This is a genomic window from Vibrio sp. TRT 17S01 (assembly GCF_050113695.1).
Lineage (GTDB): Bacteria > Pseudomonadota > Gammaproteobacteria > Enterobacterales > Vibrionaceae > Vibrio.
Genome location: NZ_JBNJOG010000003.1, coordinates 57,672 through 173,014, shown reverse-complemented (window position 1 = coordinate 173,014; position 115,343 = coordinate 57,672). Strand labels below are relative to the sequence as shown.

Annotated in this window: 83 protein-coding genes and 1 pseudogene (1 of these 84 only partly in view); 38 read left to right on the top strand and 46 right to left on the bottom strand. The window is 43.1% G+C overall.

The genetic code is table 11. The features are described 5' to 3' along the window. Nucleotides 1–36 precede the first annotated feature (36 nt). Complete coding sequence (locus ACQEXS_RS06330; RefSeq protein ID WP_427013201.1) at nt 37–552, bottom strand: GNAT family N-acetyltransferase; 516 nt, start codon at nt 550–552, stop codon at nt 37–39. Between the two features lie 207 nt (nt 553–759). Between ACQEXS_RS06330 and ACQEXS_RS06325 the strand changes: the two genes are divergently transcribed. After that, on the top strand, nt 760–1,212 hold the full coding sequence (locus ACQEXS_RS06325; protein ID WP_427009708.1) for a hypothetical protein: 453 nt from the start codon (nt 760–762) through the stop codon (nt 1,210–1,212). Between the two features lie 64 nt (nt 1,213–1,276). Here the strand turns inward: ACQEXS_RS06325 and ACQEXS_RS06320 are convergent, their stop codons facing one another. Continuing rightward, nucleotides 1,277–4,024 (bottom strand): M16 family metallopeptidase, encoded by a 2,748-nt coding sequence (locus tag ACQEXS_RS06320; protein ID WP_427013200.1) that lies wholly within the window; start codon nt 4,022–4,024, stop codon nt 1,277–1,279. Nucleotides 4,025–4,196: 172 nt separating this feature from the next. Between ACQEXS_RS06320 and ACQEXS_RS06315 the strand changes: the two genes are divergently transcribed. Together ACQEXS_RS06315 and arsB are read left to right on the top strand one after the other, a co-directional pair. Further along, nucleotides 4,197–4,538, top strand: a complete 342-nt coding sequence (locus tag ACQEXS_RS06315) for an ArsR/SmtB family transcription factor (protein WP_374144855.1) — start codon at nt 4,197–4,199, stop codon at nt 4,536–4,538. A 105-nt stretch (nt 4,539–4,643) separates the two neighbouring features. Beyond that, entirely contained in the window at nt 4,644–5,711 is a 1,068-nt protein-coding gene (arsB, locus tag ACQEXS_RS06310; protein ID WP_427013199.1) for an ACR3 family arsenite efflux transporter, read from the top strand. 47 nt (nt 5,712–5,758) lie between these two features. Here the strand turns inward: arsB and ACQEXS_RS06305 are convergent, their stop codons facing one another. Next, nucleotides 5,759–7,828 (bottom strand): EAL domain-containing protein, encoded by a 2,070-nt coding sequence (locus tag ACQEXS_RS06305; RefSeq protein WP_427013198.1) that lies wholly within the window; start codon nt 7,826–7,828, stop codon nt 5,759–5,761. A 501-nt stretch (nt 7,829–8,329) separates the two neighbouring features. Here ACQEXS_RS06305 and ACQEXS_RS06300 point away from each other — a divergent pair. Next, nucleotides 8,330–8,602, top strand: a complete 273-nt coding sequence (locus ACQEXS_RS06300; protein WP_367989648.1) for a hypothetical protein — start codon at nt 8,330–8,332, stop codon at nt 8,600–8,602. A 70-nt stretch (nt 8,603–8,672) separates the two neighbouring features. Here the strand turns inward: ACQEXS_RS06300 and ACQEXS_RS06295 are convergent, their stop codons facing one another. From ACQEXS_RS06295 to ACQEXS_RS06265, 7 genes are all read right to left on the bottom strand, one after another. Further along, on the bottom strand, nt 8,673–9,530 hold the full coding sequence (locus ACQEXS_RS06295) for a mechanosensitive ion channel family protein (protein ID WP_427009712.1): 858 nt from the start codon (nt 9,528–9,530) through the stop codon (nt 8,673–8,675). Between the two features lie 46 nt (nt 9,531–9,576). After that, entirely contained in the window at nt 9,577–10,497 is a 921-nt protein-coding gene (locus ACQEXS_RS06290) for an OmpA family protein (protein ID WP_427013197.1), read from the bottom strand. A gap of 9 nt (nt 10,498–10,506) precedes the next feature. Continuing rightward, nucleotides 10,507–14,034, bottom strand: coding sequence for a hypothetical protein (locus ACQEXS_RS06285; RefSeq protein ID WP_427013196.1), 3,528 nt, complete (start codon nt 14,032–14,034; stop codon nt 10,507–10,509). A 53-nt stretch (nt 14,035–14,087) separates the two neighbouring features. Then, a complete protein-coding gene (locus ACQEXS_RS06280) occupies nt 14,088–25,139 on the bottom strand; it encodes a DUF11 domain-containing protein (protein ID WP_427013396.1) in 11,052 nt (3,683 codons plus the stop codon). A 232-nt stretch (nt 25,140–25,371) separates the two neighbouring features. Continuing rightward, a complete protein-coding gene (locus ACQEXS_RS06275; protein ID WP_367989644.1) occupies nt 25,372–25,839 on the bottom strand; it encodes a DM13 domain-containing protein in 468 nt (155 codons plus the stop codon). Between the two features lie 79 nt (nt 25,840–25,918). Continuing rightward, entirely contained in the window at nt 25,919–27,148 is a 1,230-nt protein-coding gene (pepT, locus tag ACQEXS_RS06270) for a peptidase T (protein ID WP_427013195.1), read from the bottom strand. A 245-nt stretch (nt 27,149–27,393) separates the two neighbouring features. Further along, nucleotides 27,394–28,602, bottom strand: a complete 1,209-nt coding sequence (locus ACQEXS_RS06265) for a NupC/NupG family nucleoside CNT transporter (RefSeq protein ID WP_427013194.1) — start codon at nt 28,600–28,602, stop codon at nt 27,394–27,396. Between the two features lie 651 nt (nt 28,603–29,253). Between ACQEXS_RS06265 and ACQEXS_RS06260 the strand changes: the two genes are divergently transcribed. Beyond that, complete coding sequence (locus ACQEXS_RS06260) at nt 29,254–29,718, top strand: exoribonuclease R (RefSeq protein WP_427013193.1); 465 nt, start codon at nt 29,254–29,256, stop codon at nt 29,716–29,718. Nucleotides 29,719–29,842: 124 nt separating this feature from the next. Then, a complete protein-coding gene (locus ACQEXS_RS06255) occupies nt 29,843–30,748 on the top strand; it encodes a hypothetical protein (RefSeq protein ID WP_427013395.1) in 906 nt (301 codons plus the stop codon). A gap of 34 nt (nt 30,749–30,782) precedes the next feature. Here ACQEXS_RS06255 and ACQEXS_RS06250 read toward each other — a convergent pair whose 3' ends face one another. The 3 genes from ACQEXS_RS06250 to ACQEXS_RS06240 all read right to left on the bottom strand — a co-directional run bounded on the left by ACQEXS_RS06250 (nt 30,783) and on the right by ACQEXS_RS06240 (nt 33,960). Continuing rightward, the gene (locus ACQEXS_RS06250; RefSeq protein ID WP_427013192.1) at nt 30,783–31,502 is read right to left on the bottom strand and encodes a carbonic anhydrase; all 720 of its coding nucleotides are present in this window, start codon (nt 31,500–31,502) and stop codon (nt 30,783–30,785) included. 230 nt (nt 31,503–31,732) lie between these two features. Continuing rightward, entirely contained in the window at nt 31,733–32,764 is a 1,032-nt protein-coding gene (gene tdh, locus ACQEXS_RS06245) for an L-threonine 3-dehydrogenase (RefSeq protein ID WP_367989638.1), read from the bottom strand. After that, nucleotides 32,764–33,960 carry a glycine C-acetyltransferase gene (locus ACQEXS_RS06240; protein ID WP_367989637.1) on the bottom strand — a complete coding sequence of 399 codons (1,197 nt, stop codon included), beginning with the start codon at nt 33,958–33,960 and terminating at the stop codon, nt 32,764–32,766. The genes tdh and ACQEXS_RS06240 overlap by 1 nt, the downstream gene beginning before the upstream one ends. A 290-nt stretch (nt 33,961–34,250) precedes the next feature. Between ACQEXS_RS06240 and ACQEXS_RS06235 the strand changes: the two genes are divergently transcribed. The 5 genes from ACQEXS_RS06235 to gloA2 all read left to right on the top strand — a co-directional run bounded on the left by ACQEXS_RS06235 (nt 34,251) and on the right by gloA2 (nt 41,083). Beyond that, a complete protein-coding gene (locus ACQEXS_RS06235) occupies nt 34,251–35,882 on the top strand; it encodes a methyl-accepting chemotaxis protein (protein ID WP_427013191.1) in 1,632 nt (543 codons plus the stop codon). A 98-nt stretch (nt 35,883–35,980) separates the two neighbouring features. Beyond that, nucleotides 35,981–36,892: a LysR family transcriptional regulator gene (locus ACQEXS_RS06230; protein WP_427013190.1), complete on the top strand. Its 912-nt coding sequence runs from the start codon at nt 35,981–35,983 to the stop codon at nt 36,890–36,892. A gap of 526 nt (nt 36,893–37,418) precedes the next feature. Continuing rightward, the gene (locus ACQEXS_RS06225; RefSeq protein WP_427013189.1) at nt 37,419–39,281 is read left to right on the top strand and encodes a DUF1800 domain-containing protein; all 1,863 of its coding nucleotides are present in this window, start codon (nt 37,419–37,421) and stop codon (nt 39,279–39,281) included. 5 nt (nt 39,282–39,286) lie between these two features. Beyond that, the gene (locus ACQEXS_RS06220) at nt 39,287–40,588 is read left to right on the top strand and encodes a DUF1501 domain-containing protein (protein WP_427013188.1); all 1,302 of its coding nucleotides are present in this window, start codon (nt 39,287–39,289) and stop codon (nt 40,586–40,588) included. 111 nt (nt 40,589–40,699) lie between these two features. Next, nucleotides 40,700–41,083, top strand: a complete 384-nt coding sequence (gene gloA2, locus ACQEXS_RS06215) for an SMU1112c/YaeR family gloxylase I-like metalloprotein (protein WP_367989632.1) — start codon at nt 40,700–40,702, stop codon at nt 41,081–41,083. Nucleotides 41,084–41,122: 39 nt separating this feature from the next. On the opposite strand, the gene ACQEXS_RS06210 is transcribed toward gloA2, so the two are convergent. From ACQEXS_RS06210 to ACQEXS_RS06190, 5 genes are all read right to left on the bottom strand, one after another. Beyond that, on the bottom strand, nt 41,123–42,547 hold the full coding sequence (locus ACQEXS_RS06210; RefSeq protein WP_427013187.1) for a PepSY-associated TM helix domain-containing protein: 1,425 nt from the start codon (nt 42,545–42,547) through the stop codon (nt 41,123–41,125). 166 nt (nt 42,548–42,713) lie between these two features. After that, a complete protein-coding gene (locus ACQEXS_RS06205) occupies nt 42,714–43,073 on the bottom strand; it encodes a hypothetical protein (protein WP_427013186.1) in 360 nt (119 codons plus the stop codon). Nucleotides 43,074–43,175: 102 nt separating this feature from the next. Beyond that, nucleotides 43,176–43,559, bottom strand: coding sequence for a cytochrome b562 (locus ACQEXS_RS06200; RefSeq protein WP_427013185.1), 384 nt, complete (start codon nt 43,557–43,559; stop codon nt 43,176–43,178). A gap of 176 nt (nt 43,560–43,735) precedes the next feature. After that, complete coding sequence (locus tag ACQEXS_RS06195) at nt 43,736–44,479, bottom strand: phosphatase (RefSeq protein ID WP_367989629.1); 744 nt, start codon at nt 44,477–44,479, stop codon at nt 43,736–43,738. Between the two features lie 48 nt (nt 44,480–44,527). Then, the gene (locus ACQEXS_RS06190) at nt 44,528–44,974 is read right to left on the bottom strand and encodes an SRPBCC family protein (RefSeq protein ID WP_427009810.1); all 447 of its coding nucleotides are present in this window, start codon (nt 44,972–44,974) and stop codon (nt 44,528–44,530) included. 233 nt (nt 44,975–45,207) lie between these two features. On the opposite strand from ACQEXS_RS06190, the gene ACQEXS_RS06185 reads away from it, so the two are divergent. Continuing rightward, nucleotides 45,208–48,087, top strand: coding sequence for an HD domain-containing phosphohydrolase (locus tag ACQEXS_RS06185; RefSeq protein WP_427013184.1), 2,880 nt, complete (start codon nt 45,208–45,210; stop codon nt 48,085–48,087). Nucleotides 48,088–48,169: 82 nt separating this feature from the next. Here ACQEXS_RS06185 and ACQEXS_RS06180 read toward each other — a convergent pair whose 3' ends face one another. Beyond that, the gene (locus ACQEXS_RS06180; protein ID WP_427013183.1) at nt 48,170–50,305 is read right to left on the bottom strand and encodes a TonB-dependent siderophore receptor; all 2,136 of its coding nucleotides are present in this window, start codon (nt 50,303–50,305) and stop codon (nt 48,170–48,172) included. A 97-nt stretch (nt 50,306–50,402) separates the two neighbouring features. Further along, nucleotides 50,403–51,280 (bottom strand): annotated as a pseudogene (locus ACQEXS_RS06175) (AraC family transcriptional regulator). A gap of 447 nt (nt 51,281–51,727) precedes the next feature. Here ACQEXS_RS06175 and zwf point away from each other — a divergent pair. The 4 genes from zwf (at nt 51,728) to ACQEXS_RS06155 (ending at nt 56,884) form a co-directional block, all read left to right on the top strand. Then, the gene (zwf, locus tag ACQEXS_RS06170) at nt 51,728–53,230 is read left to right on the top strand and encodes a glucose-6-phosphate dehydrogenase (RefSeq protein WP_427013394.1); all 1,503 of its coding nucleotides are present in this window, start codon (nt 51,728–51,730) and stop codon (nt 53,228–53,230) included. Continuing rightward, entirely contained in the window at nt 53,227–53,943 is a 717-nt protein-coding gene (gene pgl / locus ACQEXS_RS06165) for a 6-phosphogluconolactonase (RefSeq protein ID WP_427013182.1), read from the top strand. Before zwf ends, pgl begins: the two co-directional genes overlap by 4 nt. A gap of 35 nt (nt 53,944–53,978) precedes the next feature. Next, nucleotides 53,979–55,427, top strand: coding sequence for a decarboxylating NADP(+)-dependent phosphogluconate dehydrogenase (gene gnd / locus ACQEXS_RS06160; protein ID WP_427013181.1), 1,449 nt, complete (start codon nt 53,979–53,981; stop codon nt 55,425–55,427). A gap of 251 nt (nt 55,428–55,678) precedes the next feature. Then, nucleotides 55,679–56,884: an EAL domain-containing response regulator gene (locus ACQEXS_RS06155; RefSeq protein WP_427013180.1), complete on the top strand. Its 1,206-nt coding sequence runs from the start codon at nt 55,679–55,681 to the stop codon at nt 56,882–56,884. Here ACQEXS_RS06155 and ACQEXS_RS06150 read toward each other — a convergent pair. Then, nucleotides 56,881–57,639, bottom strand: coding sequence for a Crp/Fnr family transcriptional regulator (locus tag ACQEXS_RS06150; protein ID WP_427013179.1), 759 nt, complete (start codon nt 57,637–57,639; stop codon nt 56,881–56,883). The genes ACQEXS_RS06155 and ACQEXS_RS06150 overlap by 4 nt on opposite strands. 114 nt (nt 57,640–57,753) lie before the next feature. On the opposite strand from ACQEXS_RS06150, the gene ACQEXS_RS06145 reads away from it, so the two are divergent. The 5 genes from ACQEXS_RS06145 (at nt 57,754) to ACQEXS_RS06125 (ending at nt 63,659) form a co-directional block, all read left to right on the top strand. After that, the gene (locus ACQEXS_RS06145) at nt 57,754–58,194 is read left to right on the top strand and encodes a CopD family copper resistance protein (protein ID WP_427013178.1); all 441 of its coding nucleotides are present in this window, start codon (nt 57,754–57,756) and stop codon (nt 58,192–58,194) included. 91 nt (nt 58,195–58,285) lie between these two features. After that, on the top strand, nt 58,286–58,777 hold the full coding sequence (locus ACQEXS_RS06140) for a hypothetical protein (RefSeq protein ID WP_367989621.1): 492 nt from the start codon (nt 58,286–58,288) through the stop codon (nt 58,775–58,777). Between the two features lie 57 nt (nt 58,778–58,834). After that, nucleotides 58,835–60,286, top strand: coding sequence for a GlyGly-CTERM sorting domain-containing protein (locus ACQEXS_RS06135; RefSeq protein ID WP_427013177.1), 1,452 nt, complete (start codon nt 58,835–58,837; stop codon nt 60,284–60,286). 2 nt (nt 60,287–60,288) lie between these two features. After that, nucleotides 60,289–62,376, top strand: coding sequence for a TonB-dependent receptor family protein (locus ACQEXS_RS06130; protein ID WP_427013176.1), 2,088 nt, complete (start codon nt 60,289–60,291; stop codon nt 62,374–62,376). Beyond that, entirely contained in the window at nt 62,370–63,659 is a 1,290-nt protein-coding gene (locus ACQEXS_RS06125) for a hypothetical protein (RefSeq protein ID WP_427013175.1), read from the top strand. Before ACQEXS_RS06130 ends, ACQEXS_RS06125 begins: the two co-directional genes overlap by 7 nt. Before the next feature lie 64 nt (nt 63,660–63,723). Here ACQEXS_RS06125 and ACQEXS_RS06120 read toward each other — a convergent pair whose 3' ends face one another. Then, entirely contained in the window at nt 63,724–65,466 is a 1,743-nt protein-coding gene (locus ACQEXS_RS06120; protein WP_427013174.1) for a sigma-54-dependent Fis family transcriptional regulator, read from the bottom strand. 234 nt (nt 65,467–65,700) lie between these two features. Here ACQEXS_RS06120 and exaC point away from each other — a divergent pair, with 234 nt between their 5' ends. Further along, nucleotides 65,701–67,221 (top strand): acetaldehyde dehydrogenase ExaC, encoded by a 1,521-nt coding sequence (gene exaC / locus ACQEXS_RS06115; RefSeq protein ID WP_427013173.1) that lies wholly within the window; start codon nt 65,701–65,703, stop codon nt 67,219–67,221. Between the two features lie 18 nt (nt 67,222–67,239). Here exaC and ACQEXS_RS06110 read toward each other — a convergent pair whose 3' ends face one another. After that, entirely contained in the window at nt 67,240–67,431 is a 192-nt protein-coding gene (locus tag ACQEXS_RS06110) for a hypothetical protein (protein ID WP_427009739.1), read from the bottom strand. 209 nt (nt 67,432–67,640) lie between these two features. On the opposite strand from ACQEXS_RS06110, the gene ACQEXS_RS06105 reads away from it, so the two are divergent. From ACQEXS_RS06105 to ACQEXS_RS06090, 4 genes are read left to right on the top strand one after another with little or no spacing between them, the layout of a single operon-like run. Next, on the top strand, nt 67,641–69,179 hold the full coding sequence (locus tag ACQEXS_RS06105; RefSeq protein WP_427013172.1) for an ABC transporter substrate-binding protein: 1,539 nt from the start codon (nt 67,641–67,643) through the stop codon (nt 69,177–69,179). Next, nucleotides 69,172–70,116, top strand: a complete 945-nt coding sequence (locus ACQEXS_RS06100) for an ABC transporter permease (protein ID WP_427013171.1) — start codon at nt 69,172–69,174, stop codon at nt 70,114–70,116. Before ACQEXS_RS06105 ends, ACQEXS_RS06100 begins: the two co-directional genes overlap by 8 nt. An 11-nt stretch (nt 70,117–70,127) precedes the next feature. Then, on the top strand, nt 70,128–70,895 hold the full coding sequence (locus ACQEXS_RS06095) for an ABC transporter permease (protein WP_427013393.1): 768 nt from the start codon (nt 70,128–70,130) through the stop codon (nt 70,893–70,895). Further along, complete coding sequence (locus ACQEXS_RS06090) at nt 70,892–72,271, top strand: ABC transporter ATP-binding protein (RefSeq protein ID WP_427013170.1); 1,380 nt, start codon at nt 70,892–70,894, stop codon at nt 72,269–72,271. The genes ACQEXS_RS06095 and ACQEXS_RS06090 overlap by 4 nt, the downstream gene beginning before the upstream one ends. 100 nt (nt 72,272–72,371) lie before the next feature. Here the strand turns inward: ACQEXS_RS06090 and ACQEXS_RS06085 are convergent, their stop codons facing one another. From ACQEXS_RS06085 to ACQEXS_RS06075, 3 genes are all read right to left on the bottom strand, one after another. Further along, on the bottom strand, nt 72,372–73,130 hold the full coding sequence (locus ACQEXS_RS06085; RefSeq protein ID WP_427013169.1) for a sulfite exporter TauE/SafE family protein: 759 nt from the start codon (nt 73,128–73,130) through the stop codon (nt 72,372–72,374). A gap of 172 nt (nt 73,131–73,302) precedes the next feature. Then, a complete protein-coding gene (locus ACQEXS_RS06080; RefSeq protein WP_367990707.1) occupies nt 73,303–73,764 on the bottom strand; it encodes a YaiI/YqxD family protein in 462 nt (153 codons plus the stop codon). A gap of 115 nt (nt 73,765–73,879) precedes the next feature. Continuing rightward, nucleotides 73,880–74,086 (bottom strand): hypothetical protein, encoded by a 207-nt coding sequence (locus ACQEXS_RS06075; protein ID WP_427013168.1) that lies wholly within the window; start codon nt 74,084–74,086, stop codon nt 73,880–73,882. A 141-nt stretch (nt 74,087–74,227) separates the two neighbouring features. On the opposite strand from ACQEXS_RS06075, the gene ACQEXS_RS06070 reads away from it, so the two are divergent. After that, complete coding sequence (locus tag ACQEXS_RS06070; protein ID WP_427013167.1) at nt 74,228–74,590, top strand: rhodanese-like domain-containing protein; 363 nt, start codon at nt 74,228–74,230, stop codon at nt 74,588–74,590. Here ACQEXS_RS06070 and ACQEXS_RS06065 read toward each other — a convergent pair whose 3' ends face one another. Beyond that, nucleotides 74,591–74,863 carry a DUF1289 domain-containing protein gene (locus tag ACQEXS_RS06065; RefSeq protein ID WP_374144843.1) on the bottom strand — a complete coding sequence of 91 codons (273 nt, stop codon included), beginning with the start codon at nt 74,861–74,863 and terminating at the stop codon, nt 74,591–74,593. Nucleotides 74,864–75,147: 284 nt separating this feature from the next. Here ACQEXS_RS06065 and ACQEXS_RS06060 point away from each other — a divergent pair, with 284 nt between their 5' ends. From ACQEXS_RS06060 to ACQEXS_RS06040, 5 genes are all read left to right on the top strand, one after another. Beyond that, nucleotides 75,148–76,137, top strand: a complete 990-nt coding sequence (locus tag ACQEXS_RS06060; RefSeq protein ID WP_427013166.1) for an ABC transporter substrate-binding protein — start codon at nt 75,148–75,150, stop codon at nt 76,135–76,137. Between the two features lie 94 nt (nt 76,138–76,231). Then, nucleotides 76,232–77,131 carry an ABC transporter permease gene (locus ACQEXS_RS06055; RefSeq protein WP_367989607.1) on the top strand — a complete coding sequence of 300 codons (900 nt, stop codon included), beginning with the start codon at nt 76,232–76,234 and terminating at the stop codon, nt 77,129–77,131. Further along, complete coding sequence (locus ACQEXS_RS06050) at nt 77,124–78,344, top strand: quaternary amine ABC transporter ATP-binding protein (RefSeq protein ID WP_427013165.1); 1,221 nt, start codon at nt 77,124–77,126, stop codon at nt 78,342–78,344. The genes ACQEXS_RS06055 and ACQEXS_RS06050 overlap by 8 nt, the downstream gene beginning before the upstream one ends. 112 nt (nt 78,345–78,456) lie before the next feature. Continuing rightward, a complete protein-coding gene (locus ACQEXS_RS06045) occupies nt 78,457–78,651 on the top strand; it encodes a DUF2986 domain-containing protein (protein WP_427013164.1) in 195 nt (64 codons plus the stop codon). A 458-nt stretch (nt 78,652–79,109) separates the two neighbouring features. Then, the gene (locus ACQEXS_RS06040; protein WP_427013163.1) at nt 79,110–80,000 is read left to right on the top strand and encodes a hypothetical protein; all 891 of its coding nucleotides are present in this window, start codon (nt 79,110–79,112) and stop codon (nt 79,998–80,000) included. A 62-nt stretch (nt 80,001–80,062) separates the two neighbouring features. Here ACQEXS_RS06040 and ygjK read toward each other — a convergent pair whose 3' ends face one another. From ygjK to ACQEXS_RS06020, 4 genes are all read right to left on the bottom strand, one after another. Beyond that, nucleotides 80,063–82,750, bottom strand: coding sequence for an alpha-glucosidase (gene ygjK, locus ACQEXS_RS06035; protein WP_427013162.1), 2,688 nt, complete (start codon nt 82,748–82,750; stop codon nt 80,063–80,065). Between the two features lie 682 nt (nt 82,751–83,432). Further along, nucleotides 83,433–84,419 (bottom strand): cytochrome-c peroxidase, encoded by a 987-nt coding sequence (locus ACQEXS_RS06030; RefSeq protein WP_367989600.1) that lies wholly within the window; start codon nt 84,417–84,419, stop codon nt 83,433–83,435. Between the two features lie 406 nt (nt 84,420–84,825). Then, nucleotides 84,826–86,562: a methyl-accepting chemotaxis protein gene (locus tag ACQEXS_RS06025; protein ID WP_427013161.1), complete on the bottom strand. Its 1,737-nt coding sequence runs from the start codon at nt 86,560–86,562 to the stop codon at nt 84,826–84,828. A gap of 55 nt (nt 86,563–86,617) precedes the next feature. Continuing rightward, a complete protein-coding gene (locus ACQEXS_RS06020; RefSeq protein ID WP_427013160.1) occupies nt 86,618–90,589 on the bottom strand; it encodes a response regulator in 3,972 nt (1,323 codons plus the stop codon). A 124-nt stretch (nt 90,590–90,713) separates the two neighbouring features. Here ACQEXS_RS06020 and ACQEXS_RS06015 point away from each other — a divergent pair, with 124 nt between their 5' ends. The 4 genes from ACQEXS_RS06015 to ACQEXS_RS06000 all read left to right on the top strand — a co-directional run bounded on the left by ACQEXS_RS06015 (nt 90,714) and on the right by ACQEXS_RS06000 (nt 93,527). Further along, complete coding sequence (locus ACQEXS_RS06015; RefSeq protein WP_427013159.1) at nt 90,714–91,808, top strand: HD-GYP domain-containing protein; 1,095 nt, start codon at nt 90,714–90,716, stop codon at nt 91,806–91,808. Nucleotides 91,809–91,922: 114 nt separating this feature from the next. Continuing rightward, nucleotides 91,923–92,345 (top strand): Hsp20 family protein, encoded by a 423-nt coding sequence (locus tag ACQEXS_RS06010; protein WP_427013158.1) that lies wholly within the window; start codon nt 91,923–91,925, stop codon nt 92,343–92,345. Between the two features lie 267 nt (nt 92,346–92,612). Further along, entirely contained in the window at nt 92,613–92,954 is a 342-nt protein-coding gene (locus ACQEXS_RS06005; RefSeq protein ID WP_367989595.1) for a DUF3316 domain-containing protein, read from the top strand. Between the two features lie 192 nt (nt 92,955–93,146). Beyond that, nucleotides 93,147–93,527 carry a cystatin domain-containing protein gene (locus ACQEXS_RS06000; protein ID WP_427013392.1) on the top strand — a complete coding sequence of 127 codons (381 nt, stop codon included), beginning with the start codon at nt 93,147–93,149 and terminating at the stop codon, nt 93,525–93,527. Between the two features lie 68 nt (nt 93,528–93,595). On the opposite strand, the gene ACQEXS_RS05995 is transcribed toward ACQEXS_RS06000, so the two are convergent. The 6 genes from ACQEXS_RS05995 to ACQEXS_RS05970 are packed head-to-tail and all read right to left on the bottom strand — an operon-like array spanning nt 93,596 to nt 100,171. Then, nucleotides 93,596–94,723, bottom strand: coding sequence for a response regulator (locus ACQEXS_RS05995; RefSeq protein WP_427013157.1), 1,128 nt, complete (start codon nt 94,721–94,723; stop codon nt 93,596–93,598). Continuing rightward, a complete protein-coding gene (locus ACQEXS_RS05990; RefSeq protein ID WP_427013156.1) occupies nt 94,716–97,889 on the bottom strand; it encodes a response regulator in 3,174 nt (1,057 codons plus the stop codon). Before ACQEXS_RS05990 ends, ACQEXS_RS05995 begins: the two co-directional genes overlap by 8 nt. Beyond that, complete coding sequence (locus ACQEXS_RS05985) at nt 97,882–98,466, bottom strand: SpoIIE family protein phosphatase (RefSeq protein ID WP_427013155.1); 585 nt, start codon at nt 98,464–98,466, stop codon at nt 97,882–97,884. Before ACQEXS_RS05985 ends, ACQEXS_RS05990 begins: the two co-directional genes overlap by 8 nt. Beyond that, entirely contained in the window at nt 98,466–98,891 is a 426-nt protein-coding gene (locus ACQEXS_RS05980) for an anti-sigma regulatory factor (RefSeq protein ID WP_427013154.1), read from the bottom strand. The genes ACQEXS_RS05985 and ACQEXS_RS05980 overlap by 1 nt, the downstream gene beginning before the upstream one ends. Beyond that, complete coding sequence (locus ACQEXS_RS05975; RefSeq protein ID WP_367989590.1) at nt 98,885–99,247, bottom strand: STAS domain-containing protein; 363 nt, start codon at nt 99,245–99,247, stop codon at nt 98,885–98,887. The genes ACQEXS_RS05980 and ACQEXS_RS05975 overlap by 7 nt, the downstream gene beginning before the upstream one ends. 9 nt (nt 99,248–99,256) lie before the next feature. Next, nucleotides 99,257–100,171, bottom strand: a complete 915-nt coding sequence (locus tag ACQEXS_RS05970; protein WP_427013153.1) for a protoglobin domain-containing protein — start codon at nt 100,169–100,171, stop codon at nt 99,257–99,259. A gap of 238 nt (nt 100,172–100,409) precedes the next feature. On the opposite strand from ACQEXS_RS05970, the gene ACQEXS_RS05965 reads away from it, so the two are divergent. Continuing rightward, nucleotides 100,410–101,966, top strand: a complete 1,557-nt coding sequence (locus tag ACQEXS_RS05965) for a methyl-accepting chemotaxis protein (protein ID WP_427009760.1) — start codon at nt 100,410–100,412, stop codon at nt 101,964–101,966. A 61-nt stretch (nt 101,967–102,027) separates the two neighbouring features. On the opposite strand, the gene lhgO is transcribed toward ACQEXS_RS05965, so the two are convergent. The 4 genes from lhgO to ACQEXS_RS05945 form a co-directional block, all read right to left on the bottom strand. Next, nucleotides 102,028–103,251 carry an L-2-hydroxyglutarate oxidase gene (lhgO, locus tag ACQEXS_RS05960; protein WP_427013152.1) on the bottom strand — a complete coding sequence of 408 codons (1,224 nt, stop codon included), beginning with the start codon at nt 103,249–103,251 and terminating at the stop codon, nt 102,028–102,030. A gap of 3 nt (nt 103,252–103,254) precedes the next feature. Continuing rightward, a complete protein-coding gene (locus ACQEXS_RS05955) occupies nt 103,255–105,396 on the bottom strand; it encodes a TRAP transporter permease (RefSeq protein ID WP_427013151.1) in 2,142 nt (713 codons plus the stop codon). A gap of 70 nt (nt 105,397–105,466) precedes the next feature. Further along, on the bottom strand, nt 105,467–106,471 hold the full coding sequence (locus tag ACQEXS_RS05950; protein WP_427013150.1) for a TAXI family TRAP transporter solute-binding subunit: 1,005 nt from the start codon (nt 106,469–106,471) through the stop codon (nt 105,467–105,469). Nucleotides 106,472–106,762: 291 nt separating this feature from the next. Next, nucleotides 106,763–108,118 (bottom strand): sigma-54-dependent transcriptional regulator, encoded by a 1,356-nt coding sequence (locus ACQEXS_RS05945; protein ID WP_427013149.1) that lies wholly within the window; start codon nt 108,116–108,118, stop codon nt 106,763–106,765. Between the two features lie 145 nt (nt 108,119–108,263). Here ACQEXS_RS05945 and ACQEXS_RS05940 point away from each other — a divergent pair, with 145 nt between their 5' ends. After that, nucleotides 108,264–110,306, top strand: coding sequence for a sensor histidine kinase (locus ACQEXS_RS05940; RefSeq protein ID WP_427013148.1), 2,043 nt, complete (start codon nt 108,264–108,266; stop codon nt 110,304–110,306). 87 nt (nt 110,307–110,393) lie between these two features. Here the strand turns inward: ACQEXS_RS05940 and ACQEXS_RS05935 are convergent, their stop codons facing one another. The 5 genes from ACQEXS_RS05935 to ACQEXS_RS05915 form a co-directional block, all read right to left on the bottom strand. Further along, nucleotides 110,394–110,708, bottom strand: coding sequence for a c-type cytochrome (locus ACQEXS_RS05935; RefSeq protein WP_374144841.1), 315 nt, complete (start codon nt 110,706–110,708; stop codon nt 110,394–110,396). A 66-nt stretch (nt 110,709–110,774) separates the two neighbouring features. Next, complete coding sequence (locus ACQEXS_RS05930) at nt 110,775–113,471, bottom strand: arsenate reductase (azurin) large subunit (protein WP_427013147.1); 2,697 nt, start codon at nt 113,469–113,471, stop codon at nt 110,775–110,777. A 2-nt stretch (nt 113,472–113,473) separates the two neighbouring features. Then, nucleotides 113,474–114,073 (bottom strand): arsenate reductase (azurin) small subunit, encoded by a 600-nt coding sequence (locus tag ACQEXS_RS05925; protein WP_427009767.1) that lies wholly within the window; start codon nt 114,071–114,073, stop codon nt 113,474–113,476. Beyond that, nucleotides 114,070–115,302 carry a cytochrome-c peroxidase gene (locus ACQEXS_RS05920; RefSeq protein ID WP_427013146.1) on the bottom strand — a complete coding sequence of 411 codons (1,233 nt, stop codon included), beginning with the start codon at nt 115,300–115,302 and terminating at the stop codon, nt 114,070–114,072. Before ACQEXS_RS05920 ends, ACQEXS_RS05925 begins: the two co-directional genes overlap by 4 nt. Nucleotides 115,303–115,312: 10 nt before the next feature. Continuing rightward, nucleotides 115,313–115,343: the 3' portion of a cytochrome-c peroxidase gene (locus ACQEXS_RS05915; RefSeq protein ID WP_427013145.1), read on the bottom strand. 1,058 nt of this gene lie beyond the right edge of the window; 31 of the gene's 1,089 nt are visible here — the last part of the coding sequence; the start codon falls outside the window, past its right edge — the gene reads right to left on this strand; it ends in the stop codon at nt 115,313–115,315.

Genomic DNA, 115,343 nt, shown 5'->3' with positions numbered 1-115,343 from the left:
TACAGCCAACGTTAAACGCTGGCTGTATAGGTTTCCTCATAAGGAGATCCAGTAGCGAACGATGGGATCTCGAATAACTTCTCCCTGAATCACCTTATCAAACTTGCCTCCATTAGCCTCAATCACCCTTCGTGAACCAATATTAAACTCATTTGCGGTTAATAAAGCGGATTGGATCCCCAGCTTCTGAGCCTCTAACAAAGCCAGTTTTAACATCAAAGTTCCAAGCCCTTTACGACGAAAAGCAGGCGCAACACAATAACCAATGTGCCCTGCTTCCCGGGCAAGAAAATCGGTATCGATATTATGTCGAACACGGACAATACCTATGATTGTTTGTGACTCATCCACCAACCAGAAGTGACTACAAGGTACGTACCCTTCACGTAAATGCAGACCAAGCGATTCGTCTATTAAACGCTGGACATAATGGTCAAAATCCACGGCACTGTCTTGGTAATATTCTGCGTTTTCATTATCATTGAGCAACAAGTCATGATAAAACGCACTAAACTCTGCCTCTAATTCAAACGAAGGGGTTATCAGTTTCATCCATATACTCCCGTGACCACACACTACGGAAAGTCACTGCGACTAAATCCTTGATCCTTATATAATAAGCTACTGTTAGCATAAAACAGTGCGCTATCACTTAGTCTCACAATCTTTCATTGCGCCGTTAAACTCCGTTCTGACTATCACTTCCATTCATTAACACAAACATTTACCATCAGCCCTTTAGTTCTGATGAGCTTCCTTATGACTCAACGTATCTTCAGTGCCTATCAAGGCGAAGTCTATGGCATTGCTTTTTTCACGCACTTTGTTAATCACTACCAACACGCATCTCCTTCATTGTTTTGGCAGCACTTAGTTGATGTTGAGATACGAACAGCAGATCTACTAGAAATCGAGTTAGAAAAACATCACATCAGCTACAACCGTCATGATGCAGACATGATAAACAAAGGCATTGCTGATGCAGCTAAATGGATAGAGCTCCCGTATAACGCGTTAATTGACACATTAACCAGCTGGGTTGAACCTTACGAAAACAAATACCGTTTATGGTCACAAGAAGCATCAGATGATGAAGCACTTGTTCTCATCGCAGCTCATGAAACCGCGATATATCACTGCTTAAAAGCAGAACAAAATGGCATATCTGGCCTACCAATATTGAAGCAGTTTCTCAAAGATTATTCAGCTTAAAGCAATAAGAAAAAAGCCCTCCGTTCATAGGAGGGCTTTTGGGGTTTAGTGACTCTCGATAATGTTATTCAGGACTCAATACATATTTTACAAACATCGCATCCTGACCAAATGCCTCATTAAGCCGCTGCTTCACTTCGTCCAAAGTGATGCTGTATGAAGATGCCTCAACATTTTGAAGTATATCAATACCATAACCGTGGATCAGGTAACGGCTATAAAACCAACCTCGATCTGCGATTTCGTTTTCTAAACCTCTAAGAGCGATTGCCAATTGCTTAGCAACGATATTCAGTTCTTCCTGAGTTATGTTATCACCCAACGTATGCACTACTTTGTCGATGGCAGTTTCAATTTTCACGACATCGCTTGGAGCAACCTGAGCTTCAATAAACCAGTCAGTGCTTGGTTCGCTATCTTGACTAGCTGAAAAAGCAGTGGGAGCATAATCAAGTCCAAGCTCTTCTCTCACATAACTATCGAGTCTTTTTACCAATAAACGTTGGATCAAATCATCGACGAATGCCAGCCTTGCACTGCCCGGCGTGGCACTACGGTTGGTTACTCGCAATAAATAGTTAGTGCTTTTTTCGTTGTTTACTGCCATCTGAATACGTGATTGCGGTGACTCTATATAAGCAACATTAAAGCTCGGAATATCAGCAGGTTCAAAGCTGATTGCCGCAGCATAGGTGCGTAATACGTGAATCAGCTGAGAGGGCTCTAAATCCGCGATGATCACCAACTTATTGTTACGTAACTTTCCAAACAATTGAGTGTGTACGTCTTGGATTTGCTTATCAGTAACCAAGGCAAGATCAGGATTGGTCAATGCATGGTGCCGACTTTGTGGTTGATAAGTATTGGCGTTAATCTGTCTATTCCACTGCCCTACTGGCGAGTTGTAATAACGGTCAAGATCTTGATAGAACTCCTTTTTAACCGTTTCTATCTGTTTAGGTTCTACCTTAATATCCGTATGAATATTATAAAGTACCTTTAATGCCTCACCGATCTTGTCTTTTGGGGTGACAATTTCAATGCCATGACGAGTGAAACCAATAAACGGGTGCACGCTGATGTTGTTGGTTCTCAGGTAAGAATCAAACTGCGCACCTGAATAGTTTGCAATACCACTGCGTGTCACTACAGGGATCGCCAGCTCAGCAGCGGCAAATAAATCAGGCTCCAGAGCCGCCTTACCACCGATACTGGTCAAGAATACATTTGCAGTATCACCCGCTGTTTGGTCCTGTTGAAACCAAACTTCGATGCCATTCGACAGTTTCCAAATCACAAAATTGTCCGTTTCATCATTTCTTGAAACAATAACACCCATATTTTCTGGCTCTTTCAAACCAGATTCTTTGACCGCCATGGCAAGCGGCATGACACCTGCAAGAGCAAACTTTTCTTTCAAATCAGGCAGTGAGTTTTGTAGCTCAACCATGGATTCACTTTCATCCAGCCCTAACTCAAAGCTCTTTTCTGCACTCAATAAACTATGTATTTGCTGGTTTAGTCGCTTCAAACTTGCTTCATTAAGTAGCTGTTTTAGGCTTTGACGATAATCATCTTCAGACTGGTTCAGTTGGCTGACAGACAAGAAGATTGATCGCTCTTCTGCAAAATCCACTGCGGTGAGTTTGCTCCAGTCAAACGCAACATGCTTGAGTAACTCATGGTAGTACGACAAAATTGCATCCGCTTCACTTTGAAATACACCATGATCTCTTAGTGATGCCAATTCCCCGATAAATAACCCTTGAGCCGCTGCTCTATCGGCTGCTGGAAATGATGTACCAGTGACACTATAACGCTCGCCATGTGAATAGTAGGTTTCAGAATATATGCTTTGCGCTGGAATGGCTGCGTCTGTGAATGCATTATTTAAACGTTGAGCAATCAACTGTTGGGCGATGTCATCTAACCAATATTCGATCAAAGATGAACGGGTGTTAGTAACCCCATCACCACGGTGAATATTGATACTTAAGCTTGGCGATTCAAACTCACTAACAACATCGACAAAATCTTGTGTTTTTAACTTCAGCTTTGGCTTTTCCGGCAGTGGTTCATCGTGCGTTGCTTGCCAATCTTTGAATTTCTCCGCAATCATTGCCCTTGCTTGCTCAGCGGTAATGTCACCCGTTAGAACAATTTCTGCATACTGGGGTTGGTACCACTGTTGGTAAAACGCATTTAACGAGTCGGAGGTGGCCGTTTCAACAATCTCTTTGGTTCCTATCGGATCTCTATGCTCATAGCCACTACCTGCGATCATTTTTTCATAGACTTTTTCCGCAAGTGACTTGTTTTCCGGGCGATGGCGACGGAATTCGCCAAGAATAACGCCTTTCTCTTTCTCTACTTCATCAGCGGGAAACGTTAAACCGTCAGCGATATCTCTAAACCAAAGTAAAGCTGTATCTAGATCCGTTTTATCAGGAAGATCGAGCTTGTAAACGGTTTCGTGATAATCAGTATGAGCGTTGATGTCCGCACCAAATGTCGCACCAGATTTCTCAAACAAGGTGATGACGTCATTCGCGGTGAAGTGTTTGCTACCATTAAAGGCCATGTGCTCAACAAAGTGGGCGTAGCCTAGTTGCTGCTCTGTTTCTTCAAAAGAACCGATATGGAAAAAAAGTCTTAATGAAACAGGCGCATCATCAACAGAGCGAATGTGATATTTCAAACCGTTATCTAGCTCACCTTGAGCCCACAACGGGTCCGCCTCTATCGGCGTAGATGTGTTGGACTGCGAGCACCCCAACATAAATAAGGACATCAAAAGAAATAGTTTTTTCATAGCCATACTGCTTGTTATTGGTATCGCGACAATATAACCCACACTTATGTATCATTTATAAAACTAACCGTTGATATTATACAATTATTAAATGCATACTTTAGGCGATATTTTCCTTGTTATTCATGTGGAATCAGGTCAGAATAAATCGCCTTTCGACGATTAACTATCTATTATGACAAAATGTAACGCAACGAATAACTCTGCACTGAGCACAAGCGAATCAGATTTGTTTGATGAACAAACACTTGCTCTTCAGTCAAAAGCGCTATCGCACCCTGCCCGTATCCGAATCCTGAAGATTCTCTACACCCTAGACAAAGTCGATGGTTGCTTAAATAGCGACTTGGTCTCTGAGTTAGGTTTAGCACAATCTACCGTATCGGAGCACCTTCGCATTTTAAAATCGGCTGGCTTTATTACGACAGAACCAATGCCACCAAAGACCTGTTACCGAATCAACCAAGGTCAGTTATCACAATACCTAACGCTATTTAACGGCATTTTCTCTTAACAGTTGATGCCCTATCTAACCATAGGTGGTTAATTTCTTTTAAACAATCGCCAAACGACGATTAACGATTACTAGTTAGCAATTGAACATTTTTAAGGATTCCTTATGAATCACAACGCAAAGCCAAATATGAGCTTCCTTGATAAATACCTCACATTGTGGATTTTCCTCGCAATGGCAATCGGTGTTGCAATCGGAGCCCTATTCCCTGAAGTGAGTGAATGGAACGAAGCCATGAGTGCTGGCTCAACAAACATTCCTTTAGCCATTGGGTTAATTCTGATGATGTATCCACCTTTAGCTAAAGTGAATTATGGGTTGTTAGGTGAAGTATCTAAAGATCGCAAGGCCATCACGCTTTCTTTGATTATGAACTGGATCGTCGGCCCAATTCTGATGTTTGTCTTAGCCATTACTTTCCTTGCCGACAAACCGGGTTACATGGTCGGTATTATCTTGATAGGGCTTGCTCGATGCATTGCCATGGTATTGGTCTGGAACGATATTGGTGGTGGTAATAAAGAATACGGCGCTGCTCTCGTCGCATTAAATAGTGCTTTTCAAATTGTGACTTATAGCTTTATGGCTTGGTTATTTATTACGGTATTGCCACCGCTACTTGGCTATCAAGGATTTACCGTTGATATCTCTATGTTAGACATTGCTGAAAGCGTTGCGATTTATCTAGGTATTCCATTCCTGGCTGGTTATTTAAGCCGTAAATGGTTGGTCAAGTTAAAAGGCGAACACTGGTACAACACGGTTTTTATTCCTGCTATCTCACCAATCACTCTGATCGCCCTGCTTGCGACGATTGTATTGATGTTTAGCCTTAAGGGCGAGATGATCCTGCAATTGCCGATGGACGTTGTTCGAGTGGCTATCCCTCTCGCACTTTATTTTGTATTGATGTTCTTTACCAGCTTCTTTATTGGCAAGAAAATGGGCATTGCTTACGATAAAAATGCGTCTATCGCTTACACTGCTACTGGTAATAACTTTGAACTGGCAATAGCGGTTGCCATCGCCGTGTTCGGACTCAATTCAGACCAAGCATTTGCTGGCGTTATCGGACCATTGATTGAAGTACCCGTGTTAATCGCACTAGTTAACGTTGCACTTAAAATGAAGCAACGCTATCCACATAAAATGGGGATCACCCAACAGCCATGATTTCACTTTATTAACTGCACAGAGCCCACCAAACGGTGGGCTCAATACTACATCGTGTAGTGTTCGTATTCTGTATCCTCTTCAGAGCAGCAAAAATTCAAATTTGCCACGACGTCTTCAAATGGCATAGGCTTGTAAAAGTAGTAACCTTGGATAAGTTTAATTCCTTGCTCAAGGATAAACTCCACTTCCTCTCGTGTTTCAACCCCTTCTACAACAATGTCTGCTCCCGTTAACTTAACCAGCTTGCTGGTTAAGCGGAACATTTCTCTGCCATTTTTGCGTTTCAGATTGAGAACCAAAGAGCGGTCAATTTTCACTTTATCAAATTCAAATTTGCTCAAGTAACCAATTGAGGAATAACCTGATCCAAAATCATCTAACGCAATTTTTATCCCATAACTTCGCAGTTCTTGAAATACCGCCCACGTTGTTATTTCATCTTGAATGAGCAACTCTTCGGTGATTTCAAACTCCACTTGATTAAACGACAGAGCGCTCCTTTTAATCAGCTTGATCACCATTTGTGCAAAATCGGGAACCAGAAAGGTCTCTGGCGATATATTTATCGATATCCGGAAGACTGGATTTTTAGCAAGTGGTGCCACTTCTTCCAAGGCTGTCTTAAGCACCCACATATCCATTTCACTATTTAACCCAAGCTTGGCAAAACTGGTGAGGAAAGATGGAGGGCTAATGACTCCATCGTTGCTTCGGTGACGAATCAACACCTCCAATGATGCAATGCAGTCTTTGCCGCAATCGTATTGTGGCTGATAAAACAAGATAAAGTCCCCGTTTTTCTGTAAATCGCTCACATGACGCTGCGCCGCCAAGTTGCTGCTCATTTGCGGTAGCAGCCCCATCACATTTCGGCTACTGCCCAATTCTTGATAGTTAAAAAAGTTATCCGACATGCCCTTAGAAAACACGGTATGACTTCCAACCACCTTATCCATCTGCTTAAAAAATGGGTAATAGATCAAGATTCCTATCACCAGAATAATGATTTGCAACCCAACCGCAGACCAATCATGACCCGTTGCAATATAACCGCTTGCGAGCGGAGGCGTCATCCAACTGATGATTTCTGACACCGGATGTACCCAGCCCTGTTGCGTTGCAAAATACGCCACTGTCAAGCTCACTAACGGAACCGTTAAAAATGGGATGACTAACACCGGGTTAAAAATCACAGGTAAGCCAAATAAAATAGGTTCATTGATATTAAAAATGCTGAGGACGAGCACTGCGGCAGCTAAAGTTCGGTAGCCTCTATTACGCGTGAAGAACAACATGCAGAGCACTAAGCTCATGCAATTACCGGCCCCACCCATACCTGCATAAATGTCATAAAAATTACTGGTGAGGATCGGTAATGGAGCCCCCATCGTTTCATGTAATTCATAGCTTTGACGCGTAAACTCATACAACTCTGATTTATATGGCGAAAAAATGATGTGACCATTGATACCCATTGACCAAAACAAGTTACGTAAAAATTCATAAATCAGCGCATCGGACAAAGCGTACGAATTCAAGTCAGGGATCAACCGGCTAATACCACCTAGCACATCAACCGACTCTTTCACGGCATAACCGACCAAAGAATAGAAAACCACCAACAAGATCGTCGCACCAACAAGATTCAGCGACTGATCGACAACGTTGGGTAATTCTGACTCTAAAAACAGTTTATGGCGGTGCATAAACCTTACAGAGAAACACACCAAAAGCGGCACTATGATGGCTAACGGATAGTTCGTTGGACTCACCGTTCCCGGATGTAACCATCCCCACTCAGAACACAAGATAACGTAGATCAGCAAAGCTGGAGTGATAATCGTTGCCCGCGAAAGCTTATGATACGTCGACAGAAAGTTCGAGAAGTAAACAACCAGCAAAAATGGAAATAGTTTCCAGGTCAGCCCACTGGTGTTAATCAGGAACTCTGAGACACCGTCAAGCCCCAGCAGCATTGCACCGTTGCCAAGCAGCATGGTAAATGCCGACATTAAAGAGACCGGTAGAAGCATAACGAAAACGTTACATAGACCATTTAGGTACGCGTTTTCAGATACTTTCGTAAGAAAGAAGTAAACAGGTTTTATGTTCATTTATGACTTAATAATCCAACAACATTCAGGCAAAGCCTGATCGAAAACCGTCGCAAACTAAGTCCATGAGTTTCAATGCTTGTTGCATAGGTTGATCATTCAACAGCGCCAACTGGTGCTCCCTGAGGACCCTTCAGTGACACTCTTTGGTGAATTCTTAATAATACTGAATCCCTGCTACTCTTTGTCGAACGACAAGCATGTTTGAGTAATTAAGGAAAAATGGTCTCTCAGGTTACGCGCGCGCACATTATCTGTTTGCACTCATTTCGTCCATTCAATTAATTTATCGTGTCGATAAATTAATTATCGGCCTATAAGTTTTTTTTACTTTCTAATATGAATGGCATCTTTTAAAATAAATAATATATTTTAATATTCGTTAAAATATCAATTATTAGAAAACCAATTTAATACAAATTCCTAACAGAACTCTGAATTTAATTAAGTTTTTTATAATATTTTATTTAAGTAAAATGAAATAAAACTAGTAGTGATGTTATGTCAAAAAGAAATCACCCATTTGATAAAGTACTTATTCAGTTGCTTCAATCTCAAGGCCTCATCAAAAGCGAAGCACAGCAGAAACTCCAAAAAGAAGTGTATCGCCTGTCTCCACCAGATATTGAACGTATCCAATATCACGCAACACATTTTGGTGAATCGGCTAAACAAGAAATAATTAAAGAAATATTAAGCTATAAACGAGAAGAATATTTCAATCGACTACACGACCAATGCAATCATCCCTTTTCTCTCTCTTCATCATATTAAATATCAGATAAAACAAAGGCATGCTTAATTAAACATGCCTTTAACAAATGAATTATATATTTGAATCGCTTCAAGTCGTTGGATTTAATATTTCCTCAGGAAATGCCACCGCGTAAAGCGTCATAAAATCTTCCCGTATCAATTGCTCTAAGTGTACAGCTTTATCCGTAGGGCAGAAAATCATAAAGTGCACCTGCTGCTCCCCTGTTGAAGCGCTGGTAATATGAATATGAGGCTCTGAACCCGGCAAATCGACCCCTGCGTGCTTCTCTATCATTGTGTTGTAACGTCTTGCGACATCGATAAAATAACTGCAATGCTCTTCAATCTTATTCGTGATCTCTGGAACAAGTGGGTAAAGGTTGACGAATTTTGGCACCACAATCGAGAAATTGTGGTAAACATAGCGTTTCATAAAATTGAGGTTTTTCACCGGGTAGGTAAAAAACATGCTATTGGGTAATGTCGCGGTCTTTCCGGTGTAATGATATTGCCCATGATGCAGATCGATTTCCTGTATGACCGTTGCCATCATATTGTGCTCAATCACCTCACCACATAATTTCCCTACCTCAATCCAATCTCCGATACGAAATGAACGCGAACTTGCTCGTTGAATTGACCCGGTAAAACAAAGAATGATTTCTTTCGATGCCACAACGATCGCTACCGCAATCGCAGTCACCGACAGTGCAAATTCATTTATTTCTGACTGCCATAGAATAAACAGTATTAAAATCGTGATAGTGAATGCACCGTTTTTGGTCCGAGACATCCACATGCGCTGCTCTTCTGAAACGAAAGCAGCCTCGCCTCGAATCTTGGAAAGCGTAATGCGCTTAATTCCCCAAATGAGGAAAATAATCAACGCAGTAAAGACCAATTTATGAGTGAGAAGAAAATCGATTACGGCCTGAAACTTCTCCATACCCAACTCCTGTTATGATTAAGGGGCTCATTGGCCCCTTTGATTCTTATTTTGATGTAGTTACGTCAATTGGCAGCTTGCCTTCCTTAAACACCACAAAAGCACGTCGATTTAGCGCATTCGCATCCTCACTCTGCTCCTGTGTCAAAGGATCAAGCTCGCCAAAAGCCTTAACTTCCCATACATATTGACTAGGGTCTAGCTTTGACTGTAAATAATGCAACACAGATTCGGCTCTTTGCTCTGCAAGCTTTTCATTGTAACTAATCGAACCCTGTAAATCGGTGTGCCCAGCAATGAGTATTCTGCCTTGCAAACCTTTTAAATTATCAGCAAATTCATTTAATGATGCGAGATCAGCTTGGGGCAACACATATTTGTCGAAATCAAAATGCGACGTCATCGCCATCAGTACTTTCCTTTCTGGTTCCGGAGGAACACAGAAAGGATTTTCTTGTTGGGTTTGAGTCTGTTCAAACAGTACATACGCTCTTCGGTTTTGAGCATTCGCTTCTAATGAATTACCAGATGCCACCGGGCGCGATTCACCATAATATTTCACTTCCCAATCATATCGAGTCTCGTCAAGCTTACTTTGCATATAGGCTTTAACCGCCTCTGCCCTGCGTAATGATAACTTCTCGTTATAGGCATCACTCCCTTGATAGTCGGTATGCCCTACGATTGAAATTTGCCCATGAAGCTTTTGAATACCTTCAATGAGTTTATCGATCGACGCTCTGTCTTCTCGCTTGAGTTCTGCTTTGTCAAAATCAAAGTGTGATGCCATTGCGATACGGATATCGCGCTCAGGCACAATACATTCTCTGATTAAGAATTTTTCAACTTTAGGATCGCCAAACTTATCAATGTTTTCTTTACTTACGTAAGTATCGGTTGAGCATCCAAACAACATTAAACTGGCAAACGCCAACAAGATATTTTGGATCAGTTTACTGAAATTCATACGAAGCCCTTATAACTTACCAACCAAGTTAATAAATACACCTTTTGCATCATAATCGTCGTCATTGACGAGATTGCCATCAAAGCCAGAGAAGTTGTAACCCACTCCCACTTTAAAGTTGTCTGAAAGATGCTTGTTGAACGACACAAGAGCGCCATGTTCTAGCTCATCATTGAGTGTGTCAGTTTTCCAATGATATTCACCGGTGACTTCCCAATCTTTCATTACATGGTAGGAGGTGCTTACGCCATAAAGATTGATGTTGCTTTCAACCACTTCTACATTGCCAGAGGCACGCTCGAAATCTTCTTTCTTGTCTTTATGAGCATATTTCGCTCCCACATCAACTTTGGCATTGACTGAATAGATCCCCTCAATTTCAACGATATGGCTCTCTTCATCGGTATAATCTACCTCTCGGTCAAGGTTATCTTGATCGGCAATGTAGGTGTATCGACTTAATAGGTTGAGGCGGTCATTATAAATGGGGCGATAAGCCAAGCCACCCGTGGCCTCGATAAATCGCTCTAAAGTTTCATCAGTGTCTTTGCTCACTGATTTCGAGTAATTGTATTTACCAAACAGGGTGTATTCTTCGGTTAGATAGTGCGTGTATCGGTTGGTGGTAACAAACTGATCAATTCGTCGGCGGCTTGGGTCAACATTGTCATTCCCTTTATCGACTCGATATTCGGCCTTATGTTTGAGGTTAACATCGTTAATATCGATGTTGGCGGTAAAGGTAACGGCCCGTCGTTCCGTCACTTCCATCTGACCCAGCTCATTGGTTTTCTCAATCTCACCTTGTTGATAACCAATACCAAAATCAACATCATCGGTCATGTCGTAACCAAATCCGAATGAGTCAATGCGTCCTTTACCGTTATTCTCATCAACAAATTGATTTTCTTGGTAAAAATCCACACTAGATGTGAGATCTGCTCGTTGACCAACAATGACATTGTTCTTCCCTTCATAATTATCGTCCTGATAAGTCAGGTAGGTAGAATAATCATCTGTCACATCATATGTCAGTGTTGCTTCAGCGGCATCACCTCTATCACCAGTGGTGTATTCCCCACCGAGTTTAACGTCTTCAAACAGTCGCGCTTCAGCACCAATTGACAGGCTGTCATTATCTTCATAGCCACCGTTTTTATCGACTGTGGTTTGACCTTTTACATAGACATTCGTGTCACTGTCCCATATGTAATCAGCCCGTACCCCCGCCAATGTACCTTTACCTTTGATACTGTCGCGATTGAGCTCTTCGACCTGTTTGCCTGCAGCAGAGATTTTAATATGTTCAGTGACTTTAAGTTGGCCTTCTAATTCAACTTGTTCGGTATCAGTTTTAAGCGTGCCATCAAGTTCTATTTCTTCCATCGATGTATAGCGAGTCGCAATACTAATGCGATCCGTCGCTTGTAAACGCAGCTCAGTACCAAATGATTCCTGAGCTAGGTTGTCACTCTGGCTTGCATAGCTATAACCAGCATCTTTGGATTTATACCAAGCTTTTACATCGTTACCGACGGCGGAGAAAATTGTTGGCGCTATATCATAGAGGTTCGCGACACCTTTCACCTGTATTAGGTCACCTTCGCGCTGTTCTAAATCCGTCGCAATTGGTGTAAAGGTTAAACCGCCATCAAATGACACGTAATTCGAATCGGTTTGGCGTCCTTTGCTATGGGCAAATTCCGCTTTCAAATACGTCCCTTCCGTTGCCCTCAAGATTAAATCCGTACCATAAGATTCATAATCCTGGGCATCACGCTCTTCCGTTGCATAAGAACCACCGAGCCCGATGTAATCGTTCAACCAACCTTTAACACGGCCACCATAGGCTAGAGCGTCTTTGCTGTCTTTACCTTGCGGCACATATTCGTAATCAACAGCCAGATAGTTTTCATACCCGTCACTTGGGTCGTCATTGATAACACTCCCAAAACTATCTGAAATAATGTTATTGAGTGGACGAGTCAGAATAATTCGACCTTGGTACGCATCAATTTCGTAATCTTTCCCTTCTTGCAAAGGCACTTCACGTTCCGAGATCCCGCTGTCTTTATTAATGACTTTGACATAAACCTTGTCACTGCCGGGAATAACTTCACCATGCCGTAGGAAATATAAAGAACCACCCGTACCTAAAAACTCGTCATGAGCAAATAATGAGTCAGACGATGCAGTGAAGCCCACAATGTTCAAGCGATCTTCACCAAACTTGGTGGTCGAGCGGGTACGATAGTCACCTTTGAAACCATACAAGCTACGGTTGTAATCGTTGTTATCCGTCCCAGTTAAGCCTGTGTTGTAATTCCCCCAAAGCACCTGCGATTTATCGTATTCTAAGTCGAGATACACCTTGCCTTTAGTGTTCACTACCTTGTGAATATTGGCACCATCACCATAGTCACCGTAATACAGCTCGTCGTCATCTTCTAGAATATCAAACACACTCGAATCGTCAGCGGCAAACGGGTGCTTAAACATATCTCTAATATCGCTGTCTTTAGTATCAAAATGGGTGGTTACCCTTAACTTGTCACCAAATTTACCTTGTCCAAAATACGCCAAACGACCTTGGTTGTAGACATCATCTTGATATTGTTCGTTAACTCCTAACGCCCCAGTATTGCCCGTGACTTTATTCTTTCCGATGTAAAAGTCTGCAAGACCAGCCTGCGCGTAGTACGTATCGGGGATACGAACATACAATTGATAACGACGTTCATCGCCATTATCAAAGGTCACTTTGGTTGGGAATAGATAAGCGTCCGCGGGTAGGAACTGTTCTGCGTATAATTCACCATCTTCTACTTCAAACTCATCCTCACCAATTTGTACTTTATCCACGCCTTTTAACCCAGTTCCCATGAACTTTGCTAAGCCAGCATTGGTTGGAATGTTGTGACGCATCAATTTGGCTTTACCAAAACTACGCCCAATGGGTTCTTCTCCTTCGTTACGCTCAAGCTCCACCTCGGAGTCTGGACGCACTAGATCCATCACACCAATGGTCGTCACGTCCATATTTCCGTCTTTATCCCAAGCCTTGAAGCGAAACTGTAGCTGGTTACCCGAAGTAAAACGGTAGTCGACATCACTACTACCATCCCAACTGATGTCATAATCGTTTGCGAGCTGCTCACCCGTAATGATCGTTAATGGTTGAGAAAGGCTGCGATCTTCACCTCGAAAAATTTCAAGCTGATAGCGTGTAATGTAGTAACTGTAGTTTGTGGTAATGGTAAAGCTAACTTCATCATTCAACTTTCCATCGGCCACTTCCAACTCATCGCCAACGCTCACATCCATAACCGGATTAAAACGGGTAATATCACGACTGGCCCATATCGCCCCTTCTTCGAGATAGATACGCGAGCTATCCTCTTGCTTATGAGGCATCACTTCGATGTTCGTTGAATCAGTATCAAGCTTTTCAAGTTTACTCGTATCTTTAGCCAGCGCCGCCACAGGTAACGCTGCCAATACACACACTGCTAGTTGAGTCTTTTTAAACGTTTTCATAAATACTTACCGAGTTTAGGCTCATGTTTCATGAGCCCTTGTCATTGTTATTATTACGGTTGTTCGATTTCTTCGACCGAAACGCTAAAGTTAAATTTGGTTAACTGGTTTGGCGAAATACGCTGCACTTTCGGGTTTTCGCTGATCACTTTCATACCGGTTGGCAAAGAGTCCGTATCCACTTTTATTAGGAACTGTTTACCTTTCTTATCAAGCACCCACTGATCCGGAACGTGGTAACGGCCATATTGATCCGTCTCAATCACAATGCCTTCAACGGTTAATAAACGAACTCCAGGAATACCATCTTCATAGATCCCCTTGTTCTCAATGATGATTTCCCAAAGGAACTGATCGCCATCTTTATATAGATTACGCGTGATATTTAAGTTCTCAGCAGAGAGTCCTGATGCACGATCACCACTGTAGTTTGTTTTAATATGTCCCTCAGCATCGAATTCGATGCGTGTACCCGAATCTGTGGTCACGACCACATCAAAACCATGACGAGAGCGCGTCTTAAGTTGGAACGCTACTTGGTTGCTTTCAGGTAAAGTTCGATTCGACGAAATTCCCATCAACTCGTCTACTTCCACGCCAGCTACAAGAGGAGAGTCCATTCGCCGCACCGTTTTATTTTTTCCATGCAGATAGCTAAACGCTTGCTGTTCTAACTGTTGCTCTAAGCCATAGACATGACCAAGATGATATTTAGCTTTAAAGGCTAAATCCTTGATAGTGCGTTCTTTGCCATCCTTAACAATCACGGTTGAGTTCGGTACGTAGTCAGCTTGTGCAACATACGCTTGCACGTTGATATTAGATGCGGTGGCGTCGGCTTGGAATCCATCTTTATTGTGGTCTTCAAAGACTTTGCCAATGATCGAGGCTGTATCAAACACCTTATCAGGGACCACTTCCACCGTTGCTGATGCAGTTTTAGATTTTGGCTCTAATGCGCCCGAGCTTTGACCTTCTGGTGGCGCCATTGCAACAGCAGTGTTTACATACTTGCCAAACGTCGCACCCACGCTAACACGCAGCAGATAACGCACACGGACTTGTTCCGTGATGGTTTTTTCCGGTGTTCCGTAGGCTTGCATGTCACCAATGTTGAACGTAAGTGAGTTGGTCACTGCGGGTTCTTCAGTACTCACAACGTCATCGCCCGTATCAAAAGCACCGTCAGGGCCACTGTTGGTTATCTCCGTCGAACCTGAGACATACTCGAAGCCTGCAGGATAACGGTCGACGAGCTTGACGTTTTTAAACTCAGAGTCATTATTATTTTGGATGATCACTTCATACTCAATCACGTCCCCAACTTGAGCATCTGTTTTCAGCGCCTCTTTGGTTACTGATAATTCACCTTCGTTGTCTGCAAACTTTTTAACATGAATGGTGACATCATCCGACGCTGTACTTCCCGTCGCAGGGTCAGTAACACTAAACGTGTTCGTAATATCGTCATCCAACCCTTTGTTGAGTTCACCCTTAACTTCAATGACATAACCATTACCCATATAAGGCAAGAGATCGAGTGATACGCCGCCCTCTGGCAAGTTTAAGTCCCTATCAGTGAACTCAGCTTTAATCTGGTTTGAAGGCCACTCTTTAATGCTAACTTTCCAAGACGTGAATAGTGGGTTGCCGTTTGAACCAGTAAGCTTACTGATCTCATCCACCATTTGCGCACCCGTCACTTGGGTAGAACCTAGGTTGCTGACACGTAATAGGTAAGTTAGCTCTGAATCATCATTGGTGTATTCAGCGTTTTCACCTTTGGATGTCGTTTTATCAACAGCAAGCTGAACCGCTCTTGGTGTGATCATTGCGCTCACACTTTCAATACTGGCTTGTTGCTTGGTAGCCGCATTTGCTCGTCGACTTGAGATCGCACTTGTCGCTGTCGCCGACTCATCAATTTTATGTGCGGTGTTAACGATTTCACCCATTGCTCGCGGGTCTATCGTGCCAGTAATAATAAACTCGACGGTATCACCCGGTGCTATATCCATAGCAGCATTGATATCACTGTTTGCGCCCAAGGAACCGGCATCAACCACCGTTCTTGGATCACTGCTTTTTACTTCAACATTCCACTGAGTAAACGCATTCACCACCTCACGGTTACCCGTAGATAAATCCGGTTGAGTTTGAACTTTAATACGGGACATGGCATCACGCAGCAGTACATCATTTGCAAATCCTTTACTGTCATTCAACAGCTTGATGCGGAATACCGCTTGTTCACCAGCCACATAGATAGGGTCATCCGCCTCTTTAGTGATCACCACATGATCTGGCTCTGGCAATAAGCTTGCTTCAGCAGTAAAGCGCTGAGCACGGGTCGCATTCACGGACATGGTTACTTTGTTATCAATTCGGCCAATCGCATATCCGTTGACGATACCTTGGATTACAAACTCCACAGTGTCATTCGGTGCTAAATCGATGGTTGCATTGATGTCCTTACCGCTTCCTGAGGGATCCGGCGAGACAGTTGTTAGCGCATCGCCTTTGTTGACCTTTATCGACCACGTAGAAAATATCGGCTCAGACGTCCCATTGACTGTATCGACTTTGAGCGATGAGATTAGGTCTTTTAAATGAATACCAGCAACAAATGCTTCATTTTGGTTGGCTAAGACAACACGGAATGTTGCAGACTTTCCTGGCTCATAAGTCATCTCAGTTTCTGTGCCAGTTTCACCTACATACTTATTAAGAGTCAGCGATATTGGGCGATGTTTGATCACCGCGTGTGCCGTCTGTTCAGGCTCGCTTGCGTACTTAGCTTTTGCTTGGTTAATGATATCCGTCGTTGCATAACGGTTAACCGTGCCAAGGATAGTGAACTCGATGTAACTATTTGGCGCAATATCTGCCAATGTATCAATATTCGGGTTCTTACCATCAGGCATTGTCGCAACCGTTGTTTGCGGATGGCTGACATACGTATCAATATCCCACGATTCAAAGGCAGTCCCTGTTGAGCCATCGACCAAGCTGACTGTGACGTCATTCATCAAATCCTGAATGGCCACATTGTCAGCAAAACCATCCCCTTCATTCGCAATGCGAACCTTGAATTGTGCTAATTGACCCGCTTGATAGAACTCACGATCAGCAGACTTGCTGATTGTAATTACCGCAGGTTTTGGTTTTAGCTGTGCAGCACTTGTTTGGACTTTGCCGTCAAAGGTTGCTTTGGCTTCATTATCAATAATACCAATGGCTTTCTTGTTAACTTCACCACGCACAGTAAATTCAATCGTATCGTTTGGTGCTAAATCGATAGTATGGCGAATATCTTGATTCCAAGAATACGTCGATACGTCAACTTCTGTCGCCGGATCACCCGCTTTATACGTTACTAACCAGTTGGAGAAAGCTGGTTGTGGGCTGCCTTCTGTTGTATCGACATTCAAATTAGTAATGATGTCTTCCAATCGAATATCGTTCGCAAATGCCGCATCTTTATTTTCAATAAGGATCTTGAATCCATTCACTGTTCCCGGTGAAAAGTACTCGTCGATTGGTGTTTTAGTAATCGTAATATTTGGTACCAACAAAGAACTTACTGCTTCATCAGTCAACGTATTACCATTAAATTCGACACTCACGTTATTGGTAACGTCACCAACAATTTCTTGCTTGAGCTTGCCACTAATGGTGACCGTGATGGTGTCAGATGGAGCAATATCTATGGTTTCATCGATAAAATCATCCACCGAAGTTGGAAGCAAAGTGCCCTTATCAGATCGCCCTGTAATTTGAATACTTCCAGACTCAAAGGCTGAAATTGTATCGCCATGAATCGATTCGGCGGTGATGCGATTAACAAAGTCTTGGACTTGAACACCAGACGCCCAAGCTCGTGTTGTATTCGTAATAACAATGGTATAAGTCAGAGTGTCACCACTCAGATAGACAGGTTTGTCTACGACTTTCGACACACTCAGCACCGCATCAACGGGTTGGTATATCGCATCATCACTCGCCGCATCGATATCATCTGCTGTTACATCAACTTGGTTTCGAATCTCGCCAACAATGTTATAGGCCACGGTTCCAACTAGATGCAGTTCAATTTTACTTCCCGGAGCCAAATTGTAGACACCAGAGAAAGCGTCAGTCGCGTCCATTGACGTTTCAGAAATAACATGAGTTTTGCTGCTACCTGCATCTACAACCTTGACAGTGCTCTTCGATGGGTCCCATTTATCAAACACGCGAGCAGAGATTATGCTGCCAACGGCATCTGCACGTACACTTGTGACAAGATCTTCGATGCGTACATTTTTTGCGTAGCCTGCTCCGGTATTCTCAACGACGATATCAAAACCAATCTCATCGCCGGGTGCATACACGGCTGGAGAAATAGACGGTTCTTTGTCCACAGAAATCGCACCGGGAACCGGATAAATGAAGTGTTGTTGTAGGCTATATTGCTTGCCGTCCACGTATAACGTATTGCCAAACTTACCTACCGCATCAGCTCGCACTTTACCAACAACATCGATTTTAACCACCGTTGGTTCGGTGGTTGCCGCACCCAGTTTGACCAGAGCATTAATGTCGCCGCTGGTTGGAATTGCAGATATATCATTGTGAGCAGCACCCACGTTGCTGATGACATTGGCACTGATGGTCCAACTTTCGAGGGCAGTTTGCATGCTTCCATCTGCAGTTTCTACTTGGAATTTGGAAATCTCATCCAACACTTGTACATCTGCGTTTGTATCGGCTTTATTTGCTATATACATGGAGTAGCGTACTTCACCACCTGGGGTATAGGTTGGTGTATCCGTCATTTTCATCGCTAGGACTTCAGCATCGCCCTGCGCCAACAGCACCTCATTGGAATCGAGATTATTTACTTTTGCGATGTTGGTGATGGTTCCTGTTGCGTCATCATCAACGGTACCAGATAGCGCAAAAACCACCTTATCACCCGACATGAGATCAAAGGTTGCATCGAGCGGCTTGTTGCCGTGGTAGTTACCGGTAATGGAAAAACGATCCGCAGGTGGCTGTTCAATAATCGTAGTAGAAATACTATTGAATGCCTTAGCACCCGTTGAGGTCATAATTGCGTTCAGTTTATCAACAACATGGACGTCATTAGCAATGCCCTCACCGTTATTTTCAATCGAAACTTGATACTCGACCTGACCACTTGGATTATACTCACACCCGGTTCCGGTTGATGACGGGAACGTACAGTGGTTGCCGTCAGCAGTGGTGTTTGTGACGACCTTATTAAAGGTAAGATTAGGAGCAACTGGCGGTATCTCGTCGGTATCAACACTATGCTGCCCACCAGTCGCACGGTTTGCTGCAATTACGCCAAGAGCGTCATCTCGTATCGTCCCTTTAATGGTGAAAGTAATGGTTTCACCCGGTGCAATATCTGAAACAATATCTAAATCACCGTTAGTGTCATAACGAGGGAGATAAGTATCTACATCACTATCAATACCTTGCGAGATCGTATGCGTAATTTCCGTATGAGAAAACGCAGGTTCAACACCACCACCTAACACTTCCACCGTTACAGCAGAAAGTAGATCTTTCAAGACGCTATTGTCTCGCCAAACTGGTTCTGTATTTGCCACCGTAAATCGATAAACAACTTCTTCACCCGGTTTGTATGTCGCACCAGAGGAATAAGGTCGCCCCCCAATGGAAACAATCTCTTTAGCAACGTCTAGCTTAGACTTATCTGGGTTAATCTGAGATTTACCAAATCTGGTGCCATTGTATTTAGGTTGGATGGTGATAGCTGTCATTGCGTCATCGCGAATTTGCGATTCGACCTTAAAATCAATCCAACCACCAGCAGCAATAGAGAGCTTTGGAATATCAATATCTAAATTTGCACCACCTACAAATTTGCCGATATTTGTGGTGATTTCATCAGACTTAGTAACGCTGACCTGCCAAGTTGCGGGTTCATAAACAATGCCATGTTGATTATCCACTTCACCAGCTGCGTCTTGTGCAATTTTGGCTTTCAGCTTAGTAAATTCTTCCAGTAAGTTAGCGTTGTATTCTGTACCTTTACCTTGGTTATCAATTCTTAGGTGGTAAACAACTTTTTGCTCTTCAGGAAGATGATTGTAGTTTTTCTTTAACGTGCCAAACGTCGCATCAGTATAAGCTGCGTGCTTTTTCTTTAACTCTGCAGGCAACATGCTTGAGCGCTCAGAATTTAGCGTGTGTCTACCATCCACAACGGCACTATTTCGGAACTCGCCTACCGCTTTATCAGACACCTTCGCTGTAATGACGTAACGCACATAAGTGCCATCGGGTACAAATGAGGCACCTGCAAGGTTAAAGTGGGTATCGATGTTACTGTTGTCACTAACGGCGCCAGCAGAGCTGTATGAACTAGAGTCAACCTCTGACTTTATTGTCCAGTTGGTAAATGCAGGGCCTGTCGTGCCGTCAAAGTAATCGGTCGTGATCCCCGAGATATCATCTTTAATCGAAATGTTTTTTAAGTGGACGTTGTTTTTATTTTTAAGATCAATCTGATAGACCACATAACCGCCCGGCGTGTAGCCACCTGAAAGTTCTGTCACGCCATCTTTATCAAGGTACTTAGTGACATGTTTTTCGAAATCAAACTTCTGGGTATTCGGTTTGGTTTCAGCACTAACCGTATCTCCATCAACAGAAAGCAGATTAACAATACTACCTACAGCTTGTGAATTTACTTTGGCGGTGATTTTGTAATCGATGGTTTCACCAGCCGGAACAGAAATATGTGTATCAATATCTTTGTTGTTCTCAATAGTGCCATCGAGATCGACTTGAGCCCATTTACTACCACCAACGACTGCCGGCTCAATCGTCCAACCAGAATTAAAAGCAAAACCCGTAGAACCATCTAGCAACTCGGTCTTTATGCTTGAAATTCTATCAACGAGCGCAATCTGATAGGCATTTCCTTTCCCATCATTACTTACGGTCAGGTGATATACCAAATTCTGACCCGGCTCATAGTTCTTTTGATCAACCGTTTTACTAAACTTCAGATGATACTCATATGGATTAACCGTAATACCACCAATAGTGATATCTCCGGTAGCATCTTCACGTACAACGCCTTCAACCGTGTACAACACATAGTCTTTTCCAGCTACGTCAATAGTAGTGTCAATGTTCGTATTGTTAGCAACCGTTCCATCGAGCTTGCCATCCGTGGTTCCGTCGCCACCATTGTCATTTTCTCGCTCCACAGCAACGGTGAAAGTATCGTTAAATGGATTCGCTTTGCTGCCATCTAGAAGCTGAACTTGAACGCCTTTGATGTCTTCTGTCACGCGATGATTATTTTCATACCCCGTTTGCGAAGACACTTTGACGGTATATTTCAAAGTATCACCCGGTGCGTAGTAACGGCTTTCTTTACCATTAACATAGAGTTTTCTATCCACATCAGCGCCATTTTGGGCTTTTTCCATTTCATGATGGGAAACGTGTGACTTTTGACTCACATAGCCAAACTCTCTATAGACATACGCATCGTTGGCAATCTTTTGCTCGAGAATGCCACCCGCATTACGCGAACCAATGACGTTGTCCTTGATTTTTGCCCTAATTTTTAGGACTCGCTGCGCTCCCCCTGCTAGAGAGAATGTTTGCGTTTTATCACCTTCAGGATAGATCAGATCTTCATTTGTTTTGCCATGCCACCCAGCACCATCACCGTAGTCAAATTGCCAATATTCGAATGGAGACTGATCTTCAAAGTCTGCGAAATGGTTGTCCTTTTTATTGGCTAAAACAGACTTAATCGCGGTAAGCGGGTCAACAACTTTTAACTTGGCCGCCACACTTGGGCTGTTGTTTAGCAAGATAATGCTGTATTCGACAAACTGACCCGGGACAAAATGGTTCACATCTGCTGTTTTAAGAATAGAGACATTCAATGAATCTAGACCAGAACCGCCAATCTCAGCCGATGCAGATTGATCAAGGTCATTCACTGGGTCATGTATTTCTACCGTGTTTGCGATCTCAGGCTTGGCATAATCGTTTTTCACTAAGCCGTATACGGTATAGCTAACAAAACCCATGCCTTCGGGAGTTTTGGGGTCAATATCAATTTTGGTATTGATGTTACCGTTATCGGGATAATTTGACTTCGAACCTGCATAACTGCCTGTTTTATGGGGCGTATTGTTATCATCCGTATTAGATGTGATTGTCCACTTTGAAAAAGCATCCAATCCAATAATGTCATCATTAACAGACACTTCATTCGCATAACCGGCACCACGGTTATACACGGTGATGTCAAACGTCACCCATTGGCCCGGAATCAACGCTTCATCCGGCGTTGTTTTAATAACAACTACGTTGGGTTCTTTTGGATAGACGACAACACGATCTGACGTCTCACTTTGTGAATCTGAATCCGGTGTTTCTACTGTTGCCGTGTTCTCAATCTTCTTGTAGATGATTTCATCTTCATTGCTACGATCAATTTGACCAATAATGGTGTAGACAACCTCTACGTTTGGTGGAATTTGAGCGACGGTATCTAAATCTGCGTTATCCGAAAACGTACCAACATCCGTGTATGTTGCATTGCCATTTAGCAACGAATTGTCTGAAATAATTTCCGCAGAAATCGTCCAAGACTTGAAGACTGGCTTACTTTGACTGTCCGGCTCCAATATGCCTGCTTGAATCGATGAAATAGCATCTTTGACCTTTACATTGGTAGCAAAACCATTCCCTTTCTCATTCTTCACATGTAGCTGGTACGAAATCTCATTCTCTAATTTTGAGTAGCTGGTTTTGTCACCATGAAAACCAGTGTCAGTGTTGGTTTTCACTGTTTTATTGAGAGCAATAGAAAAGTCTTTGGGATCGGAACCGCGGTCAGCATAAACCGTATCATCCACCGTCACACTATTTTGAATGTGCCCGTTAGCTAATGGCTCTGTTTGTGCCTGAATGGTGTAAACAATGTAACTATGAGGTTCAATGGTTGCTTCTACATCAAGAATGTCTGGGCTCGTGATCGAACCCGAAACACCAGTATCCGTTGACGTAGCAACAGTACCGTCTGCATGAAACGCTTGCGCTGTAATCGTCCAGCTACGAAATGCATTGATGGATGATCCATGAATATCGACCGTTTCAACCTTAGAAACGTCATCAACAACTCGAACTTGGTTCGCGTAGCCATCCCCATCATTGTCAATGCGGATAGTGTAAGTGAGAGTATCTCCAGAAGAATAATAGCGCGTGTCGACATCCTTACTTGCACGTAAGTTATCTTCTGGCATTTGGATACCAGAGCCATCTTCAGTAATGTTATCAGAGCACGCTGGATTATTATCCAAAATCAGTCCAACGCTGGTATCACTTACTTTGGCGGTGAGTTTGTAGTGGATTTCTTTACCCGGAGCAATATCGGGTGACACTGTCACTGGAGAAGTTAACCAAGTACCATAGTTATACGTTCCGGGATCAGAACCCAAAGCATCTTCACCAGACACCACGTCCAGTTTCCACTCAGAGAAAGCTTGCCCCGGACCAGCTCCACCCGCTTGCTCTGTCTGAATACAGGTCATGTCATCAATCACTGCCAAGTTATTGGCAAAGTACTTTGAAGAGCTATTCGAAACATAGATATCGTAGATAACTTCATTCCCTGGAGTATATTGGGAAGCGTTTGTCGTTTTCTTAAGTTTGATCTCTGGGTCTTCGACATTCAGTACTTTTTCAGCGGGAATACTGTCTGAAATCTGAGCATCTTCAATAAACTTGCCGTTGTTATCAAATAACGCGGCATTGGCACCTTGAATATTGCCAATCGCGACTTGAGAGAGAGTTGCTAGAATTTCATAAGTAATCGACTCGCCCGGATAAATCGATACTGTGTCATCAAAATCTATATTGCTTTGCTCACCTGCAGTTAAATAGGCAGACGTTGTATTGGCTCCTGAGTCAATGACTTTGATTTTCCAACTGACAAATAAATTGCCAGAAACATCCTCATGATTAAATGCTGGTTGTAAGTTGTTGCCTAAACCTAAGCGAGACTCTAAAGAGGCAATATTGTGTTTAACATGATAATCATGGGCAATTCCCAACCCCGTGTTTTCAACTTTCACCGTAAACACTCGTTCACCATTAATAAGGTATGGCTGCGAATGATTTATCTGTTGTGAAATTGAAACTGAGGCATCAATAGGAGGCGTCGTGATCACATTAGAACTCACATCACCATCTTTTGTATGCGCACTTGCCGAAGTAATAATATCCCCAACTAACCCATCACTCACTTTCACCGTAATGGTATAAGTTAACGTTCCGCCAAGACCTATCATGGCATCTGTTACCGACAGATCTCCCCCGGCACTATAGTTACCAAGCTCACTTTCAGAGCCCGTTTTGCTACCAACAATGGCAACATCACTAAATGTTGCGATGTTTACCCCGTCACTGTTTTCTGCAACAAGGGAAGCAAATGGCTGGGAAATATCAAGGCCACGTACAGCATAACTGCCAGTATTAGTGACTCTAAGCGTATAAACTAGCGTTTGATTGATCTGATACTGAGCTTTATCAACAGATAGGTCGACTGAGTAGGAGTAAGGTACAGGAGTATAAGTGGCAAACGTAGAAGGAACAAACAACTCCCCTACTCCATCTCCATCGATATCTGCAGTCACCTTTGTCGTATTGAGCTCAAATGATCCCGTGATTTCATCAGAAACTTTTCCAACAAAGGTGTAGGTCACCTTTCCAAGAGGTGCTAACGTCACTCCTGTTGCTTTTAAGTTGGTGTTATTGTCTGGGTAAGAACCCGCATCCGATCCCCAACTGTGACTAGAAGTGATCGCCAGTTCAGAAAATGTTTTAGCAGATCCAGATTCCGTCGTGGCAGTCGTATCCCAGAGTAAATCTTGAACAGAAATATCGGTATATCGTGATGTGGTTGTATTTTGGACGGTCACCGTGTAGGTGATCTCCTTACCACTTTCGTACTGCATTGTCCGAGGTGATACTTCAACCACCAATTCTCCCGCTGCCTGTGCCGCAGAAGCTAAAAAGATCAGACAAACGAACATAAGAGACAATACACGGTTTACTGTTTTTCTTAGACTCACTACTGTTTCCTGCTTGATAACGCTTTGATTTTTTAAGGTTAATTTTTGCTCTGAATTGTCAGGGGGAGATGACAAATATGGATCAATGTCGCATTATCTATGCAACAGCCATATTATTGTCACTGCTGTGTCAAAAATGTAGCACCATTAAGAAGCACCATTTTTTACTATGGATAATGTTGAACTTAATGCTTTATTTGTAACGAGCCGAAGAAATAAACTCACCAAATGTCTCACACCAAATAACAATGGTGTTGTAATTGGATACATTCACCTCTTCATCTACTGGCAGTGTAAAACGGTCAAACGTTTTCACGTCGCCAATGCGTACCATTTGATCTTTATTTGCAGCAAACGACTGCTCTGTTTCAATAAATACAGGGGATAAATAGAGTTTGTAGTCCGGGCCAGGTGCTAATTCACCGACAAACGCAATATTGTTCTTGCTTATCGCAACAGAACCGACTCCCCAATGGAGGAAATCACTATCGGTTCGATCTCGTTGAAATGATCCTGTGTATAAAGCTTCGTGGTTGACCTGCTCTATGATTGCCATAGAGGGTGAGGTTGGTTGAGTAAGAATGGGCAATGCGTATATTCCTAACGCAAAGCCCAAGGCACCAAAAATAAGGTGTGAAAGGATTAAAAAAACAGTCTTCACGCTGATGCACTCTCGTCAAACTTATTTATGACTCAAATGTACACGAAAAGTTGTAATTTATCAGGTGAATTGGTTGTATTTATTTGAAGTTTAATGCTGTTTTTTCTGACAGCTTCACAATTACGTCCACTGCCTTTTCCATGCCTTCAATTGTAATAAACTCATGAATACCGTGGAAATTGTAACCGCCAGTGAAAATATTTGGACATGGTAACCCCATAAATGACAATCTTGCCCCATCTGTACCACCACGAATCGGCTTAATCATTGGCTCGACATCACATGATTCCATCGCCTGTTTGGCTAACTCAATCACCTGAGGATGTGGCTCAACCATTTCTTTCATGTTGAAGTAGCTGTCGGTTAAACGCAGCTCTACCCGCCCTTTTTCTAATTGAGCATTCAGTTCATCCACTTTTTGCTGCATAAAGGCTTTACGTGCTTCTAAGCCATCACGCTCGAAATCTCGAATGATATAACCCAACTCACTTTTAGCCACTGACATCTCGGCTGATTTTAAATGATAAAACCCTTCATACCCTTCAGTGCATTCAGGCGTTTCTTGCGCTGGCATCATTAACTGGAATTGGGCAGCGATATTCATCGCATTCACCATTTTTCCTTTTGCCGTACCAGGGTGAACATTGGTTCCATGACAAATAACATCTGCACTGGTCGCGTTGAAGTTCTCATATTCAAGTTCGCCAACAGGGCCTCCATCAATGGTATATGCCCATTTCGCACCAAACTTTTCTACATTGAACAAATTCGCTCCACGACCGATCTCTTCGTCAGGCGTAAAGCCAATACAGATTTCACCATGAGGAATCGACGGCGTTTCAATTAAGGTTACAATTGCAGTTATGATCTCTGCAATTCCGGCTTTGTTATCTGCGCCAAGTAGTGTTGTACCATCTGTCGTGATCAGGTTATATCCATGCAACTTGTGTAGATCGGGATATTGTATCGGTGATAGGACTTCGTCCCCTTTCCCCAATGCGATATCACCACCTTGGTAATCTTCAACAATTTGTGGTTTTACATGCTTACCTGATGCATCAGGCGCCGTATCCATATGAGCAACGAAACCAATGGGCGGTACGTCATAGTCTACATTCGAAGGTAAACGCGCCATGAGGTAACCGTTATCATCCAAACTAACATCACTTAAACCAAGTGCGATTAGTTCATCTTTTAGATATTCAGCAAAGACCATTTGCCCTTTAGAGCTAGGACAACATGTTTTTGAAGGTTTGGATTGGGTATCAAAGGTAACGTAATGCAGAAAGCGGGTAACAAGGTTATTCATAACAATCTCTCAGATATCAAGACAACCCATTTTGGGTTTAAATATTTTGTATGACTGTCAGATCATACTACGCCTTAAATATTGATTTTTTTTGCTATAAATCATCTTTTAGGCAATCACTGGCGTATGACGCTTAATATGAATAAACCTCAACCAACGCCAAAGCTCATCACTATTAAAATGATTGATACAAAAATGCCCGAATAGCTTCGGGCATTTGTCTTGAATAGTTTTTGATACTTGGCTTAAAGCAGAATAAAGATACCCGCTAAGCAGGCACTCATCAGGTTCGCTAACGTACCAGCTAAAACCGCTTTTATCCCTAGGTTTGCCACTTCGGCACGACGTTCAGGTGCAATCACACCAATTGAGCCAAGCTGAATTGCAATTGAACCAATATTTGCAAAACCGCACAACGCAAACGTAACAATAACTTGCGTGTGTTCTGACAACATGGCTTTGTGCTCAACAAAATCAATAAAAGCAACAAATTCGTTCATTACGATTTTTTGGCCAATGTATGAACCAGCCATCAACATTTCATTTGTTGGAACACCGATTACCCATGCTAATGGAGAGAACAAGTAGCCAAATAGTGCTTGTAAGGTAATACCGCTAAATCCAGCAACCTCTCCGAAGCTTTCTAAGCCCGTGTTGACCATGGCAATCACACTCACAAATGCAATTAGCATCGTACCAACAGCAACGGCTACTTTCATACCGTTCATCGCACCGCTTGCTAACGCATCAATAACGTTACTTTCTTGTGCTTTATCCATCTCAATATCTGATTGATCAATCGGTGTATCACGTTCTGGTACGATGATTTTTGCCATCATCAAGCTTCCGGGTGCCGCCATAAAGCTTGCTGCGATCAGGTATTTTAATTCAACACCTAAGCCCGCATATCCACCAAGAACACTACCAGCAACAGATGCCATGCCACCCGCCATTACAGCAAACAGCTCAGAACGAGTCATTCGGGAGAGAAAAGGACGAACTAAAAGTGGAGACTCACCTTGAGAAAGGAAGATATTACCCGTTGCAACCAAAGATTCCGCTTTACTTGTACCAAGGAACTTTTGGATTCCACCGCCAATAAACGCAATCACTTTTTGCATAATGCCCAAGTAATAAAGGGCGGAGATAAGTGCACTGAAGAAGATAATAATTGGCAGGACACGAACGGCAAAGATAAAACCAGTATTAGCTAAATCGCCAAATAAAAAGCCGATACCTTCATCAGCAAATCCCAATAAGCTAGAAACGCCACTACTTAAGCTAGTTAAAGCAGCTTGTCCCCATGGGAAGTAAAGCACGATAGCGGCAAATCCCACTTGGAGTAGTAATGCACGAGACACTGTTTTCCAATTGATGGATTGACGGCTTTCCGACAACAGCACCGCACACAAAAGCAAGGTAGCAACACCGATTAATCCGAATAAAATATTCACTTATGATCACCTTATACAAGCAGAGAAATTTAGCTGGTCCGGTCCGTGGGGTCATTCACTATTCCCTGTGACGGCTTGTATTGGCAGAGTCAGACTCTTAACCGGGCGGAAAGTATAACGAAGAAAGAGAGAGATTCATCACATTTTTTAACGCAAACGTTCAAGCGGTTATAGTTTGAACAAAAAAAATCAAGTCTCATAATTAAGATGCGCATAAATTGACTATTAACAGATCACTTTTTTACTAAAAAATCATCTTTAAACTATGAATTAAGATCACAGTTAAAGCTACAACTTGAAGCAAATCCCTGATTTAGTTTGTGGTTTTTTTCCTTGGACGCTAAATTACAAGAACGCAAACTAACGTACTACAAGTTGATTCCTAACAACGTCAAGTAGTAACCATATAATACACTTAGTACCAATTCTTTCCCCTCAGCTTGCTGGGGGGATTTTTTATTTAATTCAGCTAATTATCAAATCTATCAATCATCAAGTGTTAGTGATTTTTTATCTAACGTTAGCTCTTGAATTATTCACCCTAGGCTCAAGTTACAGCCAAGGTTGCAAACATCCAATTAATCGTTGAAGTGGTAATTTTTCTGCACTTCTCTACAATATGCCTCCCCTTTCCGTCACAGAAATACACCAATGGAACGCGACTACACATACGCCTCGTTAAAACAAGCATCGCCTGAAGAACTAGAAACACTGAGCATGCGATTAATTCATCGCTTGATCCCTGAAGAGTCGATGTCTGAGTTATTTACCTTCGAGCAAGAGGAAGTTGCCAATGAGGAGCGATATCAGGCAGCTCAATTTGATGCCATGTTGCGCATGACAGCTATTGCGCTGGGCGAAGTTCCTGCTCTGTTTTCAGGATCAGAAAATGCGCAGCAAAATACACTGCGTATGACGCGATTGTTGTTGTGGCATTTTTATGCCGTATCTTTCCATCTTGTAAACACAATCCCACTTGAAACACATTGCAATCATGTGGAATTCATCATCAAAAAAGCACCAAAAGATGCGTTTGCTTGGACGAAAGAGCTAACCGAGTTGCTCCATCAATACGCGAAAATCCATGAGCAACAGAATGACGCATCCCAAAAATAAAGGTTTATCGACAACTTATTGTGTTATTTAAGTTATCGTTGTTTATATGATTCAGTTGTCACCAAGGATGGTGGTCTCCCCTATGCACACTTCTGTTGTATCCCTCTCCATTTTATTTGTTGGTATGTACGCTACCTCGACTTGGGCTAACAATGCTTCGAACGCACTAAACGAAACAGATCTATGCCACAGTCAACAGGACCAATCGCATCTCCTTGATAAAGCCTTTCACTACCTTAATACTAAGTTTTGCCAACCCGCTCTTTGGTTTGATAATTTTTTTGTTGATGAACGGGCCGATGAAGATGGTCGAGCAGGAACTGTCGTCCGTTGGTATAACGATTTTTCATATATGGAAAATGAAGGGTATCAATTTAAAACTAAACTTCGTTTTCGTCTGCATTTACCTAAGGCAACGAAACGACTCAAGCTTGTTTTTGAATCCGATGAGAAAGACGACCTTACTGAGCTATTACCTTCCACACGCTCAGATGCAGAAGAAACGTTAGGCCTACGTTATGACTGGTATAGTGAAGCGAAGCAGAGCTTTAATATCAAAGTGACCGCCAGACCCGTTATCGAGGCCCGATATCGCTATACTTATCCCTTTTCGGATGACACGCTAGCGCGGATTACCCAGAAGATATACCAGAAAAAGCGCCTGACGGGTGAATCGACTCAATTAGACATTGACCATTCATTGAATCCAACGTTTCTCTTACGTTGGACAAATTTGGCCACTTACGAAGACGATATCAAAGGCTGGAACTTAGGCAGTGGTGTAACATTGTTCCAGCATATTTCTGATAAACAAGCCATCAACTACCAAGCAAGCATCTCAGGTACAAATCGTCCCTATCATTATTTGGAAAATACGCGGATTGCCATCAGCTATCGACAAAATATTTGGCGTGATTGGCTCTATTACGAAATTCGCCCAGAGTACAACTGGAAGGAAGAGCCTGACGTAGAAAGGTATCAAGAAGCGATGGTAACACTGAGGTTCGAACTGTTGTTCCATAATTTATAGAGCCCACCGTGTGGGCTCTTTTTCTAAGTCGGCTTTAATCGTTAACAAGCACAATTCGTGCATTTTTCGCTTGGACCGGACGATTGTTTTGCCCCATAACATTCACCAATTGTTGCTGTTGCTCACTGGTGAGTGATTGTGCGTCTTTCAATACAAACCAACGCACGCCTTCACTACAAGGTGGCGTCGTTAAAGAGCCATTGAAGCGGTAATATTCTCCCGTTTCTGGCAATAAATCTTTAACCGCAAAAGAAGATTTCAATGTCACCGTTTGATCTTTATTTGGCATGATCTCCGTTAACTTATCCAGCTCTGCACTCACTTTTCCCGTTTCGAACATGACAGCTAAAACCGCTAAGTTTCCATCTTTGTCCGCATTAACAAAGTGCGCTTCTAATGGATACTGTTTATCTTTAATTAAATTCTCCGACGGTGTATGAAAGTGAAATTGTGCTAATTTGAATTCTTTACCGTCGATAGTAAACGTATTCTTTCCATCAACAACGGCTTGTAGTGTGTGTCCGTTATTCATTAGACCAACCACATTGCCTTTGTAATCAACATGGAGCTTGCTTAGCTTGGCTTCAACACCACTCTCAATATTAATTGGACTTTGGTTTTTGCCTACTGCACACTCGCTTGCAAATTCCCCCCAATGCTCCGGACCATGATCTCCTTTATATCCCCACTCAGAAGCGCTCACCATACCGCTTGTTAATGCCGTAACCAAAAAAGCAACTGTTGTCTTCTTCATTATTATCTCCTTGCAATAGACCAACTGAATTTCGGCATTATGGTAAACACACCCAGCGCAAAAGTGACAACATACAAACTTTGTTTTCAGGTTATAAATGGAACTGATAGCGATGTTTAACTGAAATTAATAATTTACTTTGTTTTCAGTGGTGTTTCCGCGTCTGTCCCAGGAGAAAGAAAAAGGCCAAGCACTTGTGCTTGGTCTTTTGAGGATTTCATTTATGAAAGTTATTCCCAATCTAGAATCACTTTGCCTGACATACCGCTGCGCATGATATCAAAGCCTTGTTGGAAATCATCAATCTTGAAGTGGTGTGTGATGATTGGAGTTAGGTCTAGGCCTGATTGAATTAATGAAGCCATCTTGTACCAAGTTTCAAACATTTCACGCCCATAAATGCCTTTGATAACCAAGCCTTTGAAAATAACTTGGTTCCAGTCGATCCCCATGTCAGATGGCGGAATACCTAGTAGTGCAATACGGCCACCGTGGTTCATCGTCGTTAGCATTGAGTTAAATGCAGCTGGGTTACCTGACATCTCTAGACCTACGTCAAAGCCTTCGGTCATGCCTAATTCAGCCATTACATCTTCTAATTTTTCTTCAGCCACGTTGACGGCACGTGTTACGCCCATCTTACGAGCAAGCTCTAAACGGTATTCGTTCACATCAGTGATCACTACATGGCGAGCACCAACGTGTTTCGCGACTGCCGCAGCCATGATACCAATAGGGCCTGCACCTGTGATCAGTACATCTTCACCAACTAAATCAAAAGAAAGTGCGGTGTGTACAGCATTACCAAACGGGTCGAAGATAGAGGCTAAATCGTCAGAAATGCCTTCCGGTATTTTGAATGCATTGAATGCAGGGATCACCAAATACTCCGCGAATGCCCCCTCACGGTTTACGCCAACCCCCACTGTATTACGACATAAGTGAGTACGACCACCGCGGCAGTTTCGGCAATGACCACATGTAATATGGCCCTCACCTGAAACACGGTCACCGATTTCAAAGCCACGAACTTCTTGGCCAATTTCGACCACTTCACCCACGTATTCATGACCAACAACCATAGGCACTGGAATTGTTTTTTGTGACCATTCGTCCCAGTTGTAGATGTGGACATCAGTCCCGCAAATTGCAGTTTTCTTAATTTTGATCAGAATGTCGTTGTGACCAACTTCCGGCTTTTCAACCTCAGTCATCCAGATGCCTTCTTCAGGCTTTAGTTTTGATAGTGCTTTAATTTTCATTATTTGATGATCTCCATGTCACGCCCTACTTCGATAAACGCATCGATAGCGCGATCTAGCTGCTCACGAGAATGTGCAGCTGACATTTGTGTACGAATACGTGCCTGACCTTTTGGTACTACAGGGAATGAGAAGCCGATGACGTAGATACCTTTCTCAAGAGCGCGCTCAGCAAACTCAGCAGCGACTTTTGCGTCACCAAGCATAATTGGAATGATTGCGTGGTCAGCACCGCCCATAGTGAAGCCAGCCGCTTCCATACGTGTACGGAAATGCGCTGCGTTTTCCCATAAACGGTCGCGCAGGTCACCGCTTTCTTCAAGCAGGTCAAGAACACGAATTGAAGCATTGACGATTGCAGGAGCCACTGAGTTAGAAAATAGGTATGGACGAGAACGTTGGCGTAACCAATCGATCACTTCCGCTTTGCCAGAAGTGTAACCGCCTGATGCACCGCCCATCGCTTTACCTAGCGTACCTGTGATTAGGTCGATACGGTCTACAACATCGTGGTATTCGTGAGTACCAGCACCTGTTTTGCCCATGAAGCCAACGGCGTGTGAATCATCAACCATAGTGAGTGCGCCGTACTTGTCAGCAAGGTCACAAATTGCAGGAAGGTTAGCCACCACGCCGTCCATTGAGAATACACCATCAGTGACAATCAGGATGTTGCGAGCACCGGCTTCTTTCGCCGCGATCAGTTGCTGTTCTAGCTCTTCCATGTTGTTGTTTGAGTAGCGGAAACGCATCGCCTTACACAGACGAACACCGTCAATGATTGAGGCGTGGTTTAGTGCATCAGAAATGATCGCGTCTTCTTTGCCAAGAATGGTTTCAAACAGACCCGCGTTAGCATCGAAACAAGAGGTATAAAGGATAGTGTCTTCTTTACCCAAGAACTTAGATAGTTTTTGTTCTAGTTCTTTATGGATGTCTTGAGTACCACAGATAAAGCGCACTGATGCCATACCAAAACCATGGACATCCATGCCCTCTTTACCCGCTTCAATAAGTGCTGGGTGGTTAGCAAGACCAAGGTAGTTGTTGGCACAGAAATTCAGTACTTCTTCGCCAGTAGATATTTTTACTTCCGCTTGTTGCTGAGAGGTAATGACACGCTCTGATTTGTAAAGACCTTCAGCCTTTACTTCTTCAAGTTGTTGTTGGATCTGTTGGTAGAATGCAGAAGACATTTCAAATTCCTTCCTAGTTATTGTGAGCGCAAGCATGTGGCTTACTTTTCTGGCTCTTAATAGCCATTTGTCGTTCACTCAAGTGTAAATCAAGCTGTGGCTTTTCATTATCCTGCCAAATGGAAAAACATTCATGAATGACAGGAACAAATCCATCTTACCGTGTGTCATACATGACACACTTTTTTTCTCTATCTAACTGTTTAATATACGGTTTGGTCACATTAATATCGTTAAATTTCTTTTAAGTTACTCTTATAGAACCAGCAGAATTCACACAAGGAAGTTTTATGTTGAAGTTATCTATCTCAAACAAAATTACTATACCCATGTCGGTCATACTCACCGTGGCGATTATTTCCGCTGGTATGGTTGTCTTTCAAGGTCAAAAGCAGAAGGCGTTAAACTCTCAGCTTAATGAGCAGGTCCAACCCGTATTTGGAAGTTTAGAGGATGCCTATCGCGATCTATACCAAGTGATGGTTGCAGCAAACGGTGTGGCTCAGGCAGAAAACGACCAAGAAATTGAGCACCATACTTTTGAGTTTAAAGACAATGCATACAAAGCCGTACCACGAATGGAAAAAGTCGCGACACTCTTCAATGCAGGAATTTTGCCTAGTGAAGATGCTGCGGAACTGAGCAAATTGGTTGAAGCCACATCTAAATGGATAAACCTCTACGAACCTATGTTTGCAGACCCTAGACAAGCTGTTGAGTATTATGAAACCAACCTGAATGACTTTGAAGCTCAATTCATCATTATTCGAAAACAACTCAAAACAATTAGTAAGTTAATCGAAACAGAGCAAGATAGGCTTCGAACTCAAGTCTCTGAGTCAATTGAAACAACCACTCTATTTTCTTCCCTACTATCGGCAATCATTGTTATCGCTGCACTATTTGCACTTTTCATCGCAAGACAATTTGTAATCAAACCGATTAAAGAAATTGAACATATGATGGCTGATATTGCGCAAGGCGAAGGAGACTTGTCGAAAAGAATCCCAGTGAACACGTCGGATGAACTTGGTGCCTTGGCGTCTTCTTTCAATCAATTTGTGAGTAAAATCCACACCACAGTAGAAGAAGTAATTATTTCATCAAACGCCGTACGTGCCGAAATGGAGAATATTAAATCACTGACCCAGCACATAGCCGAATTTAGTGGTGACCAACAGCAAGAAAGTGATGCTGTAGCGACCGCCGTTAACGAAATGGAAGTCACGAGCCAAACAGTGAGCCAAAATGCAAATGAAGCCGCTACAGCTAGTGATAACGCAAGCCTTGAGGCCAACCAAACTAACCAGACACTTCAAGACACCGTTACATCGATTCAGGCACTTTCCAAAGATATTGAAAATGCGAGCAACGTAATTCATCACCTCGATAGTGATGTCAATAATATTGTCTCTATATTGGATGTTATTCGTGGTATTGCTGACCAAACAAACCTACTCGCACTAAATGCAGCCATTGAAGCAGCACGCGCAGGTGAACAAGGTAGAGGTTTTGCTGTCGTTGCTGACGAAGTCCGCTCCCTAGCCAGTCGTACACAGGAAAGTACCGGTGAGATTCAGGCCATGATCGAAAAACTTCAAGCAGGAGCGCAACAAGCTGTCACTGTCATGGCCTCAAGTAAAAACAGCAGTGATAGCACGATAACGATGGCAGAAACCGCAACTAATTCGCTTAGCGTTATTCGTCAATCGATAGGACAAATGAATCAGATGAACACCGAGATCGCAACTGCTGCAACTCAACAATCTCATGTCAGTAACGAAGTAAATGCTAATGTTCAACGAATTGCCGATAATAGCCATCAAATGGTCGAGATGGTGAACAGCGCGGACAACGCTTGTATCAGTCTTTCAGAGCAATGTCAGAAGTTGGATGACTTAGTTGCAGAATTCAAAGTTTAACCTCACAAAGCCCTGTCATTCAGGGCTTTTTTCTAACGTGATTTTTGTATCGTTTTAAGGAATAATTCTTACCAGTAATTTGTTACTGAGTTCCTACTATGGTCAACCAAAAACTATTGGCCCTGTTGCCCGACCTTGCTGCTTACGTCGAAATTGTGAACGAAGGCAGTTTTACCGCTGCTGCAAAAAAACTGGGGGTAACACCGTCAGCGTTAAGTAAACTCGTAACACGTTTAGAACAGGCACTTCAAGTAAAGCTTTTTCAACGGACAACGCGTAAATTACTCATTACTCAAACTGGGCAGAAGGTTTTTGAGCAATCCGTCGTCATGCTCAATGCCGCACAACAAGCCGTAGAGCTTTCCGCTCGCGAGCATGATGAAGCATCAGGCTCAGTGACTGTTGCAGCTCCTGAAGCCTTCTTAAATTCCGTTCTACAGCCTTTTGTTATTCCGTTTTTAAAGAAATACCCTGCAATTCAGCTAAAATTGAGAGTCGCAGATGGTGAGATAGATATACTTCGTGATGGCATTGATGTTGCTTTCAAACTCACGGATAAGCCAGACGAAAACCTAGTGTTGAAAGAAATCGCTCAAACTAATCTTGTTCTTTGCGCTTCCCCTCAATATTTGGAAAAACAAGGAGAGCCATTACACCCCACTGAACTGACCCAACATGACTGCTTATACCTTGCAGAAAATGACAGGGACAATATTTGGTCGTTTTTTAAAGATGATGATTTCCATTCTGTAGCAGTATCAGGCCATTATGCTGTTAATCATTCACAAATGCGCTTAAATGGCGTCAAAGCGGGTTTGGGGATAGGCATCTTCCATGACTTTGTAATACGAGATGCATTGAAGCAAGGGAATGTTCAAAGGGTACTGTCTGACTGGACAATAAAGAGCAATTACCATGGTGCGATAGCGATGCAATACGCACAAAGTAAATACATACCAGCTCGCTTAAGAGCTTTTATCGACTTTGCGCAACATGAGATGAAATTCTAATCCTTTTTTTTATTATAACGATATCAATCAGTAACTTTTAATAAAATAAAAATTAAATCGGTAATAATTGACCCATTAAGAACGATTTTTTTGTTCTATTAGCCACACAAAAACCTTCTCCTCAATAATCTTCGAAAACCTTTAATAAATTTATATTCACAACATCACTTGAAATTAATTCATCTCAGTAAAAATGCATCATTCATGTATTAAATCCGAGACAAGGCAAGACCCAAAAATAAGACCATATTATACATCTTTTATATATAGACATTATTATCCATTGGAATAAACAATTCCCACACTAGCACTATAGTTTAGCAGCATTCTAGTTAGTATTATTTAGCATGACATTGATTCCACTTTTCACAACAAACACCCCTACAACCCTAATAAAATGGTGAAATTGCAGCCCATAATTAATGTATTAACACATTAATCAACACTGATAGACAAGCTAAATCCGAGCCTTGTAAGCAATCAGAAATACGAACAAATAATCTAAAAGTATTAAATCGGAGTAAGCATGAAATTAACAACGTTAAGTAGTGCAATTACACTTCTTATAACCTCTGGGTTAATAATGGGTTGTAACAGCGAAGCCACTAATGGTTCAAGTTTTTCACCAATTGAATCACCAGAGTCAAATAATATCCAACCATTGATTACTGAGCGGTATTCCCTTCCACAAGCTATTCCTTACGGCCAAGAAATCGTCATAAATTCTTCGGCATTAGCAGAAGATATAGGCAAAGAAAAAATCACCATCACAAATGCAGAGATTAATTCGAGCGAAGGTATTTTAACCGATATTTCTTTAGATTCGATTGCGTTACGCTTTTTTGCGCCAGGCAAACATAAAGTCACCATTTCTTATTTCGATGAAACAGGCCAAGCAGGAGTTTCTGAGATATCGATAGATTCAGCTCAAATAACAGATAAGCAATATCATCGTTTTCTTTTGCAAGCGACATTTGGACCAACCGTTTCAGATCTTTCCACGCGTAAAGTAATTAATCTTTCGAAATGGATTGATCATCAAATGAAAATCCCTGCTTCTTCCCATCAGCAAATGACCAAGGAGTTTGGTGGACGCCGTGAAGATCGAGCGGATGCATGGTATCAAATAGCATTGAAAGGCGAAGATCAGCTACGCCAAAGAATTGCGTTCGCCCTTAGCCAACTATTTGTCGTTTCCCAATCAAGTGGCCTCTACAACCGCGTAGAATCACTTGCGAATTATAATGATATGTTAGCTAGTCATGCATTTGGAAACTTTCGGGAGCTACTTGAAGATGTGTCAATGCATCCCGCAATGGCTTATTACCTTACTCTGCTCGGTAGTGAAAAAGAGAATGAGCGAACCGGAGCTCAACCTGATGAGAATTACGCACGTGAAATCATGCAATTATTCACTATTGGCTTAAACCTCATCAATAACGATGGATCTATTATTCTTGATGATCAAGGTAAGCCAATTGAGACATATGTTCAAGAAGACGTCCGTAATGTAGCGAAAGCCTTTAGTGGATGGAATACTGCCTCCGGAGACTCAGAGCTATTACAACAAATTGTTGCAAATGAGTCTCTTCACGACACCTCTGAAAAACATATTCTTGGCCACACGCTACCCGCGGGACAAACTGCCGAAGAGGATATAGCGCAAGTCCTCGATATACTGTTCAATCATCCTAATACGCCACCATTTTTTGCCGAACAAATGATCAAACGCTTGGTCACATCCAACCCATCACCAAAATACATTGAAAGAGTTGCTAATGTATTTATTGATAATGGGAAAAGCATAAGAGGTGATTTGGGTGCTGTTTTTAAGGCTATTCTATTGGATGAAGAAGCACTTGGATTAAATGCAGAGGCAGCTCCAATCAAAGTCAAAGAGCCTCTAATCACCATTTTGAATCTACAACGTGCGATGAATGTCCAATTTGACAAGGGTATTGCTCGAGGTGCAACTAATATTTATTACACTGTCGATCAAGGTCCATTGCTCGCAAAATCTGTTTTTAATTTCTACTCTCCCGATCACATTATAAAGCCCAGTAATAAATACGCGCCAGAAATGGAGATCATATCTTGGCCTGATTATGTTGATGTCTATGTGTATCTCCGAGCTTTTGCGATGGGATACGCATACAACATGAAACCAGAGTATGGATATTTTGCAAATTCAACAGATAACACGGAACTCTTTGTTCAACAAATTAACACTATTTTCTTTGGTGGCGATATGCCCGAGCCGCTACTAACACAAATCACTGAATATGTAGAAAATAATAATCGTGGTGGTGGCATTAAGAATAATATTTGGTTGGTTAGATTTATATTAGAGCTTGTTGTTAGTTCAGACGAGTTCTTTATCCAGGATTAATAGTTATGAGTATTAGTAGAAGAACCTTTTTGCGTAGTATTGCCGCTGCATCATTAATTCCCCATGTTGGTTGGGCAAATGGAAGTACATCAGATGATTACAAAGCACTAGTCTGTGTTTTTCTTGGCGGAGGAAACGACGGGTTTAACACCTTGGTTCCAACAAGCGAAGAACATTATCAAGCCTATTCAAACGCTCGTAAACACATCGCAATAAAACATCATGAGTTATTACCGACCTCGCTTCAAGCTGCCGATAGGGATGGCGTAAGCCTAGACTTGGGACTACACCCGTCGATGGCAGCACTCAAGCCGCTCTTTGACAAAGGCTATGTTAATGCAGTATTAAACTGCGGTGTTTTAAAGCAGCCAATGTCCAAAGAACAGACTGATTTCGCTCCATATGAACTCTTTTCTCATAACTCTCAGTCAGCAGAATGGTTAAAAGGAGATGCAACCAACCATGAAGCATATAGCGGTTGGGGAGCTAGATTAATGACCCATTTAGCAACCAACAGTTCCAATACTCCGCCTTTGTACAGTTTCGCGGGTAAAACCAAACTTTATCAGGGTATCAATAATATTAATGTATTGCCTACTGACCGGACCTCTACATTAAGGTTTTCGAATGACCGTCTAAAAGAAAGTTTCATTAATACGCTCGAACAGCACGGCTCATCTGACCTCCACAACCATTTTCGTAATATTATGAGAGACAGTCTTTCTTTAGGGGAAGCAACTGGGAGTATTTTGCAAACTCATGGTGATCCTGAACTAGCAAATTACTCAGGAATGCTATCAAAACAGCTCAATGCTGTGTTTAAGTTCATACAGCACCGAGAAATGACTAATCAAAATCGTCAGATTTTTTATGTAAACCTCAGTGGCTTTGATACTCACGCGAACCAAAAAGCCGAGCATTCTAGACTATTAAAAGAACTCAGCGTCGCACTGGCTGAATTTTACAATGCTTTAGACAATGAAGGGCTTTCTCCCAACGTAACAACGGTCACAATGTCTGATTTTGGACGCCGTATTGTTCCTAATGCAACAGGGACTGACCATGGTTGGGGTAATAACCAATTGATTATCAACGGTGGGCTCGCCAAATCTGGAACGACAGGTGTATGGCCTTCACTCGAGTATGGTGGCCCAGATGATTACTCATCAGGTCGCTTGCTACCAACTACGTCAGTCGATCAAATTGGAGCAACCTTAGCGCAATGGATGGGGGTGGCACCCGCTGATATCGATAAAGTCTTCCCTAATATTGGGAGTTTTTCTCCTCAACTGCTCGACTTTATTTAGTAGAAAGCCCGGCTTAAGCCGGGCTTATTTGTATCCGTTCTCAAATTTAATGTATGTCAGCAGGTGTAGAGCAGATAAACTGACCACACAGATATAAAGCAGTTACAAATCATGTTTAATAAATTTCATCACGTCGCGATCATTTGTTCCGATTACCCCACTTCTAAGCATTTTTATGTTGAAGTATTAGGCTTAAAGGTTTTGCATGAGCATTATAGGCAAGAGCGGGATTCCTATAAACTGGACTTAGCCCTTGTAGACGGAAGCCAAATTGAACTGTTCAGCTTTCCAGATGCCCCACTACGCCCCAATTATCCTGAAGCTCAGGGTTTACGCCATCTCGCTTTTGCTGTAGAAGACATTAATGTAACCACTGCACACCTGAGCAAACATGGTGTTTCAGTTGAGGCAATTAGAACCGATGAGTTCACAGGAAAGCAATTTACCTTCTTTCAAGATCCTGACGGCTTACCTTTAGAAATATATGAGCAATAAAGCCTCTTCCGAGGCTTTCTGTTTTATCACTACACCTTATCAGCTAAACACCAGTTTTAATCGCTCGAAGCGACTAAATAACAGCCAGTCCACCAGCAAAGCTAGGATAATAGAAACCCCAGCTAAAGGGAAAAGCACTGAAACAATAACTATCGATATTAACCCTGTTTTCCATACACCTGCGGAAGAAAAGGCCGGTGGAGCACCGAGTTTGCCCTGCCCACTAGGTCTTCGTACCCACCACATAAACAAGCCTGTAATTGCGAGAACAATGAACGATATACATATCAGTGTATTAGCCACCTTGTTATACACACTAACATCTCCTTGATGCAAAGCGATTCCTGCAGCCATTGCTTTAGCGACCAAGTTATAATCATTCCATGTCACATCGGCCAATAACTGACCTGAATACCGATCGATATGAACGGTTCGATCATGAGTCGGATTGGTTATATCGCCGCTCATCGTATTTGCAGAAACAGTAAACACACCCGTTTCAGAGCGGGGAAAATGAACCCGATAATACTGAAACCCTAAGAGTTCAGCTTGTTTAACAATGCTATCTAAATTGACTTGATTCACTATTTCTACAACGTCACTCCCATTCTCTCCCATTTGATGATGCCCGTGAGAAGTTGGAACCGGCGTTTGTTCTAAGTTCCAAGGCATTTCTTCCTCAGAGCCATGATTTAGATCTTTATGACTTAGGCTGGATAAAGGTACATCTTCCCATTTTTGAGCAGGAAAACTACTCCAAGCTTGCACAAATTTGCCACCCCATATACCCGCCCAAGCAAGTCCAGAAAGAATGAAAAACAACAATACAAGAGATAGACCTCCTCCTAAATTGCTATGTAAGTCACGTACGAACGTACGGCGCCCACTGCTAACTCTGAATCTGAGGAACCCAGTTCTGCGCGCATTATCAAGAGGAAGCCATAAATACATCCCTGTTACGAGTAGAATAATGCTCAAACTCGCAGCAACTTCTATCAAATAATCACCGTAATCCCCCATAAGAAGCGTGCCATGAATTTCATTTGCCAGCTGATACCAACTATCGCTTCGATCAATTTGGCCTAATACTTCTCCGCTATAAGGATTCACCGTAACTAATCGCATTTCTCCATCAGGAAAACGAATGGAGAAACGATTGGCCATATCATCACTTTGAGATGGCAAAAACTGCGTTATTTCTGCTGTTGGAAATGCGCGTTTAACATTAAGAAGCTGTTCTGAAGGTGTGGTTGTATTAACTTCTGGTATTACTTTTAAAATAGGTTCATACCTTGCTAATTCTATTTCATCATCAAATAGCATAACTAAGCCGGTTATACTTAACATCAACATAAACGGGACAACAAATAAGCCCGCGTAAAAGTGCCAGCGCCATGTTAAAAAATAGAGAGATTTTAGGCGTGCTGAGTCCTTAGGTGGTGTCTGAGTTTGACGACCTAACATTTGATATTCCTTTTTATAGGTGTGTAGAGAATTGCACGTAAAGAATGATGAGCAATGATTTTGTTTCCAATGCACAAATCTCTAAATACACAAGATTCAATCATCTGATAACGACAGATGAAAGAGTTATGACTTTACTCATGCGCTCTAATGGCGCTTGATAAAATTAAGAAATCGTCAATTGTGGTGGTGCACGAGGAATATGCTGTTCAAATCGTATGTTTAGAGCCAAATAAACATACTGACGAGCATGAGCATAAACAGCATTGGTGCTTGTGTGAGTGGTTGGAAGTTTGTCTTGATGAAAAGAAGAAAAGTGACCAAATGGACAGGCTTTAACATGGGAAGAAGAGTTGACCTCTCCTTCTTCTATTTGAACCAATTCAAAACCATTGAGTGTACACAACGTTGCCCAAACACCGGCACTACTACCGTGTGCGTTAATCACAGGCATCAATGTCACTAAAACCCAACTTAAGGCACTTAGTAGCAACATTGCTCTGTAATTTTGGACTCTGAAACTCATTTACAATCCCTATAAAATGAGCCACAGACTATACTACACACCCACCCTTAGCGCAGCATTATTGCTTCAGATTGCTTACATAATCACAACCTCGAAAACACATTAGCCAAACAATCGTTGCCAGATGCTTGGATTACGTTTGTCGTGGTATTCAACTCTTAGTGCATCAATTTCTCGTAAGGATTCTTTAGCTTGGTCAAAGTTACCGTTATCTAACTGAGTTTCTACGCGTTCAATGGCTTTAGAAAGCTTATTAAAGCCTTCAAAGTAAATAGCCTGTTTTTCTGGTGGATATTCACCTTTCTTCGACAACGCGACTAAATCAGACAAATTGGTTAGTGCGGAGTCCATTTCTTCAAGGCTTTGAGCTTCTACCGCACTCTTAAATTCGACTTTCATCTGCTTCATGGTTGCTTTTAAGTCGAAATCAGAGGCCATACTTAATGGTGACATTAGTATTGCACCAAACAAAATTAACTTTCTCATCGTCGTATACTTCTTTGTTATTTGTTTTTATAGAAACTAGGCTGCCAGTTTAATCAAAATATGGGGGGATGTAGAACGTGATTTTGTATCAAGATGAGAAAGAAGCAATTGCGGTCGAGAAAATAAAAGCCTATACATCAGCGTACAGGCTTTCATTTGGAGAAGAACCCAAAGAGTTACAGCTCTGCGTATTCCACAATGGGTTTACGCCCACGTAGCTCTAAGAAGTTGAGAAATTGCCTAGGGGTGTGAGTAATCACGTTACTTGCGCTAATCCCGACCTCTTCCATCAATTCAGCGACCAAAGACAAGTTACCAACATCATGGCAAAAATGCGCATCGCTCCCTGTCGTAAAAAAGACACCTATCTCTTTTCCAGCATGGGCAATTTCATGGCAGCGGTCGACACTCCCAACACGGCTGTTACCTTTCAACGTCGTGTTGTTAATTTCAATGGCAACGTTATGCTCCCTGGCGCATTCCAGTACCGTTCGAAAATCAAAATCAAAATTGGGATTACCTAAATGTCCCAAGGCATCGACTCGCCCAGACTTAATCACGTTGATCAGCGCTTCAGTATGTTCATCTTTGTCTGCAGGGCGAAAAACCGGTTCATGAAAACTCGCAATAACCCAATCAAGGTTTTTATCCACCGTATGATGAATATCAATCTCCCCTTCTCGGTTAAGAATATTAGATTCGACACCACGAATAACCGCGATCCCCTCTAAAAATCGTGGCAGAACACGCTGATTTGAGAAAAACCAGTAATGAGGAGCACCTGGCATAGACTCTGAATGGTCTGTCGTACAGAACATAGCCAAACCATTATCTTTGGCCGATTTAGCGTTTTCAATTAATGTGCTATAAGCGTGGCCACTCGCATAAGTGTGTGTATGAGTATCAACAGCAAGTTTCATGATCTTATCTATATCGGTAAGTTTTGGTTATTTTATACTAAAGTGGCTTCAAGATGCTTGCTCAGAGATGAGTTTAATTAAAGGTAGTGCTTTTTCCCAACCACAATTAAACATACTCACGAAATCAGGATGAGTATGGACCGTAACCTTCAATAACACGCTCTCTTGTAAAGAAACGATCTCATACTCTTCCCTTGAACCAATCCACTTCTTTGCGACATCACTATCAATATCTTTTACGTTATCCGGCGTAAATATTGCGACATGATGATATTCAATCACTTTGTGGGGCTCCAACCGATCGATAACCGCTCGAGACCCACCGACATTCGGATCATAAAAGGCGAGATTTTCCCCTTCAACCCAACGACCATCCATTTTTGAATCAGGAGAGAATACTTTCGCCCACTGAGAATAGCTTTCTTGTTCCGTTATTACTTGCCATAGTTTTTCAGCCGATGTAGCAATCTCGATCTGATAGTTCAACGTCATCATACCGTTACCCAATTTATCCCCAATTTTTATGATTCATTTAAGTTATAGGCACATTTCATGACAAATGGTGTGTATTTAGGGTGCCCATCTCCACAAGCTCATCGAATTGAGAGCCGTTAGACGGTTTTGTGAAAATATCAACTAACTCATTTATAGAAATTTATTGCGACTTTTTTGGCAACACTGATGCTTTAGTCAATACTTTTATGGAGATAAACATTATCGGACAGGCCATGAAGAAGCGTCGCTACCCTTTAAGCATTCACATCACAAGCTTGTTTTTAGCACTGACCACTTTGGTTGGGCTGACATTAATTGTCATTAGCTACCATCATTCCCAACAACTTCTCTCTGGAAGCGCCGAAGAGGTGAGCGGAGAAAACTCACGCAAACTAGAATCTGAATTTAAATTGAATGCCGCACCGATACTAACAACACTTGATTTCATGGCAACAAGTGAAGTCATTGAAGACAGTAAACCGCCCTACAAAAATAAACGCTTTCTTTCTGCCATTGAACTTATTTTCCTACGTAATCGTCACTTGGTCGCTCTATTTTATGGCAACGAAAACGGCGTATTCACACTACTACGCCCATTACGTTCAACCAGTGACAGAGCTCAGTTTAACGCTCCGGAAAAAGCAATGCTGATGATCCGACACTCAAATGTGTCAGGGTTAATTGAACAACACTTTTTAGACGGAAATAACAATCGTATTGGCTATACCAAAGAGCACAATAATGAATACGATCCTCGCGTCCGGCCATGGTTTACCAACGCTGACCTCGATGGAGAAATTCGCTTAACCGAGCCTTATTTGTTCTATTCAATGAACGTAAACGGCGTAACACTTTCACGACGCTCTCCAGATGGCAGTAAAGTGGTCGGAGCCGACTTTACCTTAGAGTCACTATCTGACCAAATCAGTAAAATTGGCTATTCAAACAACTCCAAACTTGTGTTGTTTGATAATCAGTTTCGAGTCTTAGCCCACCATCAAGCAAATATTGATTTAAGTAGCGACCACGCAACAACTATCAATCAGCTTCTCGGGGGCGTATTTCGCAACATTTTGAATCGAGTCAGCAGCCAATCACTCTTCGAAACCGCCGTTGATGACAACCAAAACCTTTGGTCGGTAACATTAACGCCTGTCGCTCTAAATCAACATGTTAGGTTGCTATTAGCTGAAGCAACACCGCAAGATGACCTCATATCAAACTTGCTTTCAATGCGCGATCGGCAGATCACGGTTGCATTGAGCATGATGCTCGTAAGCTTCTTAGTGGTTTGGTTAGTGGCAGTTCGATTGTCTAACCCCTTGCAGAAACTTGTTGCATTGACCGATGACATCGCACGATTTGATTTCAAAAAAACACGTTATCCGAAGAGTATGATCAAAGAAGTTGCGAATCTGACTCAATCCATCGAACTGATGGAGCACACATTGCATGATCTTTTGCGACTACTCCGAGAGACGGCCTCAAATCAGGATTTCACAATACTCGCCAAAACCATCACTCATCAAAGTTACATGGTCACGCGGGCAGAAACCATCATGCTCTTCGCTTACTCAGAAAGTGAACAGCAATTCACAATAGCAGCCAATCACGCCATTATTCCGTTCAAAATAGACATCAATACGTTTTTAAGTGAAACCGCATGGCTGATAACAGATTTAAAAAAAGGAGAGATAGTTCACCTCAACCGAGAAGATAATGCGCTCAACAACTACAAAGATTGCTTCTATAATTCAGACGTTTACTTTTTCCCACTGCTAAACAAGAAAACGCAATTAGTTGGTATCTTACTGCTAGGTTATGAACGCGCAATCACTCCAGAACAAAGTGACAAACATGCATTTCTGAAAGAGCTGTTAAGTTTTGCTGAAATTGCAAAAGAAAACATCGATCAAATGCTGCAACAAAAAGCCATGCACAATGCTTTTATCGAGTTGATTGCATCTGCCATTGATACCAAATCACCTTATACCGGAAGCCATTGCCAAAGAATCCCTGTTTTGACCAAACTGCTCACTCAAGTTGCGGCAGACGATACCCACTACTTCCCACAGTTTGGAATGACGCCCCAGCAATGGGAAGAGCTCCACCTTGCCGCATGGTTGCATGACTGCGGAAAAGTCACCACGCCAGAATATGTCATCGACAAAGCCACTAAACTTGAAACCATTTATGACCGCATTCATGAAGTACGAATGCGTTTTGAATTATTAAAACAACAAGCAGAAGTCGAATACTGGAAAGCTCTTAGTAAAGGAGGAGTTGAAACTGAGCTAAAACAAGCATTAACAAAAACTCATCAGGAACTCGATGACGAATTCGTCTTTGTCGCCGAATGTAATGTAGGAAGTGAGTTTATGGATGAGGAGAGCATTAAAAGGCTCAACCAAATTGCTAACCGTCAATGGAAAAGAACGCTAGATGATCAAATTGGCACATCATGGATAGAACAACAACGTGCCAGTGAGCCACAAACGTTACCTGTATGGGAAAACTTATTATCCGACAAACAAGTGCATCAAGTGAAATGGGAGCAAGGTGAAAACCCTATTGAAATGTGGCAGGAAGAGTTTGTTTTGGCTCCGGGTGAACTGAAGTATAACCGAGGCGAACTATACAACTTATCGATACGTCGCGGGACATTAAATGATGAAGAGCGTTTTATCATCAACGATCACATCATTCAGACTATCGTTATGCTTAAGCGTCTTCCCTATCCGGAACATTTGAAAAATATTCCCGAAATAGCTGGTGGACACCATGAGAGAATGGATGGCAAAGGCTACCCCAGAGGTCTCAATGAAGAGCAGCTTTCTATACCAGCAAGGGTCATGGCTATTGCGGATGTTTTTGAAGCCCTGACGTCTTCTGATCGTCCATATAAAAAAGCGAAAAATCTCAGTGAATCCATCAATATCATGACAGAGATGGCAACCACCGGGCACATCGACCCTAAACTCTATCTTTTGTTCCTTCAAAATAAGCTCGACCAAGTGTATGCCAATCAGTTTTTAGCCCCTGAACAGATAGATACTATCGACAGAGAACATCACGTTAAGCAAGTAAAACAATATCTGCGTAGCTTGTTCTAGTAACCTAACTATTATTAAGCATTAAAGCGCTTCCTAAACGTAAAAGCAGGCCAATATGGCCTGCTCTTCACAGTAGCTAAGTTTAGAATTCGTAATTAATATTTAGCTCAAACGAACGCTCTGCACCATACCAACAGTTGCTTTGGTCATAACAAGTGTAATATTCCTCGTTAAACAAGTTGTTCGCTACAATACTTGCCTGCGCCCCAGCTAGAGCTTCACTCACATTGCTGAGATCATACCCTAAAGAGAGATCTGCCACTGCATAGGCTGGCACCTTGCCTTGCGTATTTGTTGCATCCATTTGCATCGAACCAACGTATCGAACGCCACCCCCAACTCTTGTTCCGGCGAACACGCCAGAGTCTAGGTAATAGTTTGTCCAGAGCATGGCTGCATGTTCGGGCACATAAATTGGCGTCGTACCTTGCAAACCATTATTGCTGTCTTTGGTGATTTCCATATCGGTATAGGTATAACTACCAGAAATATCCCAAGCCGTTGTAAGCATTGCTTTTCCTTCCAACTCAATCCCCTGCGAGCGAACTTCACCGACCTGAATGTCATCCTGATAGTTGGCGGATGTTGGGTCAGTCACCACAACATCACTTTTCACAATGTGGAAAGCAGATAAGTTAGCTTCTTTGCTGTAATCTTCAGATTGGTATTTCACCCCGACTTCAACCTGAGCTCCCGTTTCAGGCTTAAAGGTTTGGCCAAACTGACTGGTCCCAGCAACAGGTTGGAAACTGGTCGCATAACTCAAGTAAGGTGAGAATCCACTTTCAAATTCATACAAAGCACCAACACGATAAGAAAATGCAGATTCATCAGCAGTTGCATTTAACATATCATCCGTAGACTTGTAGTTATCGAAACGGCCTCCTGCAATTAACACTAACCCACCACGGCGCATTTGGTCTTGGAAGTAGAAACCCAATTGTTCGACCGAAATATTCGCCTTTGCGTTGTAAACTTCAGATAACGACGAGCGATCTAACATGTCATTATTTGGTGTAAAGATATTAAACTGATAAAACGCTAAATCACTGGTTTGATACTCCTTGTAAACCGAGTCTCCTTTTAGCTTCTGATAATCTGCGCCAAATAGCAGATTATGGTCCCAACGGCCCCAGTTCACTTGCCCAGACAACTGGTTATCAATCACAAATCCTTTTGACGATTCTTCGGTACTGTAGATATTACGAACTAAAGTGCCACTGGCAGGATTATAGTTCGCGGAGGTGTGGTAAGTATTCTCCTGAAGCAACTCTGCATCGGTATAACGTGCATTTTGCAAAAAGGTCCATCCTCCAGAAAAGTCGTGGTGAATTTTATAACCAGCCATCAAGAACTCACGCTCAAAGGTGCTCCAATTTTTATCACCTGCGTAGGTAGAACGTGAAATGGTTCCATTAGGATTGGCAATAAACATCCCAGAAGCTGGCAGTGCGCTGTTCATTCCCATTGCTGGGTCATTTTGATAATACAAATTGAAGTTAATCAGCGTATTCTCATTGACCTGCCAGTCAACCGAAGGAGCAATTAGATATCGCTCTTCTTCTACAACAGCACTCTCACTATCTTGCTTTCTGGCTAATGCAATTAAACGATACGAAAAATCACTGGTACCAATTTGACCCGTGGTATCGACTGATGCTTCCATCAAATTGCGCGAACCCGTTGCAACACCAACCTTTGTTGCTCGCTCCTGTTGGGGCGACTTCGCAATCATATTGATCATCCCACCGGGAGGCATAGAACCATAAAGAACGGAAGTTGGCCCTTTAAAGATCTCGATTTGTTGAAGTGCAATCGGATCAATTTGCGGCTGCAAGTTCCACCCTTTCAAGCCTTGCAATAACAGCCCATCATAATAGCTTTGGTTCGCTTCAAAACCACGAATACGGAAAGTGTCGTACATGGTGACAGAGCTACCTTTATTTTCTGTCACCACACCTGGCGCATAACGAAGTGCCTGATTTAGCGACTTAACCCCACGTTGCTCAAGCTGTTCACCTTCAATGACTGTAATACTCTGGGGTGTTTCTTCTGGTGCTAATGCCGTTTTTGTTGCGGTATTACGGTAAGCTTTTCCTAAGATGGTGATGGTTTCCTGACTGGTCTTAGGCGAGTTTGTCTCGGCAGCCGTTGCTGAAAAAGGTGTTAAGAGTGCTAAAGCGACTGCTGAATATCGAAAAGTAGTTGGAAGTTGCATGGTTCCCTATGGCTCCAAATTTTAACTGCGAATAATTATCACTTAGATTCTAAAGGGAAGAAATTGATAAAAGTTAACAATTTGGTGCAAACAACGACTAATCTGTCATTTTCTCAATAGGGATCCAGTACTCCATCTCCGATTCGCTATCACGAATATCGAAATCTGCTGGATAACGCTCAAGCTCATACCCATCAACGCCACGGTAAGATGAGCTTGGTAACCAATGAAAAATAAACCAACGCAATACATCTGGCAGCTCTGTAATATCGCCTTTGTGCTTAATCACAGCATACGTTTGTGTTGGAATCTCTCGATAAGCCAGATTCGGCGATAAAACCAGCGGTAGCTCAGGTATTCCAAATGACGGCCATCTAGATGCGCTTGTGTTACATCGATGACACCGGTAAAGAAGTCATAAGCAGTCAATAACTGACCATAGTTCGTATGAAGTTTTTCCCACAATGCCGGCACTTTCTCTGCAAAATCTGGAGACAGTGAGAACAGCCCACTAATTGGCTCATGAACACCTTTAACAAAGAAAGCTGGTTTGGTTTCTACCCTAACTTCGACAAATCGTTTCTGAGTCGTATCAAGGGCGTCAAACTGCGATAATAAAATTGGCTTTCTAAGCCCAGTCCGTTGCTGTTGTTTTCGGTAGGTTCGAGGACTAACACCAAACATTTGCTTAAAGGATCGGCTAAAACTCATTTCAGAACTAAACCCTAATTCCAAACCGATGTCGATCACCCTTGTTGAAGAATCAAGCAACATCTCTGCGGCGACACTCAGTTTTAACTCTCGCACATATTGCGCCACGCTAATTCCTAATGCGCCTTGAAATACCCGTTGAAGCTGCCAACGCGACCAACAACTTCGCTCAGCAATATCATGAATACCTAGAGGCAAATGAAGGTTTCGCTCAATATACAGCAGTACACTGCCGATACGCTCGATAGACGTCTCTTTAGCCAAACAATACCAACCTCTTCATTAATAGAAATGCGTCATGTTCTCATATGTTCTAAAGCAAAGAAATATCAGTCTGCATGCATGGTAAGCGCTTAAGTTTTACTTAGTTCTTTTTTAATAATTTCCCAAACACGGCAAAGAAAGGCATTACTACTCATAATTCACTAAAAAGAAGTCGTATATTCTTTTCCTTTCTTATCAATGAGATAAATAAAAATCATGTCAATATTTAAACGATTGCTTTCACAGGAGTTGATGTATATCAATTTGTTGTGGAGAATACCCTTCCGTGTCGGACTGATTATTAACACAAAAACACATGTAAGGTTTTACCTATCAATGATATAGGTAAGACCGATTATCTATTTTGAAGTGTCATTGATAGGGTTTGCTCATCCTTATGCCGTATCCGGGCACGTTAGAAGTACCTCGTTTTTAAGGGAAAAGATGATGGTAATACCAGAAAACAGCAGCATCGTTATTTTTGGTGCTTCAGGCGATCTAACTTATCGTAAGTTAATCCCTGCACTCTACCACCTCTATGCAAGTCAGCAATTGCCAAAGAATTTCGCAATTCTTGGAGTAAGCCGCACTGAATATAGCGACGCTTCGTACAGAGAAAAATTAAAGAAATCGCTTCAGGAAATGGAAGATACGCAGCCTGAAACGTTAAACGCATTCATTAACCATCTTCACTACCAATCGATTAACACCTCAGATAGCGCTGATTACAGCAAACTGACAGCACGTTTGGACGAGTTAGCCGATACGTATCAATTTGAACAACGTAATACGCTTTTCTATCTTGCAACGCCACCAAGCCTATACAGCGTGATTCCCGCAAGCCTTGCAGCTCACGGTTTGAACAATGAAGAAGATGGCTGGAAACGCCTCATCATTGAAAAACCATTTGGTTATGATTTGGAATCTGCTCAGAAGCTAGACAAAGAGATCCACGAGCATTTCCAAGAGCATCAAATCTACCGCATTGACCATTATCTTGGTAAAGAAACGGTTCAAAACCTGCTTGTTTTCCGCTTTTCGAACGCGATGTTCGAACCTCTGTGGAACCGTAACTTTATTGATTACGTAGAAATCACAGGTGCTGAGTTTTTAGGTGTTGAAGAACGCGGCGGTTATTACGACGGTTCTGGCGCGGTGCGCGATATGTTCCAAAACCACTTATTGCAAGTACTTGCGATGGTCGGTATGGAGCCACCAGCGCAAATTAACGCAGACTCTATGCGAGATGAAGTGGTCAAAGTACTGCAATGTCTGAAACCACTTGAGAAAGAAGACTTACGTAACGACTTAGTTTTGGGGCAATACACTGCTTCTGACGTACGTGGTCAACATCTACTCGGTTACCGTGAAGAAAACGGTGTTGCTGATGACTCTCGAACCGAAACGTATATCGGCTTGAAAGCACATATAAACAACTGGCGCTGGAACGGCGTGCCTTTTTACGTGCGCACCGGTAAACGCTTACCGACACGCGTGACAGAGGTAGTGATTCATTTCAAACAGACACCGCACCCTGTATTTGGTCAAAACGCACCAGAGAATAAGCTAATCATCCGTATTCAACCTGACGAAGGCATTCAAATGAGCTTTGGCTTGAAAGAGCCTGGTGCAGGTTTCAAAGCGAAAGAAGTGAAGATGAACTTCCATTACGCGGATCTGCAAGAAACTCAAATGCTAACAGCATACGAGCGTCTTCTGCTTGATGCACTCAACGGTGATGCTACCCTGTTTGCACGTAGTGATGCGGTTGAAGCATGTTGGAAATACGTTCAGCCTATTCTGGATTTCAAACAAGATCCGCAAGCGCTATTTGGTTATGCTTGCGGCACATGGGGACCGAAAGAAGCCGACGACCTACTTCAACGTGATGGTCGCGCTTGGCGTTTCCCATGTAAAAACCTAACAGACACGGATTACTGTGAATTATGATCAATCATAAGATCTTCCAAACAGCCGATCAGGTTGTTGAAAGCCTAGCGAATGATATGAAGGCGTTTAGTGAACTTAACCGCCCTGTTCATATCTCACTTTCTGGTGGCAGCACGCCTAAAATGCTGTTTAAGCTACTGGCAAAAGAAGCGTACGCGACATCTATTCAATGGAACAACCTGCATTTTTGGTGGGGTGATGAACGTTGCGTAGCTCCAGATGATGCCGAAAGTAACTATGGCGAAGCAAACGCGCTACTTTTCAGCCAAGTGAATATCCCTGCAGAAAATATCCACCGCATCCGCGGTGAAGACGAGCCACCAGTAGAAGCTGAGCGTTTTGCAAAAGAAATGGCCGAAGTTATCCCTACTGAAAGTGGCACGCCAGTATTCGATTGGATTTTACTGGGCGTTGGTGCAGATGGTCACACCGCATCACTATTCCCAGGTCAAACAGACTATCAAGATGAGAACCTATCAGTATTAGCGTCTCACCCTGAGTCTGGCCAAATTCGCGTATCTAAAACAGCAAAAGTTTTAGAAGCCGCAAAACGGATCAGCTACCTTGTACTGGGTGCAGGTAAAGTTGAGATCGTAAACGAAATTCATACTACTCCTGCAAGTGAACTGCCTTATCCAGCAGCAAAAATCCAGTCAAAAGCTGGTGAAACGGAGTGGTACTTAGATTCTGACGCAGCAGCAAAAATCGCGTAATGCGAGCGTCCATTAAGCAAGATTGGAGAGAAACAATGAAAGGTGATATCGGTGTAATTGGCCTAGCAGTTATGGGTCAAAACCTTATCCTAAACATGAACGATCACGGTTTTAAAGTGGTTGCTCACAACCGTACTGCTGCGAAAGTAGACGAATTCCTAGAAGGCCCAGCAAAGGGTACTAACATCATCGGTGCATACTCTCTTGAAGAGCTAGTAGAAAAGCTAGAAGCGCCACGTAAAGTGATGCTTATGGTTCGTGCTGGTGAAGTTGTTGATAAATTCATCGAAGCTCTAGTACCTCTACTAGACAAAGGCGACATCATCATCGATGGTGGTAACACTAACTACCCAGACACTAACCGTCGCGTTGCTGCACTACGTGAAAAAGGCATCCACTTCATCGGTACTGGTGTATCTGGTGGTGAAGAAGGTGCGCGTTTCGGTCCTTCTGTCATGCCTGGCGGTTCTGCTGAAGCTTGGGAAGCGGTTAAGCCTATCTTCCAAGGCATCTCAGCTAAAACTGATGCTGGCGAGCCTTGCTGTGACTGGGTTGGTAACGACGGTGCAGGTCACTTCGTTAAGATGGTGCACAACGGTATCGAATACGGTGACATGCAGTTAATCACTGAAGCTTACCAGTTCATGAAAGACGGCCTTGGTATGTCTGCAGACGAGATGCAAGCGGTATTCGCTGACTGGAACAAGACTGAACTAGACAGCTACCTAGTAGAGATCACTGCTGACATCCTTGGCTACAAAGATGAAGACGGTGAGCCGCTAGTAGAAAAGATCCTAGACACTGCTGGTCAAAAAGGTACGGGTAAATGGACTGGTATCAACGCACTAGACCTAGGTATACCACTAACGCTTATCTCTGAGTCTGTATTCTCTCGTTGTCTATCTGCACTGAAAGACCAACGTGTTGAAGCTGAGTCTCTATTCGGCAAGACAATCACTCCAGTTGAAGGCGACAAGCAAGAGTGGGTTGATGCACTTCGTCAAGCACTTCTAGCGTCTAAGATCATCTCTTACGCTCAAGGCTTTATGCTAATGCGCGAAGCATCAAACGAGAACGGCTGGGACCTAAACTACGGTAACGTCGCGCTAATGTGGCGTGGTGGCTGTATCATCCGCTCTGCATTCCTAGGCAACATCCGTGATGCGTACGAAGCAAACCCAGACATCGCATTCCTAGGTTCAGATGACTACTTCAAAGGCATCCTACAAAACAGCCTAGTAGCGTGGCGTAAAGTGGCAGCGAAATCGCTAGAGTCAGGCATCCCAATGCCTTGTACTATCTCGGCACTGTCATTCCTTGATGGTTACACTACAGCTCGTCTACCAGCTAACCTGCTTCAAGCTCAACGTGACTACTTCGGTGCTCACACTTACGAGCGTACTGACCGTCCACGTGGTGAATTTTTCCACACCAACTGGACTGGTACAGGCGGCGACACAGCGTCTACAACTTACGACGTTTAACTCGCCCCCCATTCTAATAAACCGGCTTTTACTAGCCGGTTTTTTTATATCTGTTACACACTCAACCACAATATGATTTTGTACATATCAGCACTTTTTAGTTCGATTGATTAAAATTGTGCCTCCCATCGTCGAACAACGCTGCTTACCTCTCATTTTCCTTACTTTTTTTATTGATTTTGTCCGTACGGCTTCTAAATTTAAAGCATTAGAATTAATTTCAAGCCGAACAAACGGAAATTGGTTGGTATATGAAGAATGAACACTTTGTTGTCATCGATGATTCGCAAGCAATTCTAGTCATGATGAAAAGTATGCTTGCCGAGCTTGGCTACAACAACGTAGTTACCTCGACACACCCTTTAAAAGCACTCGATAACATTCAGCGTCATCCTAATAAATATCGAGCAGTATTTACCGATCTTAATATGCCGGAAATAGACGGAATGGAAGTGATTCGTCGATTAGGACAAATGGGATATAAAGGGGGTGTCTGCATCGTTTCTGAGCTTGAAGACCGCATTATGGAGCTAGCATCAGAAATCGCAAGACAGCACAAAGTATGTTTGATTGGCAATATCGCCAAGCCAATTAGTCCTAGCCACATCCAACGAGCCATAAAAAAACTTATTCAAATAGAAGAGCGGACATTTTCCAACTATGACAAAATGTCTAGGGAAGAGCTTGCTGACTGCATCGAAGCCGGTTATGTGACCCCATATTACCAACCGAAGATCGACATCATTTCTAAGCATGTCCCAAGCGTAGAGGTTCTTGCGCGGATATGTAAACCGGGTGAAGCCAATGCCATCTTGCCCGGCAGCTTTATTAATACCGCGACTGAGCACCACATGTTAGATATGATCACCGATCAAATTGTCGATAAAGCTCTCACCGATCTGCCCGTATTGCAAAAAGAGCTAGGCTCACATCTTAATTTGGGCATCAATCTGTCGCCAACCCAGCTCGTTAACCCTAATTTTCCAAGCAAGCTGTTAGAGACCATCTCCCAGAGACAAATCGACCCCGCTAAAATCATCCTTGAAATTACCGAAGAGTATGCGTTGAAAAGCACCACACAACTCGAATGTTTAAACCGTTTTCGCATTAAAGGTTTCGGGCTCTCTCTCGATGACTTTGGGACCGGGTTTACCAACCTACATCAACTACGAACTTTACCTTTTACTGAGGTGAAAATTGACCGCAATTTGGTCTCTAACATTCATGATGACCGCTTTAATCAAGTTGTCGTTCAGTCCTTGCATGACATTTGTGAAAACCTTCCAGTAAAACTGATTGCCGAAGGCATTGAGGAATTTGAAGACCTTGATTATCTCGAAAGCCACTATCAGGAAATCATCGCGCAGGGTTTTCTCATTTGCAAACCCCGTCCGTTGGACAGTTTACTGCATTGGTACCACAGTTGGAGTAAAGGTATTGAAGCCAAACAAGCCTAGAGCCAACGACCATTAAGGTTACAACACCCACCCCACGACTCTCCAGCACATGTTGAGCTACGTGAATTGAATGGTTTGGGTAAGTTAACCAGTGCACACATTTTGTCAATGTCGAGTAATACAACCACGTTGCCTTTACCGCTGATCACTTCTTCTTGCTTTAGCTTTTTAAACAGTCGGGATAAGGTCTCTGGTGCGATATTCAACTGTCCAGCCAACACACTGTGAGCAACTGGTAAATTCAACCAGTCAGCACCTTGATGTTGATGCAATTCCAACAAATAGGAAACTAACCTTTGATTCGCTCCTTTTAAGGTCAATTGATCCACACGGTTCACTGCCTGACTGAGCTTAGTCGCCATCGCACCTAACAATAAGAATGCAAAATCTGAATTATTGGCACAGAAAGAAAGCAGCACTTCTCGAGAAAAAGAGAGCACCACGCTGTCGACTTTTGCTTTTGCACTTAGCGGATATACACTTGGCTTCATAAACATTACAGCTTCCGCAATGTTGTCTCCCTCTTTCAAAAGTTGGAACACTTTTTCTTCACCTTCAGGCGAGTATCGGTACAGACTCACTTCTCCCGACTTCACAATATAGAAACGCTTAGCAGTCATACCCTCTTCAAACAAGTGCTTGCCTTGATTGACATGTACAACTTGCATGCCTTTACACAAAGCCACTTTTGCTTCTAGTGGAATACCAGAAAAAATAAAAGAACCGCGTATGAGTTTATCTGTGTTGTCGTCCATTGAATTTTACCAAGTTGACAAATGTCATTTGAGAAATGAATTGAAACAGTAATCTAATTGATAATTATTATCACATATATCAATACTAGAAATAAATATCTCAGGACGGTTGTTATGCATTACGGCGTATTAGTGGGTTTACACCTTTTATGTGCGGCTATTTTTATCGGCATTGTCGCTTTTGAAGTTTTGATTTTAGAAGGCATTCGACCCCACTTACCCGCAAAAACCATGTCACTCGTAGAGCAAGGCATCCACTTGCGTGGTCGTAAAATTATGCCATTTGTTGTGGTCACACTATTCATAACAGGCGCTATGATGGGCTATCAACACCTCAGTCCACTTCCTTCATTATTCGCTACACCTTTTTCAACGCTGTTAACGATAAAAATCTTACTTGCGATCAGCGTACTCGCACATTTCCTTATCGCTATGAAATATTCTATCTGCGGTAACATGACATCAAAGCGCTTTAAATACACACACTTAAGCGTGTTCATCCATATGCTTGGCATCATCTTTCTCGCCAAGGGCATGTATTACATCCACTGGTAAGCAAATTGACATTTGTCATTTGAGCAATGTATTTCGTGACATAAAATAAACGAGAACAATAATCATTTGCGTAAATAAATGGAGAAATATCATGCATAAGTTAACAGCCCTTTCACTTGCACTTTTGTCTACGTCAGCATTTGCGGCAGGCACCTCTGGAATTAGCGGTTCTTACAACGGTGACTATCAGTTAGAAGTACGTACAACTTCAGATCGCTTGATGGCCAAAAGTACTCAACGTAACGATTGGAAGTGGGATTTTGACAATAAAACCGTAACGATAAATGCAGGTTTTATCAAAAGCTCATTCGCTCCATTCCCCGTAGGTTATAAAGCTCACGATCCAATCTCGCTCACTGATAATGGCGACGGTACCTACACAATCGATTATGTCTTCCAAGCATATAACCCTCTTTATGGTTTCCCAAAATCACGTACTAAAACCGTATTTGAGATCACTGACACTGGCTTTGGACTTGAGTTCAAAACGCTCGATTCTGACAACGATGGTGTGATCGGCGAAGCCATTTACGGGATTTTCCCTTGGGATATCGAGCTTAACTGGACCGGCTCAGCTCAATAGTTTTTAGTCTACTTAAGGTGGCCTGAGTGCCACCTTTCTCTCACAAAGGACTCAACAATGAAACCGCATCGACTAGCGTGCCTTATGGCCGCGGCCTTTTCTCTTTCAACTCCAGCCATAGCACAAAACCTCAGTGGTGTTTATGTCGGAGGCTACTCAGTAACCATGAATGCACATCGTGACAACGGTGTGAACGGCATGCCTTGGCCAGAAAATGCATTAGACGGCGAATACAATGGCGAGAAATATAAAGTATTAGGTACAACAACCCATGACGGTTTCTGGATTTGGGACTTTGATAGCCAAACGGTTACCATTGGAGGAAGCACGCTCTTTGCCCTAAACATGATTTATGTACCATTTCAGGCTTTTAATGCTAACGAACTGGAAAACAAGCGGGCAGACAGTAACGTTCAAATCAATCACCTAGATGAAATCACGATTCCTTTTGAGTACGAATCAGCGACTGGCTTATACAAGCTGGCCTATGCTCAGAAAAAATATATCGTTCCACCATTTCCTGTTCCGGGTGTCGATGATTATCCAATTGGTCTTACAACGACTCATTTAGACATCTCACAAAATGATGATGGCTCTCTGAGTATAAAGACAGCCGATGTTGAGGATGGAATTCCTGCTGACAATGTACCAGGCACGCGTATCGAAAATGTCTTTCCAGCAACAGTACAAATTGAGTATCGCTCTCCTAATCTAGTCAAAGACCCTATGACAGATACAAACAGCGATGGAATCACAGATACGGTAGCCAACTTGCTAGGTTTAGACCCGATATCCGGTGACACCGATGGTGACAACCTTGACGATATTATAGAAACACCAATTTACATCAGAGGCAAAGATTCAGATAACGACGGTTTAAGCGATGCATTAGAAGCTGGCTCTGCAGCAAACAACAATACGGTTGCTTCTGGTTTAAAACTGCAAACACAGAATCGAATCACCATTACCACACCAGATGCTCAACGCATTTACAACGTATCTTCACACCCGTTAGACCTAAGCATTGAGCCTACGCATACCTTAGTCGGAGAATTACCACCACAACAAAATGAACATGGTCAACCTTTGGATTATCAGTATGGCCATATTGAGTTCAATATTGACAACCCGGCGGCAGATGACGCCATTAATATTGAAATATCGATAACTGACAAACCTGAAGGACTAGAAATCTATCGAGTAACCAAAGGGTTTAGCTTAGAAGCAGGAGCATTTGTTCAGTCGTTTACCAAACAACAATGGGTCGAAAACAACGACAAAATTGAGCTAACACTCTCCAATCCGGATAAGTTACCGACTGTCGTCGCAAACTATATTTTTGCAGCGCCAGAACAACGCTCAACACCACCAGAGGTAACGCCACCCACGTCACCTGAACCTACTCCAACAGTACAAAGCGGTGAAAGCTCCGGCGGTAGTACCGGCTGGTTATCGTTACTCGCTTTAGCGGGCCTTGGATTAAGAAAGCGTAAAGGTCATCAGGAGTGAGTATGACACCGCGTGGAAATACATTACTTATGGGGCTGCTATGGCTAAGCCCCTTCTCTGCTGCTCAAAGTGAAGTGATCGTTATCGAAGCGTCTCAGGATGAGGCTGAAATCCACCTGATTCGTGAACAACTTGATAACGTCGCAGGGGGAACAAACTTAATTGAAACCAAACAGCTTGCGGGCAGCCAATCGTCTCTGGCAAAAGTACTCAACCAACAAACTGGAATTGTGGTGCAAGAGTTTTTTGGCGGCAACGATCAACCAAGAATCAACATTCGTGGATCCGGCTTGCAAGATAACCCAGTAAATCGGGGGATTCAGTTGCTCAGTGACGGGCTAGCACTCAATCAAGCTGATGGCTCGTTTGTGATTGGCCTCATTGATCCTGAGCAGGCTAAATGGCTCTCCGTTTATCGAGGCGCAAATGCAATGCGCTATGGCGCGACAACCCTTGGCGGCGCGATTAACTTCCATGCTAAAAATGGTTTGAACAGCCGTAATCTCGCTCAGCTCGAACTGGGCTCATATGAGATGTACAAAGGTAACCTAACGTTAGCGAACCAAAAACAGAATTGGGACTTCTTATTGAGTACGACCTATAGCGAGCGTGAAGGTTATCGTAATCACAGTGCGGCTCAACGTGGCAGTCTTACGCTCAACATTGGTTATCAACAAAAAGGTTGGCAAAACCGCACCTACCTCACTGTGGCTGAAAATGACTTTGAGATCCCGTTTCTACTCACCAAGCAACGTGCGATTGAATCCCCCGATCAAGTCATGGGTGAAGGTAGTGAACCAATGGACACCCTATTAAATATTCCGGTGAGAAAGCCATTCAGAAATACACGTCAGCTACGTGTGGCCAATCAAACGCACTGGCAGACAGATACAACTGAAAGCCGTTTTGGGATTTACTACGAGGCGCTTGATGATCAATTTAGAAACCCACTGACGCAAGCGGATACAAGAAATAGAAATCTAGGTTTAGATGCCAGCACAACATTGAATCTTGTTTCAGATGACTACTTAACGCGTGAATTGCTTTTATTCTTACAAGCCAATAGTGGAAGTATGCCGCGTGAATTTGCCTCAGTGCATCCGGTAACCGGCGAACTCATGACTCCTTTTGCAAACTTGGAGTTAGAGGCTCACAACATCACCTTAGGCAGTCAGCTTAGATATGAATGGATAGACGGTTTCTCGACCATCGCCGCCTTGCAATGGGTTTTAAATCAAAGAGAAATTACTGATACCTATTCCGCAGGCTTGCTCGACAGCTCGTTTGAATACCAGTTACTCAATCCTAAACTTGGTCTTATTTATCAATGGGAACAAGGTAAACGGGTATACGCTAACATCAGTGGCAGCTCTGAGTCACCGAACTTTTGGCAACTGGCAACCGTATCAGCAAACCCTACCGACCCACTTAATAACCACGTTTATATCAACGAACTGAGCACCCAAACCGCATTGACCAGCGAACTCGGCGTCAATTGGCAGTTTAACGCGTTTTCGCTCAATGCATCTTGGTATTATTCTGTTGTACAAGATGAACTGATATCTGTCGTCGGTGATTTTGCAGTCAACGGAAAAACCATTAACTACCAAGGAAAAACCATTCACCACGGTTTGGAAACCATGCTGACTTACTCTATTGATGGTCTCCTTACTTCCCAGGATGCATTGAATGCCAAGTTACTTTATAACTGGAGCCATTTTTATTTTGAGGACGGGATATATCAGGGTAATAACATTGCAGGGGTCCCTGTTCACCTGATTCAAGGAGAATTGGACTACAAACTCGCCGCGGGCTGGCGTATTACGCCAAACTTTACTTGGCAGCCTCAAGAGACCTATACCGACCACGTCAATAACGCAGCGAACACACAAGATCCTTACTTCCTTCTTGGTTTAAAAGTGGGGTATGAAACGACAGAGTCTCTGCGTGTCTTTTTGGAAATCAACAACCTGACGAATACCAATTATCAAACGGCTTACGCTATTCGTGGCCAAGGTGCGCCAGATCTTCCTACCTTTATCCCCGGACCGGGAACGAACGCAATTTTAGGAGCAACCTACTCATGGTAAAACCGGTTTTCACCGCAGCCTGCTTGTTAGCAATAACCGCATCAGGAATCTCCAATGCCATGATTCCGGATAGCGGGGTTTACCAAGGACAGTATCACATCACTATGCGCGCAGCACCACTTGGCAATGTGCTTGGCTTTGGGGTAAGTAAACCTGAGTGGCGCTGGGATTTTGATAACGATACGGCAACGGTATCAGGAACAACCTTGTCCGTCGGCTTTAACTACGCATTGCATGATCTTAATAATGCCAACCCAGATGAAGATGTACTTCGTTTTACTCGCAATAGCGATGACACCATAACTTTGCATTATGCACTACAGATTTATCATCCGGGGCTTGGCAACCCAATGGCGAACACCACTACCCGCTTCTCTGTAGAAACTGATGGCGCTACCCTCAAGATAAAAACGCTTGATTGGGAAACCGATGGTCCCGACGGTATTGTAGGAACCCAGATCCCAAATGTTTTTCCTTTAACAATTGAACCGGATCTCTCCGGCAGTGTGGTACAAGTTGGGGTTGATAGTAATTTGGATGGTATTGATGACCATCAAGCACTAGCGCTTGGTTTAAACCCTGATTCCTTCGACAGCGACAATGATGGTATAACGGATTGGGACGAAATAGGCGGCGATTTGTCTATCCCACTCGATTCCGATAACGATTCCATTATTGATGCTCTAGAATATGGGGATACAGCTTACAGTGCCCACCATGTCTACGGATTAAACACCCAAAATCAGCAAACATTGAATGTCGAAACCTCATCAGAGCTTGAAGTACGTTACGCAGCCATTGGTTCAATGCAACGACCGGTTTCTGCTCCGGATAGCAGCGACGACTTTGCCGAGCTAGATTCCACACTCGGCCAACCCGGACTTGCGTATTCTTGGGGAAATCTTTCTCTTGAATTTGATAAAACATCAGCGCTCACTTCCAAGCAAACCGTATCACTAAACTTCTCTCATTCCCTCCCTGAGAAGCTTGTAGTGTACGCATTCAACGAAGATTCAGCCAACAACTACCAGCTCGTCAATGCACAAGACATACAAAGACCGAACCCAAAAACGGTTGTTGTTTCCTTGTCTGAACATTCACCATGGCTGGCAACTAATAGTAGCGGCGAGCGTTATCAAATCACATTGGCGCTCGCTGAAAACACGCTAGGCGATAAGCAAATAAAAGAGAGCAAAGCGTCCTCGGCTGGTGGTTCCGGAATCATCCATATGCTACTGCTTATCTTTACGTTAGCTTTTAGATTTAATAGAAAGTACTCTTAACCATGCGCAAAAAGAGCACCAAGTTGGTGCTCTTTTTTGACAAGAATTGAATGCGAACTTGAGACTAAAGAATCCCCATCGCTTTCAGTTTACGATAAATCGTATTGCGGCTAACCCCTAACACCCGAGAAGTTTTGCTGATATTCCCTTTTTGCGCTTGGTACGTACGCATTAAGGCATCATCAACAGCGCTCTTTAAATTGGGCATATCTTGATTAGCAACGTCTTTGTTTTTTACCAATTCATCCATCAAATGGGCAGGAAGGTGCGCCAAACTCAATATTTTTTCTTCGCTGGCAATCAATGTGGCCACTTTTAATAAGTTATCAAGCTCACGAAAATTCCCGGGCCAATGGTATTGTTCTAAGCTGCGTAATAAGTGAGGACATAGTGACTGTTCAGAAGAATGATATTTCTGATGAATGCGTTTTATCATCTCACGACGATCATCACGTTCTCGCAATGGAGGCAACTGCACCAATAACCCATTGAGACGGTAGTACAGATCTTGGCGAAACTGTCCTTTCTCAACGAGCAAACGTAAGTTCTGGTGCGTTGCGGCGATGATTTGAAGGTCAACATCAAAGCTCGATGTAGCACCAACAGGAACTACCTGTTTATCTTGCAACACATGTAACAAGCGAACCTGCGCTTCTAAAGGCATTTCTCCAATTTCATCAAGAAATAAAATGCCGCCATGTGCCTGCCTTACTTTGCCGATATTCCCTTTGGGGTTGGCTCCCGTGAAAGCACCAGCAACATAACCAAACAATTCGGACTCAATTAAATCTTTTGGTAATGCACCACAATTCACGGTGACTAACGCGCCCGATTTGCGCTCCCCGTGACGGTGCAGCGCTTTAACAAATTCACTTTTGCCAACGCCTGTTTCTCCCTCAATCAGCAGTGGAATATCTTTACCAATCACTTTATTGGCTTGCTGCCATGCCGCTTCAACGCGATGATCCCCCATGTGCAGCTCACAAGAAGCGCTCACTGTTCTGCGGCGTTTTTTAGCTTGTGTCAGAAACTGCTTTTCCATCACTAGGCTATTGCGATGCGAGTGTAGTTGTTCAATACTTGAACCGACCAGTTGCCCCTGTGCGAGCAACTGTGACGCGACTTGATTATGAGCGAGGATTTGGCCCTGTTCATCAGCAATGACAATACCTTGCCATCCAGTATGCAGAACAGACTTATCCATGGCCAGATCAAGGCGAATAGCACCTTTTGGAACCTGACTCAGCAAATGATTTTCAACCAATTGAACCATGTTTTGAACCAACAGCTGAACCGCGGTGTCGTGTTTACTTTGCTCTGTGGTGATGTCTAATACACCTAACAATTGCCCTTGATGATCACATAAAGGACTCGCTGAACAACTGATGAATCGGTGATGACGAATATAATGCTGATCACCTATAACTGAGACGGCTTTTTTCTCGACTAAAGCAGTACCAATGGCATTGGTCCCTTTTAACTTTTCTTGCCAACAAGCTCCCGAACTGAGCGCAATCGCCGTTAACTTCTCTCTAAAATGCTCTTGTCCCCAGCTAGCAATAATCACCCCTTCCACATCAGACAGTATCAATCGACTATCACTGCGAGCCAAAACCTGATTAAACAAAGGTAACGCACTGCGTTCAACCGCTTCTATCAACTGTGTCGCCTTATATTGACGCTCTTTTAGCAACACACCTGACACGTGAATATCCTCAGGTTTACGGCGCTCAGTTAACCCAGCATCGCTTGATCGAGACCAAGAAGAACGAAGCCAGTCTGTAGCAAGATGCGTTTGAAGTTCCATAGCTGTACCACTTTTAAACAAATTGAGTGTTCCATTTTTGAACAATGAACAGCCTCAATGCGGCTATCTTTCAGCTCAAAGATGACTCTGACACAGTTGTTATTAATTGGTAATCATAGTTTTACATTAATTTAACAACAAGCTTTTCAGAGCTGGCCTGTGACTTGCGTTATATCCGCTAAACGGAACGCTTTTTAACGCGTTGATAATGCAGGTAACAAGAAGGAACGAACTATGATTTACGCAAAGCCGGGAACTGAGAATGCCATTGTTAACTTCAAATCTCACTACGATAACTTCATTGGTGGGGAATGGGTAAAACCCGTCAATGGGGAGTATTTTGACAATACTTCACCTGTCAATGGCCAACCATACTGCAAGGTTGCACGTTCAGGTGAAGCAGACATTAATCTCGCCCTTGATGCTGCTCATGCAGTGCGCACTCAATGGGCTCAAACCAGTGTGACAGAACGTTCTAACTTACTGCTCAAAATCGCGGATCGCATTGAACAAAATCTTGAAGAATTAGCCGTTGCAGAAACATGGGAAAACGGCAAACCCGTTCGCGAAACCTTAGCCGCCGACCTCCCTCTCGTCGTCGACCACTTCCGCTATTTTGCTGGTTGCATCCGTGCGCAGGAAGGCAGCGCTGCTGAATTAGATGCTCATACCGCCAGCTATCATTTTCCTGAACCCATCGGTGTGGTAGGTCAAATCATTCCATGGAACTTCCCGATGTTAATGGCAGCATGGAAACTTGCCCCTGCACTGGCCGCAGGTTGCTGCGTGGTTTTAAAACCCGCAGAACAAACGCCAACATCAATTCTGGTTTTAATGGAAAAAATTGGTGATTTGATCCCACCGGGAGTCATCAATGTCGTCAACGGTTTTGGTCACGAAGCGGGTCAAGCACTTGCAACCAGCAATCGGATTACGAAGCTTGCTTTTACTGGCTCGACTGAAGTGGGCAATCACATATTGAAATGTGCCGCTGAAAGTTTGATTCCTTCCACGGTCGAACTTGGCGGTAAATCACCCAATATTTATTTCCCAGACGTCTTTGACCATGAAGATGCGTACTTAGATAAATGCGTGGAAGGGATGTTACTTGCGTTCTTCAACCAAGGGGAAGTGTGTACCTGTCCTTCACGAGTTCTGATCCATGAGTCCATTTACGACAAATTCATTAACAAAGTGGTAGAAAGAGCAAAAACCATCAAGCAAGGTAACCCGCTTGATACCGATACTCAGGTTGGCGCACAAGCCTCGCAAGAGCAATTTGATAAGATTCTGAGCTATCTCGAAATCGGACGCCAAGAAGGAGCGCAAGTTTTACTCGGAGGACAAATCGCTGAACAAGATGCTGATTTAGGCAGTGGGTATTACATCCAACCCACGATGCTAAAAGGCAATAACAAAATGCGCGTGTTCCAAGAAGAAATTTTTGGACCTGTCATCGCGATTACGACCTTCAAAGACGAACAGGAAGCCCTGCAGATTGCGAATGATACCGAATATGGGTTGGGAGCTGGCGTCTGGACACGAGATGCGAATCTTGCTTATCGCATGGGACGCAATATTGAAGCTGGGCGAATTTGGGTCAACTGTTACCATGCCTACCCTGCTCATGCAGCCTTCGGTGGCTACAAGAAATCGGGTATTGGACGCGAAACCCATAAAATGATGCTCGATCACTACCAAAACACCAAAAATTTATTGATAAGTTACGATGTCAATCCGCTTGGATTCTTTTAATATCAGCAAAGAGCGCCATTAGGCGCTCTTCTCATCTTGGTGTACCTTACGTTTTTCGACCATGTAAATACCGCCGCTGATGGCTAAGCAGGTTACCGCTGCATACAACAACACGGGCATTTCGAGTACCCAAGCAAACGTAGCGGTTAAAAACGCGACAAACGACAGCATCCTACTCAAAGACATGACTCGACCAAGCTTTCTGTTCATAGCATCACCCTCACATACATCTTTAGTACACACCTGTATTGTCGAACTTTTGTACCAAATAAGCAGCTAAATAGATCTCAAAAAACCTGATTTGATGACACATGTCTTATAACGTCTGCCGTTCACTAACATGAATGACAACCATTATCATTTTATAAACTCATTTGTTATGTTATAACATCTCCAAATTTACGTTCAGGAAATGCACAATGAAAAAATGGATCATCGCGGCTGCAACCCTTGGCCTGATCACACTTGTCGGCTTTAAGTCCTCATTGGCTGACAAGCCCAACACCGATCTCTTGAAAATATCGGGACCTTTCGAATTTAGCAGCCAAGACCTATCTAAAGATGGTTATATGTTTACCCGCATGCAGGTCGTTGAATCGCTAGTTGGCGTAAATAAGCGTGGGAAAATACTGCCGCTGCTCGCAACAGACTGGCAAACCAGCCACGATGATTTGGTGTGGACATTCAAAATAAGGGAAAACACTTACTTTCACGATGGCTCTATATTAAATGCCCAAGCAGTTAAAAACGCGCTTGAGCATGCAATTGCTAAACCCGGCGTCATTAAACGTGTACCCATCAATACCATTCAAGCGACAGGTAACACATTAACGCTTACACTCACCCAGCCTTATCCACCATTGCTTAACGTATTGGCTCATTACACGGTCGCTATCGCCTCCCCTTCTAGCTACCAAGACAAAGACAAGACAATAACGCTTGCTGGCACAGGCCCTTATAAAATTGAACAACTGGTGCCACCTCATAAAATTCACGTCACACGTAATGAACAATATTGGGGAGAAAACGCACATATTGAGAAAGTACAATACTTAGCGGGACACCGAGCAGAAAGTCGAGCTTTGCTTGCACAGACTGGACAGGCTGATATCGTTTACACCCTTGACCCAGCGAGTATTGAACCTCTTCAAAATTCAAAGCAAGTTAACGTGGTTCGCGAGTCTATTCCACGCACCATTTTGCTCAAACTCAACAACGAACATCCTTTCCTAGCATCATACCAAACTCGGCAAGCCCTCAGCTTGGCTCTCGACCGTTCAGGTATATCTCAGCAAATTATCCGTATGCCCGGCTCAGAAGCTTATCAGTTGTTCGCTCCATCATTAGGCGCTTGGTATGTCAACAGTCTTGCCCACACTCGCCAAGATGTGGCCAAAGCAAAAGCGCTATTGACGCAACAAGGTTGGCAACCTAATGACGAGGGTATTTTGCAAAAGCAAGGGAAAACCTTTTCAGTCAACCTAACCACGTATTCAGACCGACCAGAACTGCCTGTCGTGGCGACAGCAATTCAAGCTCAACTGAAACAAGTTGGCATTGAGGTTAACATTAGTATTGATAACTCCAGTGCGATACCGGCAAAACACCAAGATGGCACACTCGAACTAGCACTAGTTGCGCGAAATTTTGGGGCAACGATCGACCCGCTGGCTCTGCTATTAAAGGATTTTGCGAATCACAAAGGCAGTGATTGGGGGCCGACAAACTGGTCATCGACTGAATTTTCCGAACTGCTAAACACGCTCAGTTCCACCAAAGATCCGCGAGAATATCGCGACCAAGCTCAAAAAGCGTCTCGAATACTGGCTCAGCAAATGCCGCTGATCCCGATTACTTTTTACACCCAACTGGTTGCGGTGAACAAACGTGTTGGAAACTTCCACTTCGACCCTTTTGAAATCAACTATCGTATTGCAGAGATGACGCTAGATGATTGATATTCTATTTCGACGCATACTCCAAGCCATGTTAGTGGCTTGGAGTATCGGCACACTGACGTTTATTTTAATGCGTTTGCTGCCCGGAGATTTTGCCTTTCGTATTGCCGCTGGTCGTTATGGGTATGACTATGTCGATGCCGATGCTGCGAAAGCTGTGCAATTAGAGTTAGGCCTTGATAGCCCTGCACATGAGCTTTACTTGCAATGGTTATGGGACTTACTCAACTTCGATCTCGGAAATTCACAGATCAGTGGTTCGCCAGTTATTCATGAAATTCAACATCAGTTGGGTTATTCCATATTACTGGCAATTGCGGCTCTAACCCTTTCGGCGTTCATTGCGATTCCAATTGGTCTTTACTGCGGGAAAAAAGCCAACAGCAACGTAGACAAAGCCGCTCTTGTGACGGCTGTTTTCATCAGGGCTCAACCTGTTTTCGTCATTGGCTTAGTATTCATTATTGTGGGTGCTCTTCATCTAGGTTGGTTTCCTGTCTCAGGATTTGGCACCCTCCTACATCTATTTCTTCCCGCCCTTACGTTAGCGATTACCCTTGCAGCGATGTCCAGTCGTTTGATACGCAATGCGACCCGAGACACATTGAACACACCGCACTTTCATTTTGCTCGGCTCAAAGGGCTGACGTTTGAGCAAGCCTTTCATCACCATGCCCGGCGACATATTGCGATACCAACCATTACCTTTCTCGGCATCCAAATGATCGGCTTAATGGAAGGCATCATCATGATTGAATCGCTTTTCTCATGGCCGGGAATTGGACACGCATTGGCTCACGCTATTTTTGCGCGAGATCTTCCGATGATTCAAGGTACCGCTTTGGTGATGGGGTTGCTGTTTGTTTTTATCAACACGCTGGTGGATCTCATTACTTATTGGCTTGACCCACGCCAACAGCAGGAGGTAGCACAGTGAAACAATATAATATGCAATATTTGGGTGTACTCTTGATTGGCTTGGCGCTTACAATCGTCATCATAGGAAAGTTGTTTAACCAAGATCCCGCTATACAAAACCTTTCACTGGCATTCAGTACACCGGACTGGCAAGAACCACTTGGACGTGATCATTTTGGTCGCAGTAACTTAGCTCGTTTGAGCGACGCAATTTTTACTTCATTAATACTGGCTGGTATTAGCGTGCTCACATCGGCAAGCCTTGGCACTTTTGCTGGTGTTGTTTCCGGTTGGAAACGAGGTTGGTGGGACAGAGCATTTTCCTTTCTAATGAATATAATCCTCGCGATGCCAGGACTTATTTTGGTGTTGCTCTTCGCTGCTCTTATTCCGGGCTCTTTCACTATTCTATACATCGCCATTGCTTTGATCTTATGGGTAGAGTTTTTCCGCGTAACCCGTAATCGCACCATGTCCGTGATCCGCTCCCCCGAGGTAGAAGCATCCATGCTTTATGGTTTTGGTAATTGGTACGTATTTAAACGCCATATATGGCCTCATTGCAAAAAAGACGTCTTCACCCTTTCCTGCTTTGGCGCTGGAAATACCATTCTTGCACTTGCCTCACTAGGATTTCTACATGTCGGATTGAAGCCACCTGAGGCCGAGCTCGGACTCATGATGGTTGAGCTTTTTCGCTATTATCATGTGGCCCCTTGGGTACTCATTCAACCGCTCATTTCTGTTTTTGTTCTCGTATTAGGTTTTCATTTACTCGCGAATGGAGAGCAATCATGACCCCGTTATTAAAGGTGGAAAATCTCAAGATATCTTCACCCCACCAAACACTGGTAGAACCGATTAGCTTCGATGTTTTCCTCAATCAACCTTTGACCATCCTTGGAGAGACAGGTGCTGGAAAAAGCCTGATTGCAGCTGCCATCACAGGAACACTTCCTCTTGAACTAACCCAGCAAGGGCATATTTATTTCAAGCAAGATAAACTAAGTAAAAGCAATCGCCACGAAAAATGGGGTAAAGAAATAGCCTTGTTACCTCAGGAACCTTGGTTAGCATTGGACCCGATTATGCCAATCCTCCAACAGGTGGCCGAAGTGCACCAGTTGGTCAACCAACATAAGCGTCCTGCTGCCCAATCTATCGCGATAAACGAAATTTCTAACGTTAGCTTAAGCAGAGACATAGCCAAATATCCATTTGAAATATCCGGCGGTATGGCGCAACGGGTCGCCTATTTATGCGCGACTCAAGCAGGAGGTGAATTGTTGCTCGCCGATGAACCCACCAAAGGGTTGGATAGCTACCACAGAGATGTGATTGCGTCACAACTACTAGAACACGTAAAGTCGGGAGCACTCATTACCATCACTCATGATATCAACCTTGCCGAAACGTTAGGTGGCAATATTATCGTCATGAAAAACGGGATTGTTGAAGAAAGCGGCGTCGCCAGTGAAGTATTAAGCAACCCACAGTCCTACTATACCCAGAAGCTTATTCAAGCAACCCCCAAGCATTGGAGAAAACGTGAAAGCCATCCTACGCATCTTCCTCTACTAAGTGTTGATAATGTATCTTTAAGCCGCTCTGGCAATGTGTTGTTCTCCGATTTAAGTTTTACCCTTCATCAGCGTGAAATCCTTGGCATTGCAGGCCCTAGTGGTTGTGGTAAAACTTCACTCGCAGACACATTACTCGGTCTTATTTCACCTGATTTAGGTGATATTCATTGGCATCAGAATGTTCACAAAGGTCAAAAGCTTAAACTCTATCAAGATCCTCCGAGTGCACACCCGCATGACGTTTCCTTACAACAATTGTTAGATGAACTCTGCCAGCGTCATTGTCTCAACAAATCTGAGATTCCTGTATTGCTAAAACGCTTAAAGCTCTCCTCGGCGGTACTCAAACGTTCAGCCAATGATGTCTCAGGGGGCGAGCTTCAGCGCTTTGCCATTTTAAGAGCACTCATGATGAAACCTAAGCTGCTGATCGCTGACGAACCAACCTCACGGCTTGATCCTATTACTTCCGCCGAAACACTGAAGCTTTTGGTTGAGTCGATCGATGAAAGCCAATGTGCCCTTATCATTATTGGGCATGATGAAGTCGCCCTTGAGAAACTATGCGATAAAGTCATCCGCTTTGGCTGACTGCATGATCAAAAAAAGAGCGCTCTGCGCTCTTTTTAGTTTCTTCAATTTAACTAAGTTAATTACAGTAAACGAGAGCCAATGGCATGCTCGCACGAGATCAGAAATACACTTCGATAAAGTAATAGGCAGTGATGGCGAAACTTGAGCATGTGACAAAACCACGCACATAATGCTGTGGAATTTTTCGAGAGACTCGTGCAGCTAAATATCCCCCGATAAGCGTTCCTAACATCACAACCACGCCCCGTTCCCAATCAATCATATCTTTAACAAGAAAAATAATTATTGCGGAGACAGATACAGCCGCCGACACAAGCAACTTCAGGCCATTCATCAAGTTGATATTGTGATAGCCAGCCAAAACCAAATAACTTAACACCACAATACCGAGTCCGGCATTAAAAAAACCACCGTAAGCCGAGACAAAAATTAACGTAGCAGCAAGTAACCAACTTTTTGAATCACTGGTGTTATTCCCGCCGACCAATCGCTTCACCTGCTGGCTTACCCAATCGCCAAAGACAAACAACATTGTCGCAAATAGCAATAACCAAGGAATTGCTTCAAAAAACACGCTTTCCGGTGTACTCAATAGTAAATAGGCACCTAATGCTCCGCCGATTAAGCTGAATAACGTGATGCGGACAGTATCGCCACCTTCAGCGATCTCTTTTCTAAACCCGTATGCCCCACTGATGTAACCAGCGCTAACTGCTAGTGTATTGGTAGCATTAGCTATAAGAGGCGGCACCCCAACCATCATTAACGTTGGGAACGTTATAAAACTGCCTCCCCCCGCAACCGAATTGATGACGCCTCCGAAAATTCCGGCGAAAAACAACAGTATCCATTCCAATGTTTGCTTCCTTTACATTATGGCTTCGGTATCGAACCTATTTGACCATACAGACAGAGCATTTGAGGGTAAATCGATAGCGGTAAAAATGAGAGCTGAGTTTCTGAAATGAAATTGCGAACGGTCACCCCACGCAAAGAGGTATAAAAAAGGCAGCTAGTGCTGCCTAACATTATTGCTTATTGTGTCGCTGAGCTTGAACCAGCCATTTATCCAGATAGTTTGCAAAGGCCTGACGATCGCTTTGATTAAGTGGCGCAGGACCACCGGTCTGAATGCCGCTACTTCGCATGGTCTCCATAAAATCGCGGATATTAAGGCGTGATTTGATATTTTCTGGTGTAAAGACCTCTCCGCGTGAACTCACAACCTGAGCCCCTTTATCGATCACTTCAGATGCTAAAGGAATATCACTCGTTACAACCAAATCATTTTTTTCTGCACGTCGAACAATTTCGTTATCAGCAACATCAAAGCCCGCTTCAACTCGGATCATTTGAATATTTTTTGATGCTGGTATCCGTACAAATTGGTTTGCAATCAAGGTTACTTGAACCCCTGTACGCTCTGCAGCACGAAACAAAATATCACGAATTACAACGGGACACGCATCCGCATCAACCCAGATTTTCATCACTTTTTACCTGATGGTTCAATTTTAAACTCCGCGCACTATATACGTTACGCTTGTACAGTGCCAATTTAAGACAAAAGAAAAGCCCTTGCGGGCCATTCTACTCGATAACGTATTATTTCAGCGGTGTTTGGCCAATCGCACTATTCATGTCCGATTCAACATCTTCACTCCGATACAACGATGCAGCATGATTATTAATAAGCTGAGCGGCTAAAGAAGGACTCACAGCCCGATGCTCACCTTTGTCGACATGGAACTCACCATCCCAGAAATTATCCCTGAAGCGGCCAGACTCCAGAAACTCAACAATGACTTTCATGGCCTTCTCCTTTTGATGACCCAATGTTAATTATAGTTCTATCATTTAAACTTACTGAATCTCACGACCATGATAGTTTTACTTTATCCAACCTTGAATTATGCTAAGAAACACCAGCCAGAAGATTTAGACAGAGGGTTTATGCTTAAGCGATTAGCCACATTTATCACGTTCGTTTTGCTTTGTATCGCAATCATCCCTACAGCTTTTGCGTCTGAACGGGCTGAAAAAGGTTGGCAGCTTATTGAGCAGGGCGCTTTGCTTGTCGATGTGAGAACTCCGCAAGAATTTAATCATAGACACGTGTCCGGCGCAGTAAACTACCCACTTCAAGATCTAAACAGTGCTTTTGCCAATATCAACAAAGATCGATTGATTGTTTTGTACTGCCGCAGCGGTAATCGCTCGGGGCAAGCCTATGACCGATTGATCAAGAAGGGATTTACCAATTTACATAACGCCGGTGGACTAAATGAGATGCTGTCAACGCAACCTAAACGGTAATTAAAACGGCTTTATTTGCTTCTTTAGTGCGCTTCGGTGTTCACATTGTTGCAAGACTTCATGACGCTCATTGGAAGACAATTGATGCCACGCAAGTATCTCCCCTAGCGTCCTATAACACCCCACGCAAACATCATCTTCATCCAAACAACACTGCCGGATACAAGGTGATAGATCATCATTTAGGTTCGCTTTATTGAACACGATAGGCGTACGACTTTGGTCTATTTTATTTCCTTTCATTCCAATCAAAATTCCACCATGTCTGTTCATTAAGTTTACGCCAAAACCCTCAAATCTGTGTGCCAAGGTGAAGAGTCACTTTAAAACCCTTTAATTAATCATTCGTACACTAACCTTTAGCTCACTTAATAAGTCTTATCATCATTTCTTCAATCATGGTTAACTTGCGTGTTATTTCGCTAATTTGGCTAAATATATAAAGCTAATTGACCAGTTATTTGTTCTTTTCCGAACCTCAGTGACAGAATAATCATTTGAACTCAAATTATTTCTTCGCTACCCTAATTAAGCAATCATTAGAAAGGAACCTCGAAATGAAATACGCAACAGCAGCCATTCTGCTTTTAGGTGCAAGTGCAACTAACGTTTATGCAAGCGATTGTGGCGACGTAACCATCGCCGATATGAATTGGAATTCTGCAACTCTTATTGCCAACATTGACCGATTCATTTTAGAACATGGTTATGGCTGTGATGCCGAACTTATACCCGGCGATACCATGCCTACCGGCACGTCCATGGTTGAAAAGGGTCAACCAGACGTTGCTCCAGAATTGTGGAGCAACAGCCTGAAAGATGCTTTAGATAAAGGCGTAGCTGAGAAGCGTCTACGCTATGCAGGTAAAGCACTGACGGATGGTGGTGAAGAAGGCTTTTGGGTACCCGCTTACCTCGTAAAGAAATACCCTGAAATCAAAACCATTGAAGGGGTGAAAAAACACGCTAAGTTGTTTGAACACCCAGAAGACCCTGATCAATTCGCTTTTTACAGCTGCCCAGCCGGCTGGAATTGCCAAATTAGTGCAGGAAACCTATTCAGAGCGATGAAGCTTGATGAATCTGGTTTCACCATTGTAGATCCGGGCTCAAGTGCTGGTCTTTCTGGCTCAATTGCAAAAGCTTATGAGCGCCAAGAACCTTGGTTTGGTTACTATTGGGCCCCTACCGCTGTACTCGGTAAATATGACATGGTGAAAATTGACTTTGGCAGTGGCGTTGATGAAGCGGAGTTCGTCAATTGCACAACGCAAGCTGAATGTGAATCTCCTAAAGTGACAATGTATCCACCATCACCAGTCCATACCATTACAACCGAGAAATTTGCTACTCGTGCACCAGAAGCTTATCAGTACTTTACTAAGCGTGGCTTTACCAATGCTGATATGAACCAACTCCTTGCTTGGATGGAAGATAATCAAGCTGATGGAGAAGAAGCGATGCATTATTTCCTCGAAAAATACCCACAAATCTGGACTCAATGGCTACCAGAAGATGCTGTGAAAAAAGTGCAACAGGCACTGTAATTCCCTTTCGACTAAACTTAACAGTAACCGTTTAGCATAACTTTAATAGCAGTAACCGGAGCGACTCATCGCTCCGGTCTTATAAGGATGTTGTATGTCTAACAATAGTTGGTGGAGCAGTTTTCCTGAAATGGAACGCTCTGACCTACGCGCAATCCGCAAAACCCTCGATGGCGCTTACCGTGATTTTTCACGAGAATACGGTGAACTCATCGAATCCTTTTTCGACCCCCTACTTTCCTTTCTTGTCTGGTTTGAAAAGCTTCTGATTTCAACCCCTTGGTTTATTATTCTCGGCTTTTGTACCGCACTCGTTTATGCCGCTAGCCGCTCTTGGAAATTAGCTGTCGGGTGCTTCGTGTCTTTACTTCTGATTGGCTATTTCGGCATGTGGGAAGACACAATGCGGACGCTGAGTATCATTACGGTTTGTACCTTATTATCTATCGTGCTTGGGATTCCTATTGGTATTGCAATGGCACGCTCAAACCGTGTCCAGTCCATCGTTACACCGATGCTTGATGTCATGCAAACCATGCCAGCCTTCGTTTACCTTATCCCAGTGGTTATGCTTTTGGGCATTGGTAAAATTCCCGGCCTTATCGCTGTTGTGATCTATGCGATTCCACCTGTGATTCGCCTAACTAACCTTGGCATCCGCCTCGTTGATAAAGAAGTACTTGAAGCAGCCACAGCATTTGGCGCCAATAAGAAACAGCGGTTGTGGGGCGTACAGCTACCTCTTGCGATGCCAACAATTATGGCAGGAATCAACCAAACCATCATGATGGCACTTTCAATGGTGGTCATCGCCTCAATGATTGGGGTGAAAGGCCTTGGTCAACCAGTTCTTAAATCTATTACTAACCAATATTTCACGCTCGGTTTGCTTAACGGCTTTGCGATTGTTGCTTTGGCAATACTGTTCGATCGCGCATCTCAAGCTTACGCGAAACGTACTCAAGCACATCTTGGAGATCTAAGGCATGACTAAACCATTAATCGAAATTAGTGGCCTGTATAAAGTCTTTGGAGCCAAACCTAAATCGGTCATGTCTCGGGTCAAAGAAGGCCAATCAAAAGATGCTGTGTTAGCAGAAACAGGACACACTGTTGGTCTTAAAGACATCAACTTACAAATCAATAAGGGTGAGATTTTCGTCATTATGGGGCTATCTGGCTCAGGAAAATCGACACTCATTCGTCATTTCAACCGCCTAATCGATCCTACCGAAGGGCAAATTTTGGTTGAAGGCATTGATGTAATGAGCCTTGGAATGAAGGCGCTCGAAGAGTTCCGTCGTCATAAAATGTCCATGGTTTTCCAACGGTTTGGCTTAATGCCGCATAGAACTGTGTTGGAAAATGTTGCCTACGGTTTAGAAATCCAAGGCATTGATAAAAATGCACGTCACGAAAAAGCGTGTGAGTGGCTCGAAACGGTAGGCCTAAAAGGATACGAAAAACAGTACCCTTCTCAGCTTTCAGGCGGTCAACAACAACGTGTTGGCTTGGCTCGTGCTCTATGTACCGATGCAGAGATATTGCTTATGGATGAAGCATTCTCAGCCCTCGATCCATTGATCCGTAGTGAAATGCAAGATCAACTGATCGAGTTACAAGACAAGTTACATAAAACTATTGTTTTCATTACCCACGATTTAGATGAAGCACTTCGTTTAGGTGATAGAATTGCGATTCTTAAAGATGGGGAGCTGGTACAGCAAGGAACACCTGATGAGATTTTGCTGCATCCAGCCGATGATTATGTTGAAGCTTTCGTAAAAGATGTAAACCGTGCACGTGCACTTACGGTAGAAACCGTGATGCAACCTCCGGTATTACGTATCACAGCATCAACGATTCAAGAAGCGTTGACACAAATGAAGCAGTCAAAACAAGATTACGGCTACCATGTCACTGATGATGGTTATCAAGGACTCGTCACCAAAGAGAGCCTAATCGATGCAGTTAAAGAAGATTCTGCTGAAGAGTTTTGTGAAACCCTTTACGAGGAAGTTCCAGCAGTCTCTCCATCTGCCGCTATTGAAGAGGTCTTAACCGAAACCATGTGCAGTGACTATTCACTGCCTGTTGTTGACGATGACGGTAACCTGCAAGGCGAATTAGAGCGTTCTGCAGTCGCTGAAATATTCTCAGAAACAACGGAAGAAGACTCTCCGCCAAAGATGGATAAGGCCTCGTAGGTCAAAAGAGCCATACACATAAAAACGCCAGCAAATGCTGGCGTTTTACTTCTGTTTCCATTCCACAACTTCTGGTATCTTACTCGCCCAATAAAACGAAGCGGCAAACACGATGAACCGAAAAAAGAAAATTAACCAAATTCTGAAGAAAAAACAGAAGAAGGCAAATGCCAAGCTTCATAAAAGTAATAAGCCACGCTATATCTCAAAAGCAGAGCGTGCCAAGCTTGAAGCTGAAGAGACACAGCAGTTATCGTCTACAGAGCAATCAGATATTCAGCAACAACCAGAAACACCAACCGAATAATGAAAGCCTGCAACATGCGGGCTTTTTAATAACAAATACAATAAATAAACGGTTAGCACAGTTAAACAACGTGTACCAGTATTACCTTTCCACCCTCTTTATCCAACCTATCAAAACGCAAAGAACAAACCTAAGACCCAAATATCAAACAAACTAAATTATTACAAAACAATTCTTACCTAGTGATAAATGACCATCACCAAAACTTGTTCTCATCAAGCTTTCTATGCTTTGTCGCTATAAGTACCAAGCGATAAAATACGCCACACCTAATGCTTTTGATTGATTTTCTTTCAGGTACCAAATGACGTACCAAATATAAGCGATTCTATAGATCAAAAACCAACTTCCATTAATATCCGTTATATCAGTGATCTGACTCGAATACTTTTCCCCCACAAAGATTTGTTCCATGGATGATCGCGACTGAAAAATAACCCTCGCTATAGGACATAAACATGCGTATTAATTTTGGTACTACTAACTTTGACGGTTCTGGTTCTTCAGCTAACTTAAATGACGACAATAGCTTCTCTATTGATCCGAACATCCCTGTTTACCAAGGACACGGCGTTGTTTCGCAAAACAGCGGCGCAACATTTAGTATCCACTCTAATGAATGGAATGGTGCTTACTCAAAAGAAGTGAGCGTTGAAACTGACGCAACTGTTGTCCACGTATCAAACTTTGTTGACGTTGACTTGACTGTTAACAATGATGTTGCAACGGTTATCAATATTTCTGATGCAAAACGTGGTCAAATTGATACGTCAGAAGGTGATTCGGTTGACGTCGTTAACGTTTTTGTTGAAGCAGGTACTAGTACCAATCCGGCTTGGAGCCATCTGTTCCAAATTGACACGGGTAATGGTGACGACATCATCACAATGCAATCATCAGGCCCTGGTTCATACGACCGCCTGACTGAATATACTATCGATGCTGGCGCTGGTCGCGACCAAATTCATGTGGATGGTTTGACTGCACCTATTGCTGATGTGACACGTCACGTCGATGGTAATGAAGGTTTTGATACGCTAACAACGAACGGTGACTCGGATCAGGTAACCTTTGAAGGCATTGAGGCTGTCATCGGTACTGATGGTGCAACACTGACCGTAGACTCAACAGTATTAGAAAATAACGGCGAAGATGCGGGCCTTATCCTTTCAAATATCGATGTTACGATTGACGATGATGTGTTTGTCGAGCAAACAACAATGACACAAGAGCAATCAGATTACCTCACTCAAAACGGCTTCAACGCAAGTGAATTTGCGGTATACAGCTACGAAGATGCAGATAACAACTCAGGTGTTCTCTTCGTTGACCAAGGTCATCTAATCTAATATAAAAAAGCCCTTCCAAAACGGAAGGGCTTAGTTATACACACCTTATCGATCAATTTCGTTTATTGATGTTTAAAGAAATCGTTATACATCATATATAAGTGAGCTGCTGACCACGAGAAGTTAGAAGCGCCCTGAACAGCTCCGGTTTCTGGGTTATAGTTTTCGCGGATTGGCATGTTTCCTGTCATCCCTTGCGCGTTATTGAAAACATCATTCGCCATCGAAATTGCTTCTGGTTTGTAACCGTAATTTTCCATCGCTCTCAATCCGAAATAAACCTGATCCAGCCATACTCTTCCACGCCAGTAAATGTCTTTACCATATGCTGGGTTAGTTTGAGAAGCGGTCGGGAATGGCACGCCTACACCTTGATATTTTTCAGAAGTGTTGAACTCGTCTTGATCTCGGATCACCGCAATCACTTTGTCTGCATTCTCCTGAGTTGCCGCACCGTTGAATAGCGGTGACCATCCTTCAGGGCCACGACCACGTGCTAATATTGGTTCACCAGCACAACCATTCGCCAGCGGTTGAGGTGTTGTGCCGTCTGCTGCAACATTTAGATGAATGTCGTAGAAGAACCCTGTACTTTCATCAAACATACATTTATTGATGTAGTCTTTGATTTCACCAGCACCATCCAAAAACTCTTGAGCACGCTCTTTACCCGGTACTTTTGCAGAAACCAATCCTGCCATTTCAGCCAGATATTTATTGTCTGAATACATGTAAGATGCTTGGTCAACCGATTCTTGCAGCATAGAGAAGCCAAGTAGTGGCTGCGCTGGATCATTATTGCTCGCTCGGTTTTCTGCAAAACGGACTTCCCAATCTTTCTTCGCCGCCTCTAGCTTAGCTTGGTTCTCAGGGGTTACATTCGCGTATTCCCATTCACTACCATTTAAAGTCATCGAATTATCAAAGCCGTACGCGTTAGCAGCATAACGCCCAAGCTGGTCAATCGTTTGGTCTGGGCTATTAATGTCTTCAGCCTGCTCGTTCATATCGTGGATATTGTAGATAAAACCAAAGCGTGCCGCGTTATCCATACCAGATTCCCAACCCGCCGCTTCCTGAGCACCGACAGACAGGTTCATATAGTCCACATCATCCAAAATCTTATTGTACGCTGCCATACCTTTGACCTGATACCAATCCCCATCTGTCGCAATGATATCGCTGGAATCAATAATCGTATTAAAGTTAGGGTCTCGTGTTTGCACCCACACATACATCACGCCATCATCAGTGTTATGAGCTGGGTCAACGGCAGCGCCGTACTCAGGAATGCCATTTTGGTTGTGATCGCGATTGCTTAACCACCAATCATGGTAAGCAACCAGCTTAGGGTACATTTCGTCAATGAAAGCTTGAGCATCGTCTTTACGTTCAAACTGGTTATTTAGCGCATGATAAACTTCCATGACTGCCCATGCTGCTAACGAAGGTTTGGTATTACGTTCATTCCAGTTTTCGGCCCCTGCACCACCACGAGACTCAGGCTTAGTATAAGTCACCACATCAAGTAGATAGCCTTCATCTTGTGGGCGAATAGGATCATCGGCTTGTATTTGATTTTGGAAAACCGTGCGAATGTTGTCCATTGCAACATCTGGATTGAAGTGTGCCATGGCGTACGCTTGCTTCCAAGAATCCCAAGGCCAAGTTAATGCGCCTGAGAACCAGCGTGCGGTCACAGAAGGCGTAACTGTAGCTTGTTTGATGTCACCAGCCGCAGAGCGCCAGTTGCCATTTAACGTTTCCATTGCTTTTACAGCAACGCGCTCTTGCTCCGGTGTCGCATCTTTGTTCGTTAAACCTTTCTTCAGGTATTTGTCCCAACGTTTCTCAGACTTATCCATGTATTTTTGCGGCTTCTTGAAAACGTCTTTAAGTTTTTCTTGCTCTGTGGATACTTCAACTGAATTATGAAGGTTGGAATAAGCGGTATAGAACGTCAATGTATCGCCATCGTCGACTTCAATCTCTGCATGAGAGGAAAATGAAATGCCGTCTGCCGTTGATTGGTTCGCAATTGAACGGACGATACGAAACTCAGCATCAGCATCATTGCGGATCGCCCAGTTATCTTTCATCTCACCAAAATTAATTTTGATGCCGTTATTAATGGGACTAATTTTTCGTTGATATTGTGGATACATTTCATCCACTGTTTTGTCTGCTTGATCAGAACGCGCATTTTCAACTAACTCACCATTCCATGACAAAGCTAACTGCATATCATCATCCGTTAGGTTGGTGATTTTAGTTTCCAACAAAGAAGTTCTATCAGTGACAAACCGTAATACCATCTGAACGCGCAGATCTTTCAGCTTTAATATCTGAACTAAGGCACCAGGAATTGAATAAATTTCTGCATCAGCTTGAGATAAATCGTAGCTCTTACCACTTTCTTCATCGGTAATTGCTAATTTGTCAAATGCTTGCCCAGACATAAAATGCGCGTATTCTTGAGTGACTTGCATAATGCCACCAAATGCACCATACCCCTTCTCATCTTCAGGCAACAAATGACCATGCCATGCACCATTATCAACAAAGGCGTTATATTTTAGATTTGAATACTCATCATAGTCACGTAAAAATTGTGGGTCACCTGTTCTATCTATAATATTAGTAAATTCAGATGATGGAGCTTGTGGGAGTTTTATTTTTTGTTCTTCGTGACAACCCACAAGAGCAATAGAAGCACCAATTAAGACAGCAAGCGTTTTTCTTTTATACATATATTATTTCCGTTATTTTATTTATAGTTAACCGCTGAAGTTAAAATTAAACTTCAGTAGATATGGTAAATTAATAAATATTTATTTTTATTTTTATTTTCTATTTGTTCTTATATATCAACAAGAACATTAATTTCAATTATCATTTATTTATTATCAATATAATTGATAAGTCAAAGCCTCATACAAAACAGGTTAAATAAAACTAACTCTACAGTTGTTGCAGAAAGCACGACATGTCAAAGACAAACCTAGATTTAACTGTCATCAGCAAATGACAATAGATAACACCATTATAAACATGATGGTATTAATAAAAATCATTCACAGCATAAATAGATATCCATTTTCGTAATTCTTGTCATCAAATTGGAGAATAATCTATATTAAAAAAATGGAAAAATAAGCTTCACAGGTCACATTTACTTACTATTAATTCAATATAAACTTAAGTTGGCAATAAAGATAATATCAACAATATAATAAGATGAAGTTTTACGGTAATAAAACTGTTAATTAGAAATTTAATATCGTTAATTTTACAATATAATTATTGAATCGATTTCAAACTTTATCTTATATTGGCTGTTATATATTCAATTAAATAACAGATCTGAGCACAAAATAAGCAGCATAAAAAAAGCCCTTCCAAATCGGAAGGGCTCGCAAGCAAAGGTAATCATTAGATTTGTGGTCTGGCCGTTTCTACCGTAGATGGTGGCAGATGCGGTAAGGTGACTTTAGGTTGTTCTCCAGTCAGTGATTTTAAGAAGTCAGTGATTTTACTCGCTTCTCCTTTTGTTAGTTTCTGACCAAGCTGAATATCAGCCATAAGTTCAACCGCTTCTTGTAAGTCCCAAACCGAACCATCATGGAAGTATGGGTAAGTCAGTTCTACGTTCCGTAAAGTTGGAACTTTGAACACAAACTTATCAAACTCATTACCAGTAATGGCTTTTCTACCAACATCAGGGTTTTCAGTTTCAAATGGTTTTACCAGCCCCATTTTCTGATACATTTGCCCCCCGGCTAATGGACCAGCGTGGCATGCGGTACACCCTTTCGCTTTGAATAACTGATAACCTTCCAGTTGGTTGGCCGTTAACGCACTATCGTCCCCTTTTAGCCACAGGTCGAATGGCGCATTTGGTGTTCTCAGCGTTTTTTCAAACATGGCTATGGCGTCGGTTACTTCATCAATCGTGAATGCTTCCTTACCATAAGCCTCCTTAAACCATTGACGATACTGCGGGATAGACTGCAAGGTGTCGATGGCGAGTTCATGAGTAAAAGCCATTTCCAACGGGTTCTCAATTGGCCCTGCTGCCTGCTCTTGCAGATCTTTTGCTCGACCATTCCAGAATTGAACAAAGTTCATATCTGAGTTGAGAACTGTTGGAGAGTTTATTGGACCAATAGACCATTTGTGCCCGATGGAACTTGGGAGATTATCCACACCACCAGTTGCCACGTTGTGACAAGAGTTACACGAAATGGTATTCGATGCCGATAAACGTGGCTCGAACCAGAGCGCTTTGCCCAGTTCCACTTTTTGCGTGTTTAGACCTTCTATGGGTTCTATTGCTTTTATCGGTTCTTCGACCGCTCTATCAGCTGATGCCCCGAAAGACACTGCGAGCAAGATGCTCATTGCTATAGTGTGCTTCATGTGACTTCCTTCTCTGAGGTTAATTTACCCTCACTCAAATCGCGCACTTCTTGGTTGGTGCGCTTACCACAGGAAGTTAAGGCAAAGTGGAACTTGAAGAAAACTCAAAAAAGCGATGAAGCTGATGAAAAAAATAGATGTTAAGAAATTATTAATTTAGATACTCCTTGATTAATCATTCCCGTCGCAAATTAGAAACAACCCAAATAACATTTTCTCAACAAATAGTAGCAACACTTTGTTTGATTAAGGTCAATTTTACATATCACAAATGTTACTGTGAAAGACGTAGGTTATGTGATTGAGATCAACATGTTTGGTTGGTATATAAGTGAAATTTTCCCTCGATAAACTTTTCTCTCGCGGATAATAACAAGGGGGCGCCTTCGCCCCCCCTACTCATACACTATGTCCGTATATGTTGGATAGCCCCTTGAAGCCCTGTTACATTATCTTTTAAGTCCACGATAATCGGCTCTAGGCGATTGATTTCATCCGCAATTTCATTAGAAAGAGACTTAATATTAGAAAGGTTGGATGATATCTCATCACTTACTTTTAATTGCTCTTCTGTCGCAGCTGCAATCGAGGTATTGAGTTTATGAATCTCCGTAGCAGAACCTTGTATGCTACCTAACGCATCATTAGCGACGCCCATATTCGAACGTGTCGATTGCATTTTATCGGCACTTTGCTCGATCGTTTTGGTAGACTCTTGAGCTTTCTCTTGCAAGGTTAAAATGATCCCTTCAATTTCACCGGTGGAGTCTTGCGTACGTTGAGCCAGAGAACGAACCTCATCCGCAACTACCGCAAAACCTCGTCCCTGCTCACCCGCACGCGCAGCCTCAATTGCAGCATTCAGTGCCAGTAAGTTCGTTTGTTCTGCTATCGCTTTAATTACATCCAATACATTTCCGACATTTTTTGACTCTTCAGCAAGCTGCTTAATAATTTCTGAAGTTCGGCCAAATTCACCTTCTAAGTCACCAAACTCACTTGTAGTCTTATCAAAGACTTGCTTACTAGTACTGGCTTCTTGCTCCGCGCTTCCCGCGTAGTTTTCTGCCATGGTTGTACTCTCAGCCACATTCGCCAAAGCAGAAGTCATTTGCTCCATGGCTGTTGCAGCCATTTCCATTTCTTGATTTTGCTGGTTGGCAACATCTGCATTTTTGTCCGTAATGCTAGCGATAGAGTCAGAGATATGGGAAATAGTGCTATTTACTTCGTTTATCTTGCGAATCGTGGTCGCATAGCTATCTAACACTTTATTAATCGAAACACCAATCACACCTAGCTCATTATTACTCTTGTCATCAACACGCAACGTGAGATCAGAGTCATCATCAACCTGCTTGAGTAGTGTTGCCATTTGGTCGATCGGATTTACAACTTTACGATTCACTAACACATAACCAATAACCGCGAGCACCAAAACAACGATTAACGAAATATTTCCGATCAATACCATTGTTTTTGCTTGGTTGGCTGCATCAGAAAACTGTTCAGACGTTCTTTGCTCTAAGGCGACAAAAAACTTATCAATAGGCGCCATGATTTTTGCTTTTTCCTGATGATAAGCTTTACTGTGCAGCAGCTCTGCTGCCATTGCTTTGTCTGGCTCACCTCTCACGGTATAGTTACCGCTATTGTCTGGGAACAATCCTTTCACCGCATTCATCGCTTTAACTTCCATCTGTACGAGTGCGTCAGAATTGGCTTGAGCTTCTTTAAGCAATCTAAATTCTTGCTCGCTAAATCCTAACTCCTCCATCATGGTTTGCAACGATACGCGACCACCATCAGGTTTAGGTTTCTGACCGTAGTTGATGACCAAATCCCAATAAATTGTGTGGTAGTTTTGTGGTCTTGGTTTGTCACCATTTCGAATAGCTAAGATATCCATGTACATTTTTTCATAGCCATCATCCCCGGTAAGTACATAAGTTCGCCCTAAACGGGTTAGATCATCTGAGCTTTGGCGCAGTTCATCTGCTGCTTGATAAGATTGGTAGCGGATTTGTGCCATTTTATCTACTTGCTGCAATAATCCATTCAATTGGAGTACTGAGACGACACTAATGATGATACCAATTCCAATCACAGCAAAAACCAGCTTCATTGTGTTGTTTATATTCATTTCATTTTCCCTAACAAATATACCATTGCGATGTAAATTACTGTCTTGGTTTCGATCACTCCGTAGGCTTAGGAAACTCATCTAATAAGTTTTTCGCCAATTCAAAATCAAAATCTTCCACAGCAGCTAATAACTGTTTTTTCTGCACATCACTCCAAAAAGTACACCCTTTTGCTTTCTGTACTACAAGAATGGCTTCTGCATCAAAGTTTTCCACACATTTAACCAGCTTGTGGTATAACTCTGCAGCATCAGCGCAATCTTCATCTTCTTCTTGATCTTGCCCTGCTAGCCAATCACTTAACTGAGTGGACAGGATTTCTAAATACTGTTGCGCTTGCTCAATATGCTTTGTGGGCGGCCTTAGTTCTCTATCGACCAACTCTTCCATTTCTATAGCAAGATCTGCGATCCGGTTAACACCTAGATTGGATGCGGCGCCTTTTAGTGTATGAAGAAGCCTCGAAGCATCCTCCCATTGCGCTTTTTCTATCAAAACATTGAGCTTGTTAAGTTCCTCACTTTGCCCTTCAAGAAAGTGTTGCAAGATCTCTAAATAACGTTTTTTATTGCCCCCAATTGCTTCAACTGCTTCCACAACATCCATATCGGAAAGGATAGGTAAAGAAGAGTCCTCATTAGTTAATGCGGGTCTGTTTTCAGAACATATAGGGTGTTCTGAGATCATCGAGCTTTCACTAGCTTGAAGAAATTTATTTAACGTTTTATAGAGATTGTTGACACTGATTGGTTTAGCAACATGATCGTTCATACCAGCTTCCAAACATCTTTCCACATCTGAAGACATTGCATTGGCCGTCATTGCTATAATAGGCAACTCATTAAATTGAGGCATTGTTCGAATCTTTTTAGTCGCACTGATCCCATCAAGAATGGGCATTTGCATATCCATGAGCACTATGTCAAACGCTTGTTCTGATAAACGGTCTAACGCTTCCTGACCATTATTGGCAATGACAACGTTAACGTTCACTTCATCTAGTAAACCAAGTGCAACCTCTTGATTGACAACATTGTCTTCCACCAGCAACACTTGCTCACCTGAAAACCATGGTTTTTCGTTTAGTGCGCGATCTGTATTACTACGAACATGTTCAAGCCCATATGCGTTCATTATTGCATCGAGCAAGTTTGAAGGGTTTACAGGCTTAACAATTAAGCCATCAAATAGCTTGGAATTTTCATCACTGAGCGAAAGCTCACGACCATATGCAGTGACTAAGAAGATCTTGGCTTGCTCCCCGATTCCAAGGTTCTTCATTCGCTCTGCCGTCTCAATGCCATTCATTCCTGGCATATTCCAGTCTAGGAACAGTAAATCAAAATGACGGCTCTTGATTTCATCAATCGCTTCAAATGCATTGCTTACCGCTTTGGTTTTAAAATGCATTGCATCTAACAAGGTGGTTAAAATATTACGGGCAGAATCATTGTCATCCAAAACCAAAGCACTCTTACCAGCCAAATGGCTTATGGGTTTCGAGATATCCCGCATTTTTGCCTCTTGCAGTCCGCACAAAATGGTAAATTCGAATACAGAACCAACACCTTGTTTGCTCGTAACTGAAAGGTCTCCTCCCATTAACTCAACCAATTGCTTGCTGATACTCAGCCCTAACCCTGTCCCTCCAAATTTACGAGTGATGCTTGAGTCAGCCTGACTGAATGACGCAAATAACGAGTCAAGCTTGTCTTCGGGAATACCGATGCCAGTATCACGAACAGTAAAACGTAGTTTTACCGCGTCTTCTGTTCTTGTTTCACATCGAGCGGCTACAACAATTTCACCTTGTTCAGTAAATTTCACTGCGTTTCCGCAAAGATTCACAATGACTTGGCCAAGTCGTAACGGGTCTCCAACTAAACCTGGAGGGATTTTAGGGTCAATATCCAATAAGAATTCAAGGTCTTTTTCATGGGCTTTAAGGGAGATGACGTTGGTAACATTGTCGAGCACTTCATCAAGACTAAAGCTAGTCTCTTCTACATTCAGCTTACCAGCCTCAATCTTAGAAAAATCCAAAATGTCATTAATAATGCCCAGTAAGTTTTTCGCTGACTCGTTAATACGAGAAACATACTTATGTTGGTTCTCATCTAACTGAGTATTCAGTGCCAAGTGCGCCATACCTAAAATGGCATTCATTGGCGTACGAATTTCATGGCTCATATTGGCAAGGAAGTCCCCTTTCGCTTGGCTCATGGCATCTGCCGTTTCCTTGGCCTCTCTTAAATCTAACTCCATTTGCTTGCGTTCAGTTAGATCAAGCAGCAAACCGACAATACCAGACACCTTACCTTTGTTATTTCTAAATGACGCTTCGTACACCAACATATCTTTGCGTTCATTTTCAGCATCAACCATCGACAGTTCATAATCTTTATTTAGAGAATCTGCACTCAACTCTTTATGGGCAGTAGCAAAACTCTCAGCAGTTTCAGGGCTAAAAATGTCACTCGGTGTTTTGCCTGTAACTTGTTCTGGTACCAGACCGACTAAATCACAAAACTTCGCATTTACAGAGAGATACTTGCCTTCAGGAGACAAGCAATACATAGGGTTTGGTGTGGCATTAAGGATTTCTTGATTAAGTTGAGATTGCTCTAAGACTTTTTGCTCTGCCTGACGTTGTAATTCAGCATTTTGGCTGAGCTGAATACTGACAGATAAATCATCCAACATTTGGGTTAACCACTGGTACTGCTGCTCGGTTAAATGTTCAATGGCACCAATTTCGAGCAGAGCCACAGGCTGTTGATTCACGTACAATGGTAAATAGTAGAGTTCATTAAAGGAAAGCTGTCCACCATTCAATTCCACATAGTATTTTCCTTCCAGCCCTTTCATGGAATGTGGTTTCCCTGAGAGTAGTACGCTCATTTGAGTCGAAGCGGGATCAGTATATTCAGAGATAGCATTATCTCCGTAGCCAACTCCAGATACTCGATGAAGCTTTTCATTTTGGAAAATGTACACCCCCACCATTTGCACTGGAAATTGGTGAAGCAGAAACTGGCAAACTTCCTGACAAAGCGCTTGGGTCGAATGATTCGTGCGCATGATGATATTGAAGTCTTTGACCAACGTATTGTGACTTAATTGCTGACCTATATGATGAAAAACCACATTGAGGCTATCGATAAAGCGCTGTAATTCTGCATAGGCCGTTTGCGTTATGGTAAACGCATAGTTCTCTTCCTTAACCTGACTCACAACCGTTTTGAGCAGTTGGCTTAAAGGACTGATGTACAAACGCCAGAGCAGAATAAACGACAAACCGATCGTTGATAGCAATAAACCAAGCAGTCCATTATTCAGGGTTTGATAAAAGCGCTCTTCTTCATCGACTTCTAATATTTTGTTTTCAATTCTAGCAACAATGGATTTATGTGCTGATCCAATTGCCGCCATGATCTTCGACTTTTCACTAAAATATTGATCACCATATAAAAGCTGACGTGCGAGTACTAAGTCTGGCTTCCCTGTATCAATAAAACTGCCATTTTCAGATTTTTTGAAGCCTTGTATTGCCATAAATGCTTCACGTTCTAAATCCACTAATGCATCCGATAGTGCCAGCGCATTCTTGAGTTCCAAAAACTCTACGGCTTCGATGCCAGACTGGCGAATCCGATCAAGAAGCGGAATATTTTCATGAACAGGTGCGGCAATTTCTGCCTTCTTATTATGAATAATGACGTCCCAGTATTCATATTCATTCCCTTCCGGAATAGGGAGTACACCATTACGAACATCGAGGACTTTATTGAACATATTGACCCAGTATTCATCCCCGGTAGCACTATAAGCTCGTGCAAATTTCGTAAGATGATCAGAGCTATGTTTTAGCTCCTGAGAAAGCCGATAAAAAAGATGCAGTTCATTTTGATAATAGCGACTTTCGCTACGCAGATCCCCAACCTTCTGGTTGATTGCAAACATAGCTAACGAGCTTAATCCCATGGCTAAAAATAAAATTGTAAATAATGTGCGGATTGATCGCATTGAGCCCACCTAAACTTAATAATTATCGCCGCATTACTACTTAGGTTGTCTATAGTTATTGATAAGTGTAGTAAGTAAATGACGTTTAGATGATTTTTTCAGTAAATAATCGAGGGTGACACCAATGCCTATAGAAAATCTCAGCGATTGCACAGTGTTAATCGTCGACGATTCTTCAGACTACCTTGCATTTATGAGCCAAGGACTCGCTAATCGTTATCAGATTAAAGCAGCGAAATCAGGACAAATGGCGCTGGATATATTAAGAAAATTCGACATAGACCTGATCCTGCTTGATATCGTAATGCCCGAACTAACCGGATACGATGTAATACGGGTGATTACTCATAACCCCGATACACAGCATATCCCGGTTATTTTCTTAACCGGTAAAGACACACCTGAAGATGAAAAGCTGGGGTTTGAACTAGGCGCTGCTGATTATATACACAAGCCCGTCAGTATCCCTTTATTGCGTTCACGTGTAAAAACGCACCTTCAAAATAAACGTTCTAAAGATATTCTGCGCGATCAAAATGGTTACCTAGAAAAGGAAGTCGTAAAACGTTCGACGGAATTGGACAGAATGCAAGACGCAGTTGTGTTTGCACTGGCAAGTCTCGCTGAGACAAGGGACCCTGAAACAGGCAACCACATTTTAAGAACGCAACATTATGTGAAGTTACTTGCCGAACATTTAGCGACTAAACCGAAGTACAAAAATACGTTAACCCCCAAAGTTATTGATAGCTATTTTAAAGCAGCACCACTACATGATATTGGCAAGGTGGGCATTGCAGATAATATTCTGTTAAAACCCGGAAAACTTACCGATGAAGAATTTGAGATCATGAAAACCCATGCGGCACTTGGCCTACAAGCACTTGAAAAAGCAGAAACGCTCTCAGGTGCCCAAACCGATTTGATCTCCGTCGCCAAAGAAATTGCTTATGGCCATCATGAAAAGTGGGATGGCTCTGGTTATCCCCAAGGTATCTCTAAAGAGAGTATTCCTTTAAGCGCTCGAATGATGGCAATCGCCGACGTATACGATGCCCTTCGGTGTCGGCGCGTATATAAAGATCCTATGACCCATGAAGATGCACGCGAAATTATCTTGAAAGGTTCTGGCAACCACTTCGACCCTGAACTCATCGAAGCTTTCTGCGAACAAGAAGCGTTATTTGTAAAAATTGCATCAGAGTTTAGCGACAGTTGATATAAACATCTTGATGCTTGATCAAGATCAAGCGTCACTCTATTTCTCCTTCCTCCATTGCTATACCTTCTAAACTTATATTGCCACGTTCAAATAGCGTTTAAGGAGGAGAAGATGAGCTTAATACCAAGAGACTCCTGGGCTGACTTTTATCGCCTATTTGACAATGCATTTCCGGCTATTCGTCCTCGTCATGATATGGATAGTTTTTCTCCAAGAGTCGATGTACTAGAAAAAGAAACCGCTTTTGAGATCATCGCGGACTTACCCGGGGTTGCTAAAGAAGACATATCAATTACTTACCAAAGAGGTGTACTGACATTAGAAGCATGTACTAACAAGCAAATTGAAAGCTCCGACAACAACAGAGTAATCCATAAAGAACGTTATGAAGGAAAAATGATTCGAAGTTTCACATTAGGCGAAAATTTACTTTGGGAGGATATCTACGCCGAGTATCAAGAAGGCGTTTTAGTTATTGTTGTACCAAAACCAGACCATGTTATTGAGGAGCCAAATAGGATTGAAATTAACTGATATATCACTCCTCCTTCTCGATAAAAGAAGGAGGAGAACTTGCTACATTCTCGAACACAATTAGCATATCTGACCCAATCAAAACCAAAACCCAACACACTCCCCAATATTTTAGATGATTATGTGGTATTTTACTTACTCATGACATTTTGTCAGCATTTGTTAGGAATACACTTACACAAACTAGGAAAAACCTTACATACCTTGACTGATCCTTTACATTCTTGGGAGTAATATCTCTTCTGTCACTCGCACAGGAGAAATATTATGAAAAAGACAATCTTATTGCTTTCTGCCCTATTAATGAGCTCATCAGTTTTTGCGGCAATTTCAACGACACATTCGGATCGTTCTTTCAAATCAAACGAGTATCAAACTAAACAAGAAGCGTATGATGCTGGTTACGAAATGATGGATACTTTAAGAACCATGCCTGCATCAGAATTACGTAACAAACTCGGTATCATCGAAAATACGTTGCAGTACAACAGCATCAAGATCGATGACATGAAATTGAGCGTTGAAGAGTACTCGAAACAGCTCGGTGATATGAAATATCGAGCAATACTCAACGTCGACTACCAATATAAATACCGCGATAACGACTAATATCGTATCACCACAGCCTACCTTGCCCGTAGTCGCCGAACCTATCGGCGACTACCCATTCACCCGAGTTATCCATTCAAAAAGAATACATTCCCATCTAAATGAACCAATAAAAATCTCATTTTTAGTACAAACTTGCATACCAAAAACACTATAAGATGAGTTTAAGCACACTTATTTAGGTGAAATATGATGAAGAAAGTCTTACTTGTATCAGTCATTGGTACGCTGGTTTTGGCAGGATGCAACCAAAAAGCACCGGAACCCGCTGAAGTACAAATAACACCAAACAGACCAATGTGCCAAATAAAAGAGAACATGCCCGGAGGCTGGAACATTTCGAAAGTCACGCCTGAAGTACAGTCAGCGTTAGATACCGTTATGAGCCAAATGAATACCGCAGCAAAAGTAAAAGAAATCAATGAAGTTCGCACCCAAGTTGTCAGTGGTTTGAACTACGCGATTGAGTTTACCTTGGATAACGACGAAGTTTGGAATACCGTTGTGTATCGTGATTTGCAAGGCAATTACAAGATGATCCAAGTAGCTAAACAAGGTCACCTTTGCCCTTAGTTTTTAAATAAGAAAGGTTCCCAATGGAGCCTTTCTTAACAACTTACTGATCTCGTAACCCCTCAGGATTAGTTTGCCCTATCTAAAGATATGTCCATACCGTCTTCAAGATCGTCATCTTTGTATGTTTCTGCAATTGACTTAAATTGTTGCTCGATAGCGAGAAATGCTTTCACCATCACAGGATCAAAATGTTGGCCTGCCCCTTCTTCAATAATACTTACAGCTTTTTCGTGAGGGAACGCGGGCTTATAAACACGTTTTGAGATCAACGCATCGTACACATCAGCAATTGCCATCATCCTTGCACTAATCGGAATTTCATTACCTTTTAGTCCTTCAGGGTACCCACTACCATCCCACTTTTCTTGATGATAATGGGCAATCTCTTTGGCATACATTAAAAAATCACATTGAAAATCAATCGAACGCTCTACCGTTTCAATTACGTCTTTACCTAATGAGGTATGAGATTTCATGATTTCAAACTCTTCGTTAGTTAACTTCCCTGGCTTCAATAACACACTATCAGGAATCCCTACTTTCCCAATATCATGCAGTGGCGCAGACTTATAAATTGTCGCAATGTTCGCTTCCGTTAACTCCTCAAGAAACTTACCCTCAAGGACTAATTCATCTGCCAATGCTTTAATGTATTGTTGTGTACGACGAATATGATTGCCTGTTTCGTTATCTCTGGTTTCAGCTAAAGACGCCATTGCCATCATTGTCGCATTTTGGATTTCTTCGAGTTCATGAGTTCGCTCTTGAACTTTAACTTCTAGAACCTCGTTTTGCCTCGCTAGAGCAGTTCTGGCTTCTTTCAATCTAAGATGTGTCCCGACACGAGCCAGTAAAATAGGTGGACTGATAGGCTTCAAAATATAATCTACGGCTCCCATTTCAAAGCCACGTTGCTCATCTTCTATCTGAGATTTTGCAGTTAAGAAAATGATCGGAACATTCTCTGTTTCAGGATCTTGTTTAAGACGTCGACACACCTCATACCCGTCCATTTCTGGCATCATAATATCTAATAGGACGATATCAGGTAGGTGTTTTTTACATGCTTGTATCGCTTGCATACCATTGGTGGCAATGAGAACTCGAAACGTCGAAGCAAGCAGTCCGTTTAACAAAGCTCTGTTTTCTGAATTGTCATCTACCACAAGGATAGTTGCTTTTTCTTCATTCATACTCACTTCCATTTACTCTATCCAAGTCTAATGGATAGATACTGGCTGCTTTTCGCAGCGATTCACTCGCAGCAATAAAATCACAGTCATTGATGTGTTTGCAGCACAGCTCAAAATCCTCTGATTTAAGTAAAGTATTGAGGTGATGGTAATGCTCGTCAAGAAACTCGATTGCATAGGCATCTAAGTCATTGAGTAGCATATTTAGGCGGTGGATAATCGAAATCGCTTCTGTATCTAGCTCATCTTTTTTATCTACCGATGGTAGTGGACGACGGAGTACAGAACACAACTCACTAAAGAGCTGTTCGATATGTTTATTAACCTTTGTTAATAACGGTTTTACGTCATCAAATGTCGCTTTACGAGCGAACTCAGATTCAAGCCTAGCGGCCATATCGGCTAGCCTAACTGCGCCTAAATTGCCCGCAGAACCTTTTAAGGTATGCGCGGTTAGCTCTGCAAATTCATAATCTTCTTTCTCCAACGCAATCTCTAGCTTGTCAGTAAAATTAAACTCTTTATCAATCAACTGTGACAGTAGTTTCTTATACAGATTCTCATTACCTGCCACACGCAACATACCATTACGAAAATCCAAAGAGGTGACGTCTTTGAGTTCCAAAGGCGCATTCACGACTGGCTTTACATCATCAGCATTTACCTTTTCCGGTGCTATTTGATTAGCTGAACTTTCAAGTGTCACTGTTCCTAGTTTCGATTCACACCACTTGCGAATGGTTTGGAACAATACTTCTGGATCAATCGGTTTTGACACGTGATCGTTCATTCCCAGTTTCAAACAGCGATCTCTCTCTTCAACCATGGCATGAGCCGTCATTGCTATAAGCGGAATATCGTCATATTCAGGTTGAGAGCGAATTTGTTTACTAGCTTCATAACCATCCATCACTGGCATTTGTAAATCCATAAAAATGATATCGAAAGGTGGTTGCTTAATACTGGATTGCAACTGGTTTAAAGCTTCTTGTCCGTTATTTGCAACGGTGACAGATAACCCTTTCCCTTCCATCAACTCAATGGCTATTTGCTGATTAATCTCGTTGTCTTCAGTCAACAACACATTCACATTAGAAAAATCAGTATGGTCAAGTTCAGAAAGAGGTTTATTTCTTGGTTGATAAGCTTTCCCTTTTTCAGGTGAAAATAGGTTCATCAACATATCAAAAAGATAAGATTCTCCGACAGGTTTAGCCAAATACCCTGATAGATCTAACAGTTCATTGTCATCAGCAATGTCTTCTTTATCATAAGCCGTTACTATCACAACTTTAGGCTGATGCTCGGCAGGTAACTTAGAACGTATTTGTTCAGTAGTCTCAATACCGTTCATCACTGGCATGTTCCAATCCATAAACACTAAGTTAAATGGCTCTTGTTGGTTACTCGCTTGCTGCAAAATATCTAATGCTTGCTGACCACTATTGGCAAGCGCCGGCGCGAGAGGAAGAACATCTAATAGATCTTCCATAATCAGCAAAGCATGTTCATTGTCATCTACAACTAAAGCTTTCACATCTGTTAGGGTCTCTGGCACAATCCGAGGCTTTTGCACTACTTGTTGATCAATACCTAGCCAGATATTAAAAATAAACTGACTCCCCTCACCATAGCGACTTTCTACCCTTATATTGCCACCCATTAACTCTACTAAACGCCGACATATCGAAAGCCCTAAACCTGTGCCTCCATATTTTCTTGTTGTACTCCCATCCGCTTGAGTAAACGCCTGAAAGAGGTTCTTAGTTTGCTTCTCTGTCATACCGATACCCGTATCGGCAATTTCAATTTCCAGTTCGACTTTACTTTCTATGTGTTGAATAACCCGAACCTTAACGGTAATTTCGCCACTTTCTGTAAACTTCACGGAGTTATTAACAAGGTTGATGATGATTTGTCCAAGTCGAAGTGGATCACCAAATAACACTTTGGGTATCCCTCTGGGGATATCAAACAAAAGCTCCAACCCTTTTTCAAAAGCCTTCTGACCCGTCACCATAGACACATTGTGGAAGACATCATCAAGGTAGAACTCGATGGTCTCAATCGACAACTTACCCGCTTCAATTTTGCTGAAGTCTAAAATGTCATTAATAATGCCAAGCAGTAAGGTCGCTGAGTTATGAATTTTTGAGATGTAGTCATGTTGCTTTGGACTTAACTCGGTTTTAAGCGCCAAATGAGACATACCGATAATTGCATTCATCGGCGTTCTGATCTCATGACTCATGTTCGCCAGAAACATGGATTTGACTTCAACCGCTTCCTCCGCTTTTGCTCTGGCTTCATTGAGTTCATTCTCTACGACTTTTCTCGCCGTCACGTCACGCAAAAACATCGCCGCCTGACATTGACCATTTAGCTCAAATATCGAGATACCAAGATCGATGGGCACTTTTTTGCCCGTTTGTGTTGACGTTTCCACTTCAAAAAAGCCACCACTCACCCGCTTTTGGTCTTCGATTTTTAATGGTACATCGAGTACGCCTTTTAACATCGGAGGGACTTCAATGCTCAATAGTTCGAGTAAATTCTGCCCCACCGCTTCATCTTTTTCGTACCCGTAAATCTCTTGAGCTGTTTTGTTCCAAAGTAGCACAGTGCCTTGGCTATCGACGATTGCAACACTGGAAGGTGCTCCATCAATAATGGTTCTGGATAATTCTTCACTTGCTCGTAGATCTTGAGTTCGTAGCTCAATTTCACGCTCTAAACCCGCCTGATGAGCGGCCAATTGATCATTCTTAGACTTCAACTCAAGCATCAGCTCATCTCGGCTTTTCTCTACAAACCGCTCTCTAATAAGTAAAACATCCGATTCTTTCAGTGCTTGCTTGGCGGGGATATACCATTGAATTACTTCACCTTTACAATGTAAATCCATATATGGAATATCAAAAGATTGCGCCGACGTTCCTGCCGAATATTCAGAAATGATCGCTGCATGTGTAGTCAATTGAATACCCATGTTGAGTTCATCTACGTGCTCAAATAGGTGTGCGAGTAAGACCCCAGACAAAAGAACAAAAGTGTCCTGCTCTTCAGCAGAATAACCATAGACTTGAAGTAATTGAGTCAGTTTTCGCCGTAATGCGAGCTTACTCAACTCATCATTTTTCATCGAGAAATGTACATCTTCAACCATCGTGATACCTCACAGCGATTACCGTTGCATCATCATGTCGCTTGCTAAAGTTATCAATTAGAAACGCTGCTAGGTGACTAAGTGAGCCATGGCATGCTCCCCGTAGTTGGTCAAAGTCTAGATTTTCTTTAATGCCATCGGTGGTAAACAAATAAGATTCAGAAGAGCTAAAAGGAGAAGAAAACGGTCTTAAGGTGGGTAATAACTCGCCGACAACTCCCGGTTGAGCATGGAAAGATTGCATGGGTTCCGCACATTTCCGCAATAATGTATTTCCAATACCAACCCCTTTAAACGTCATGGTCTCGTGATTAAAAAATACCATCGTTGCAGCCGCACCAATGCTTCCAATAAAATATTTGTGCAGCTGGCTCATTAACCATTCGATATCCATGCTGGCTTTGTCTTGAATATAGTGTTCCATTTGACGCGCAAGCTGTGCTGCATTTTGCCCATGCCCCAAAACATCAATGACGACAACCAGTAACCCTTGTGGTGCCTCCCACACCACAACACCATCACCAGCTTCCAACTCTCCAAAGTAAGGTACGACTCTTACACAGTATTCAAACCCCATCAGAGCCTCCACTTTGTGACCGTCACAATTGTTCCAACGCCAAGTTCGCTCTCGATTTCAAACTGATCCGCCATGCGTTTCACACCTGGAAGCCCCATACCCAATGAGTTTCCAGTGGTAAAATGCTCCTGCATCGCTTCATCTATATCTTTTATCCCAGGTCCTCTATCTGCCGCCACAACCTGTATTCCTGATACTTCACCGCGTTTAACGACGGCGAGCTCAATCATTCCTCCAGGGGTGTACTTCACAATATTCATCGCAAGTTCTGAAACAACCGTCGCGATCTCACTGACCATATTTTCGCTAAACCCTTGATTGCGCCCCAAAATGTAAGAAGCCATCACAGTCGACATCGCCTGAGATTCACTTTCAACACAATGATTTTCTTTGGACTCAATATTGATGGCCTGCTCTGCTACCATAAACTGTCATCCTTAATTTGGCTTAATCCATCATCTAAGTTGGCGACACAACGAAGCTCTGGCAAATCCAGTCCTAAATTAACTAACCCAATTACTACACCCGGCCGTAAGCCGACGAAAAGACAGCGCCGCCCCATGACACACACTGTTTTTGCTACATCAAGCAAACGTAAAAAATCCTGTGGCTCAAAAGTCCGTACATCAGACAAATCAATCAACACGCCTTTAGCACGAGTCGATTGTAATTTAGTCAATAACTCATGATTAAACTCACGCAACGCAGACTCGGTTAAATCGATCTGAATGGAGGCAACTAAAGCGTGATTAAGTTGATTGATTGCAATGGATTGAGACATAACCAAACTCTACGATAGCTGTTTTAATGCCTGAACATTCAGGCCAACAATTTGGAAAGCCGTTTCTAATGCATCACGCAGTGTCGCATTGGTCTTCACTTCACCCACATTAATCCCCAGTTGAACCATAGTTTGAGCAATAGAAGGGGATACACCAGATACAAGGCAATCACAGCCCATCAATTGGGTCGCTTTAGTGATCTTAATGAAGTGGTTGGCTACGGCAGTATCAACAACCGCAACACCGGAAATATCCATGATGAAAATCTTAGCTCGATGTTCAGAAATTTTAGTGAGGACCGCACTCATAATGTCTTGCGCACGTTTTGAGTCGATGATGCCTACAATAGGCAGCATAAGGATGTCTTGCCAAATCATAGTAACCGGCGTAGACATAGCAAGTAGTGCTTCACTCTGCTCGGCAATCCGTTTATTAATCAGTCGAGAGTAAGTATCAACAACGATGGTCGTGTCCATATGGAGTAACTTAGTAAATGCTGTCACGAGCGAACTGTATTCGTCGCTATATAAGCTTCCGTCATACAAACGTTTAGTAAAAATCACCATCGACATATTCATGCCAGCAAAATAGCTGGGGAGCGACAAACCAACTCGAGCGTGAACCTCCCCAACATCTACCCTCTCTCTTAAATATTGCGTATCCACCTTTGCTTCAAAAAAGGTACGCCAATATTTCACCTGCGAGTCTTGTACTCTTTTGAGTTTATGGGTGTCATTAAAAAATTGCGTATATTCAGGTGTTTGCTCTAGCCAATCGTAAAAGTGTTTTACGTACTCATCGAGTTTTGGCACGATAATTTGACCAAACTTCCGAATCAACGCTAAATCCGCTTCCGTTAAGTCGTGCAGTTTCAGCATGTCATCAGCATTCATCGTGCTCCCAAAGTTCACTTGTTTGGTCATACAAACACTCCCTTTAATTATCGGTGGTCAGTTCTAAAACAAAACTAACGTCAAATTAAACTTTTGTACTAATAGTAGTTCATGAATATTTAAAAGCACTAACAAGTACTTGTAGTTGAGTTCGTTATCAACTGCGTCTATAAATATAGATGCGACCTAATAACAATTAATAAATAAAGGCTCATCTTCATTTGGCAAGCGGTGACTCTCAAAAAATAAATACAGTTAAGAGGCAACTATGCGTGTAAATCAACCGGTTACGCAAAAAGAGGTAACTTACCCACCAAGCTATAACCTGCTCTCTATCACATCACCGAGCAGTCATATCACTTATGCAAGTAAAGAGTTTTGTGAAGTAGCGGGATACACACTTGAAGAGCTCATAGGGCAACCTCATAACATTGTGCGTCATCCAGATATGCCGCCTGAAGCCTTCAAGGACATGTGGGAACACATTAAAGCGGGTAAATCTTGGATGGGGATGGTGAAAAACCGCTGTAAAAATGGTGACCATTATTGGGTTGATGCATTTGCGTCTCCGATTAAAAGTGACGGAAAAACCGTTGAATACCAATCGGTAAGGCTATGTCCAACAAGAGAAAATGTTGAAAATGCAGAAAAGTTATATAAGCGGATTCGTGAAGGGAAAACCCCTACCCAACTCAAACTACCACGAACACGTTTATGGCAACGCTGTGCTGCGATGATGATCCCTGCTGCCATCATCAGTTCAATTGTCGATGGCTTTTTATCTGGTTTGGGCGTGTGGGTGTTTTTGGCACTTAGCATCATGAGCGTTTTCCACCTAACTCGCCGCCTAGAAGCACTGTCAGGCGAGGCTCGTAAAGTATTCGACAATCCATTAATGGAACTTGTTTACACCAAACATGTTGATGACATCTCGGAAATACAACTCGCGTTGAAAATGCGCCAATCAGAAATCAATGCGGTTGTTGGACGGATTCAAGATTCCAATGAACAAGTTTCTCAAGCAGCGCAATCATCCACTGATAATTGCAATACGACCGCGGTTAATTTACAAGGACAAACCGCTGAAACAGAACAAGTTGCCGCGGCGATCAACGAAATGCACTCCACAGCCAATGAAATTGCCCAAAACGCTCAAATTGCTTCAGGAGCCACTGATCAGGCAAATCAAGCAGCAGAGGAAGGTAAAAATGCCGTAGAGGAAACCATTAACTCAATTAACATGCTTTCCCAGCAATTGAACGATGCATCTGATGTGGTTCAGCAACTTGCTGAGCATAGCCGCACTATTGGGGAAGTGCTCGAAGTCATTCAAGGGGTCGCTGAACAAACCAATTTACTTGCATTGAATGCGGCAATTGAGGCGGCACGGGCAGGAGAACAAGGTCGTGGTTTTGCTGTTGTTGCCGACGAAGTAAGAAAACTGGCACAACGCAGCCATGAATCAACCGAAGAAATTCAAAATATCATCACGTTGATCCAAACCAGTACCCAAAAAGCAGTGAGTGCAATGGAAGACGGCACTCAGCTTTCCAATGTATGTGTGGATAGCGCAACGGTATCCGGAGAGCGATTGGATGTCATGTTAACTCAAGTTTCCGATATTGCTGACAGAAACGGACAAATAGCCACTGCCGTTGAAGAGATGGCGAGAGTAACCGAAGACATGAATTCGAGCGTGCAATCCATTAGTGAAGTCTGTGCAGCTACCAATATTCTTGCAAGCGATACGAGAGATGAATGCCAAGGGCTGGTAGAAAATTTAGAGTCTCAAGGTAAGTTAGTGGGACAGTTCAGACGTATTTAGTCAAGCATTTAGAGCACAATTAAAGCCCCAAAACACGGGGCTTTTTCGTGATCTTTTAAACTCAATTGTGGTTATTCTGCCGAACCGCAATCTTATTACAAATGTACTCACCGATTGGAATCGCAGATGTCGCCGCAGGTGATGGTGCATTACACACATGCAAGCTACGAGGACTTTCTGCAAATAAAAAGTCATGAACCAAAGTGCCATCTTGTAATACAGCTTGCGCCCTAATTCCAGCAGGATATGGCTTTAGATCACTTATGGTTATTGACGGACAATATTTATTGACCAGTTTTAGATACCCCGCTTTCCACCAAGAGTTTTTCATCTCCATTAATCCAGTTTTAAAGTGCTTCGCTGTGACTTTCCAAAAGCCCGGAAAATTCACCATTTGCCAGCAATCTTTGAGGCTAATGTTGATACACCCATAGCCTTCGCGCTTCCACCCTTGTACTGCATTCGGGCCAACAGTCACTGAGCCATCAATCATGCGGGTTAAGTGAACACCTAAGAATGGTAAATCGGGATCAGGAATTGGGTAAATAAGGTGATTCACCACTTTGTTGTGGCGAACATCAAGTCGATAATATTCTCCACGATAAGGAATGATCTGGAAATCGGTTTTCAGTCCTAACATCTTCGTCATTCGGTCAGCCATTAAGCCTGAACACGTAACCAAAAATCGGGCGTTTAGCTGCATGCTTTGTCCATCAGAAATACAAGTAAGCTGAACTTCATCTTCAAGCTCATTCACTGCCACCACTTCCGTTCGCAAGCTTACACTGCCTTCTGATTGAGAGAATTCCTGAGCCATTTTTTCCGTCACTAAACGGTAATCAACAATACTGGTCGCTTTAACGTAGATTGCTCCCAAACCTGTAATATTGGGCTCTGCTAATTTCAGCTGGGCTTGGTCAAGTAATTCGACCTCAATTTCATTTTCTTGGCATCGTTGATACAGCGCTTCCATTCGCTCAACTTCCACTGCATTCGTGGCAACAAGCAATTTGCCGCAGTTTTCTACCGGTATTTGGTGTTTAGCGCAAAACGTTAATGTTGCATCCACCCCTCGTTTGCAAAATTCCGCTTTTAAACTGCCCGGAGCATAATAAACCCCTGCATGAATAACACCGCTATTGTGACCGGTTTGATGCTGAGCAAAGCCGGATTCCTTTTCAATCAATAAAATGGATTTGTCTGGAAATTGCTGTTTAAGTTGCCACGCGGTTGAGACACCAACAATGCCACCACCAACGATGATATAGTCGTATACTGCTTTCATTCTTTAACCTACTGCACTTCCTTTCGAATCGGTAGCTAGTCGCATTTGCTGCTCGTACCGACGGCCACTGTATATAAAAATCATGACAAATAATGTGCTTGCCAACACGCGCAACCAAATCGATACATCATGCCACACTAATACCGCACCTATCACAACTAAGGCGGCACGTAAGATAAGGTTTAATTCACCTTCAAGATAACCTTCGATCGCTGCCACAAAGGCATAAGTACCCACAATTGCAAACAGGCCAGTGATTAACACGGTACCAATGTCCCAACTAACTAAGCCAGTATAAGCAATTAATAACGGCACTAGATACAGCCCTTTAGCTACCTTCCATGCCATCAGGCCCGTTCTCATTGGTGGTGTTTTCGCAATAGTAGCGGCAGCAAAAGCGGTTAAACAAACCGGCGGAGTCACATTACTGTCTTGAGATAGCCAGAAGATGATTAAATGCGCAGCTAACAAAGCCAGCCCTACCGCTTCTATCCCTAAACTTTGCTCTAGTAATGTTTCCATAAAATCTGCTGGAACAACGGCGATCATTGCTTTGGCTTCTTCTATCGGCATCGGCGCGTTTAGTAAAGCGAGTTTATCAGGCGCCGCGAGCATGAAAATCGCTTTAGCTTGCTCTGGTAATTGCCCTGCCACCAGCATTTCTAAAAGCTGGTTTTCTGCGATCAATTTATACAATGCTGGCGCTGAAAGCGTTCCTAAAACGATGTAGGCCGCTGTTACTGGTAAGCCCATACCAAGCACCAACGATGCCAACGCAATTAACACCAACATAATCAACAAATCGCCACCCGCCCATTCATTAATCATCAGCGAGAACGTATTGCCAATACCCGTTGTACTGATCACATTGATCACCAAACCGATTCCAACGAGTAAAACGGCAGTTGTTGCCATGTTTTTTGCGCCTTGGGATAAGGCTTCAACAATCGCTTTAGGTCCCATTTTATGGTCTTTAGAAAACCAAGAAGCCACAACCACAGACACAATCGATAACCCGGCGGCATACGTTGGCGTAAAGCCTTGCACCAATAAACACACCAAAACAACAAGCGGAATAAGGTTATTCCAACCGGATAGCAACACTTTCAATAAAGACTGATCCGACACGGTCACTTTTTGAACCCCACTGCGCTTTGCTTCAATACGAACAAAAAAGGCAACTGACAGAAAATAAATCAGAGCGGGCATAAAAGAGACGGCGATAATATCAACATACGGAATTTGAGTGTACGAAGCCATAATGAACGCACCCGCGCCCATGACCGGAGGCATCAATTGCCCTCCGGTTGATGCAGCTGCTTCAACACCGGCAGCGAATCGCGATGGAAACCCCGCTTTTTTCATCAAGGGAATACTGATCACCCCGGTTGAAACGGTATTTGCCACACTTGAACCAGAAACGGACCCCATCAACCCAGAGCCAATAACCGCAATAAACCCAGGGCCGCCGATAATTTTTCCTGCTGCCGCTCTAGCGACATTGATAATGTAATCCCCAACACCAGATCGCACTAAAAACGCACCAAACAGGATAAACATGAAGACAAAACTCCAGCTAATGCGCGATATCGAACCAAACATTCCTTCAGATGAATAAAAGCTGCGATACAACAGGGTTTCTAGACTCAACCCCGGGAAATGGAATATTCCAGTGGCCCATTTCCCCCAAAGAACCACATAGCTTAAACACAGCACAATCAACACTGGGATAAACCAACCCATTGTTCGCCGAATTAGTTCAATAACTATCAAAATGGCAAGAATAGCGAAAACCCAATCACTGGTAACGAATTTAACCCCACGCTCGTACAAGGCATCTTCGGCGTAAGGGATGTATAACAAGCAGGCTAAAGCCGCGACAGCAATACCAACATCAAGTGTTAACGCAAGCTTACTGCGTTTTAATGAACGATGAGCCGGATACCACAATGCACAGATAGCAGCGAAGCCCGCAAAGTGAGTAGCAGAGATCCAAAGCTCAGGTAACGTAGAAAAGGTATTAAACCAAATATGCAAAACTGACAGGATCACCCCGAATAATGTGATCAATCGTGTGACCCACGGAAACTCCGTACGGGTGGGTAGCTCAAACTTTTGCAGTTCGTGCTCAATAGAATCGCTCATCGAAAACTCCAACATCCATATTTTATCATTGTTATTTCAGGCCCCGAATCCGAGGCCAGAAGAGCACGGGTTACATCAAAGCTTCAGGTATGTTGATACCCATTTCTTTGTAGTAGCGAGCTGCGCCGGGATGAAGGGGAACAGGTAGTCCAGCAATGGCTTTCTCAATCGCCATCGCTTTAGTGGCCTTGTGAATGCCTTGCAAGAATGGCAGATTTTCGTAGATGGCTTTCGTCAGCTGGTAAACATCTTCTTCAGAAATATCTTCTCGAACCGCAAGAAAGTTTGGCTGTGCTATCGTCGTAATGGGTTTATCAACACCCGGATAGGTATTGGCAGGGATAACGTACTTCGTCCACAACTGATAGTTACCATTGGCCTTTTTAATTTGCTCATCAGTGAATGACAATAACTGAATATCGCTCCCCAACGCCGCAAAAGCTTGTGTCACAGCGCCAACCGGAACGCCAGCGGGCGTATTCATACCGTCAATAGTGCCATTTTGAAGCGCACTCGCACTGCCACCATACCCCATATACGCGAGTTTAAATTTGTCTGGATTGATGGACAGTTCTTTCATGATCTGGCGGCCAGAATTTTCAGTCCCTGAATTCTTTTTACCGATAGAAAACTTCTTGTTTTCTAGATTATTGAGATCAGTCACCGTCCCCGTTTTTGCCAATTCTGCTCGTACAATAAAATGCTCGACGTTTTGCCATAGCATGGAAACCGAACGAAGTTTTTCCTGACGTCCCGTTTTACTGTAAGGGCCTTCACCAGACCAAGCCCACGCCCCATATAACCCTTGTAAGATCGCAAACTGTGCCTCATTTTCATTCAGCAGTTTTACGTTTTCACCAGATCCAGCAGAGCTGATAGCAGACAGAGAAAATTGATGTTTCGGTGTCAACTTCACCTTACTCAGTGTCGCTAATGCCACTCCTACAGGGTAATAGGTTCCACCAGTTGATGCGGTCGCTAAGATGTAGCTGCGATCTTGCGCAGAAACACTCGTTGCTACTCCAAATGATGCCAGTGCCACAGCTAAGGTTTTGACAATTGTCTTGTACTTCATTGTTACTCTCCGTGTAATACGTTCACGTTAAGGAATTGTTAACCAACACCTATAGAGCAAGCATAATGCCACATGATCTTTTTCATACATTTCATGTAGATAGGAAAAATAATGCTTTAAATCAGCAAAATTACGCCGATTTTCGCCTATCTCAGTGAGCAAGATTTTGCTCATGTCACCACCATGATTGAGCTTATCCAACTCACATTTACTACATTTATGTGATCAATTTAAATCAAATGTTATTTTTATGTATAAGCAAGTTCTTGCCGATCGTATTTCACTGGTCGATTAAACCTTGGTGTAATCGATACGGCTCAGACCCAATTTCTGCATCTTCTGATTCAGTGTCCTTCTCGGTAAATCCAATTCATTCATCACATCCGTGATCTTACCTTGATGCCGCAACAACGCTTCATGAATCACCTTTCGTTCAAAGTTCAATAATTGGGTCGCTAAGGGCACACCAGCATGCGTACTTTCAACGGTGCTATTTGGCCTTTGCGATAAGATCTCAACCACAGAAAGCGTGTCATCCAAAGCAAAGCGGATCGCAACATTTCTCAGCTCTCGCACATTACCCGGCCATGAATAAGCAAGGAGCGAACGAGCATCCGCATCACTGACTGAGCGAGTCTCAGGATTGGCTTGCAAAGCGAAATGCTCAAATAGGAGCAACGCATCATGATCCCGTTCACGCAATGGTGGAATATGAAGCTGCGCGACATTCAGGCGATAGTAAAGATCTTGACGAAATTCAGCGTGGTGCAACAAGTCTTCTTTGGCTGCGGCAATCACCCTGATATCTACCGGAATCATTGTATTAGCACCAACGCGCTCTACCACATTCTCTTGCAGGCATCGAAGCACCTTTACTTGCATGTTTAATGGCATGCTTTCGACTTCATCAAAGAAAACCGTACCTTTATTCGCATGTTCCAACTTACCGATGCGGCGCTTAACCGCTCCGGTAAAGGCTCCGGCTTCATGACCAAACAATTCACTTTCAAATAGGTTTTCTGGAATTGCGCCACAATTAAGAGGAACAAAGTGATGCTTGTGACGCTGACTCATCTCATGCAGTGCCGTTGCTACCAGCTCCTTGCCTGCCCCCGTCTCTCCATAAATAATAACGTTGGTATCTATCGTTGCTACGCGAGCAACCTGCTCACGTAGCTGTTTCATTACATCACTTTGACCAATCAAAAGTTGCTCAATACCTGATAGTGCTTGTAAATACTGCAAACGTTCGTCACAAGCGTTCTGATGTACATGTTGCTCTACCGCGCTTGCTACCGTTGTCGAAAGACGTTCTGGATTAAATGGCTTTTCGATAAAGTCATAAGCGCCTAATTGAAGCGCTTTGACCGCCATATCGACATCGCCATGCCCTGTGATCAAGATGACAGGCGCTATCACATCAGCATCACGTAGCTGGCTGAGCAAGTTGATACCGTCGATATCCGGTAATTTTACGTCCGAAATCACCGCTTGATGCACGCCATTTGGTAATGCCAACAGAGCATCAGTTGCATTGCTAAACACATCAACATGAAAGCCTGCTAATTCAAGCCATTGAGTCGTCGCTTGGCGAACAATATCGTCATCTTCAATTAATGCAATGAGAGGAGTGTGCTGTTTTTCCATAACGGTGTACCACTAATACCTATGCCCGCTAAGGTAGGCGAACCGCGCACAACAGAAAAGGAGCTGGATCTCACTTTTAGGTAACAATGCTTTAACAAGCATACTTGAACACGCAAGCTGTGCTGGCTATGTATAGGAGCCCATCATGTTGCGTAAGACGTTAATTGCCATCGCCGTGGCTATGTTTCTCTTTTTATCACAGTGGATAACAACGCAATTTGTCTACCAGTGGAAAACAGAGCAAACATTGGAAGCCAAGCAGCAAGACTTACTCAACTATATTGGTGACGTGCGCCGGGCACTTAAGCGGTTCTATCACCTACCCTACCTGATCACAAATAGCTCAGGCACGTTGAGGTTGGTGACAGGAGAAACACAGCTTAAGCCTACATTAACGCATGAGCTTACGTTACTTGATCAAGCAGCTAACACCAAGGGATGGTATCTGCTATCCAATACTGGGCAAGTCTTGGTTTCAAGTAATAAAAACAAATCATTACCTCAAGCAGATATTCAGTCGATCGTAGATCAAATCCACCAGCAAGGAGAAGGCGTTACGCTCGTAAGCCGAACTCGCGGTAGCACACCTTTTTATTATCTTGCGGCCCCTGTTTATCACGATCTCGACATCGCGGGGATTGCCGTGGTTCAAATTAACCTCAGCTTGCTAACCGAGCAGTGGCTCACCAGTGACGACCTTTTGTTTGTACAGAACCAACGGTTGGACTATTTCTTATCAACCTCGTCGCAATATCCTGTCAGTTGGCTCAACGACAATGCCGCAACTCTCAGCCTTACAGACCAAACCTTAAATAGTGGCACGCGAATAAAGCACCTCACACTAAGCCAACCTTATCTGGCTCAACAGGTAAAACTGGATGACCTTCAATGGCAACTCAGTTACCTCTCTCCTCTCGCACCCATCAGGCAGTTAGCAACCATTGCGGGTTGGAGTGTCGCATTGTTTAATTTATTGCTGATTTTATTGCTGATCATTATTTACCAGCGTCGTCAAAAGGCATTAGGTCAAATGCGGATTCAAAAGCTATTGCAAGAGTCCCAACAACGGCTGAATCAGATCATCAATAAAACCCAAGTGGGCTTACTTTTATTGGACAACAACGGACGCTTGTTTGAAATCAATCCCATGGCGCAGCGACTGTTTTCATTACCCGATAACCTTGCAAAACAGACTCCCGCTTGGCACTTGTTTGATGTCGGAAACCCAAATTCCACCACATTACAATTACTCAAAAACTTAAGCCGTCATCGAGAGCTCGCCGAAATTACTGGGGTTGAAACACTGGCCAAACGGAGTGACAGCAGCCTATTTCCTGTTCTTTTTTCGCTCACCTCTTTTGTCTGGCATGGTGAACCCTATTACTTAGCGACCGTCTTAGACATCAGTAAACGAAAAAAAGCCGAACAAGCTCTGCAACAAGCAAACCAAGCACTGGCTAAACGGGTAGAAACCCGCACAGAACAGCTCAAGCAAGCACAGCAAGAGCTTATTGAAAGTAGTAAGCTTGCTGCACTTGGCCGAATGTCGAGTGCCATCACGCATGAACTTAACCAGCCACTGACCGGACTTAAAACCTTGATTACCAGCAACGAAGTCTTGATGGTGCGAGGAGAAAGCCAGCTATTACAAGATAATAACCGCCTAATACACCAGTTAATTGAACGTATGACCCGTATGACGACTCAGCTGAAATCTTTCGCGTACAATAAGCCAGAATCATTGCATCCCGTCTCCTTAACCGATGCAATCGCCGAAACCCTTCGCATCTATCAAGCTGAATTAGCATCCATCGACGTTCATGTTCGGCTTGCAACCCAATTGCCTAATGTTATGGGCGAAGAACAACGCATCCGTCAGATACTTGGTAATCTAATCAAAAATGCAATCGACGCCCTTCATCAACAGACTCAGCCTCAGTTAGTCATTTCAGCCTGTCAGATAGACAAATGGATAGAAGTATCCATTACAGACAATGGTTGCGGTGCGGATGATAACCAACTGGATCATATGTTTGAGCCCTTTATGACGAGCAAGAAAATCGGAGAAGGGTTGGGACTAGGATTGTCCATCAGTGCCAATAATATTCGTGATATGCAAGGAATGATTGAGGTAAAACGCAATAAGTCGGCAGGTTTGACGTTTACATTTAGGCTACTTGCACAATAATCGGCAAAAAAAGGCAGCCATGTTGGCTGCCAAACGAGACACTAACCCAAGGGTTAGCCTTGCTGAGTTACCCCATTTTGTCGTTTTCTACTTCAAAGACGCATAATAAGCGGCGATATTAGTCATATCTTCTTCTGTGAGAGGGGCAATCATTGCGCTCATTGTCGGATCTTGGCGAGATCCTTCTTTGAACGCTTTCATCTGTTTCACCATATAAGCCGCTTTTTGTCCTGCCAAGTTCGGATAGAGGTCTGTGGGCGAAATTCCATTCGCGCCGTGGCACGCAATGCAGGTAGCCGACTTCGCTTTGCCAGCCTCGATATCGCCTGCAATTGCACTACCCGATGCGGCACACAACAGAACAGCACTTGCCATCACCAAACCAAGCTCTTTCTTCATCATTGATACTCCATTTTTGTTCGATAAAGTAAGTGCGCCGGGGTCCCTACTCCCCGACGCATTACTGAGTTAAACGATATTACGAGGGGCAAATGAGAACGCTCGGAACTCATGCTTGTACTTGGATTCCCCTAACTTCTTAATGTTGGCAACACCCATCTTGAAGTTGTAGTTCCCGGAGATTTGGTCCACCACCCGTGTTGTTAACGAATTAGATGGCTGACGCATATCGATCATATTGGCGTAAAGAGTGCCCTTCTTCACCGCAGGCGTCACAATCGCAACTGCCGTAACCGCCGCTGTATCCAATTTAATATGGCCATTCTCCATCAGCTTACTGAACTGGAAGTCATCACCATGAACCCCGAGAATAGTGTCCTTAAAGTTAGCCACACGATCGGAGTACATCATGACTTGGTCACCCGACTCTATTCCGCGCTTTTTAGCGTCATCAGGGTGAATCTCAACCCAGTTTTCTGGCCAGCGTTGAATGACGTACGCACGGCGCTCGACATCATCAAAACCGGATTGCCAGATCTCATTGATACGGCCATTGGAGAACCAAAGCTCTTCTTCTTTTGGCTGAAGCCACGCATAGAAATCGCTAAACAAATCCCAAGGGTGTTTTTGCAGATTCACTTTACCAGTTTGGCTGTTAAACGCAGTAAGCTGTTTCTTCAACACATTAGCTCCTTGAGGCCCATCGGTTAACCCTTTCTCTGCTAAGGTTTCTGCCGTCATCTCCGTATCATGAAGACGTTTAGTTCCCACCAGCTGCTTGGTGTCGTAGTTATAGAATACTGGCCCTTGAATGCCATCCGTGCCGTACTCCAATAACTTTTCATGCAATGTTTTGCCTTCAGCATGAGCCGCAACTTTGATCATATGGAAATCTTTACGACTTCCCCGACTAAAGCGAGACGCTTCTTCTGCAACATCGTTTGAGTTATTCCAGTCGAAACCGTCATAGCCTATGCGCGTTGCAAGCTGACTGATGATCCACCAATCTGGCTGCGCTTGCCCGGGGGCATCAGCAAACTTTTGATACAGACGTAATCGGCGTTCACCGTTAGCTCGCATAAAGTCCACTTCACCCCAAGTTGCTGCCGGGAAAACAATATCGGCAAACTTGGCACCAATGGGGTCACGCAAGTAAATATCTTGATTGATCACCACCATACCACCGGAGTCGGCACGCCTTTTCAAAGTGTCGATGATCTCTTGTTTGTCATAACTAAACACTTGATGCGGGTTAGCAACCGTCAGCTCCCAGAACTTCTTCTGTAGCCCTTGGCTACCACACATAGCTTGAATCCATGTCGTGCCAATCACATGGGCAAAGCGTGTATGGCCTGAGTATAAGTAACGGTCAGTATCAATTGAGCGACGACGACGTCCCGGTACTTTCTCTGGGGATTTGTTACGCGGAAGCTTACCACCGGACTGACCACCACGTTGGTGACCACCGAATCGACCAATGACGCGCCCTTCACGTCCTCCAGTGCCAATCACTGTGGCTAGCGCCGAAATAGCATTGGTATTACCGGTGTTATTGGACCAGTAAAAGCCTTTTTCGATACCAATTGAAGCTTTCGGGCGCACACCATCAACTGGTTTTGCTAACATTTCAGCCGCTTTGTAGATCTTATCGACATTAATGCCCGCCAGTTTGGCTGCATACTTAGGATCGTACTCTTTCTGTGCCAGATTCCATTTCTTATAGTCTTCAAAACCATTGGTCTGGAACTTGCCCCAAGTTGTTCGCCACTGCCAAGGCGTGTTACGTGTACCTTGACCAAAGCCTGAGCTGGACTCCCATTTGTTGTTAACCCAATTTTGCAGCCACTCGCTGTCTTCCCAACCTTTCTCCAAAATAACGCGAATGATTGCACCGACAACTAAATTATCCGAACCCGGATTCAGGTCGATATGCAAGCCACCTTGTTTCTTAAGCCAAGCGATACCTGCGGTTTCACGCGGATTAAGCATGATGGTTTTCATACCACGTTGTACCGCTGGCATGATGAACTGCGTAAAGATGATGGTTTTCGTCTCATACGGATCAGTACCACAAATCATCAGCGTATCGGCAGCGCCCCAATCGTCGTAGCTTGGCCCAAAGTTATCAAAACCTGCATCTCGGAATCCGGGGGTAGACGTTACGTCCGAAGGAGTATCGTGGAACGTAAAGTTCGCCGTATTAACATGGCGCAATGCGTATTTAGTGATCGCGTAGGTATTTTCAATATATTGGTATGAGAAGGTTTTTACCCCATAGGCATTGGCACCATGGGTATCAATCACATGCTTACCTACCTCCGCTGCAATATCGAGCGCAAACTCCCATGGCACAGGTTGTAAACTCCCTCCAATACGCACCAAAGGTTGCGTTAAACGGTCACGAGTTCCAGTTGATGGGTTGTAGAGTTTTTGTGCCAGCAACCCACCTCGCATCGAGGAGTCACCCGTTTTATTGACCGCTTGAGTATCTTTATCCGGAACCACCACAATATTGTGCGGTTTGCCGTTGTGCATCACCACATTGTGCTGAGCAGGAGCCACCCAAGCTTGAAGTGGCGCACTTGGGAAATTGACACCAAATGCGTTTTCACTCGCTTTCATACCACCGTTCGCTTGTTCAAGCGGCCAGCGGTAAACCTTGTAACCACATGCAACCACGCAGTAGTCACATGCCGTTGTCAGCACTTCTGCATTTTTAGGAGGCAGCGGCGCATGATCTTCAGGAATATAGAAGTTAGTCGTCATGATTACGCCTCCTGCATCGCAATTATGTTTTCAGTTCGGCCAAATAACAGCCCCATAATGCCCACGGCATATATTTCATCACCATCTAGCTCAAGCAGTACCTGTGGTAAGCTCTCATACGCTTGACCAGAAACGATAATGCCGTGTCTGCGCATATCAAAAGTAGACAGGTGGAATGGACACTGCCCCAACACCCGGTGTTCACCAACTACTTTATATTGACCATTGAGCGGACCGCCTTGGTGAGTACACATCAAAGAGAAGCCGACCACATCTTGTTTGGGGCCAATACCACCGCCTGCTGGAACATCCATTTTGACCAAAATACCTTGGCTATTTGGTCCATCATCGGGGTAGTTGAAATACACAGGTTTATTGGCTTTAAGATCACTCAATTTGCCAAGTAACTTTCTCGGATAACCCACGACCCGAGCATTGGTGTGCATAGCTTGTGCTGTTCCGGGGAACAAGGTGATCGGCATAACGCTTGCCGCCCCTGCCGTCACCCCGCTGTACATCAAAAACTTACGACGTGACATCATGCATTTCCGATGTTCTGTAGCACTCTCTTTTTTATTCGCTTTATCTTTACCGAAAATCATTTCTTCACCTCCGCCAATTCTTCTTCACTGAACAAGCGCTGATATTCAGGCAGCTTCGGATAATCCATGGTGATGCGCTCTCCCGAGAAAGCGTCAATAAACGCCAGCAAGTCTTGTTTCTCTTCAGCCGTCAACCCAAGTGGCTGAATAAGCGGACTTTTGGTTTGTGGGAAGTCTGTGGTACGTCCATCTTTTGCAATACCGCCTCGGTCATAGAAATCCACTACATCGGCCAAGGTCGCAATGGTGCCATTGTGCATGTATGGCGCGGTGTACTTGGTATAACGGATACTTGGCGTACGGAATTTACCTTTCATCTCCTTGCGTTTGCCGCGGAAATACACCCCGGGATCCGCTTTAGTCTCACGATACATCTTTTCGTTAGAGCCCTTAGCGTAGAGTTCATAACGGAAAGTGATCTGAGCAAGTGGGTCGCTTTCCCAGCGTTTATTGGTTGGCACACCTATGTTGTAGTTCTTTTGATCAGACGCCAGCGCACCATTGTGACAAGCGATGCACTTTGCTTTGCCTTCAAATAAGGTTTTACCTCGTAGCTGCGCTTCTGTAAGGGCCGATTTATCACCCATTAAGTAGTTATCCAGCGGTGTATCGGTTTGTACTAATGTGCGCTCAAACGCCGCAATGGCTTTCCATGCGTTGCTGACTTTCGGATAGTTGTCACCAAATACATGATTAAAGCGTTCAACATAATCTGGCACCAATGCTAACCGTGCTTCCATGATGTCATCTTCGCCGTTACCCGCAACACCCCCTTTCGCCGCACTTTTCGCTTGTCCTTCAAGAGACTTGGAAGAGCCGGCCCAGAATAGTTTCTGGTAGTAGGCGGAATTAATAATTGTCTGACTATTTCGCCAGTGCACCGTGCCCGGATAACCTAAAGACAAGTCCCCAGGGAAATCCCAACCTAGTGCAGGATTGTGACACGCAGAGCAAGGGGTTGTGGTATCACCCCCTAAGCGGCCATCAAAGAAAAGTAGTTTACCTAACTCAACTTTCTCCGGTGTTGTGGGGTTATCTTTTGGTGTTGGCACGTCACCAAGCGGTGCCAACGCCGGATAGCTTTTTCCATCCAGTTGCACTGCTGGCAGGCTGGCTGCAACTTGATCTGCCGTTAACGACTTATCGTCTTGTTTAGCGCAAGCTGGTAATGCGGTCAGAGATAAGGTCAGTGCCGTCATTGCAGACAAGGTGATTGAGTTCATTTTCATCTCGTCCTCCTCAGTTTTTCGCGTTGCGCCAATCGGAGATC

Bases quoted from the DNA above. Each gene is read 5' to 3' on its own strand.
- ACQEXS_RS05995 (WP_427013157.1), bottom strand. From the start codon at position 94,723: ATGAATGAAGAAAAAGCAACTATCCTTGTGGTAGATGACAATTCAGAA.
- ACQEXS_RS06025 (WP_427013161.1), bottom strand. From the start codon at position 86,562: ATGAATATAAACAACACAATGAAGCTGGTTTTTGCTGTGATTGGAATT.
- ACQEXS_RS06220 (WP_427013188.1), top strand. From the start codon at position 39,287: ATGAGTATTAGTAGAAGAACCTTTTTGCGTAGTATTGCCGCTGCATCA.
- ACQEXS_RS06110 (WP_427009739.1), bottom strand. From the start codon at position 67,431: ATGAACAGAAAGCTTGGTCGAGTCATGTCTTTGAGTAGGATGCTGTCG.
- ACQEXS_RS06235 (WP_427013191.1), top strand. From the start codon at position 34,251: ATGTTGAAGTTATCTATCTCAAACAAAATTACTATACCCATGTCGGTC.
- ACQEXS_RS06305 (WP_427013198.1), bottom strand. From the start codon at position 7,828: ATGAACATAAAACCTGTTTACTTCTTTCTTACGAAAGTATCTGAAAAC.
- zwf (WP_427013394.1), top strand. From the start codon at position 51,728: ATGGTAATACCAGAAAACAGCAGCATCGTTATTTTTGGTGCTTCAGGC.
- ACQEXS_RS06180 (WP_427013183.1), bottom strand. From the start codon at position 50,305: ATGCAACTTCCAACTACTTTTCGATATTCAGCAGTCGCTTTAGCACTC.
- ACQEXS_RS06100 (WP_427013171.1), top strand. From the start codon at position 69,172: ATGATTGATATTCTATTTCGACGCATACTCCAAGCCATGTTAGTGGCT.
- ACQEXS_RS06065 (WP_374144843.1), bottom strand. From the start codon at position 74,863: ATGAACAGACATGGTGGAATTTTGATTGGAATGAAAGGAAATAAAATA.
- gloA2 (WP_367989632.1), top strand. From the start codon at position 40,700: ATGTTTAATAAATTTCATCACGTCGCGATCATTTGTTCCGATTACCCC.
- ACQEXS_RS06300 (WP_367989648.1), top strand. From the start codon at position 8,330: ATGTCAAAAAGAAATCACCCATTTGATAAAGTACTTATTCAGTTGCTT.
- ACQEXS_RS06125 (WP_427013175.1), top strand. From the start codon at position 62,370: ATGGTAAAACCGGTTTTCACCGCAGCCTGCTTGTTAGCAATAACCGCA.
- ACQEXS_RS05925 (WP_427009767.1), bottom strand. From the start codon at position 114,073: ATGATTTTCGGTAAAGATAAAGCGAATAAAAAAGAGAGTGCTACAGAA.
- ACQEXS_RS06000 (WP_427013392.1), top strand. From the start codon at position 93,147: ATGAAGAAAGTCTTACTTGTATCAGTCATTGGTACGCTGGTTTTGGCA.
- ACQEXS_RS06145 (WP_427013178.1), top strand. From the start codon at position 57,754: ATGCATTACGGCGTATTAGTGGGTTTACACCTTTTATGTGCGGCTATT.
- ACQEXS_RS05955 (WP_427013151.1), bottom strand. From the start codon at position 105,396: ATGAGCGATTCTATTGAGCACGAACTGCAAAAGTTTGAGCTACCCACC.
- ACQEXS_RS05920 (WP_427013146.1), bottom strand. From the start codon at position 115,302: ATGAAAATGAACTCAATCACCTTGTCTGCAATGACGGCACTGACCTTA.
- ACQEXS_RS05965 (WP_427009760.1), top strand. From the start codon at position 100,410: ATGCGTGTAAATCAACCGGTTACGCAAAAAGAGGTAACTTACCCACCA.
- ACQEXS_RS06295 (WP_427009712.1), bottom strand. From the start codon at position 9,530: ATGGAGAAGTTTCAGGCCGTAATCGATTTTCTTCTCACTCATAAATTG.
- ACQEXS_RS06120 (WP_427013174.1), bottom strand. From the start codon at position 65,466: ATGGAACTTCAAACGCATCTTGCTACAGACTGGCTTCGTTCTTCTTGG.
- ACQEXS_RS06185 (WP_427013184.1), top strand. From the start codon at position 45,208: ATGAAGAAGCGTCGCTACCCTTTAAGCATTCACATCACAAGCTTGTTT.
- arsB (WP_427013199.1), top strand. From the start codon at position 4,644: ATGAATCACAACGCAAAGCCAAATATGAGCTTCCTTGATAAATACCTC.
- gnd (WP_427013181.1), top strand. From the start codon at position 53,979: ATGAAAGGTGATATCGGTGTAATTGGCCTAGCAGTTATGGGTCAAAAC.
- ACQEXS_RS06040 (WP_427013163.1), top strand. From the start codon at position 79,110: ATGCGTATTAATTTTGGTACTACTAACTTTGACGGTTCTGGTTCTTCA.
- ACQEXS_RS05985 (WP_427013155.1), bottom strand. From the start codon at position 98,466: ATGGGGTTTGAATACTGTGTAAGAGTCGTACCTTACTTTGGAGAGTTG.
- ACQEXS_RS06045 (WP_427013164.1), top strand. From the start codon at position 78,457: ATGAACCGAAAAAAGAAAATTAACCAAATTCTGAAGAAAAAACAGAAG.
- exaC (WP_427013173.1), top strand. From the start codon at position 65,701: ATGATTTACGCAAAGCCGGGAACTGAGAATGCCATTGTTAACTTCAAA.
- pgl (WP_427013182.1), top strand. From the start codon at position 53,227: ATGATCAATCATAAGATCTTCCAAACAGCCGATCAGGTTGTTGAAAGC.
- ACQEXS_RS06190 (WP_427009810.1), bottom strand. From the start codon at position 44,974: ATGATGACGTTGAACTATCAGATCGAGATTGCTACATCGGCTGAAAAA.
- ACQEXS_RS06155 (WP_427013180.1), top strand. From the start codon at position 55,679: ATGAAGAATGAACACTTTGTTGTCATCGATGATTCGCAAGCAATTCTA.
- ACQEXS_RS06050 (WP_427013165.1), top strand. From the start codon at position 77,124: ATGACTAAACCATTAATCGAAATTAGTGGCCTGTATAAAGTCTTTGGA.
- pepT (WP_427013195.1), bottom strand. From the start codon at position 27,148: ATGAATAACCTTGTTACCCGCTTTCTGCATTACGTTACCTTTGATACC.
- ACQEXS_RS05940 (WP_427013148.1), top strand. From the start codon at position 108,264: ATGTTGCGTAAGACGTTAATTGCCATCGCCGTGGCTATGTTTCTCTTT.
- lhgO (WP_427013152.1), bottom strand. From the start codon at position 103,251: ATGAAAGCAGTATACGACTATATCATCGTTGGTGGTGGCATTGTTGGT.
- ACQEXS_RS06285 (WP_427013196.1), bottom strand. From the start codon at position 14,034: ATGAAAACGTTTAAAAAGACTCAACTAGCAGTGTGTGTATTGGCAGCG.
- ACQEXS_RS06105 (WP_427013172.1), top strand. From the start codon at position 67,641: ATGAAAAAATGGATCATCGCGGCTGCAACCCTTGGCCTGATCACACTT.
- ACQEXS_RS06010 (WP_427013158.1), top strand. From the start codon at position 91,923: ATGAGCTTAATACCAAGAGACTCCTGGGCTGACTTTTATCGCCTATTT.
- ACQEXS_RS06205 (WP_427013186.1), bottom strand. From the start codon at position 43,073: ATGAGTTTCAGAGTCCAAAATTACAGAGCAATGTTGCTACTAAGTGCC.
- ACQEXS_RS06080 (WP_367990707.1), bottom strand. From the start codon at position 73,764: ATGAAAATCTGGGTTGATGCGGATGCGTGTCCCGTTGTAATTCGTGAT.
- ACQEXS_RS06060 (WP_427013166.1), top strand. From the start codon at position 75,148: ATGAAATACGCAACAGCAGCCATTCTGCTTTTAGGTGCAAGTGCAACT.
- tdh (WP_367989638.1), bottom strand. From the start codon at position 32,764: ATGAAAATTAAAGCACTATCAAAACTAAAGCCTGAAGAAGGCATCTGG.
- ACQEXS_RS06055 (WP_367989607.1), top strand. From the start codon at position 76,232: ATGTCTAACAATAGTTGGTGGAGCAGTTTTCCTGAAATGGAACGCTCT.
- ACQEXS_RS05975 (WP_367989590.1), bottom strand. From the start codon at position 99,247: ATGTCTCAATCCATTGCAATCAATCAACTTAATCACGCTTTAGTTGCC.
- ACQEXS_RS06140 (WP_367989621.1), top strand. From the start codon at position 58,286: ATGCATAAGTTAACAGCCCTTTCACTTGCACTTTTGTCTACGTCAGCA.
- ACQEXS_RS06260 (WP_427013193.1), top strand. From the start codon at position 29,254: ATGGAACGCGACTACACATACGCCTCGTTAAAACAAGCATCGCCTGAA.
- ACQEXS_RS06095 (WP_427013393.1), top strand. From the start codon at position 70,128: ATGCAATATTTGGGTGTACTCTTGATTGGCTTGGCGCTTACAATCGTC.
- ACQEXS_RS06195 (WP_367989629.1), bottom strand. From the start codon at position 44,479: ATGAAACTTGCTGTTGATACTCATACACACACTTATGCGAGTGGCCAC.
- ACQEXS_RS06290 (WP_427013197.1), bottom strand. From the start codon at position 10,497: ATGAATTTCAGTAAACTGATCCAAAATATCTTGTTGGCGTTTGCCAGT.
- ygjK (WP_427013162.1), bottom strand. From the start codon at position 82,750: ATGTATAAAAGAAAAACGCTTGCTGTCTTAATTGGTGCTTCTATTGCT.
- ACQEXS_RS05990 (WP_427013156.1), bottom strand. From the start codon at position 97,889: ATGGTTGAAGATGTACATTTCTCGATGAAAAATGATGAGTTGAGTAAG.
- ACQEXS_RS06070 (WP_427013167.1), top strand. From the start codon at position 74,228: ATGCTTAAGCGATTAGCCACATTTATCACGTTCGTTTTGCTTTGTATC.
- ACQEXS_RS05970 (WP_427013153.1), bottom strand. From the start codon at position 100,171: ATGACCAAACAAGTGAACTTTGGGAGCACGATGAATGCTGATGACATG.
- ACQEXS_RS06325 (WP_427009708.1), top strand. From the start codon at position 760: ATGACTCAACGTATCTTCAGTGCCTATCAAGGCGAAGTCTATGGCATT.
- ACQEXS_RS06255 (WP_427013395.1), top strand. From the start codon at position 29,843: ATGTACGCTACCTCGACTTGGGCTAACAATGCTTCGAACGCACTAAAC.
- ACQEXS_RS06020 (WP_427013160.1), bottom strand. From the start codon at position 90,589: ATGCGATCAATCCGCACATTATTTACAATTTTATTTTTAGCCATGGGA.
- ACQEXS_RS06280 (WP_427013396.1), bottom strand. From the start codon at position 25,139: ATGTTCGTTTGTCTGATCTTTTTAGCTTCTGCGGCACAGGCAGCGGGA.
- ACQEXS_RS06250 (WP_427013192.1), bottom strand. From the start codon at position 31,502: ATGAAGAAGACAACAGTTGCTTTTTTGGTTACGGCATTAACAAGCGGT.
- ACQEXS_RS06005 (WP_367989595.1), top strand. From the start codon at position 92,613: ATGAAAAAGACAATCTTATTGCTTTCTGCCCTATTAATGAGCTCATCA.
- ACQEXS_RS05935 (WP_374144841.1), bottom strand. From the start codon at position 110,708: ATGATGAAGAAAGAGCTTGGTTTGGTGATGGCAAGTGCTGTTCTGTTG.
- ACQEXS_RS06230 (WP_427013190.1), top strand. From the start codon at position 35,981: ATGGTCAACCAAAAACTATTGGCCCTGTTGCCCGACCTTGCTGCTTAC.
- ACQEXS_RS06030 (WP_367989600.1), bottom strand. From the start codon at position 84,419: ATGAAGCACACTATAGCAATGAGCATCTTGCTCGCAGTGTCTTTCGGG.
- ACQEXS_RS06210 (WP_427013187.1), bottom strand. From the start codon at position 42,547: ATGTTAGGTCGTCAAACTCAGACACCACCTAAGGACTCAGCACGCCTA.
- ACQEXS_RS06135 (WP_427013177.1), top strand. From the start codon at position 58,835: ATGAAACCGCATCGACTAGCGTGCCTTATGGCCGCGGCCTTTTCTCTT.
- ACQEXS_RS05950 (WP_427013150.1), bottom strand. From the start codon at position 106,471: ATGAAGTACAAGACAATTGTCAAAACCTTAGCTGTGGCACTGGCATCA.
- ACQEXS_RS06320 (WP_427013200.1), bottom strand. From the start codon at position 4,024: ATGAAAAAACTATTTCTTTTGATGTCCTTATTTATGTTGGGGTGCTCG.
- ACQEXS_RS06130 (WP_427013176.1), top strand. From the start codon at position 60,289: ATGACACCGCGTGGAAATACATTACTTATGGGGCTGCTATGGCTAAGC.
- ACQEXS_RS06330 (WP_427013201.1), bottom strand. From the start codon at position 552: ATGAAACTGATAACCCCTTCGTTTGAATTAGAGGCAGAGTTTAGTGCG.
- ACQEXS_RS05980 (WP_427013154.1), bottom strand. From the start codon at position 98,891: ATGGTAGCAGAGCAGGCCATCAATATTGAGTCCAAAGAAAATCATTGT.
- ACQEXS_RS06240 (WP_367989637.1), bottom strand. From the start codon at position 33,960: ATGTCTTCTGCATTCTACCAACAGATCCAACAACAACTTGAAGAAGTA.
- ACQEXS_RS06015 (WP_427013159.1), top strand. From the start codon at position 90,714: ATGCCTATAGAAAATCTCAGCGATTGCACAGTGTTAATCGTCGACGAT.
- ACQEXS_RS06225 (WP_427013189.1), top strand. From the start codon at position 37,419: ATGAAATTAACAACGTTAAGTAGTGCAATTACACTTCTTATAACCTCT.
- ACQEXS_RS06150 (WP_427013179.1), bottom strand. From the start codon at position 57,639: ATGGACGACAACACAGATAAACTCATACGCGGTTCTTTTATTTTTTCT.
- ACQEXS_RS06090 (WP_427013170.1), top strand. From the start codon at position 70,892: ATGACCCCGTTATTAAAGGTGGAAAATCTCAAGATATCTTCACCCCAC.
- ACQEXS_RS06200 (WP_427013185.1), bottom strand. From the start codon at position 43,559: ATGAGAAAGTTAATTTTGTTTGGTGCAATACTAATGTCACCATTAAGT.
- ACQEXS_RS05945 (WP_427013149.1), bottom strand. From the start codon at position 108,118: ATGGAAAAACAGCACACTCCTCTCATTGCATTAATTGAAGATGACGAT.
- ACQEXS_RS06075 (WP_427013168.1), bottom strand. From the start codon at position 74,086: ATGAAAGTCATTGTTGAGTTTCTGGAGTCTGGCCGCTTCAGGGATAAT.
- ACQEXS_RS05930 (WP_427013147.1), bottom strand. From the start codon at position 113,471: ATGACGACTAACTTCTATATTCCTGAAGATCATGCGCCGCTGCCTCCT.